Raw genomic sequence first — 115,343 nt, forward strand, 5'->3', positions numbered from 1 at the left:
ATCTAATTATTAATACTCGAATTTAAGCATAATCAAAAAATAGATTATTATTTCTAATTCTTATTGATATAGATGATCAGTAACAACAAACTATATACAGAATTTTTTATTATTTTCTTTCACGTTCTTTAGAAAGTAACAAAAAGAAAAGATTATTCATATTATTATATATATAATATTGTTGTACATGGAGAGGAAGAAAATGAGCAACGGTAACTGTTATGATACTGATTTCAATACTCTTGGAGCAAATAATGAACCTATTAGTGATTTGACGTTATCTACAATGGTCGTAGGAAATCAAGAGGCAGTATTAAACCGATTAGTAACTGTGCTATTATTCTTATATGCATTCACTAATCAAAATTTTATTTGTTATCTGATAAATATGAATGAAAAACTATTATGCAACCAATTGTGTCTTACAGATAAGTTAGTAGATAATCTAATGGATAGTCTTGCTAATTGTCAAAGTGACCTTGATAATTGTAGAAGAAAGCATCACTAAAAGAGAGCTATTAAATAGGCTCTCTTTTAGTGATTATAAACTCAAATTATTAAAGGAGTAGAATTAATGTATGAAAGAGAGTATGTTTTGATTGAAGATTAAAAAATGCTTTTTAGGGCAAAATATCTACATTGTATAAATAATATATAATGATTGTGTATTTAAAATGATTTTATCTGATGTCTAGCCACTGTAACACTCCCATCCTCTATAAAGGTGGGGGATAACAGTGGCACGACATTAGATAAGTTCAAATAAGATTCAGATGGAGATCAAACTCCACCTGAATCAAGTTTCACTTGATAGAAAGGTGGCAAAGCATATGAATATAATAAAAAAGGATGGCAGATTAGAAGAGTTCAGTATTTCAAAGATAAAGAGATCTATCTTAAATGCGTCACAAGAAGCTTTAGAGCCATTAACAGATTCAGATCTTAAAGTGATTGAAAGTGAAATAATGAACATATTAAAGATTATTAATAGAGAAAAAACTTCATCATATGAAATCTTTGCAATTATTTTAAATGTACTTAAAACATTGGAGTTTAATAACGTAGGAAAAGCATATTTAAATGCATCTATAAGTTTTTATAGATAACCAACCGAAAGAGAAGTTACTTTGACTCGACTGCTAGAAAAAAATAACTTCTCTTTTTGCTGTAGTATATATTTTAAATCATAAATCAAATTTATGATTGTGTACCTATAAAAAAGGCACACCTATAAGTACAATTACAAATAAGCATACCTTTTATATAATTTATTCTATTCTAAATCCCAAATGTTGTGCTAATCATATCCATAAAAAACAATTTTATATGAATATATGATAAAAAAACTACATTTTTTTAAATTTACCTTTAATGCCATGACTTTTTTTGTTAAAATCAAATATAAGGAGGTGGCGGACTGTTTTGAATATTAAAAAGAAACTTATTACTTTTGTCTTAGCTTTTGCAATGGTACTAAGTTTTATTCCGACGTTAAGTGTACAAGCGGCAACTACTGATTTTAAAATAATATCAGACAGTAAGGTTACTGCGAAACAAGCTAAAAAATGGGCCAAATCAAAGGGAGCAACGGACACTTTTGCAGATTTAGCGGATCTTTATTTTGAGTATTCATCAGATCATGGTGATGTGAATCCAGCTATTGCGTATGTCCAAGCAGCAAAAGAAACTGGGTTTGGAAAATTTGGTGGAGTCTTAGATGAAAGTTATCACAATCCATGTGGACTTAAAAACCCATCGGGTGGTGGTGACACTGACCCAAATGCTCATCAAAAATTTGATAGTTGGGATGATGGTGTACAAGCGCATTTAGATCATTTAGCTTTATATGCAGGAGCTAGTGGATATCCAAGAGAGGATACTTATGATCCTAGACATTTTGTAACTATTAAAGGTAAGGCAACTACGGTAAACTCTTTAGGTGGAAAATGGGCTCCAAGTGCTACATACGGTGAAGAAGTAAATAAATTATACAAAAATTTATTAGATTATGCTGGAGTAGATTATCCAAAAGATAGTGTTGACAATTCTACAAGTAATGGAAACACTAATAACAACAATACTGGTAGCGGTGGATCATCTAATGCAGCTCCAAATCCAGGAAAGCCTGAAAGCAAACCGGGTCCAGTAAATGCATCTGATGTTATTGCAGAAAACAAGCCTCAAAATGAAAATAAGCCACAAGAGGATAAGCCTAATATAACATCTAATATTGGTTGGAAGAATGAAAATGGAGCTTGGTATTATTACAAATCAGATAATACAAAAGCAATTGGATGGATTAATCCTGATGGCAATTGGTATTACTTAAGAGATGATGGAAAAATGGCAACTGGATGGGTAAATTACAATAGTAAATGGTACTATTTTGATAAATCAGGGATCATGGTTAAAGGGTGGAAGCAATTAAATAATGATTGGTACTTTTTAACGTCTTCAGGTGCTATGGCAACTGGAATCCAATATGACGGTTCAAATTGGTATTACTTAAAAGATTCAGGAGTCATGGCTACTAATAGTGGATGGACTAAAATAAATAATAAATGGTACTACTTTGACAAAGGTGGAATATTAAAGACTGGTTGGATTAAGGATAACAAAAACTGGTATTACCTTCAAGGCGATGGTATTATGGTAACAGGTCTTTCTAAAATAAATAATAAAATCTATATGCTAAACAGCAGTGGTGCCATGGAAATAGGTTGGATTAAGATAAATAACAATTGGTATTATTTCAATACTGATGGTAGTATGGCAACAGGCTGGATTGTAGAGAATGGAGTTTATTATTATTTATATGACACTGGAGCTATGGCTAAAGGATGGATTAATATTGATGGAGTATGGTACTATATAAAGGATAGTGGTGCTATGGCAACAGGCTGGGTTACATCAAATGGAGATTCATACTATCTAGATACAACAACAGGAAGAATGCTTACTAATACTACAGTAGGTGGTTATAAGATTGGTTCAGATGGAAAGAAACAAAATTCATCTAACCAAGATACAGGAAATTCGGGAATTCAGCCACCACCAGTAGGTAGTGGAACTAATACGCCTTCAACTGGTAAGAAAACAATAGTAATTGATCCAGGACATGATTATGGTAATGATTATGGAGCTGAAAGTACTATTGATGGAGTAACTTATAGTGAAACAGTATTAAATATGCAGGTTGCAGATAAATTAAAGACAGAGCTTCAAAATAGAGGGTATAATGTAATAATGACAAGAAATCTTGGAGAACGGCCTTCTTATGGTTCTTTAATTGACAGTCTCTCACATAGAGTTAATGTTGCTAATAATGCAAATGCAGATTTCTTTATAAGTATTCACCATAATTCAGCAGGTGAATCAGCTTATGGAGTGCTTAGTCTTTTCAGTACACAAGCTCAAGATGATACTTTTGGCGGCAGATTAGATAATGCTAGAATAGAAAAGAGTAAGAAAATGGCGACCCTTATAAATAATAACATAGCAAGCAAGCTTAATTTATATAATAGAGGTGGTCAGTCACAAAATCTATATGTATGTAGAAATACAAACATTCCGGCAGTATTAGTTGAAGTTGGATTTATAACTAACAAAGAAGAAGCAATAAGATGCGCAGATCCAGCAAGTCAGCAAAAAGTGGCAGAAGCAATAGCAGAAACTATTGCTGCAAATATATAATGAACTTAGATATACAGAATTGAAGATATGTACTTATAAAGTGCAAAATAAACTATAGAAAGAGAAGGTGCTCTATTACGCGGTTGCTGGAAATAACTACAGTTATTTCTTGAATGAAATACTGCGTAAAAGGGTACCTTCTCTTATTTTATTGAACTATTTCTTTCATATGATCTATTCCAATAATTATATCATTATCAGAAGTTGGCATAAAATTATCAGTATCCTGATGATTATAATCAAGGCCTACTACAAAATTACCCTGATTAGATGAGTATACGATATAAGTTTTAGTTGTAGAGTTGTCATATTTTTAAATGTAAGGCGTCCAAGAATTATAGTTATAGACATTAAAAATATTTATGGTAGAAATTGCATAAGAGAAAAAGCGATTTGTCTGTTTTATTAGCCCCCAAAACAATATGTTAAGTTGTATTATATATTGGACAATCATCGTTAAATTCCAAGGATTTGGATTATGAAATTTTGTCCTTAAACCAAAGATGAACGGAGGAACGCTGTTTTGAAAGCTATTAAGAAATTGACGACATTTTTCTTTGCATTTGTAATAGTTTTAGTACTAATTCCAATTACTAATGTAAAAGCAGCTGTTGCAGACAATAACATAATATCGAGTACAAAGGTAACAGTAAAACAAGCAGAAGAATGGGCTAAAGCTAATGGTGCAACTGATACATTTGTAGGATTAGCACAGTTATACTGGAAATATGCACCGACTCACGGCAATGTTAATCCAGCGATTGCATATGTTCAAGCGGCTAAAGAAACAGGGTATGGAAGATTTGGAGGAGTTCTGGATGAGAGCTATAAAAACCCATGTGGAATGAAGACGAGTGTAGGGGGATCTGATACTGATCCTATTGCTCACCAAAGATTTAATACTTGGGATGAAGGTGTACAAGCTCATGTAGATCACTTAGCACTTTATGCAGGAGCTTCTGGTTATCCAAGAAGCAATACATATGATCCAAGACATTTTGCAACTATTAAGGGTAAAGCTGTAACAGTAAATGCCTTGGGTGGAAAATGGGCTCCAAGTCTTACATATGGGGAAGAAGTTAATAAATTATATAATAATTTATTAATATCAGCAGGGCTAGTATCTCAGCCTACTAATGATGCCGATAGCACGAGTACTGGAACAAATTCAAGTACAGGGTCCACTTCGGGATCAAATACTACAACAAGTAAACCTCAAACAGCTTCGCCAGGGCCAACGGGAGCACAAGTGACTGAACCAATTAAAATTTCGACTGATAATAGTATAAATATTGCTTCTCCAATTGGATGGCAGCTAGAAGGTGGGAATTGGTATTTTTACAGATCAAATGGTAGTAAGGCGACTGGATGGATTAATCCTGATAATAACTGGTATTACTTATATAGTAACGGAGTTATGGCAAAAGGATGGATCTATTTAGGTGGGAAATGGTATTATCTTAAACCAAGTGGAGCAATGCAGCTTGGATGGGCGAAAGATAATAATAAGTGGTATTATCTCCAAGGTGATGGAAGTATGACTACCGGCTTAAAACTAATCGATGGTAGAAAATATTTCTTAGATTCCAATGGTGCTATGAGAACAAGCTGGGTTTCGATTAGCGGTTATTGGTATTATTTTAATTCTGGTGGAGACATGCTAACAGGTTGGATTAAACCAGATGGAAATTGGTATTACCTATATTCTACTGGAATAATGGCAACAGGATGGATACAGCAAAATGGAAATTGGTACTATTTAGGAAACGGTGGTGCAAGAGCATCAGGCTGGGCTGTAGATGGAGGTAGTTACTATTATCTAGATCCAGCTACAGGTATTATGCTTAAAGGTGTAATTATAAATGGCTGGCAAATAGGGCCGGATGGAAAAAGAGGAAACAGGGTGCCTGGAAGCACTTCGGGAAAAGTAATAGTATTGGATCCAGGACATAACTTTGGCGGAGATGATGGTGCATATGCTACTCATAATGGAGTAACATATGTTGAACGGGATCTAAATATGCAGGTTGCAGAAAAGTTGAAAGTAAAACTTGAGGCATTAGGTTATACAGTAATAATGACAAGAAATTCATCAGATAGAGAAACTATTGCAGTTACTCAAAGTCTTACCAACAGAGTTAATATTGCTAATAATTCTGGTGCAGATTTATTCATAAGTCTACATCATAACGCTGCAGCTACAGCATCAGTAAATGGTGTGGAAGTTTATTATAGTTCTAGGGCTCAAGATTCAAGTTTTGGTGGGGCTTATAGTGATTATAAGCTATCAACAAGTATGAATTTAGCATCATCAGTAGCATCAGCTATTTCAAGCAGTACTGGTGCAACAAACAGAGGTCCTAGAGATAGTGGCTTATTTGTATGTAGAAATACAGCTATGCCTTCAATATTAATTGAATTTGGATATTTAACAAATGCGAGTGAGGCTCAAAAAGTTTCAACTTGGTCTTATCAAGATAAAGAAGCAACGGCAGTTGCAAATGCAATTGCTGCAGCAATTTAGAGTCTATAATAAGGGTATTGTGAAGCAATGAACAACCGAAATAGAATACATATATGTTCCGCAGGGCTGTGAAAAATTTCACTGGGAATATCTAAATGGAAATTTGCACCACATCTGCGTGTTCCTGTGACAAGCAAAAGTGGAACAACTTCCCATTAAGATATTCTAGCAGCTTATTTTTCAATGCCTGACTCCACATATATGTATTCTATTTCTTTGTTTTGCTACCACATTAATTATTTCACATATACAGACCAAAGAATATATGAGTATTGTATTATAAATATAAAAACTGTATGAAAAGACTTGAATATTCATTAAAGGTATTGTAATCAGAAAAATATAAAAATACTTGCATAAATATATCGCTATTTATGCTTACTATTAAACAAAGAAAGTGGATGTATGTTTTTACGCAGTGTTCATCAGAAGATTTTACTGGCTATGATTCTTAGAATATAAGTTGTCCCAAATGTGCTTGTTCAAGGCGTAGTCCTTGAAGCAAGCACTTTGGGTACAACTTGTATTCTTAGAATCATCCAGCAAAATCTTCAAGGAACCGGAGTAAACACATATATCCACTTTCGGTTGTTCAGCAGTAAACTTAAATTAATCTCTTACTGCAAGTATTTTTATATTTCGGTGATACACAATACCTTTATAGGATACATGAACTTAATAAAAAATTAATAGATTATTTAGAGTATATGTATTGATAGTTTTCGCTTATTACACTATATTTGAAAGTAATAATATTTAGATAAATTAGATTTATCCTACAAGTTATAATAACTAAAATTTAAAGAGGTGAAAAAATGGAGTGGTTAAGAAGATTTATGTACGGGAGATACGGGGGTGATAATTTATCAAAAGCATTGCTTGTCTTATCTTTTATATTATTAATGATAACAAATCTATTACCAAGAGCTTTAATTGGGCTTGAACTGATAGCATACATTCCAACATTAGTGTGTGTTTATAGAATTTTTTCAAGGAATATATATAAGCGTCAGCAAGAGAATTATAAATATTTGAGAATAAGAAATTCTGCAATAGTTTGGTTTAGACGTAAGATGAATATAACAAAGGATTTAAAGACTCATAAATATTTTACATGTCCAAATTGTAGGCAAAAATTGCGTGTCCCAAGAAAGCAGGGGAAAATTTCTGTAACATGTCCTAAATGTAAAAATTCATTTAAAGGTAAATCATAATATGAGAATATTACTTTTTGGAGAGATAATACTGACTGGGGACTATAGGTAGAAAAAAGAAAAATATGATAGAAATATAATAAAAGGACCTTCCATGATATATGCGTATTGTATTATATTATGGAAGGTTATTGGTTTATGGTTCCGCGTAAAGGAAAAAGAGGTATTTTATCTAATAAGTGAGATAAACAAAGATTTTTATTGAGATATAATTAGTCCATTTATGTATTTATATGTCTAATGAGAAAAGTATATGGCTCTATAATTAAAATATGGTATAATTAAGTTAATTATTAATTTAGAGTAATTTATTACAGCATATTAATTTAAATGGTATGAATGCTCAATTTAAAAATATTAATTTATATAAATTAATATCTAACTAATAAAGAAAGATATATTGCCTTGGATAATTTGCCAGTTTGGTAAATCCGTAAATTAATATGATAATATAAATAACAATATGATGACCGGTTTTTATTTAATTCTCAATTTTTACAATTTAGGAGGGCGACATTAATGGAAAAAATGAAAAAAAGGTTTATAGCATTGTTAGTGATATTTACAAGTATAATATCATTTTTGCCAGAAGGATTTATTGAACAAGCTGTTAGTGCGGCAACAATAGGTACGGATGCAACTGCTATAACAGTAACGGCTGATGGTGCAAAACTTACACCTAGAACAGATACAACAACTTCTGAAAAGATATACTCTACTACAAGTGTGACAGGGGCATTTACAATTTCACTTAGTGCTGATGATATAACGGACAGATCCACTCTTGAGAGTCAGGCAAAATCAGGCAAAAAATCAACAAGTGGTATTGTTGCTAAACGAATTGATATAATGACTATAAATGGGACTAGTTGGCAGACCGTTGATGGAAATGCCATATTAGTTGATCAAGGAATAAGCATTGGAGATGCTGGAAATTCAAGTGGCTCAACATCTAAAATAGTTGGAAAGGTGATAAATGGGTTACCGTTAGGTGTTAATAGAATTGAATATAAAATAACTATAACTACACAAGACGTAATATATACGCCTGCAGATTCAGCTAACAACACAATCGAAAAGATAGAGACACAGAATCCTGTTCCAACAACCTATGCTAATGATAAAATAACAGTAGAGCATGGAACTCAATATGTTGTAGGTAAGATAAATCCTATGATGTTTAACGCTTATGTAGGTGAATCAACATATTTTGATACAAATACAGGGGAAGTTTTAGATACTAAGTTAAGCCAAAATAACACAGTACCATTTTTATATTCAACTGTAGCGACCCCAGACAAAAGTATGCCTCTTAGATATACTTTTGATGTACCCGATTCAACTTCAACATTAAAATATAACATGACTTTTGATTCTACTATGTCATTAACAGGTGCAAAGGTATATAAGAACGGAAAACCTGCAACAGAAGGCACTGAGTATAAGATTGATGGTCACATGCTAATTGGTAATTTAGAAAGATTAGGACAATCAGATTTGATTGTTGTTAGATTGAGTTCATCAAACAATTCAAATAATATTCAAAAGGTATATTCTATAGAAATTAAATACAACAATTTAAATGCAGATTCAGACTATAGCTTAAAAGAATCAGGAATAACAAAAGCAGATTATAATGATGATTCTAGCGTGTTAGCATATGTAGGAAAGAAATTTGACGTTACTACGAATACTAATGGTTTTAAAGAATATTCAGGTAAGATATATGTGGATCCAAGAGCTAGACTAATAAGTATTGATCCTACTTTAATAAAAAGTAAGGATACGGTGGCCTACGTTGTAACGAATAGGTATACAGATTCAACGGGAACGACCAGAGTCGCAAAATCTGAACTTAAGAATGGTGAACAGTATATTGATTTTATGGCTAGTTCAACATCTAATATAATTCAGATAGATGTGTATGCTGGAAAAGATGGAAGTGTAACTAATTCATCAAAAATATTAGCTAGATATCTTTTAACAGTATACAAATTAGCAGGAAGTTCGTTTAGTATGAATTTAGCTTTTGATAATAATGATAGTAATGATAATACTTATTTAACTCAACCGGGTGTTAAAGACAATATAATAGATAATTTTATTACGTCTAGACGTACTTATGATTTATATACAAAAAATTCAGACATGGTAAATGTATCTTTTACGGGAGCAAGAAGTAACAAAAATGAATACATTAGAGTTTGGCTTTCAGATAGTGTAGATGGAAATAATTTAGTGGAAGCAACTGCTTCTGTTAACAATGGATTAGATAGCAGTAATAAAAGAAGTGCTAGTCTTGACGTATCGCTAAATAAGGCGAAGAAGATTGTGATTCAGGCGTATTATGATAACTTCTATACCACACAATCAACAGCAGGAACGCCTAATTATGAGAGTAAGCCACTAGGAGATAAGTATGTATTTTATCTGCCTAATAACTATGATAATGGCAATCCAGGCTCAGGAGAAGATTCAAATGAAGCTTCGCTTAATTCTTTAAAGATTAATGGATATACTTTAACTAATAGTGATGGAAATCAAGGTTTTTCAAGTGATAAGTACAGCTATACCACAACAGTAGCTAAAGAAGATACTACTGAAAAGATAACGGTAGTACCTCAAGATACTAGTGTTAAATCTATTGTTGGAACTATTGATGGAAGTAATGAATCATATAATTTTGTTTCAGGTGAAGCTGAACAAATTGCTTTGAACAGCAGTGGAAAAACTACTCTTAGAATAGTAGTAACAGCACAGGATGGAACAACTAGTAAAACATATACAGTTGTAATTAAAAACAATACGAAAGGCAGTGATGCTACACTAAAGAATGTTATACTTAGCACTGGCGATTATAACTTTGATCCTACAGAGAATGTCACTAAAGTGCGTGTTGATCAAAATATAACAAGTGTTAAAGTAACGCCTGTTCCGCAAGACTCTAAATCAACAACTACTGTTAACGGAGAAGATTATACAGCTACTCCGATATCCGTAAGTATTAGAGGAGCACAAAAAACTGAAATTCAAATAGTAGTAACATCAGAGGATGGTGCTGAAAGTAACACTTATACACTTGAAGTTTATAGAGTTGATAGCTCTAATTGGAATGACGATAGTGATGGTGGAGATCAATATGATGATGATCAATTCTATGATGAATATAATGATTGTTGGGTAGACTTAACAAAGTATGAAGAATGGGGTACTGTAAATGGCAAGCCAGCTTACTTTGATAAGAAAAATAGGCAAGTTAAAGATGCGTGGATATCTACAGGTGGAAAATATTATTACTTGAATAATTTGGGATATAGAGCATCAGGTTGGAAAGTTGATAATAAAACTGGACAAACTTATTACTTAGATCCAGCTACTGGGGAAATGAGAAAAGGATGGATGAATTTAAATAATAGCTGGTATTACTTGGGTCAAAATGGTTTGATGCAAAAAGGCTGGGTGTACTTAAATGGTAAATGGTACTACTTTACACCAAATGGACAAATGGCTGTGAATCAAACTATGTATGTAGATGGTAAAGTATATAATTTCGGACAAGATGGAGCTGTTAGAGCTTAAAATATGTAGAACCGAAAGAAATGGTGTTCTATTGCTCGGTTGCTAGAGAAAATGGCTGAGGATGTGTGAAACTCGACTCACTTGCGTTCGCTGAGTAAGTTCGATAACCAAATCAAAGATTTGGATTCTCACTTAACAGTAAAAGTTGCACCCATTTATGCTTGTTCCTGAGGTAAGACTCAGGACAAGCATAAATGGAACAACTTTTAATGAAGAAATATTTTCAGCCATTTTCTGAATGCAACGCTGCGCAAAAGAATACCATTTCTTTTTGGTTATACAGATATTTTAAGGTACTTTTGTTTAATTTCATGTGATTGTATCCATAAGTTAATAACTGTCTATAATTGAATATATTTAATTTCATGTGTCTTATTGTTATTGACATCCATAATTTTCAGGAATATAATTAATTATAGTTCAAAATTCGAACAATGAATAAATTATATAACTTAAAAGGGGAGTTAAGTGTAGTATGTTAGAGGATAGAATAGAAATTTTGAAAACTTTAAATGATAACTTTAATATTAACCAAAGGGAATTAGCTAAAAGAACAAATATATCTCTTGGAAAGGTTAATGCTGTTTTAAAAGAGTTTACTATAGATGGATTTATAGATAGAATAACAAATAATAGAGGGACTTTATATAAAGTGACTGAAAAAGGCATGAAGTTTTTAGAAGAAAATATAGCTTCAGCTAAAAATACGAGATTAAAGCTTCATGAAGGGGAAAGAAAGATAGTAAAACAAGCAGTAATACTTGCTGCTGGTAGAGCAGAAGAGTTTGGAAAACCTGTGGGTATGCTTGAAATTGAGGACTTAAAATTAATTGATAGAACTTTAAGTATATTAAAGGAAAATGGGATAACTAAAACTGTTATAGTAACAGGATATGAAAGTAAGTACTATGAAGAGTGTTTTGGAAATAGCAAAAATATTATTTTAATAAAAAGTGATACATACAAATGGACAGGTACTATGCACTCATTATCTTTAGCTAAAGATTATATTGATGATGATTTCTTACTTATAGAAAATGATTTGATTTTTGAAAAGAGAGCTATAAAAGAATTAGTGGAAAGTCAAAATAGAGACTGTATACTATTTACAAATGAAAGTGGGTCAGGTGATGAGGCCTTTGTTGAAATAAGAGATAATCACTTATTTAAAATGTCTAAGGATATTCATCAATTTAACAGAATTGATGGAGAAATGATTGGACTTACTAAGATTTCTTATAAGTTATATACAATGATGCTTGAAGAATTCAAGGGGAATGTTAATCCTTATTTAAATTATGAATATGTATTATTAGATGTCGCTAGAAATTACAACATAGGTTTCGTTAAGATAGACGACCTTGCTTGGGGAGATGCAGATAGCGCGAAGGAATATGAAAAGATAAAAAATTATCTTTATCCAACAATAAGAAGAAGAGAACTTAGCTATGAAATTAATAGTATTAAGGCTATTGTCAAAGATTCATTAAAAGTAAATGATGAAGATATTACTGAAGTTGTTCCAGCAGGTGGTATGACGAATAAAAACTATAAAATATCTGTTAAAGAGAATAAATATATTTTAAGAGTTGCAGGGGTTGGAACAGAACAAATGATTAATAGAAGCACAGAAATGTTCAATTCTGCAATTGCTTCTGAGAAAGGTTATAATGTAGAAGTACCTTATTTTAATCTTGAAACTGGAGTTAAAATATCTAAGTTTATAGAAAATGCAGAAACTTTAACTCATAGAAGTATCAAGAAAGAAGAAAACTTAAAGCAAGTTACATCTATTTTGAGAGATCTACATGAATGTATAGATTTTCATATGGATAATGAATTTAACATGTTCAGAGAACTTGAAAAGTATGAAAATATATTAAGAAAAGATGATGGAAATTTCTTTGATGATTACGATGAAGTAAGAGAAAAGGTAATGGCTCTTGAAGAAGAATTAAAAGTTTGTAATAGGGTATTTGTACCATCGCATAATGACTTAGTTTCTGAGAATCTAGTTAAAGATACTGAAGGTAGAATTTATTTAATTGACTGGGAGTATAGTGGGATTAATGATGATATGTGGGATTTGGCAGCCCTTTCTCTAGAGAATGAATTTTCAGAAGATGACATTGAGTTAATGTTTAGATTATACTTTAAAGGAAAAGAAGCTGATAATGATTCGAGAAGAAGACTTCTAATTCATCAAATATGCCAAGACTTTTTGTGGGCAGTGTGGACTTTAATAAAGGAAGCTGAAGGCGATGATTTTGGTACTTACGGAATAGATAGATACAATAGAGCTAAGGAATATTTAAAGAAACTTTAAGTATAGATAGTCAAAGCATAACTTTGATTTATGCGTGTAACTTACCGAAAGAAAGGGTATTCTGTTGCTCGGTTGCGAGAGAAACCAGCTATGGATTTCTAACAGCAGAAGTTGTACCCATTCTTGCATGCTCCTGAGCTAAAGCTCATGACAAGCAAGAATGGAACAACTTTTACTTAAGAAATCCTATAGCTGGTTTCTCAATGCAACACTGCGCAAAAGAATACCCTTTCTTTCTGGTGAGAGATATATTTTAAAGTATAAATCAAGTTTATGTATGTTTATCTATATAGCATTCAGTAATGATAAGGGCAACTATACTTGGGATTTGTTGCAATATTCCATAAATTTAAATAATATGCTATATTATCATTATGTAACCATATATAATAAGATTGAGATTGTTTATGTTTAATAAATAGTTTAAATTAGCTGTGAGGAGAAGGTAAATATGAGAGCGATTTTAATGGCGGCAGGAATGGGAACTAGGCTTAGACCGTTGACTGAAACTACGCCAAAGTCTTTAATAGAAGTTAATGGTATGTCCCTGCTTGAGAGACAAATTATAAACTTAAAAGAAGTTGGAATTAATGAAATTATAGTGTTAACAGGTTACTTACATGAGAAGTTTGATGAGATAGTTAATAAATATAATTTAATAAAAGTGATTAATGATAAATATGATGTTTATAATAACATTTACACTATGTACTTAGTTAGGCAATACCTTGAAGATGCATTTGTTATAGATGCAGATAATTATATTACAAGAAACTTTTTACCAAAAGATAAACCAGTCACATCAGTGTACTATTCAGCCTGCAAAGAAAATATAATAGGGGAATGGATATTAAAATATGATGATAGTGGAAGAATATTTGGTGTCGATATCGGAAAAGAAGGCGATGAACCAAGTTACATAATGTCAGGAGCATCTTTCTGGACATCAAAAGATGGTGCGTTTATATCGCAAAAAGTAGAAGAAGCAATAGACAAAGGGGATTTCAGGGATCTATACTGGGATAGTATCGCTGTAGATAATTTGGATAAAATGGATGTATATATTGAAAAAATAAATTCAAATGATATATTCGAAATAGATTCACTAGAGGATTTAGAATACTTAAAAAAGACACTTAAACTGTAGATTACAATATCACCAGCCGAAAGAGAAGGTACACTGTTACTCGGTTGCTAGAAAATAAAACTGTGGATTTCTATCAGTAAGAGTTGCACCAATCCTGCTTGTTCCCTAGGCAAGCTAGTGACAAGCAGGATTGGAACAACTTTTACAGAAGAAATACCTACAGCTTTATTTTCAATGCAACACTACGTAAAAGTGTACCTTCTCTTTCTGGTATAGATCATATTTTAAGAGCAGAATAATTAAACGAGTAACTCTCCGTTTAGTACTTTTAGCAGTCTATTTCTAGGTGTCTATTCTGTAAATATGCATGTAATTTCTTGGCTTGAATTATGTTTTGTTGAGTGTTTCATTAGGAATTTTAATGGTTATGATTCTTGATTAGAAGTTGTCCAATAGTGCTAGTTCGAAGCTTGTCTTTGAAGCCAGCGCAGTGGGACAAATTCTAATATTAGAATCACCTATTAAAATTCCTTAGAAACCGGAACAAAACATACTCCTTATTTCAGTAAGTTATATATTGTTTTTAAATATGCTTGCTGTGATAATAGGTTTCTTTCTTTCGGTAGTTGAGGTCTATCACTTTGTAGTCGTTATTTTTGCTTAGCATATTTACTTTTGGTGAAGTGAGTTTATTGAAAAAAGATGCTTTGGGATTATGGGATTTATTGTATAGGGTTAAAATTTTATAAGAGAGTTTAAGAAATTTTTTATGTAGTTGTTTCTTAGTTCTAAGGCTTATGTTTTTCCAATTGACTTCATATAGCGTTTTAGAAAATGTAAATGTTTTATTTATACCTAAATAATTTAAGTTTTTCTTTAAGATTTTTGTGGTATAAGATAGACCAGCGCCAGGAGTGGTTGAAATAGCTAATCCGATTTTATTATGCATTGAAGAATCATGAGCATTTATCAAGTGATGAGAAGAGAGGCTTCTTAAGAGCAGTTTCATTTCGTCGCTAATATCACATGTAAATGAGGGAGAAGCAAAAATAATTAAATCTGAAGCATTAAGTGATTTTGCAATAGAATTAACAATAGTTGTATTAGAGTAGACATTAAGATAATTTTCAGGGTAAAGATAATAATCATGATCATAATAGTTTTGTGATAAAAAAAATTCGTTAACTTTTATATTGATATTGAGTTTAAGGTTATTTAGCAGCAATTGAACGCAGTTATATGTACTAGTTTTCCCCATGCTTCCATAAATTACAGTTACATTCACAAATAATCACCCTTTCATTATATAAATATCTTTGAATTCAGATATATGGTTTTCTAAAGAGGCACGTTCTTTATCAGTTATATTTTCAAATTTATAAAACAATAGAAAAACTGGGGAATAAAATTGAAGAGCCAAGGTGTAGGGATCTTTTTTTATAAAAATATTATCATTCATAAGGAGTTTGAAAGTTCTTACTTGAAAATCTAAAATATCATCAATAAATATCTTATTATATAAATGCGCAATTTTTGAATTATTGTATTGCTCAATAGTAAGTAGTCTCCTAAATTTAATCATATGCTCATCTTCTAAATAAAATTTAAATATAGATGTGCTTTTTCTAAAAAAGTTTTCTATAGATATTTGTTTTATTTTATCTGTTAAAATCTCATCATTTTCAGCAAACTGAACATTATTAAAAAAGTTTGATACACGTTCAGAATATTTCTTTATTATAGTATCCAAAATATCCTGTTTGTTTTTGAAATGATTATAAATAGAACTAGCCTTTATTCCAACAGCTTTTGCAATATCTCTAACAGAAATGGCATCAAACCCTTTGATAGAAAAAAGGTTAAGTGATTCATAAACTATTCTTTCCTTCGTATTCATAAAACTCCTTATAAAAAATGGTATTATCATGCATAATTTTAAGATTTTAAAATTATGCATGATAATATATTTCAAACACAATCAACTGAAAATACTTCATAGAGTTTGAAAACACCAATTTTATTGTCCATATTATTTTTTTACTTTCAAACTAACAATCGTTAGTTTAATTATATTCTATTTTAAGGAAAAAGTCCATTAAATTTCAATATTTTACATGAATTTTATATGTAAATTGACAATAAATTCTGTAGAATGTACAATTGAAAAAGTGCGAAGGACAATAAGGAATTAATTAAGTACAGTTGAGATTATTCCAATTACATGTTTACAAGCAACGAATTTAATAAGAAATAGGTTCTAATTGGAACTGTAGATTTTAATAAAAGAATTTTTAATTGCAAACATATTGCCTTAGGGGTTATGAAATATGCAGTGTTAATTAGAATATATTTATGGAGGCTAAATAATGGCTAAATCAATTTCAAAAAATGCAATTTTTAAAGCAATGCTCAATTTATTTAATATAATTTTACCTATACTAGTTATACCGTTGGTAACTAGATCTGTTGGAAAAGAATTATATGGATATATGGGATATGGAGATTCCTTAACAGCGTATTTTTTAATATTTGCGAGTTTTGGAATCTATCAATATGGTTTAAGAGAAGTGAGCAAAGTTCGTGATAACAAAGTTAAACTAAGGCAGACATTCACCAGTTTATTTATTTTTACAAGTATTACCAATATTGTAGCTTCAGCTGCTTACATGGCGTTTGTAGCAATTTATTATAAGAATGAACCTTATTTATACACATGTATAATTATGGGGTTTAATTTAGTGTTTAACCTTTTTTATGTTGAGTGGGTTAATGAAGCTCTTGAGAACTATGATTTTATTGCCATTAAAACTATGGTGGTTAGAATTGTATATTCAGCACTTATTTTGCTATTCGTAAGAGATCAGGAAGACTATTTATTCTATTTGTATTTAGTTATAGGATTTAATTTCATAAATAACATAATAAGCTTTGTGTATGTAAAGAAGAAATTGAGTTTTGATTTTTCTAATTTAGAATTTCTTAGACACATAAGACCTATGCTTTATGTTGTAATCCTTTCTAACACAGGTGTTTTATATACTCAGCTTGATAAGATAATGTTGAAGGATAGCATAGGAGGAACTACAGCAGTTGGATATTATTATATGGCTCAGAGAATAATGACCATAATAAATACACTTCTCCTTACGGTTATTCAAGTAACTATGCCGAGATTATCTAACTACCTAGGAAATGAATCAAAAGGAGAATACCTAATACTACTAAAGAGAGTAATAAAGATATATTTCCTATTTTTATTCCCAGCTTCAGTAGGGCTTCTATGTCTTTCTAAAGAAGCAATATACATATTTGGAGGAGCAGAATTCTTAGCGGCGGTTCCAGTAATGATAGTATTTTCTATATATATGTTAAGTATTGGTGTTGAAGGAGTAATAGCCAACCAGATGATATACTTACATGGAAAAGAAAAAGATGATGCAATATTGGTACTTATTGGTGGAGTAATTAACTTAATATTTAATATGATTTTATTCTATACGGGTACCTTCGACATGGTAACGGCAATAACAACAACACTTATAGCAAATTTAATAGTAATAGGATTAGAGTATAGATTGGTTAAGAAAGTAATTAAATTAGATATTCATTTATTTGCGTTCGAGAACATGAAGTATTTTTACTACTCACTTGTATTCATTCCAATAACTCTAGGAATAAAATATGTTATATCAAATATAATGATTGCATGCTTACTAGAAGTGACAGCATGTGGAATTGTATATTTAGGTATACTTATACTTACAAAAGATCAAGTATTTTTTGAATTAGCTGATAAGATATTTATAAAATTAAAGTTGAAAAGATAACTTAAGAATATTAATGAAAAATAAAAATGATGAACCTATATAATTGAGAAAGATATTAACACCACTAATATTTCTGGAAGATAAAAATATTAGTAGTGTTAATTTGTTATAAGGAAAAAGTAGTTTATTTATACAAAATATTATTTTTTTATATGAACGCATTGTAATGAACGCTGAACAATGATAATATAAATGTGTTCACAAAATGAACTTAGAAATTTGAACACAATTATGTTTAATCTACTGCATAGTAATTTTACTTATGAGTAATATAAAAACAATAGCTTATTTAATCAAAATAGTGATTCAGTTAAAGTGAATTAATATAAGTTACTGAAATTATTGAAATTATAAAAATAAGGAATTATATTTAAGGGGGAATTTTTCAATGGTAAATACTATAGCTAATGAAGCCGCGGTTGTTGCGAAAAAGAAATTATCAGCACAATTTTATAAAAAAGGTATCACAATTGCTTTATTTTCAGGTCTTATGTATGGATTTTATTCAGCGTTCTTAACTTTGGGTATGACTAAAGGAGTTTGGAGTGATTGGTATGGAGTTAATTCAGCTGGCTTATCAGCTTTTGCTATTACATATTTACTAGGTGCACTAGGCAGCGCAGTAAATGATACTTGCAGTGCCGTTTGGGCAATTATTTATGCTAGCGTTAAAGGTAAGTTTGGAGATTTCTTAAGATGTATTAATACTACTCCAGGTCGTATGATGATTTTAGCAGCTCTTATAGGAGGTCCTATTTCTAGTACAGCTTATGTTGTTGGTCTTCAGATGGCAGGTTCAATAGTTATTCCAATAACTGCTCTTTGTCCAGCTATTGGCGCTATTTTAGGTAGAATTCTATTCAAACAAGAATTAAATAAACGTATGATGCTAGGTATTGCCATCTGTGTTGGTGCTAGTTTTATGATAGGAAGTACAAGCGTTGCCGGTGATGCACCAAAAGGTATGTTATTAGGTATTATTATTGCTTTTATAGCCGCTCTTGGGTGGGGATTTGAAGGATGTGTAGCCGGTTATGGTACGTCTATGATTGACTCAGAGATTGGTATTACTATTCGTCAGGCGATAGCAGGTCTTTCAAACTTAATTATTTTACTTCCTGTTTTAGGAATGATGGCAGGTAACGTTAATCTTTCAACAAATCTTACTATTCAAGCATTTACAAGCGGTCCTGCCATGATTTGGTTAGCTATAAGTGGTCTTTGTGCATTCGTTTCATATATGATGTGGTATAAAGGAAATAGCATGTGTGGTGCCGCACTTGGTATGGCTTGTAACGGTACATACTCATTTTGGGGACCGTTCTGTTGCTGGATAGTACTTGGTGTGTTCTCCGGTATAGAAGGTTGGTCATTACCTCCAATAGCTTGGGGCGCTGCTGTATTAATGATAGTAGGTATATTAGTAATTGCAATGAATCCATTGGATTTATTCAGAAAAAAGGAGGAAAAATAGTATGAAACCACTTAATTATGCTATTTTGAAACATTTTACAAAAGTTGGAGAGGCTTGCGCAGAAGACGTTATTGAAGCTTTAAAAGGAGACTATAGTAAGTACAAAGCGCTTAAGAGGGATGCTGTAATTTCGGCGTTAATGACTGCCGAAGCCAATGGTCTTCTTGAAGAAACAAGGTTTGAAATGGATGATATGGGTAATCTAAGAGTTTACTATCATGCAAATGAAGAAGGTGCAGCTACAATCAACAAATACATTAAAGACTAATTATTATATGTTCCTAATTCAAAGGTATTGCGAAACATCTGAAATATAAAAATACTTGCATTAAGAGGTTATTTAAAGTTTACTTCTAAGCAACCGAAATGGAATATATGTGTTTGCTTCGGTTCCTTGAAGATTTTACTGGGTGATTCTAAGAACATAAGTTGCATCCAAAGAGCTTGCTTCAAAGACTACGCTTTTGAACAACTTATATTCCATTTCTTTGTTTAGTGTAACTTAAAGTATAGCATATTTTAGCAAGTATTTTTATATTTCTATGTTGACAATACTTTTAAAGTGCATTATTTCTAACTTTTCACAAAACATATTACCTTTTTTATAGATTAGGAATTGCTGAAATAATTAAAGTGACAATAAAACAAAGAAATAGAATACATATATGTGGAGTCAGGCATTGAAAAATAAGCTGTTGGAATATCTTAGTGGGAAGTTGTTCCGCTTTTGCTTGTCCTGTGCTTGTCACAGGAACACGCAGAAGTGGTGCAACTTTCCAGTTAGATATTCCTAGTGAAATTTTTCACAGTCCTGCGCAACATATATGTATTCTATTTCGGTTGTTCATTGCTTCACTTTAAGTGCCACACAATACTTTAGAAGGAGTATTATTAGAATGTGTTTAACATGCTCCGGTCCCATACATGCCTTCTATGGCATGCACTAAATGCACAATAAATTCGTTATATGGTGTTTGGATATTATATTCTTTAGCTGCTCTCACTACAGCACCGTTAATATGATCTATTTCGGTAAGTCTTTTATTTTTTACATCTTGATTCATTGAAGTTATTACTTCATGAAAATCTTCTTTAATATGTTTTTCTACTTTTTCTATTACTTCATCTTTATTGAAATAAGTCCCATCTGCAATGGCAACATCTACTGCTTCTGATAGAATATTTCTTACAATTTTGCTTGCATCGTTATTCTCGTGTAGATATCCAACTTTACACTGCAAGATTGCAGTAACAGAATTAAGAGACATATTAATAAATAGTTTATTCCAAATTATTTCTTGAATATTTTCATAAATTCGTGTATCTATATTACAGTTTATAAAAAGATTGCATATTTTTTGTAAGATTTCGATATTATAAGTTAACATACCGATATTGGTTACTCCGCTCGAGTTGTGGGAAATGCGTCCAGGCTCTAAATTTGCACAATTATGTTCTGTAGTGCCTATTAGAATATTATTTTTGTTAACAAATTGCTGCAAATCTCTATCATTACCAGCACCATTTTGTAAGGTTAGAACAAGTGTATTTTCGCCTATAATATTTTGGTTATTTTCCATAGCAGAGATAGTGTATATATTTTTTACAAAAACAATAACGAGATCCATTATTCCTAAACCTTCTGAATCAGTTACAGAAGAAACAGGAAATATAATATCTTTATTGGCTTCTTTCTCATAGATAACTATACCTTTTTGATTAATTGAATCTACAATTTTGTTATTTACATCAATCATATATACCTCATTGCAACGAGATAAATATGCACCATAAAGATTACCCATTGCCCCAGCACCTAGAATTGCAATCTTCATAAAATCCCCTCCATATATATGATTTATTGACTGTTTTAACCTATTATATTATCATTACTTACATAAGTAAAATTCATTATTTTCATGCTTAGGTTGAAAATAATTCATCTAGATTTCTTTAAATTTCATACCATGTTTATAAGATAACTACTTAAATTGTGAATTTATTAAAGTCGAAAGGATATGGTTAACTATGTCGATGTCATCATATCAAATATTTATGACTGTTGTAGAACAAAGTAATTTTCAGCGCGCAGCAGAAATTTTACATTTAACCCCATCTGCTATAAGTCACTCTGTTTCGAGTTTAGAAAAAGAATTAGGATTTCCTTTGTTTATAAGAAATAAAACAGGAGTTCAATTAACTGGATATGGTGAAAGTATTCTACCTCATATTCAAAAAGTTCTTAATAGTGAGGAACATTTAAAGCAAGAAATTTCACTTTTAAATGGATTAGAAAAAGGAACTATAAAACTTGGTACATTCAATAGCGTATGTACAAATTGGATACCCAATATTGTAAAGTCATTCTATAAATTATACCCTAACATTTCAATAGAGCTATATCAGGGAAATTACAATGACGTGGCAGAGTGGATAAAAAACGGACTAGTAGATATAGGATTTTTATCTACATCAAGTGCTGGAAATTTAGAGATTACACCAATATATAAAGATCCTCTTGTATGTGTAGTTCCTAAAAAATTTACTCCTAACAATAGAGATTATATTACTATAGATGATATAAGAGGACAAAATTTTGTATATCAAAGGGAAGGTTGTGATGCTGATATCAATAATTTTTTTCATAAGTATGAATTAAATGCTATATCAACATGCCATGTAGTCGATGATCAATCAACCATTGCAATGGTTGAAAGTGGGTTTGGAATTTGTATTATGCCAGAACTTGTAATGTTGAATCAAAATAATCATGTCGATATATATAGAATAGAGCCCCTTGAATATAGAATTATTGGAATAACTGTTTTAAACCCAAGATTCATGGCTCCAGCTGTTAAGAAAATGTTCACTCATATTGTAAATACCTATAAAAATATTGATATTTAACATGTGTTCTTAATTTATTTATGCTCTTTGTATAAGTACATAAGTTTATATTTATAAAATATTCTAGTAGCTTATTCTTAAATGCCTGCTCCACATATATTTCCATTGGGTTGTTTGGATTAAATTTAAATTATCCACATATTGCAATGATGTTTCTATTTTGGTTGATTATCACTCAATTCAGAGTTGAAATTCAAGTATCTATATAGTTTAAAGTATTTATTGAAATTTCGCCATATACTGATATACTTATTTATGTAAATAAATATAAAATAACTATAATTACTTATAAAATCATAAATAATTTGTCTATTAACGAGGTGAGGAAATGAATATAAGAAAAAAATTCATTATTTTCTCTATTTTATGGGGAATAATCCCTGTTATTATTTCGACAAGCATATGTATTTCAAACTTTAATGATAAAAGTATAGAAATGATTAAGCAAAATGTAGCGATACTTGCAAGTGATCAATCAACACATTTAAAATCCTTTTTTAATGAAAACATCAGTAATCTTAAAACGGATGCAAACATTCCGATGGTTATGGATTTGCTAGTTGATTCAAATAGTGGAGCGAGCAAAGAAAATCATAATGATAATGAAAAAGCATTAGGTGATATTTTTAGTCGTAGAAAAAAAGAAAGATTTTATATAAGTGCAGAGTTACTTATTAATAAAAATGAGACAATAATTACATCATCAGATGGTGGCCATATTAATGAAAAGCTGATTTTTTCAGATGAAGAAATAAAAAAGTTGCGAAATGATGAAGCGGTTGTTACTGATATCATAGAAAGAAAAGAATTCAATAGTGGGGTTAAAAGTGCAATAATTGCAAGTCCTATATTTTTTAAAAATGAATATCAAGGAGCAATAGCTAGTGTAATAAACATGAATTATTTTGAGAAGCTTGTAAACGAAATACATTTTTTTAAGACTGGAAAAATGCTTGTTATGGATACAAAAGGCGTAATTGCAGCAAGTAATAGTGTATATATAGGAGGGAGTATAGATAAAATTGATGTATCTGGTAATTTATATGAGAAGTTTTCAAGTATAGATTTAGATAAAAACCCAGATGGAATTATCGAGTATAACATAGATAGAATTGAAAAAATAGGCTATTACTCTAGTATTAAGAGTAGTGGATGGGTAGTACTTAGTGGAGTTGAATGGAATGAATTTAAGACTCCTATAAACAAAAGCATAGAGAACATAACTGTAGCATTATTTTTTATCGTATTACTTATAATAACATCTTGTGCATTCATAGTTAATTATTTTTCTAAACCTATATATAAATTATTAGGGGTAATAAGAAAGATAAAACAGGGTGATTTTACAGATAGGTTTGTATACAATGAAGATAATGAATTTGGAGAAATAGCTACTGCTTTTAATGATTTGATAGACACAATAGAGAAAAACAAAAAGAATATAGAAGAGAAAAATAGAGATTTACAGTCCTTAACTTCTAATATTCCAGGAGGAGTTTATCGTTTTAGAATAGATAATGGAGAATATTTATTAGATTTTGCAAGCAGTGGTTGTTTGAGTCTTTTAGGATATAAGAAAAATGAATTTAAGGAAATCTCAAGTAGAAAACTCGTTGAATTTATTCATGAAGAAGATATTGAAAGAATTAAAAAAGAGATGCAGAACCAATTAATGAAAAGTAGCAGATATAATATAGAATATAGAATAAAAAGAAGAGATGGAAGAGTTATATGGATACTTGATAATGGACAAATAGTAAGGGATAGAGAAGGAAAATTATTTAGTTACAGTGTTGTAATAAATATAACTGAATCTAAAGTTGTGCAAGAGAAACTTAGGTTAAGTGAAGAGCGTTATAGGATAATTATGTCTCAAACAGAGGATATAATTTTTGAATGGAACATTACTGAAGACACAGTATATTTTTCGGAAAACTGGAATGAAAAATTTGGATATAAGTCGGTTATCATTAACATAAGTAAAAATATATATAAAACTAATTTTATTCATAAAAATGATATAAGGAAATTAGGAAAAATGTTAAATGATATTATATATGGCGATTCTTATACAGAAACTGAGATTAGAGTTAGAAAAAATGAAAATGAATATATTTGGTGCAAAATGAGGATAACTGCAATGTTTGATGAAGACGGAAATATCTTTAAAGCCATAGGGATAATAATCGATATTGATAAAGAAAAAAAGGAAGCAGAAGAATTATTATATAAAGCTCAAAGAGATAGTTTGACAGGTTTATACAATAAAGGAACGTCACAAAGCATAGTAGAAGATTATTTAATGAATGAAGGTAAAGATATTAATGGGGCACTATTTGTTATGGACCTTGATAACTTTAAAGCTGTTAATGATAACTTGGGTCATTTAGCTGGAGATATTGTATTGACTGAAATTTCAACAATTATTTCAAACGTATTCCAAGAAAATTCTATTATAGGAAGAGTAGGTGGAGATGAATTTATTATATTCTTAAAAAATGTAAATTCAGAAGAAGATATTCGAAAAAAAGCAGAGGAATTAATTAGTGGTTTTAGAAATACTTCAAATACAGAGATATTAGATCATAATGTGTCGGGAAGCATAGGAATAGCCAAGTATCCAGAGCACGGTAAGTCATACAAAGAGCTTTTCATAAGTGCAGATAAAGCATCATATTCTGCTAAAAATAATGGAAAAGGAAGATACTGTATCTTCAATGAGAATTGAACAAATTTAGAGATTATAGAACAATAAGGGAGTATTTATATAATATTTTGGCTGTTTATTCACTCAATATCATATGTAAGACACATTAGACATCATAAGTTTTAGTTATTCAAGATTAAGAGAGACCATGCTAGATAGAATTATTTTATCTAACATGGTCTTTTATATATTATAAAAAGAATTAGCGTATTGCTAGTTTTTTCTCTTACTCGAAAGGTTGAATTTTGTCTATAATCTCATAAGTAATTTCTTGTTAATTAAACACAGTATTGGATATTATTAAGTTCATGAGCATTATAATTAAGGTTTGCTTAGCAAATCCTAATTTAATGTAAAATATAGAGAAAGATATAGTTTTTAACGGAAAGCTTCATAGCTATTTGCCATAATTATTTGTATAAATACTATAATTATGTATGTTTCAATTTTTTTTGTAAAGCTTTAATATTGTAGTGAAAACGTTATGTATCAACATAGCCGATACTACAGACAAATTAAATTATTGAGGAATGGGTGATTTTATGAGGAAATTAAAAAGTACAATTATACTAATGAATGTACTAATTGTAGGAGTTGTTACATTATTAGTTGGTTTAATATCCATCAATCAGCTAAGGAAAAGTAATTTAGAAGCAGTTTATCAGTATGAAATTACTCTCAGAGACGGATATGACAAGAATATTAAGAATCAGGTTGATAATGTGATTGGGCTATTAAATGGTATAAATAAAATGCAATTGGATGGTAAGCTAACAGATGATGAAGCAAAGAAACAAGCAAGAAATCTAGTGAAATCTTTGAGATACGATGAAACAGGCTACTTTTGGATAGACAATATAAGCACTTCAGCAACTGATAATTCAGCAGCAGATACAGCTTCAAAAAGCAGTAGTGATGGAGATGGGACTCAAACCAATTTTAAAGAGAAGATAATGAGTCTTGTGCTTAAAGATGGAAGTGGTTTTACAGATTTTGATTATACCAAGCCAAATGGAGATGTAGCGCCTAAAAGAGCATATTCAGCATTATTTAAGCCCTATAACTGGGTAATAAGCACTGGAAATTATGTAGATAATATAGATTCAGAAATTAAAGCAAAAACGTCTGAACTTAATGGAATGTTAATAAAGACAATTATCGTATTAGTGGCATCTCTTGCAATTCTCATAGCTTTATCAATATTTGCAGCAATTAAGATTTCATCTAATTTAACAAAACCACTAATTCAGATAAAAGAACTGGCAGAGAGACTAGCCAGATATGACTTTACTGAAAATGTAAATATACATAGTAAAAATGAATTTGGACAAACCGCTGTTGCTTTAAATAAAGCTCAAGATAATGTTAAGAAATTAATAAAGAGTATAAATGGACAAACTCTTGAGCTAACTGCTTCTGCGGAAGAATTATCGGCTGTAGCTCAAGAGGTAACTAACAAGGTATTAGATATAAGTAAGTCTACAGAAAATATTACTACTAATATGAGCGAATCTATGAAGTCTGCTAATCTAGTAAATCAGTCAATGAAAGAAATAAGTGAAAGTATTTCAGAGTTATCTAAAAAGTCATCAGATGGAAGCGAAATTTCTACTGGCTTTAAAGAGAAGTCTTCGAAGCTTAAAAGTCAGACAGATGAGGCGTTAACCAATACCAGAAATATATATGAGGACAGAGAGAAAATGATAATAAGTGCTATAAATGATGGGGCAGTGGTAAAAGAAGTTTCAAAGATGGTAGAAGCCATATCGTCTATAGCTGAAGAAACAAATCTGTTAGCATTAAATGCTGCGATAGAAGCAGCTAGAGCAGGTGAACATGGTAAAGGCTTTGCTGTAGTATCAGAGGAAGTTAGAAAGCTTGCTGAGCAGTCAGCGAGTTCAGCATCGTCTATTCAAAGCACTGTTACAAAAGTTCAAAGAGCTTTTAAGAAACTTTCTGATAACAGTAATGAGGTGCTAAATTTTATTAACAAAGATGTTACAAAACAATTTAATGAATTTATGGTATCTAGTGAGTTTTATTATGACAATGCTAAGGAAATTAGTAGAATATCAGAAGATATTGCAACAATGTCAGAGCAATTAAATGCATTATCCCAAGAGATAAATGCAATGGTTAATGTTATGGCATCTAATTCAGAAAAAGCAACAGAGGATTCTGCTACAATATTTGAGGGCATAACAGAGGCAACTGAAAGTATGTCAGAAATTGCTGTTACGGTTGATAAACAAGTACAACTTGCACAAAATCTTAATGAATTGCTTGAAGAATTTAAAATATAAATTTTAATGTTAGTAGCTAGTGATTTTAAGTGAAAAACTTGATGGTGTTATTGCTGATTCAATTTTCAGTTTAAATATAAGTCACAAAATAAATATATAAAAGGAGACTATTTAACATGGTAAATAAAAAAAGTGAAATGTATTCGTGTTGGCTTAGCCACAGAGAAATTAAAAACAGCAATTACAAAGAGTATATTGAAAATATTGTAATTTCTTATAAAAGTCAGATTATAGACTCTGCACTATGGGAATTAAAGAAAGCATTTGAACAAATTGATAATACAAAAGTAGAACAGAAGATATACGAGAAAGAAGAAGGAATTGAGCATGAAAAATATATCAAATTGGAAAAATCAAATGATAAAAGCTTAGTTAGTGAAGGCTATAAAATAAAACATAAAATTCTTTTAGGAAAGAAACAAGTAATTATTATTTCAGCTAAAGATGATAATGGGATTCTTTATGGAGTATTTGCTCTATTGCGTTTGCTTGAGCAAAATAAACAGATTGATGGTATAGAAATTATTGATAATCCAAAGAAAAATATAAGGCTGGTAAATCATTGGGATAACATTGATGGAACTGTAGAGCGTGGTTTTGCGGGAAGTTCTATCTTATTCGAAAGCTGCCGAAATAAAGATATCATGAAAGAGGTTATGGACGCAATAGGTGGTATAGCAGCAACTAATAATGCACTAAGAAAAGCCTTTAATGATGATTACAATGTAGCATCTGATTTAGATAGGATTAATGATTATGCAAGAATGCTCTCGTCTGTCGGAATTAATGGAGTAATTATAAATAACACTAATGTTCATGCAGCAGAAACATATTTAATAGATAACAAAATTAATATTCTAAAAACTATTAGTAAAATATTTGATAAATGGGGAATTAAAACTTATTTAAGTATCAATTTTGCAGCACCAATTACACTTGGAGATTTACAAACTTCTGATCCATTAGATGAAAATGTAATACAATGGTGGAAGAGAAAAACAGAGCATGTATATAGTGTAATTCCGAACCTAGGTGGTTTTATGGTAAAAGCAGATTCAGAAGGAAGACCAGGTCCTTTCACTTATGGACGTAATCATGCAGAGGGTGCCAATATGCTTGCAAGTGCTTTATCACCGTATGGAGGAATATTAATATGGAGATGTTTTGTATATAACTGCAGACAGGATTGGAGAGATCATACAATTGATAGAGCCAAGGCAGCGTATGATTGCTTTACGCCATTAGATGGACAATTTTTAGATAATGTATATTTGCAAATTAAAAACGGCCCAATGGATTTCCAAGTCAAAGAACCGATATCACCACTATTTGGAGCATTGGATAACACTAATAAATTAATGGAGTTTCAGATTACTCAGGAATATACAGGTCAGCAAAAGCACGTTTGTTTTTTAATACCATGGTGGAAGGAAATCTTAAGTGCTCAAACATATGCTAATGACACAGATAGTTTAGTTGCGGAAAGAATTACAGGAATCGCAGCAATAGTTAATGTAGGAAATGATGAAAATTGGACAGGGCATTTTTTAGCACAAGCTAATCTTTATGGTTATGGACGCCTTGCTTGGAATTCAGATATTACTAGTGAACAAATAGTAGAAGAGTGGATCAACCTTACCTTTGGGGAAAATTCATTGGTTATTAAGAATGTACAAGAAATTTTAATGAATTCATGGAAAACTTATGAGAAGTATACCTCACCACTTGGAATAGGCTGGATGGTAGCACCTGGACATCATTATGGACCAGATGTAGATGGTTATGAATTTTCTCCTTGGGGAACATATCATAGGGCAGATTGTAAAGGTATTGGCATAGATAGAACTTTGGAAACTGGAACAGGTTATTCAGGACAATATAATGAGCCGTTAAAAAGTTTATATAATAATTTAGAAACTTGTCCGGATGAATTGTTGTTATTTTTCCACCATGCTTCCTATAAGCATGTGCTGAAATCCGGAAAAAGTGTAATTCAACATATTTATGATACTCATTTTGAAGGATATGAAGAGGTAAAAGAATTTATTTCAAAATGGGAAGAATTAGAGGGGAAAATAGATATATATATATATGAACAAACTCTTGAACGATTAAAAATACAGCTTGATAGTGCTGAAAATTGGAAGGATCAGATAAATACTTATTTTCATAGAATGTCAGGAATTGAAGATGAAAAGAAAAGACGGATATACTAAATTATCAATAATCTTACTTTCAATGCAAAGATTTTAAAAAATTCTTATATTTTTTATTTGGCAGACAGAGGATAAGGATTTGAATAAGGAGATAGCAGAGCTAACTATAGATATTATTATAAAGTAAACAGAATTCAATATTCAAGGAGGGTTTATTATGTCAAAAGAAATTAAAGAGATTAAGATACCTGTTTCAGGCAAGCCTTTTAAAAATAATGTTTCGTATTGTGTTGGTACAGGAAGAATGGGACTAGCGCTTCAAAAGGAATATATTGATCATTTGAAAATAGCTCAGCAATCAATACATTTCCAATATATCCGCGGTCATGGATTGTTTTGCGATGATGTAGGAATATATAGAGAATGTGAAATGGATGGAGAAACATATCCTTTTTATAATTTTACTTATTTAGATAGAATTATGGATACCTATCTTGAAAATGGAATTAAACCATTTCTTGAATTGGGATTTATGCCGGAAAAGCTTAAAACTGGCGATAATACAGTATTTTATTGGAAAGGGAATGTAACCCCGCCTATATCCTACGAGAAATGGGCAGAGCTCATTACAGTTACTTTAAATCATTTAATAGATAGATATGGTAGAGAAGAAGTGATCACATGGCCAATTGAAGTGTGGAATGAACCTAATATAGCATTTTGGGCAGGTACTATGGAAGAATATTTCATGCTTTATGATTGTTCTGCAGAAGCTGTTAAGAAAGTTGATCCACGAATCCAAGTTGGTGGACCAGCAATTTGTGGTGTAGAAACAGAAAAGTGGCTGAGGTCGTTCTTTGAGCACTGCATTGAGAATGATTCACCTTTGGATTTTATAACTCGTCATTGTTATACTGCTGACCAGCAAACTAATCGAGGACATTATATATACCATACTTTGAACGATCCAAGTTATATGATTAAGGAACTTAAAGAGACTAGAATGATTATGGCGGATTATCCACGTGTAGCTAATATGCCGCTTCATATAACAGAATTTAATAGTTCTTATGTCCCAATCTGCCCAGTTCATGATATGGATTTCCATGCAGGATATATAGCTCGTATTCTTAGTGAGGCTGGAGAATATGCCGATTCTTATTCCTATTGGACATTTAGTGATGTATTTGAAGAAATGGATGTTCCTAAATCAGTATTCCATGGAGGATTTGGTCTAATTTCTTTAAACTCAATAAAAAAACCGACATTTTATGCTTTTGAGTTTTTCTCAAAGGCCGGTAAAGAGCTGCTTTACCGTGATGAACATTTGGTTGTTACTAAAAATGAGGATAGGTATGTGATTATCGGATGGAACTATCATGATATGAAGGATTGTAAACAATCTTCTGATGAAACATATGTATTATTAATACCAGCCATAGAGAAACAAGCCATTGCACTGAAAAAAGAAGTGGGAGGACAGCATGCAAATCCAATGCAGACTTGGAGCAATCTTGGAAAACCGCGCAGTCTAAATAAAGAGCAACTAGACATATTGAAGGCTTCAGCAGAGCCACTTCAAACTGATGCTAAATTGCTTGAACAAGATGGCATCTACAGAATAGAATTACAAATTCCATGCAATCACTTATGCATGTTGGAAATTTTGCCAGTAAGTGATAAGACAGATACTTATCTTGGATATAAGCAAGAAGAATTTTATGGAATGTAGTGGTATTTATTAATATTAAATTAATTGAGGGGATAAAGTATGAAGAATATTGATGTGACAGCTGTGCCTAACGAATATAAAAAAGCAGCCCATAAGGAAGTTCAGGGGACTATTACTGAAGTTTCATACAGTGTAAAAAATTATATCAATAAGTCACGGCAACTCGTAACAGATCAAAATATCAGTTTTCAGGAAGTAGGAAGAGAAACAGTTGATGGGCCAGATATTATAAAGAAATTTAACGTATATTTGCCAGCAGGGTACAACAAAGATGATAAGGATACTAAGTATAATGTATTGTATTTACTTCATGGGGTTGGCGGAAGTCGTTACGAATGGTTAGAGGGAAGCGGTAATTCTGAAGGGAATTTTGTTATATGCAATATACTTGATAATCTTATTGTAAATAATGATATTGATCCTTTGATTGTCGTATTTCCAGATGGCAGAAGTTCATATGACTGGACAGACGATTCATTTAATGTAGAAGGAACTAACATGCTCGGATTTTATTATTTCGATTATGAACTAAGATATGATCTGATTCCCTTCATCGAATCCAATTATAATGTATATGCAAATATGAAGGATACGTCATCTGAAGGAATTGAATATAATCGAATGCATAGAGCCATAGCTGGTTTATCCATGGGTGGAATGCAAACTTTAAACTTGATTGTTGGAGGTTATAGATGTGATTCAAAGATGTATACAGGGACGAATGGAGGCTGGAGCAACGGATTTGATAAGACTATTCTAGCACAAGGAATGGAAGATCTGTTCGCTTATGTAGGTGCTTTTTCCAATGCACCTACATCCAGCGATGGCAAGGTACTGGGTTCAAGTATAACATCATGTGGCTATAGGTTGGACTTACTTTATATTACCTGTGGTGATGCAGACGAAATAGCAAGTCAGGACGGCTATGCAAAAGCGATTAACGGAATAATAGAGGCTGTGGGAGATAATCTGGATAATTATTATGAAATAGTTATAGAAGGTGGTGTGCATGATTTTAATGTATGGAACAATGGTGCATATAATTTTATCCGTTTATCTTTTGGAAGAAATGAAGAACATTTAAAGTCAGGTGTTATTAGAATGGCACTTAATTCATATTGATAATTTATGTTTTCATAATATTAAATTTATATTAATTAAAGAGGTAATCAAGTATGTTAAGGACAGTAAAAGTTGAAAATGGTATTATACAGGGATTGCCAGCAGCTGATCCACGTATAACAAGTTTTAAAGGTATACCATTTGCCGCACCGCCACTAGGTGAAAACCGCTGGCGTGCTCCTAAGCCTGCAAAAAGTTGGAATGGTACTTTAAAAGCATTTGAATTTGCGCCAATATCAATGCAAGCAAAGACAGTTATAGATGAGAAGAATATATATACAAGAGAATGGAATGTGGATCCAGACATACCTATGGATGAGGATTGCCTATACCTAAATGTATGGACGCCAGCATGTAGTACTAATGAGAAATTACCTGTATTTGTATGGTACTTTGGTGGAGTACTTCAGTTTGGAAATACAGCTGAGATGGAATTCGACGGTGAGCGTATTGCTCGTAGAGGCATTATTGTTGTAACGGTTAACTACCGTTTAAATGTTTTTGGTTTCTTATGTCATCCTGAGATAACAGCAGAAGCGCCAGAAGCTCCTGCAAATTTCGGAAACCTCGACCAGCAAGCGGGTACACAATGGGTTAAACGTAATATTGAGGCTTTCGGTGGTGATCCTAATAATATTACAATTGGAGGACAGTCTGCCGGAGGGGGAAGTGTCTTGAGTCAACTAACTTCACCTCAAAATGAAGGTCTTTGTCAGAAGGCAATTATCCAGAGCGGTATCATTACAATGCTTTATAAAGGAAATCCGCTGCCTTTAGAAAAGTCTAATTTATCTCAAGCTGAACAGGAAGGAATAAAATTTTTTGAATTTTTAGGAGTTTCATCACTTGGTGAGGCACGTAAGCTTGATGCTGAATATATTCGTGATAAATCACTTGAATATAAGAAATTCTGGGGAACTGTTGAGGACAATGTATTCTGTGTAGGGGATCCATTTAATCTTTTTCTTCAAAATAAACGTTTAATGGTGCCAATGCTTTTGGGGCATACCTCTTCTGAATTTTTTAATATCCCAAATGTTAAAAATATTGATGAATTTAGAGAGTTGGCAATTGAAATGTTCGGAGATGATGCTGATGAGTATCTGAAACTTTGTGAGGTTCAGTTGGGAGACGTTGATGAGGTACGAAAAAAAGCTTCAGTTAGTAGTATTGAGTATGCTATTCGTATTATTGGGCAGGTAAATGCTGATACGAACGCGAACATACCTTTGTATTATTATAATTTTGATGCAGAAATACCAGGATGGGATAACCCTGGGACATTCCATTCTGTAGATCTTTGGTTCTTTTTTGAAACACTCGCTAAGTGTTGGAGGCCGTTTATTGGTAAACATTATGATCTTGCTCGTCAGATGTGCAATTATTGGGCTAATTTTATACGATCTGGAAATCCAAATGGCAAAGATTCCACTGGAGAGGATATGCCATATTGGGAAAGCTACACTCCTAAGGCACCGTATGGAATGGTATTCAGAGATAAAGTAGAGTTCGTGAAGGAACAGCCAAGTAATTTAATGAAGTTTTTAGTCAAGGAATATTTCAAAAAAGATAAAAATCCATATTAAATTCTAGAATCTATAATTTTTGGTATTTTTCATATAGTTTGTTAGGTTGTTGATATTACCCTAGGATGATAAACTGTATTTGTAAATGAAAAACGTTTACAAATAATAATATAACACAAAATATATAATGTAAAAGAAAGTAGGGGGAAATGTAAATGAGAAAAAGAAAAATAATAGTAAGTATCCTTTTATCAGGAACATTAGTATTAGGTCTTCTTGCAGGCTGTGGAAGTAAAACTGCTGAAACAGCAAGTACATCAAGTGATGGTAAAGTTAAAGAATTCACAGCATTTTTTGCAACAGCAGGAAAGGAACTTCCAGATAATAATAGACTTAAAGAGGTTATCGCTCAAAAATTTGGAGTAAAGATAAATGAGTCATGGCTTACAGGACAAACTCCTAAAGAAAGAATCGGAGTAATGATTGCAGGTGGCGAATATCCAGATATGATAGATGGAACAGAAGGAACACAAGCATTAGTAGATGCAGGAGCATTTGTTCCATTAGAAGATAAAATTGATAAATACCCTAATATTAAAAATTTCTGGACGCCTGCTCAATGGGAAGCATTAAGAAAAGCAGATGGACATATTTACTATATACCACAGTTTGGAAATGTAAAGAATGAAGATACATCAACATTCTTTAATGATGAGGCTTTCTGGATTCAAAAAGAAGTTTTAGCATGGGCTAATTTCCCAAAGATCACAACAGTTGATGAATATTTTGATTTAATTGAAAAATATAAAGCTGCAAATCCACAAATAGATGGACAACCAACTATAGGGTTTGAAATCTTAAGTGATGACTGGAGATATTTCTGTTTAGAAAATCCTCCTCAATTCGTAGCTGGATATCCTAACGATGGAAGAGCAATTATTAATAAAGATACATTAACAGCTACAAACTATAACACAATTCCAGAAGCACAAAAATACTTCAAGAAAATAAATGAAGAATACAATAAAGGAATTGTAGATCCTGAAACATTTACAGCAAAATATGATCAATATATTGCAAAAATTTCTTCAGGTGCAGTACTTGGAATGGTTGATCAATATTGGGAGTTCAGAGATGCTGAATTAGCATTAAAGACAAGAAACTTAGACAACAGAACTTATATTCCACTACCTTTAACTCTTGACAAGAGCATAAAGCCAAATTATAGAATGAAACCAGCATTTAATTCAGCTGGCGGTCTAGGAATTTCAGTTAGTTGTAAAGATGTAGATGGTGCATTAAAAGCTATTAATGATTTATTATCTGACGATGCATTAAAATTAAGATACTGGGGAGAAAAAGATAAAGACTATTCAGTAGATGATAAAGGTTTAATGGTCAGAAATGAAGAGCAAAGAAATAATTCTAGAAACAAAGATTGGCAAAATGCTAATTTATGCATGTACACATATTTGCCTCAATATACTTCAGGCTACCTTGAAGATAAAATTAATACTATATTACCAGAGCAACAATTAAGTGAGTTTGAAGGAACATTAAAAGATATAGATAAAAAAATTCTTAATGCATATGGCCATAAGAAATGGTCAGATTTCTTAGATGAAATGCCTGAAGAAAATGACCCTTGGTACCCAATTTATTCAGCAACAAATTCGTGGTCAGTAGATGAACCTGCGATGATGGCAATGACAAAAATGGATGATATTAAAAGACAATGGTTACCTAAAGTTATAATGAGTACTCCAGATAAATTTGATTCAACTTGGGCTGAATATCAAAATACACTTACAACTGGAGCTGACATAAAGGTATATGAAGATACACTTACTAAAGAAGTTAAGAAGAGAGTAGAAGTAGCTAATAAGGCAAAAAAATAGATATATAAGTAGGAATTAGGGATCTTTTCAGATCCCTATTCTTTAAAATTTGTATGATAAAAGGGAGGAAAAAAATGGAATTAGGAGTAAAGAATGCTGAAGGAAATGTAGAAATAAAAGCAAAAAAGAATATGCTCGAAAGAATGAAAAAACAAAAAGCCTTAATTATAATGTCTATTCCGTTTGTTATATATACATTAATATTTAGCTATGCACCTCTTTTAGGATGGGTCATGGCATTTCAAAAATATAAGCCAGGAAAAGCTCTATTTGATCAAACCTGGGTTGGTCTTACGCAATTTAAGACACTATTTGCTGATCCGGTCTTTTTAGGTGTTATAAGAAACACTCTATGTATGAGTATAATTAATTTAACATTGGGTACTATTTGTTCTATTGGTTTCGCTTTACTATTAAATGAAGTAAGGCGGTTGTTAGCTAAAAAATTTATACAAACAATCTCTTATTTACCTCATTTCCTTTCATGGATAATTGTAACAGGAATTGTTGTAGATGTGCTTGCAACAGATACAGGTGTTATTAATCAAGTGTTAGTTGCACTACATATAATAAGTGAACCTATAAATTTTTTTGCTGAAACTAAATATTTTTGGGGAATTGTTGGGCTTACAAATGTTTGGAAAGAAGTTGGTTGGGGTAGTATTATTTACCTTGCTGCCATTACTGGTATTAATCCAGATTTATATGAAGCGGCAGAAATTGATGGAGCAGGAAGAATAAAGAAAATTTTATATGTTACTTTACCTGGAATTAAATCAACAATATTTATATTGTTAATAATGAACATTGGAAATATTGTTAACGCAGGTTTTGAATTACAATACTTACTTGGAAATGGCCTTATTCAAAGTGTATCTCAAACAATAGATATTTTTGTATTAAGATATGGAATCAGTTTAAGTAATTATTCATTAGCTACAGCGGCAGGTATATTTAAGAGCGTAGTTAGTATAGCTTTGATATTTATTGCAAATGAATTTGCAAAAAGAGCTGGTGAAGAAAGGTTATTCTAAAGGAGGAGTATTAATGGCAGGATTAAAAAAGAGAAGTAAAAGTGATATTATTTTTGACAGTATTATAGGGATATTTATGGTGATATTTGTAATTGTTACATTATACCCTATTTTAAATACATTAGCTGTTTCGTTTAATGATGGTATTGATACAGTACGTGGTGGAATTTATCTATGGCCAAGAGTATTTTCCATGAAAAATTATCAAACAGTATTTAACAATCAGAACTTAATGCAGGGTGCATTTATATCAGTTTCAAGAACTGTAATTGCTACTGTGCTTAATGTATTCTTATCAGCAATGCTTGCATATATACTAAGCAGAAAAGAGTTTATATTCAGGAAACAAATGTCAATATTTTATGTAATAACAATGTATGTTAGTGGTGGAATGATTCCAATTTATGTTTTAATGAAAACCTTACATCTAACTAATAACTACCTAGTGTATATATTACCTGGCTTAGTTTATGTATTTAACATGATTGTAATCAGAACTTTTATAAATGGATTACCTGATAGTTTAGTTGAATCAGCGAAAATTGATGGCGCAGGAGAATTTAGAATTTTTATTCAAATTATATTACCTTTGTGTAAACCTGTACTTGCAACTGTTGCATTATTTGTAGCAGTAGATCAATGGAATTCATGGTTTGATGCAATGATTTATAACTCACAAAGTATAAAGTTGACAACATTGCAGTATGAACTTATGAAGTTATTATCATCTGCAATGCAGCAGGGAAGTGGTGCAGGTGCAATAGATGCAGCTAAAAATGCAGGAACTATGGTTACACCAAAATCAATTCGAGCAGCTGCTACAATAGTAACTGCGTTACCAATAGTTTGTTTATATCCATTCTTACAAAGATATTTTGTAACAGGGCTTACTATTGGGGGAGTAAAAGAATAAGAATATTATAAAAGACTAAGGAAAAAATAAACTTTTTCAATTATCTCATATAAGGAGTAGGAGTAGAATGAGTGCTTATGAAACAAATTCTTATCATAATATCTTTAAAGAATATGGATATTCTGACGAAGAAATCGAAAAAAGATTAAATGGTATTTGTAATACTATTTTTTATGGAAATGAATCAGAAAGGTTATATCATCCCGTTGGGGATGATATGGCTTACTTTGTCGATACAGGTAATAATGATGCTAGGACAGAAGGTATGTCTTATGCAATGATGATGTGTGTTCAAAGAAATATGAAAGAAGAATTCGATCGATTATGGAAATGGGCAAAAACATATATGTATATGGACGAAGGTCTAAATAAAGGATATTTTGCATGGTCCGTTAAGCTAAATGGAGAGAAAAATGCCTATGGGCCTGCACCTGATGGAGAAGAATATTTTGCAATGGCATTATTTTTCGCGGCAAATAGATGGGGTAATGGAGAAGGGATTTTTAATTATTCAAAAGAAGCAAAAGAACTTCTTCATGAATGTGTTCATAAAGGAGAAAAGGAACCAGGGGCTCCAATGTGGGAACCAAGTAATAAATTAATAAAGTTTGTTCCAAATCTTGATTTTACTGATCCTTCATATCATTTACCACATTTTTATGAATTATTTTCTCTTTGGTGCAATGAAGAAGATCGCGAGTTTTGGAAAGAGGCAGCGCAATGTAGCAGAGAATATCTAAAAAAAGCTTGCCATCCTATTACAGGACTCGCACCAGAGTATTCGAAGTATGATGGAGTACCATGTAATTCACCTTGGGATAAAGGCCATCATGAAAGATACTATAGTGATGCATATAGAGTAGCAGCTAATCTAGGTTTATCTTATGAATGGTTTGAAAATTCAGAGTGGGAGTGTGAGTGTGCAGATAAGATTCAAACTTTCTTCTGCGAAACAGTTAAAGGTAAAGCGGATTTAGTTTATGAAATAGATGGAACAATTATTGAAGAAAAAGCCCTTCATCCAGTAGCTATAATAGCAACTAATGCTATGGCATCTTTAGCTAGTAAAGGAAAGTACAGAAAAGAATGTGTTGATTTATTTTGGGATACGCCACTTAGAATAGGTGAAAGAAGATATTATGATAACTGTTTATATTTATTCGCTTTCTTGGCGTTAAGTGGAAATTATAGAATTTGGAAGTAGAGGGAAGTAAAAATGAATAAAATAAAAAATCCAATTTTATCAGGATTCTATCCAGATCCATCAATATGTGCAGTAGGAGAAGACTTTTATTTAGTCACATCTACATTTGCTTATTTTCCAGGAGTCCCAATCTTTCATAGTAAGGATTTAGTTAACTGGGAGCAGATTGGAAATGTACTTACTAGAGAGTCACAACTAAATTTGGAGGGGGCAGGTCATTCGCAGGGAATATTTGCACCTACCTTGCGCTATAATAATGGAACATTTTATTTAATTACTACAAATGTTACTCATGGTGGGAACTTTATTGTAACAGCCGAAAAGCCAGAGGGACCATGGTCTGACCCGTATTGGTTGGAAGGAGCAATAGGTATTGATCCAAGCCTATTTTTTGATGATGATGGAAAAGCATATTATGTGGGTACAAGACCAAATCCAGAGGGAGTACGTTATAACGGAGATTGGGAAGATTGGGTTCAAGAATTAGATTTAAATACTATGAGCCTTGTAGGTGAGAGTCATAAAATCTGGAAAGGTGCACTCCGAGATGCAATATGGCCTGAAGGTCCTCATCTTTATAAGATAGATGGCTATTATTATTTGATGATTGCAGAAGGCGGAACAGGACCTGAACATGCTGTTACTATTGCAAGAAGTAAATCTATATTTGGCAAGTATGAAGGATGTCCACGTAACCCTATTATTACTCATAGACATTTAGGAAAAAGTTATCCAATAAAGCATGTTGGACATGGAGACTTAGTTAAAACTCATGATGATAAGTGGTTTATGGTAATGTTAGCTAGCAGAACCTGTGAAGGATATTGTAATACTGGAAGAGAAACCTTTTTAGCAAAAGTAATATGGGAAGAAGGATGGCCAGTAGTAAATTCAGGCATTGGAATTTTAGAATTAGAGCAAGATCATGAACTCCCAAAATATGAAGTAGAACCAAAGGAATCTTGTTATCATTTCCATGGAAAAGAGTTAGATAATACTTGGATGTTTTTAAGAAATCCAAGTGAAAATTTATATTCACTAACAGAAAAAGAAGGTTGTCTTCGCCTACACTTGAAAGAGCAGTCTATAAAAGATTTAGATAACCCGGCTTATGTAGGAATTAGGCAAAAAGAGTATCATTATATTGTATCTACTATGATGGAGTTTAAGCCGAATAATGAAAATGAAAGTGCAGGAATAGCTATAGTTCAGAGCAATGAATATCATATTAGATATGAATGCACGCAGAGAAATGGAAGAGAAGTATTACAAATTATAGAGTGTAATAATGGTAAAGATATTTTAATTAATGAAGTTGAAATAAATTCAAATAAACTTTGTTTGAAAATGGTAAGCAAGGGCCAGAAGTTAGATTTATATTATGGAATAGATGGTACTAGCTATAAATTATTACAAAAGGAGGTTAATACTAAAAATTTAAGCACAGAGATAGCTGGTGGATTCGTAGGATGCACAATTGGTATGTTCGGAACCAGTAACGGTCAACCTACCAATAATTATGCAGATTTCTACTGGTTTGAGTATAAAAGTACTACACAACATAACTAGAAATTACGGTATATTAGCAATTAAACATATCACTTATTTAGTAATATTATTTAGAAATATTCAGCAGAAATAGAAAGGATATATTATTTTAGTTTTATTTTTGACTGAGTATTTCTATTTTAGATGCTTTTGTAAATGATATCAGTTGAAATAAAGGACATATTCGTAGCTACTTCTTAAAATATAAAGCCTAATACTATGTTAGTGAAAATAATAAAGATAATATCCAGGAGCATGCAGCCGTTATCTCCCACTTAAGCGGAGAACCTAAATCTATGATTTAGTATGAATCGCTTAATTACCAGACTTTAGGAGGAGTTTCATATAAATTGGGAGTGTTACGGATGCTAGCTATCGGATAAATGTTATTTTTATTTATATATATATTATAATTAAGGGGGAGATATTAAATTGTTTACTAAGAAAAAAAAGTTGAAATTAATGAGTTTAGTTATTACAGGTTCTTTGCTTGGTGGAATGTATACGTCTACCAATAGTATACCGGTGCAAGCTACGACTGAAGATACATCATCGGTTGTAGTAGTTAACAGTACATTTGAAGCTGATGATACCACTATTTGGGATGGTTCAGGAGCAATTCTTGAAAGAGTAACTACTGGTGCTGGAGTTTGTTTGAAAGCAACTGGAAGAACTCAAGGTTATATGGGGCCTAAAATAGATTTAACGGGCAAAATACAAGGTGGAAAAACATATGAAACTTCTGTTTGGGTAAAATTTGATGGAGCAGGAACAAAAAAGTTTAAGGTTACTTTAGACAATATGATAGGTGGCACACAAGGTTATAATCAAATGACAAATCAAGTAGATGTACAAGCAAACACATGGACACAAATTACTGGTACATTTAATTGTCCAGCGGGAGAAGTAACTAAAGCCAAACCTTATGTTGAGTGTGATGATGCTACTACTGATTTTTATATTGATGATTTCAAAATTACAACAGAAGCAGGCAACGATGCACCTGAAGTTACAGATACAGTTTATACTCAAAGTTTTGAAGAAGGATTAGGTGGCTGGGCTGCTAGAGGTGGTGAAATTTCACAAGATCCATCACAAAAACAAGAAGGAAGTAATTCTTTAAAAATATCAGGAAGAACAAAAACTTGGGAAGGTCCTATAAAGGATTTAACAAGTGTACTTGAAAAAGGAGAATCTTATCATTTTTCTGCATATGTTATGTATAATGATGAAAATGGACTAGATAGCCAAGAATTCCATTTACAAACTCAAATCAAGAATGGTGATAGTTCAGATTATCAAACTATAGGAAAAGGTACAGCAAAAAAAGGTGAGTGGACAAAAATAGAAGGTGACTACACAGTTCCTTCAGGTGCAACTGGATTCTCAATATATATAGAATTACCTTATAAAGATGATGCGACCACTACAATACCTGCATCTGATAAAATTAACTTTTATTTAGATAATGTGGTTGTAACAAAAACTGTAGTAGTTAAAAAAGAGTACCAAAAGGATATTCCACAATTAAAAGATGTACTTAGTCAATATTTCCCATTTGGAACATCGGTTAATCCAAGTGAAATTGATGAGAATAATGTGCATTCAGATTTCATCAAATATCAATATGGAGCTATAGTGCCAGACAATTGCATGAAACCTGAATCAGTGCAACCAACTGAGGGGAATTTTACATTTGATGATGCAGATAAAATTGTAAATTTTGCTAATGATAATAACATGATATTAAGAGGACATACTTTAGTTTGGCATAGTCAAGTACCTGCGTGGTTTTTCCAAGATAAAGATGATTCAAGTAAGCCAGCTTCAAGGGAATTATTATTACAAAGAATGAAAACACATATACAAACTGTAATGGGAAGATATAAAGGAAGAGTAAATTACTGGGATGTTGTAAATGAAGTTATATCTGATAAGAGTGGCTTAAGAGGACAAGATGAAAATTCAAAATGGAAATCTATAATAGGAGACGTTGATGGTGATGGTTATGATGATGACTATATTAGATTAGCTTTTGAATATGCTCATGAAGCTGATCCAGATGCAAAGTTAATTATAAATGATTATGGAACAGAAGGTAGTTCTAGAAAAAGAGATGATTTGTATAATCTAGTTGATAGATTGCTTGCTAAAGGAACTCCAATAGACGGTATAGGTATTCAATCGCATATTTCCATGTATAGTCCTTCAGCAGAACAAATTAAAGAGACAATTGAAAAGTTTGCAAGCTTAAAGAAATATAATCCAGACTTTACTGTTCAAGTTACAGAATTAGATATGTCTATTTATAGTGGAGATAATGAAGGTACGAAAACACCAACAGAAGATATTTTAGCACAACAAGCAGCTCAGTATAAGAAAATATTTGATGTTTATAAAGAGCAAGCTGAAAAAGGAAACTTAAGTTTGGTTATGATGTGGGGTAATTCAGATGATAATACATGGTTAGATGATTTTCCTGTAAAAGGCAGAAAAGATGCTCCATTACTTTTTGATAGAAACTTAAAAGCTAAACCTGGTTATTGGGGAATTGTTGACCCTTCAAAGATTGCCGTGTTTAAACAAAAAGTAAATATAGCAAATGGAACGCCTGTAATTGGAAGTTCTGTGGATAAAAAGTGGATGACAGTTAAACCATTTGACGTTAATTCATTTGTAAAAGGATCAAGCGGAGCTACAGCTAAAGTAAAAACTATGTGGGATGAAAATAATTTATATGTTCTTGCAGATGTAAGCGATACAACAGTTGGAGATAAGGATACTGTAGATGTATTTGTAAATAATGGCGCAGGAGAATATGTAAAGTATTCAATTAATCGTAGCACTAATACTGATGCAATTAAAGTTACTTCCACATCTACTGGGTATCAAATACAAGCTAAAATACCATTAGGCGATATTAAAGCAGCAGTAGGAACTAAAATTGTATTTGATATGAAAATTAATGATAATGCTTCTAATGGTGAAATAACTTCATCAGTAGTTTGGAATGATTATGCAAGTGTAGATACATTAAGTCCAGAAAATGGCGGAATATTAGCATTTGCTAAAGAATCAAAATTATCAGAAACTAAAAAGGGAACTCCAAATATTGACGGTAAAATAGATGAGATATGGAATACTGCTAATGTTATAAACACAGATGTAAGTGTACAAGGAACAGATGCAGCTAAAGCTAAAGTTAGAACTTTATGGGACAAAGATTATATTTATGCATTATATGAAGTTGCAGATAGTAATTTAGATAAAAGTAGTGTTAATGCATATGAGCAAGACTCAGTTGAGACATTTATAGATGAAAATAACGCAAGAGCTTCATCTTATGATAATGATGATGCTCAATATAGAGTAAATTATGATAATGAACAAAGTGGCGGCGGAAACAGAATTACTGATAAATTCAAATCAGCAACTACAAAAACTGATAATGGATATATAGTAGAAATAGCTATTCCTTTAAAAAATGAAGCTGTGGCTAACCAAATTATAGGATTTGATGCTCAAGTAAATGATGCTGCCGACGGTGTAAGAAATGGAGTAAATATTTGGTGTGATGCAAGTGGACAAACTTGGTCTACTACGAGTAATATAGGCAATATAATGCTTGTTGATTCAACAGATGGCGGAAATACAGGTAATTCTGGTTCAAATTCAGGAAATACAGGCACTGGTAATTCAAGTACAGGATCTTCTAATCATCATTCAAGTAATTCAAGCTCAAGCAGTTCATCAAATGAAAGTGAAAGTCAAAACACAAGCACATCTAATAATAACGGAGTGGCGAAAGAAGGATGGAGTCTTGATGTAAATAATAATTGGACACTTATTGAAAATGGAAAACCAGTTACTGGATGGAAGCTTGTTGATAATAAGTGGTATTTAATGAATCAAGATGGAAAGATGCAAACAGGATGGGCACAGGATACAAATGGAAAATGGTATTTCTTAAAAAATAGCGGAGAAATGCAAATAGGATGGATTCAGGATACGAATGGAAAATGGTATTTACTGAAAAATAGCGGGGAAATGGCAATAGGATGGACACAGGATGCAGATGGAAAGTGGTATTTCTTAAATAGCAGTGGAGAAATGTTATACAATACAACTGTTGATGGATATACTTTAGGTTCTGATGGAGCATGGATTCAATAATTAAATTTATATTACAACTTACTGAAATTATAAATATTTTTATACCAATAAAGGGTACAATGTAACCGTAAGGCTGCAATGTTCCAAAAGTTTTTAAAAATTGGCAGGAGGTTCTAAGTACTAGGTTGCATCAACTTTAGAGTGTTTTCACTTTCAGTGCGACAAGCTAAAGTTGAACAACTAACGACTAAGAACCTTTAACTGCTTATTTTCTCAAGAATTAAATTTTATAATAACTATTATATATAATACGGCTGTGATTGAAAAATTATTAAATAAGGAAGGAGACTGTATTATGAGAAATAATCCTATTATTTGGGCTGACTATCCAGATCCAGATATAATACGAGTAGATGATACTTATTATATGATTACTACAACAATGCATTTTATGCCAGGAGGCGTAATATTGCGTTCCTATGACCTTATAAATTGGGAAGTGGCAACCTATGTATATGAAGTTTTAGATGATACACCAGATCAAAAACTAGAAGGTGAAAAACACATCTATGGAAAGGGAATGTGGGCAGCCTCCCTTCGTTATCATAAGGGCAGATTTTATGTATGTTTTGTAGCAAATGATACGCAAAAAACATATCTGTTTACAGCTACGGATATAGATGGACCTTGGGAAAGACAAATAATAGAAGGATTCTATCATGATTGTTCATTGCTATTTGATGATGATAGAATTTATATTATTTACGGTAACACTGAAATTCACCTCACAGAATTGAATGATGATCTTTCAGGTCCTAAACCAGGTGGAATAAATAGAATAATTGTGAGAGAGACTCGAGAGTTTTACCTTGGGTATGAAGGAGCTCATTTCTATAAAATTAATGGTAAGTATTACGCATTTTTTATTCATATATTAAAATCTGGAAATCATCGAAGAACTCAAGCGTGCTTCGTAGCAGATTCTCTAGAGGGAGAATTTGTTGGAGGAGAGGTTTTTGATGATGATATGGGATGTTTTAATTCAGGTATAGCACAAGGAGGAATCGTAGATACTCCAGATGGCAAATGGTATGGAATGTTATTTCAAGATCATGGAGCTGTTGGCCGTATACCTGTTCTTGTACCACTTCACTTTGAAAATGACTTTCCGGTATTCGATAAAAAGGCTCCTGAATATATTGAGATTCCGAGTACGCGACCAAATTATGAATATAAGCCTCTTGTTGGAGATGATGATTTTATTTATAAACCGAATGAAAACCATAAGGTTCATCTAAAAGATATCTGGCAGTGGAATCATATATCATCAAATGATTTATGGTCAGTAACAGAAAATCCAGGAACGTATCGCATCCATTCAGGAAAAATAAGTTCAAATTTAAATTATGCCGTAAACACACTTACACAACGTGCCATGGGACCTGCGTGTGAGGTAACTGTAAATTTAGATGGTAGCGAGCTTAAAAATGGTGATTATGCTGGTTTATGCTTCTTGATCAGTTCATACGGATTGATTGCACTTACCAAAGAAGAGGATAAATATTACTTGGTAATGTTAGCAAGAGAGAGCGACGACAAATCTATCTTCGGAAATTTGATAGACAATGAGTCTGGAGTTGAATATGCGAGGATTCCTATAAAGGGAAATAAAGTTATCTTGAAGGCATATGGCTGTTTCGTAGATAATAAAGACGAGTGTGAGTTTTATTATCAAGATGGAGAAGAATGGATTAAATTAGGTATCACACACAATATGGTATGGAAAATGGATCAGTTTGTAGGGTGTAGAGTTGGCCTATTCCTATTTTCCACAAAGGAGATTGGTGGAATTGCTGAGTTTTCTAAGTTTAAGTATAGAATTCTAAAGTAAAATATAATAAATAGACAATGCTATTTGTGAATTATAAATTAAGAAGATGAATTAAATAAGAATTCTATCACAAATATTACAAATTTAGAGGATGCTTCAATGTTAGAAAAAGCAGAAACTTTTGTGATAGATACTAGAAGGTATAGTACCACGTATAGGACTTTTAACTGCTGAAAAAGATGCAATATATGTTCTGGAAAGAAACCAAGTATTTGCTTATAACAGTTTAATGTTATATCATAGAATGTAAGAGTGTGATAAATTTTTGAAGAAGAGGTAATAGAATGAAGAACTTTAAGATATTGAATAATTATAGTATTAGATCAAAATTATTACTAATATATCTTGTTTGTGTTTTAGTTCCTATGACTGTTACTAACTCTATATTCTATATTACTATAAGAAATAGTGAAGAAAAAGAACAGAGAATAAATATGGAGCATTCTATTGATAGAGTTAAGTATAATTTAGATGCAGTATTTGATGATTGTGTGTTAGTATCAGATCATTTGTATAAAGACATAACTTTAAATGATTTCATTAATAAAAGATATGATAATCTTCTTTCTTACTATGACAGATATATTTTTTTACTACAAAACAATGTAATAAAGTATTACTATGGACCGCAACATGTATATCAGGTTACAATTTTTACAGACAATAACACAATAAGTGATAGTGATAATTTTGTAAAGTTAACGCCCAAAATACGTGAAAGTGAGTGGTACAAGCGATTTGGAAATAATAAAGAGGCTATGACCATATCTGTCTTTTATGATGAGGATAAAAAGTTATCTATAAATAATATGGCTAGGACAATTAGCATTATTCGAAAATTGGATAACTTTGATAAAACCCATGAGAATATTTTAAGAATAGATGTTGATTACAACGTAATATTAAATAATATCCTAAATGAAAAAATGGAAGATAATATATATATATGTAACAACGAGTTTGTATTATTTTCCAATCGAAAATCCGGTGTAGGACCAGATAAATTTGATTCTGTGGACTCCATACAAGGTGAGAATGTCAAATTAAACGATTTCTATAAGTTTAAGATGTCAAAGGAAAAGTGGAATATAATTATTACTGAAAAAGGAATGAGCCCATTTTTAAAAATAATTGAAAAAAAAGAATTATTTATTGAATTAATAATATTAAACCTAATACTGCCTACAATAATTATAGCTTTAATTTCCCATTCAATTGGTAATAGGATTGCTTTACTTAATATATATTTAAGAAAAGTGGAGAATGAAGAATTTTCTATAATAGAAGAATATAGTTATGAAAAAGATGAAATAGGTAAATTAATTCGAAGTTATAACATGATGGTTTTAAGAATTAAAGAATTAATAGAAGTAGTATTTAAGAGAGATGTAGAAAAACAGCGTCTTGAACTAGCAAAAAAACAGGCAGAATTAAAAGCACTCCAAAGCCAGGTGAATCCTCATTTTATGTTTAATACCCTTGAAAGTATTCGTATGAGAAGTTTAATTAAAGGGGAAGTTGAGACTGCTGAAATAATTGAAAATTTATCAGCATTGCTTAGAAAAACAATAAATTGGGGAGAAGATAATATCACCATTGAAGACGAAATGCGTTTTGTAGAAAATTATCTCCAAATTCAAAAATACCGTTTTGGTGATAAATTATCATATAGTTTTTATGTTATGGAAAAGTGTAAGAATATAAAGATTCCAAAGCTGTCTATTTTAAGTTTTGTTGAAAATGCTTGCGTTCATGGAATTGAAGAGGTTTCGCATGATGCAAGTATTAATGTAGCTATATTTAAATATGATAATAATTTAATTATTGAAATTTCAGATACAGGAATTGGAATAGATGAAGTGAAGCTAAATTCAATTAGGGAGAAACTTAATAATGCAAAAATAGAAACTCTAAACAATAGTAAAAGTACAGGAGTTCTTAACACTTATATGCGTTTACAAATGTACTGTAATAACGGTATGCAGTTTGAAATTGAAAGCAAAATAGGAGAAGGTACAGAAGTAACCATACAAATTTGTCTTGATGAAATAAAGTTAATCAATCATGCAGTTAAAGAAAATGAAAATATTAACTACTAATATTAGGGGGATATTTATGATTAAAGTTTTAATAGTAGATGATGAGCCATTTATTAGACAAGGCTTAAAGATTTTAATTGATTGGGAACAATATGGATACGAAGTTGTTGGAGAGGCCGCGAATGGTATTGAAGCAATTAAAGAGTTAGAAGTGAAAGATATTGATTTAATAATTGTAGATATAAAAATGCCTGAAATGAATGGGCTTGAATTAATTGAATATGTACGTGGTAATATGTTAAACGAAGTGAAATTTATTGTATTAAGCGGTTATTACGAATTTGAATATGCTAAAAAGGCAATAAAATGTAATGTAACTGATTATATCTTAAAACCAATTAATAAAGAAGAACTAATTAAGGTTTTAAGTGCATTTAAGGAAGAATATATTAAACAGGAACAACAGCATATAATGCAAAAAATAAACGATAAAGTCATATATGATAGATACTTAAATGAAATTATGCATGGTAAATGCAATGATTCTAACTTAGCATATATTAAAAGATACCAGAATTTTTCTTCTGAATTGCGATATATGATTATTGAAATTAATTATTCCAATGATAACGAAATAAATGTATCAGATGGTGAAAAAAGGGAGCAGCAGTTAATTTTTTATCAGAACGTGATCGAATGGTTAGGGGAAGATTTTTACAATGTAATTATTGATATGGGACAATCTAAGGGTTGTTATGATATTGGTTTTATTTATGATAAAAGGTTAGCTAAGGAAAATGGAATGAGTGAAAATGAATATATATTGAGCTTTAAAACTCATATGAAGCAAATTCAGAAGTACGATTTCTTCATTTATATAGGCCAGAAGGTCAATAGTTTAGAAGAATTAGCATTATCATATAAATCCGCAACCGTAGCTAGATTATTTTCAGATTTTTCAATTGAAAATAATATCACATATTATGATGAAATGGCTAAGAAAAAAGAACTTAGCTGCAATGCTGGAAAGCGGTATATGGATTATTTAATTCATGAAATCGAGGATAACAATCAGGAAGAAATTATAAATTGTGTTGATAAAATTTATGCAAGTTTTAGAGAACATAAGATAAATTTAGATATCATAAAGATTAATATAAATTATTTGTTATGTAATTTAATTAATATTGCAAAGGAATTAGATTCAGAAGTTGATCAAGAGGAAGTAATGCAATATATTAGTTCTATTTCTTTTGAACAAATGATAAGCAGGGGAAGTGCAAATCATTTAAAGGATTTTTCTTTAGCGTTTGCAGAATATTTAAATCAATTAAGACAAAATTCATTTCAGGGTATTCTAAATCAAATTGATAAAGAAATTTCAGAACATTATATGGAGAAGTTAAGTTTAAAATATTTGAGTGAAAAGTACTATATTAATAGTGCATACTTGGGTCAAATTTTTAAAAAGCAATATAATGTATCATTTAAAGACTATTTAAATGCATATAGAATTGAAAAAGCAGCAGAATTACTTAAGCGAAGTGATGATAAAATTTATAAAATTGCAGAAAAGGTTGGATATAATAATACCGATTACTTTATAAATAAATTTGTTCAAGTAAAAGAAAAGACACCACTGCAATACAGAAAGCAATTTTGCTGCAGATGATTAGGAGTGATATTATGGCAAGTATTTTTTTGAGATTTCCTGAGGGAAGGGCTAAGGCTCTTACTTTGAGTTATGATGATGGTGTGGAACAGGATGTTCGTTTAATTGAAATTATGAATAAATATGGATTAAAAGGGACTTTTAATTTGAATAGTGGAGTGTATGCAGAAGATGGGACAGTTTATCCTGAAGGGCAGATTCACCGCAGAATGACGGAGAAACAGGTTACGGAAATTTACAAAAGTTCTGGTCAGGAAGTGGCGGTTCACTCATTAACTCATCCATTTCTTGAACAATTACCATCTAACCTTGTTGTCAAAGAAATAATGGAGGATAGAGAGAATCTTGAAAAACAATTTATTACAATTGTGCGTGGAATGGCATACCCTTATGGTACTTTTGATGATAAAGTTATTGCAGCACTTGAAGCATGCGGAATAGTATATGCAAGAACTGTGATTTCAACTAATGATTTTAGAATTCCCAGGGATTGGATGAGATTAACAGCAACTTGCCACCATAGGTCGCCAGAATTTGAAAGCCTAACAAAAAAGTTTGTTGAAGATGAGGTAATTCATGCACCTTATTTATTTTATCTGTGGGGACACAGCTATGAATTTGAAGCAGACGATAATTGGAGCATTATTGAGGACTTTGGTAAATATGTAGGTGGAAGAGAAGATATTTGGTATGCAACAAACATAGAAATTTATGAGTATATTGATGCTTATAACAGATTAATATTCAGCGCTGATGGCAAAAAAGTAAAGAATCCATCAAGCATGAAAATATGGTTTGAATATAATGAAAAGATTATTGAAATAGATGCCGGAAAAATAATGGAAATCTAGTATAAAACATAATTATAATAAATTAAAAAAATGTTAATGGAATATATAAAAAAACTTTTCTATTTTATTTATAGAAGTCACAATCCCCTTTAGGGGATTTTTTAATGTGGGGGAAAATATAAAATATTTGAACTTTGAAGTCAAGTGATATGAGTAATTTAAAAAGCACTAAATGGTAAATATATTACAATGAAGGAACATGGAGGCGCAAATTTTAAAATAAGTGTAGAATTTGAATTCATGGGAGGAATCTAATAATGTGGCTAAAAAGATTAAATAAAAAATTATCTAATAGCAAAATTGGGTTGATAATAGCTTTGTTTTATTTTGTTCTTATTGTAGCTTCGACTGTTGTAAGTAGTTTGTTCTATGAAAAAATATATTTGAATATTACACAGAGAAAGGTTAGTGAAGTGTCTGTTCAAACCTTAAATTCCATACAGACAAATATTAACTTGATGATTAATAATGCAGATAGTCTGTCTAAAATGGTTTTATCAAATAGTGATTTACAGAAGCTTTTAAGGCAAGGGAGCATGTATGAGGATTTAAATACACAGGCTAAAGTAAGTTCATATTTATACAAGTTTATTCAATCAGTACCTTATGCCAGTTCAGTTTATATTTTAGATAATTCAAATAATGTCTATTCAGTAGGGGCGGATATATTGCCAACCCTTCCATCTGATAAGATTGTTAATGCGAAATGGTACAAGCATGTAACAGAAAAAAAGGGAGCTTTTATACTAGAGTTAAATGGGGGGGGAGTGACCTTTGAAAAGGGTCAAGAGAATTATGTTTCTTTGATACGCTTAGTGAGAGATATGGATAACATGAATAAGTTAGGTATTCTAGTAATAAATATTCCACAAAAATCTTTTAAACAAGTTTTTGACAATATATCTAATGATGCAGAGACCAACATAGTAATTCTAGATAAAGAAAATCAAAAGATTACATCACTAAAAAGTTTAAAAGATGAAAAGGAAAATGTAGAAGTAAATATAAACATAGATAATGAAATAGTACGAATTGGAGATGAATTTTCAGGCAATGATACAGGATATAAAATGAAGAAACTTGGTACAACAGAATATCTTATTTCTTATAGTTCTAAAAATAATTACAATTGGAAGTTTGTCAGCATCATACCTTTTGCTCAGTTGTCTAAAGAAAGCATGACTATGATTTTCATTGGCTTTATAATTATTTTATTCAATGGCATTATTTTGTTCATTTGTTCAATCAGTATATCTCGAATTATTACCCTACCTATTAAATCTCTCTTGACTTCAATGAAAGACATAGAAAAAGGTGTATTTAATGAGGTGAGAATTAAAACCTATGGCTATGAATTCAAAAAGCTTTGCAGCGGTTACAATATAATGATAACAGAAATAAAAAAATTAATCGCTCGTGTTATAGAGGAGCAAAAGACAATTAGAAAAGCAGAATTGTATACCTTTCAAGCACAAATTAAACCTCATTTTTTATACAATACATTAGATTCAATTAATTCGCTGGCGCTTTCGGGATGTAATAAGGAAGTAAGTTATTTAGTAGAAGCTTTGGGTAATTATTATAGGACAAGTGTTAGCAAAGGTAAAGAAATTATAACAATTAGAGAAGAAGTAGAAATGGTTAAAAACTATCTTAAAATTCAAAAGGTAAGATATCCAGATTTATTTGAAATGGAATATACTATCGAATCAAACTGCTTTGAGTATAAAATTCCTAAGCTTATTTTGCAGCCCCTTGCTGAAAATGCGTTGTATCATGGAATTAGAGCAAAAGGGAAAAATGGAACTATAAAAATTAGTGCTCATAAGGGGGAGGGAATTGTTATACTATCAGTAGAAGATGACGGTGCTGGAATGAGTGAAGAACAAATAGAGGATATATTGATCAGTAAGGATAGGGGTATCGAGGAAAGTTTTGGATTAAGAGGAACCTTCGAAAGAATCAGGATTTTTTATGGAAATGATAACGCTTATAAAATTGAGAGCAAACTGGGAGAGGGAACAAAAATTGTATTATTCATAGAAGCGGAGGAAAAGGAGGAATAAAAAGTGGATGAAATATTAAAGGTTATTATTGTAGATGATGAATATTTGATTAGAAATCTTATCAAAATGAAGATTGATTGGAAAGAAGCAAGTATGGAAGCTGTAGGAGAAGCAGGAAATGCTGAACAAGCATTAGAACTGGTTGACAAACTGAATCCAGATATTATATTTACTGATATATGTATGCCTTCTATGGATGGGATTGAATTTAGTAAGCGTGTATTAGCAAAATATCCACACATTAAAATCATTATTGTTACAGGTTATGATGACTTTGAATATGCAAGAAGCAGTGTTAGGCTTGGAATATCTGATTTTATTCTAAAACCAATAAATTCAGCTGAGATCATGCAGACCTTAAGTAAGTTAAGAAGTATAATAAGTTCAGAAAGAAACCATGAAAAAGAATACAATCAATTGAAAAAGCAGGTTGAGGAAAATCTACCTAAAATCAAGGAATATGCAGAAAATATCAATGTTTTAATGGAAAAATCAAATGACGTAAAAGTTAATACATTCATTGAAGATGTAAAGAAATATTTAAATAATAATATTGCGAATCAAAATCTATCACTCTCTAGTGTTGCAAAAGAATTTTTTATAAGTCCAGGGCATTTAGGGCGTTTATTTAAGCAGCAGACTTCAAAAACTTTTGTTGAATATCTTACTTATATAAGAATTAGAAAGGTTCAAAAATTCTTATTAGAAACAGATTTAAATGGAACTCAGATTAGTGAAAGAGTAGGAATAAGTGATTCTCATTACTTGAGTATTTTGTTTAAAAAGCAGACGGGACTTTGCATTAATGAGTTTAAAAAATACAATAAGACTAAGATATAGTATGTTGTTTTTTTGAATGTTTATGTGCAGATATTGAATTGTAAACAATATCATATCCTTTTAAAATATAAGAGATATCAAAAAAATATATTAAGGGGGATATTTATGATAAAACGTGTTAAAAAAATAATGACTGCTGTACTTGTTACTGCGATGACATTTTCGTTAGCTGCATGTTCATCTAATAAAAGTGCAGACAATTCTTCAGGAGAGAGTGGACCAATTAAATTGACTATGTGGCATCAATCTGTTGGAGATACTGATCCAACAGCAAAATTGCTAGTAGAGGCTGTAGATCAGTGGAACAAAGATCATCCTAATATCATTGTAGAGCAAGATGGAGTTACGGGTGAGCAGTATAAAACAAAGATCAAGACAGCGCTAGCTGCAGACGAAGCTCCAGATATAGAATATATGTGGGGAGGAAGTTTTGTTGGGCCTTATATAGAAGCAGGAAATATGCTGCCAATTGATCAATATATTACTCCAGAAATTAAAGATAAATTAATTAAAGGTACAATAGATGGTTGTGTAGTTAAGGGGAAGACTTATAGTTTACCTATGTATACGTTCATAGCAAGCTTATATTGTAATAAGGAGCTATTTGATAAGGCCGGAGCTAAAATACCAACAACATATGATGAATTGCTTGATGCTGTAAAAAAATTACGCGCAGCAAATATCACGCCAATAGCTTTAGGAGAAAAGGATAGATGGCCAGGAATGTATTGGTTTGACATCATGGCTATGCGTCAAGCAGGAAATTCTGCAGTTATGACGGCAATGAAAGATCCTTCAAAATTCAAATCCCCTGAGTTTGTAGCAGCTGCGAAAAAAATGCAAGAGCTCGCTGATGCTGGAGCTTTTAATGATAGTATGTTTAGCATGAGTTATGATGAAATGCTAGGAGCCTTTACTGGAGGTAATTCTGCAATGATGTTTCAAGCAAATTGGGTAACATCACCAATAGATGATCCTTCAGCAGCTACCAGTGGAAAAGTTGTTGCAGTACCTTTCCCTTTATTTAAAGATGGTGCTGGTAAAATAACAGAATTCTATGGAGGTGGTGTAGATGGCTTTTATGTTAATGCAAATACAAAACATCCTAAGGAAGCTGTTGAATTCTTAAGTTATTTAAGCGAAAAAATAGGTAAAGAAGGTTATTTAGCAAATGCAGGACTAGCATGTTGGGATACCAAAGATTTAGATACTTCTAAGCTTTCACCTCTAACAAAACAAGCAGCAGATTTAATGGCAACAGGTACATCATATGTTACTTGGTGGGATAATATCCTTCCTGCTACTTCTGCAGAGACTCATAAAAATGCTATTGCAGAACTTTTAGGAAAGAAGATTACTCCAGAGCAATTCTGTGATGAAATGTCTAAGGTAGAAGCAGCAAAATAGCAAAAGTTTAGTATACTACAGAGCATGTGGTAAAACAAAAAGGTTTTATTGCATGCTTTATTGAAAGGGTGATAATCATAAATTCTATTTTATCAAATAAGAAAATAATATGTATATTTGTACTACCAACACTAATCATAATGTCTGCAATTATATTTGTTCCTATCATCTTATCAGTAAGATACAGTACATTTGACTGGAGTGGTATAGGAAAAGGTACATTTATTGGATTAGATAATTATAAACAAATGTTTTCAGATACAAGATTCTTGCATTCAGCCAAGAACTCACTATTATTTGCAGTGGTTTCCATTGTAATTCAATTGCCAATATCGTTACTCTTAGCACTAATTTTAGCCTCAGGGGTTAAATTTGAAAAATTCTATCGTACGGTATATTTTATACCTGTAATTATTTCTACTGTTGTAATTGGGCAATTGTGGATTAAAATATACAATGCTGATTATGGCTTACTTAATACATTGCTTAAAGCTATTGGACAAGGAAAATTAGTCCATGACTGGCTGGGAAAAGAGAATACAGCTCTTATAAGTACTTTCATCCCTATATTATGGCAATATGTAGGTTATCATATGTTGATTATGTATGCAGGAGCGAAGTCAATTTCTTCAGATATTTACGAAGCAGCTAAAATAGATGGTGCTTCTCCAGTAAAAACTGCGTTTCATATTACTATTCCTCTTTTAAAACCTATTTTAAAGGTTTGTATAACTTTCTCACTTATTGGTGCATTAAAAGTATTTGATTTAATTTATGTGTTAACTAATGGAGGCCCTTTTTTCTCAACAGAAGTACCAAGTACATTAATGTACACTACTATTTTTGATAATTATAAATACGGTTATGGCAGCGCAATATCAGTATTTATTATATTAGAATGTTTAGTACTAACAGTGCTTCTTGATAGGCTTATTAAAACAGAATAGAAGATAATGGAAGGAAGTGATTTAAGATGAACATAATCAAGAGTTCTTTAATAAGTAAGAAGGGTGTAAGAAAATTACCTATACAAATATTTCTTATTATTGTTGCTGTAATACAGTTATATCCACTTATATGGCTAATATTATTCTCTTTTAAGGACAATAATGAGATATTTGGTGGCAATGTGGCTGGTATTCCACAAGTGTGGCGTATTGAAAACTATGAAAGCGCAATTTCTCAAGCTCAAGTTATGAAATATTTCTTTAATAGTGTTATTGTTACAGTGGCCACTATAGCGTTAGTGCTTATCCTGTCCTCTATGACAGGATATGCAATTAGCCGTATGAAGTGGAAATTGAGCAAGGTTACTATGATAATAATATTGACAGGAATGATGGTTCCAATACACGCAGCATTATTGCCATTATTCATGGTACTTAAAGATTTAAAATTGCTGAATTCATATTGGGCTTTAATTATACCTTATACTGCTTTTGGAATTCCTATGGGAGTATTAATACTAACAGGATTTTTAAAAGGTATTCCAAGGGAGCTTGAAGAAGCAGCAGTTATAGATGGATGCGGAATTTTTAGAATATTTTTTTCTATAATTCTTCCTATTATAAGACCAGCTATGGCTACTGTAGCCATATTCACATATCTTTCTTCCTGGAATGAGTTAATGTTTGCAGTAACATTTATAAATAAAGCTCAATATAAAACACTTACAGTAGGCATTATGTCTATGGTAGGTAATTACGTAACAAAATGGGGAGATATAGGTGCAGGACTTGTTATTGCAACAATACCAACAATATTAATATATATACTTTTAAGTGATCAGGTGCAGAAGAGCCTTACAGCAGGTGCGGTAAAGGAATAATGTAAAGTTCTTAATAAAAAAATAAATAGATTGGCTGGTAAGATAAATGAGAATATTTATGGTAATGCTTCCTATTATGTCGTTAGTTACATTGGAAGTAGAATAAGTAAATGCATATATAGATAATTGCAAGTGTGTCAACAAGTGTTAGGGTTGCGTCAGATGACATAAAAATAATGATCATACACGTAACTTCTTTGATTTATTATTTTTTACTGTATTAAACATATAAAATTTGAGGTGAAAGTTATGAATGTTAATTTTGATTTATTTCCAGAAGGAAAAACAAAAGCACTAACCATGAGTTATGATGATGGACAAATTTTTGATAGAAGATTAATAAGCATATTTAATAAGTATGGAATAAAAGGTACATTTCATTTAAACTCAGGAATTCTAGACAAGGAGAATTTTATTACTAAAGCTGAAGTTGCAGAACTTTATAAAGGTCATGAGGTTTCTGTGCATGCAAAAACTCATCCATTTTTAGACTGCATACCTGTTGAAGCTATTATAGAAGAAATAGTTGAAGACAGAAAATGCTTAGAGTCTTTGGTTGGTTACCCTATAAAAGGAATGTCCTACCCATACGGAGCTTTTAATGGAGATTTAATAAAAACTCTTGAGAGCCTTGGAATTCAGTATTCAAGAACTGTAATTTCACATCATGATTTCTATATTCCAGAAAATTTTTTGGCATGGAATGCAACTTGTCATCATGATGATAATCTTATGAAGATTGGACAAAAATTCTCCGATTATGAGTTTAAAGGAAAGCTAAAGCTGATGTATGTTTGGGGACATAGCTTTGAGTTTGAAAGAAATAATAACTGGAACTTAATTGAGAATTTTTGTGAGCTAGTTTCTAAGAATAAAGAAATATGGTTTGCAACTAATATTGAAGTAATGAGATATATTAAGGCGTTAAAGAGACTTGAATTCTCGGCAAAAGGAGATATTGTATATAATCCGACTGCAATAACAGTATGGATTAGTGTAGATAACAAAGCCGTAAAAGTTATTGGTGGAGAAACAATAAGATTATAAGATATCTATAAATAAGCACTTTTAACAGCTCATTTTCATAGTTCTATGAAATAAATATGTATTTATTTTTGGTGAGTATACACATAAGCTCGATTCTCATTGTGGACCCATTTTATAGATTTAAATATTTTCCTTGTTGCAATGTATTATTTTAAAGTATTTAGCTTAAATTAGTATAAATTTTATAAAGTCGTTTTTATTTCCATTAGATTGTGTTATAGTATTCGTATAAATAAACCCTCCTAATTTTTGATGTTTTTGTATTTGTTGTTATTTACATTATATCATTTTGGGAGGATTTTATTATAATAGGGGCACTTTAAATATGAACTTTTAACATGCATTACTATGTTAGGTATTCAAGATATAATATATATAATTAGATTTTAATTTTAAGGGGGACTAATTATGAGAAGGGGAAATGTAAAGTTTTGTGAAGGTATTATAATTTTAATTGTGGTTTCCGTATTTTTCACCGCATGTAATTTATCTGATAAAAAAATAGATAATAAAATAAATAATAAGTATAGTAAAGAAGATTGGAAGGCGGATATAACACCAATAACATTTGATTGGTATATTGATTTTTCATGGTTTCAAACTAAGTGGGGTACTAATCCTGTCTCAAAATATGTTACAGATAAAACTGGTGTTAGTTTAAACTTAATAACTCCAAGCGGTGATGAAACAGAAAAATTAAATGCTATGATTGAAGCGGGTAAATTACCAGACTTTATTACGTTAAGTTCTCAGAGCGATGGATATAAGAGGGTTATACAAAATGGTTTAGCTCTGCCTCTTGATAAACTATCAGAACAATATGATACATATTTTATGAAAGTTGCAGATAAACAAAAATTGGAGTGGTATAGGGAAATTGATGGACATGTTTATTGCTATCCCAATTTTTCAAGCCCGGTAAGAGACTTTAACGATTACAAGGAAGAAAAACCATCTAATCAAGCATTTCTAGTGAGGAAAGATATTTATGAAGCTTTAGGAAAACCTGATATGAGAACGCCTGAGGGCTTTTTAATTGCACTTGAAAGGGCTAAAAAAGAATTCCCTATGGTTGATGGTCAAGAGCTGATACCTCTAGGATTCCATGAGTTTAATGACTCTGGAAATCTTTCTCTAGACAGCATTTTACCAAATTTTTTAGCAGTTCCTAGGGAAGAAAATGGTAGAGTATATGATAAAAATATAGATAACGAATACATTAGATGGTTAAAGACATTAAGAATGGCTAACGAGAAAGGATTGTTATCAAAGGATACTTTTATAGATAAAAGAGCTCAGATAGAAGAAAAGATAACTGAAGGAAGATATTTTGCAATGCTTTACCAAAGTTCTGATATGTCTACCCAACAGCTGGAATTATATTCTAGAGATAAAAATAAGGCATATATGGCTATTGCTGGGCCTTCAAATTCTAAGCTCGATCCACCTAAATTAGCAGGAGACAGTATCTCGGGGTGGACAGTTACACTAATTTCAAAATCATGCAAGGATCCAAAGAGAGCTATGAGGTTTTTAAGTTATTTAATTAGCGAAGAGGGAAATCGGGATCTGTATTTGGGGATAAAAGGTTCAACTTGGGATGTAATTGACGGAAAGGAACAGTTTAAACCAGAAGTTATTGATTTGTTAAATAAGGACAGAATAGCTTTTGACAATAAATATGGTGCAGCAAGCACTTATTGGATGCTAGAGGATGGAGATTTAATACAGAAATGGACACCTGATAGTGAGGAAGCAATAAGAATGATAAGTGATTGGGCAAAGGGAAAAACCTATAATTATTCTTTGTTTGATAACGTTTATACATATGATGATAGCGAAGAAGGAGTAGCTTTTTCTAGAATAAGCACAAAATGGGGGAGTACTTTGAAAAAATTACTTATAGCTAAGAATGAAGAGGAGTTTAATAGTATATTAAATGAATTTATTATATATAGAAAAGATCAAGGGTGGGATAAATTGCAAAAATATGCTCAGCAAAAATATGAAGAAAATAAGAAAAAACTTAATGTATTAAGATGAGTTAAAATAGGAGTTGCTTAAATGAAAAATAATATTGTAATTTTTTGGGGAAAAGTTAAGCAAATATTTATTAGTGGAAGTTTAATGAAAAAATTAATTACTATGTACATATTTATTATTGGTATACCAATAGTAATATTTTCTCTATATATATTTAGTTCTCTTTCAGCTAAAGCTAAACATGATGCAATTAGCAGGGGGGAATACGATCTTAGTACGGAATATGATAGTATTGAAAAGAATGTGTATATAATGCGGAATATAGTTAATTCTATAAAATCTGATAGTGGGGTAATAGGATATTTACAAGGTGATAATAATCAGGAAGCAAAAACATTAATTGATTTTAGAGAAACAACATATAAACAATTAATTAATCTGCAAAATAATAATCCAACAATTAAGCAAATAAATATATTTACTAGTAATTCACAAGTGAGTGAAATCTGGCCTACATTTTACAAAGAGAATAGAGTTGCTAAAGATGGATGGTATGAAAAAACTATTGAAAAAAATGGCGCCGAATATTGGAATGTTAATCATTATGATAATGATATATTAGTTAATTCCACTCTTAATGAGGAATCGAAAGATTTGGTTGTTTCTATTAATAAGAAAATTAATTATCCCAATGATAAATATTTAGGAATCAGCAGAGTTACAATGCGATCTAAAGACTTTTTTCCCAAAATGTTTGAAAAAGATGAGTTAAAAAGTGGACAAATACTGTTAATTGATAATGAAAATATGAATATAAGAACAGATGAGAATAGCTTGCTACTTAGAAATTTTGACTTTGATAAAAGTAAGTTTCGAGAGTTTATTGATGGTAAATTAGAACATGAAAAAGGAGAACTGACTTATAATCAAGGAAATGAAGATTATATTATAATATACGAAGAGTCACCAATTCCAAATAATTATTTATTAAATATTATACCATTAAATAACATTTCGCAGGAAATAAAAAATTCCAAGTATGTAGTTATTTGGGGGTCTACTTTTTTATTACTCTTCCTATCTATATTGATATATTATGCAACTAAAACCATTCTCAAAAGATTGTATAAAATAATTTCTGCAGTCAAGCAGGTGAGGACTGGAGATCTAATGCCGAGCATAGATGTATACGGTAATGATGAAGTGGGAGTACTTGCTCATAACTTCAGACAAATGATGAAAACGATAGACGTACTGATTAAGGATAGCGTAAATAAAGAAATAATAACCAAGGAAGCAGAGTTAAAAGCATTGAAAACTCAAATAGATTCCCACTTTTTATATAACACTCTGGAGAATATTAGGATGATGGCACTAGTTGAAGAGAATTATATAGTATCTGATTGCTTGGCTTCTTTAGGTGATATGATGAGGTATAATATGAAGTGGAATAACGAGTTTGTACCATTAAGTGAAGAAGTAAGTCATATTAGAAATTATATAACATTAATGACTCTTAGATATGATTTTGAAATAATTTTAAAGGTTGATATTGATGAAGAATTTTTAAATAGGAAAATATTAAAATTATCAATTCAGCCGTTAGTAGAAAATGCGGTGAAACATGGTCTTTCAAAAAAATTAATGGATGAAAATGGATATATATATATATCCGTTAATATAGATAAAAAATATTTGTACCTAAATGTAAAGGACGATGGAAACGGAATGAACATAGGCAAAGTTCAGGAAATTCAGAATCATATAAACGGAAATGCAGACAAAAGATATGGTCTTGGACTTAAAAACGTAAGCGATAGAATAAAACTTTTTTACGGAAAAGAATATGGTGTTATGATTGATTCTAAAGAGGATCATTACACTCAAATAACGCTTAAGCTTCCTAATATAGATGGGGATGTACAATTTAAAAACGTTGACAAAACAGAGTGGAATAAATAAAAGAAAGGTTTTATGGGGGGAATAAATTTGTATTCAGTAATGATTGTAGATGATGAACCAATTATTAGAAAGGGATTAAAAAAGATAATCAATTGGGAGGAATATGGCTTTAAGATAGTTTGTGAAGCCCGTGATGGGGAAGAAGCGCTTGAACTGATTAAGGAGCATAGTATAGATTTCATTGTATCAGATATTAAGATGCACAAAATAACAGGAATTGAACTATTAAGGGAAATCAGAGAAAAGGGATTGGATACTTTAGTATTGTTGTTAAGTGGATATGATGAATTTTCATACGCACAGGAAGGTATAAGACTAGGTGCATTTGACTATATATTGAAGCCAATAGACTCTCAAAAACTAAAGAATATTTTAATTAATGCTAATAACAAATTAACAACTAAGGAAAAAAAGGATCGTGAATATAATGTAAATAAAGTTATATCTGGAGAAAAAATATTATATGACCTTTTAAGAGGAAAAAATTTGATGATGATGGATGAGCATATTTCTCAGTATAACCTTCCGCTTATAAAAGGCAAGGTTCAAGTTGCAATTGTTGAAATTAATGAAATTATCATTAGTAGTGAGGATTTAACTGAAAATGATGAATGGAACCATTTAAATAATATGGTTAATGATTTAATAGAAAAAGGATTTAAAAAAAGCGATATAAAACATTTTTCTTTATTAGATTCGGATTTTGGTAAAAAAATTATTATTGTACAAGCTGATAAAGAAGTTGAAATATCAGAATTAAATCAAAGCTTTATCAAGGTATTAAATAGTATACTTCAATTTGGAAGTGAAGAATTGCAAACAAAATTAAATATAGGAGTTGGAAATGCATATAATCAAATATATAGCATTTACAAAAGTTATTTAAATGCTAAGGAAGCGCTTAAATATAAATATGTATTAGGTACAAATAGGTTAATTCACGCAAGCGAATTAGCTGAATGTAGGCAGAAGAGTTTTGTCTATCCAATTGAGAAAGAAAAGGCGCTTATAAGTGCAATAATTGTTGGGAAAGATGATTCATTAAATATGCTTCGGGAGCTATTAAAAGAAATAGCAAACCTTTTGAATTTTGATATTTTCAAGATCAATATTACATTTACACAAATTGTATATAATATTTACAATAATGTGCTTAAAAAATATAGTTTTTTAGAAGATGTATATGACTTGAGTAAAATAGTTAAAATCGGCTTTTTAGGTGTTGAAACTCTAGAGGATATCGAAAATCAACTGATGGATAATATAGCTAAACTTATAGATATTATAAAGGAATATAGTCTAAATCAGAGTGATAATATAGTTCAAAGAGCTTGTGAATATGTGCTTAATCATATAGATGAGGATATAACGCTGACATCTATAGCTAGTAATTTAAATATAAGTAAGAACTATTTATGTTCAATATTTAAGCAGCAAACTGGAGAAAACTTCTTAGAATATGCAACAAAAGCAAAGATGGAAAGAGCAAAAATATTATTAAAGAGGCACGACTATAAGGTTTATGAGGTCAGTGATATGTTAGGTTATAAGGAGACAGCGTATTTTAGTAAACTCTTCAAAAAGCATACCGGTTATACTCCGGCCGAATATAAAAAATCCAATATATTAAAATAAAAGAGATTCTTTGATGAATCCCTTTTTATTTTTTTATGTAAATGTTTAAATTGAGTAATTTTTTAATACTTTATCGTAATTTTATACCATTTCAGCAACCTTTATTCTAATATATCATAAAGTTAAAAAAGTAAATGAATATGGGAAACAAATGTGAAAAAGAATACTATCCAAGCCTTCAAAATGAGCTTTATCACATATAAGTACAAGTGGAAATATTAGGTATATAAAATCAATTATGATTTTTATAAATTATTTGATTATTAGGAGGAAATAGGTATGAAAAAAAAATATTTAAAAATTGCAACATTAGGATTGTTAGTAGGTACTTTTTTAGTGGGAACTTTAATACCGACACCAGCTTCCGCATCATTAATTACAACGCACATGGGTGAGAGTTTTGATTCTGCTAATACATCATCTTGGTCAAAATCAGATGGATGGACAAATGACGGTATGTTTAATTGTACTTGGAGATCTAGTAACGTTAATTTTAGCAATGGAGCTATGGCTCTTACTATCAATAAAGATACTAAAGGAGGCACTAAGCCATATGCAGGTGGAGAATATCGTTCAAATAATACTTATAGTTATGGACTATATCAAGTAAATATGAAACCAGCAAAAAATACTGGAATAGTTTCTTCATTTTTCACTTATACAGGGCCATCAGATGGTACTCCTTGGGATGAAATCGATATCGAATTTTTAGGTAAAGATACTACAAAAGTACAATTCAATTATTATACAAATGGTGTAGGTAATCATGAGCACATTTATAATCTAGGATTTGATGCTTCGACAAGTTACCATACTTATGCTTTTAATTGGCAACCAACTTATATTGCATGGTTGGTAGATGGAAAGGAAGTTTATAGGGCAACTAATAATATTCCATCACATCCAGGCAAAATTATGATGAATTTATGGCCTGGAACAGGTGTAGACTCATGGTTAGGTTCTTATAATGGTGTAACTCCACTTAATGCATATTATGACTGGGTATCTTACGATCCGAAGTAAATAAATATAGGCATTGGATTATGTAAATAAGGATAAGGTATAAGTGATCAGACTAGAGCTAGAATACAAAAAATGTAGTATAAAAATAAAAGAGATTCTGTAAAGAGTCTCTTTTTCTTTTGCGTGTAAATGTTTAAAGTGAGTAATTTTTTAATACTTTATCGTAATTTTATACCATTTTAGCAACCTCTATTTTAATATATCATAAAGGTGTAAAAGGAAATTAAGAGGGGGAACAAAGGTGAAGAAGAGAATATTATCAGCAGTAATTGCAAGTATGTTAGCACTAGGTTTAATTGGATGTGGATCTAGTTCGAGCGATGCTTCGAAAACGAGTACAAAAAGTAATGAAATCAATTTAAAGGTTTGGATAATGCCTAATAGCGGAACTCCAGAAGATGATTTTATGGAGGTTATCAAGCCGTTCTTAGATCAAAATCCTAACATAAAGGTTACACCTACAGTACTTGACTGGGGATCAGCTTGGACTAAAATCACTGCAGCAGGAACAAGTGGAGAAGCACCTGATATTACACAGTTGGGTAATACATGGGTTCCAGCTGTAGGTGCAATGGGAGCGTTGGAGGATCTTTCTCAATATTATAAAGATTTTGGAGGAGATGACTCTTTCGTTAAAGCTACGTTATCAACAACTGGAATAGAAGGAAAGAGTGAAAGATATGGAGTTCCTTGGTTTATTGATACAAGAGCTTTATTTTACAGAAAGGATGCTTGCGAAAAAGCTGGTGTAGATCCAGCTAAGGATTTCAATACTTGGGATAGTTATAAAGCTGCCTTAAAGAAATTAAATGGTGTTGAAGTTGATGGTAAGAAATTAGCTGGTCTTGGAATGCCTGGAAAGAATGACTGGAATGTAGTTCATAATTTCTCATGGTGGATATGGGGAGCAGGTGGAGATTATATTAAAGATGGTAAGGCTGTAATAAATTCTCCTGAAGCGTTAGATGGAATTAATTATTATGCTAGTTTAGCAGATGAAGGTTTAATGCCAAAGGCTGCTCTAGAAAAGAATTCATCAGAAGTTGAAGCTTTATTTAATAATGGTGAATATGCAACAATTTTCTCAGGTGCATATTTTGCACAAACTATAAAAACTGAATATGCAAAAGATAGTTCAAAAGCTTTAGATCCTAAAAAAGTTGGAGTTGCTATAATTCCAGAAGGTCCAAAAGGCAGATATGCATTTTTTGGTGGAAGTGATTTAGCAATTTTTAAATCTTCAAAGAACAAACCTGAAGCGGTTAAACTACTATCGTACCTTTCATCTTCAGATGCACAAATTGCATATGCTAAGAAACATGGTAACCTACCAGCTAATGCTAAGTCATTCGATGACAAGTTTGTAACTGATGATTCTATGTTATCAGTATTCAAACAACAGCTTCAATATGGTAGATCATACCCTTCAATCCCTGGCTGGGCTCCTTCAGAATCATTATTCCAAAAAGGATTATCAAATGTATGGGATAATGTAATGGGTGTTAATGGAAAATATGATCCTAATAAAAATAAGACTGAATTAGATGGAGCAGTTAATGATGTTAATGCTGTTTTAAATCAGTAATAATAGCTCAATTTAGATTATACAGGGGAATATCCCCTGTATAATTCGTATAGGATACTTATAGAAGGTTATAGGAGGAGCATAAATGGAAACAGAGAAAAATATTATAACACAAGCAGAGCACAAATATAGTATTATTGACAATATTCGTAAAAATAAATTTGCATATGCGCTTATACTACCTGCAGTAATTGCTATGATAATTGTTCAACTTATACCAATGGCAGAAGGGTTATTTTTTTCAGTACTTAAACTTAACCAATTTACATTAAAACAATTTTTAGATGCACCATTTGCTGGATTTGAAAATTTTAATAAGGTTTTATTTGATCCAACAAGTAATATGCGTTCGGGATTTTTGGAGGCACTTAGAAACACAGGTATATATGGAATGATTTGTAGTGTACTAGTTATAGCTATAGGTCTAGCATCAGCAATGGTAGTTAACCGAGAATTTAAGTTTAGAGGAATTGCAAGAACTTTATTATTAACACCTTGGGTTGTACCATCATATGTAGTTGGAATGCTATGGGGATTTATGTTGCAACAAGATACGGGGATAATTAATAGGATTTTAGTAGATTGGCTACATATTTTGCCAAGTAAACCGTTTTGGCTCACAGGGAGCAATGTACTTGCGGCAATAATAATACCTACTATATGGAGAAATGTGCCACTTGTAATGATAATGCTTTTAGCTGGACTTCAGAATATATCTGATGATTATTATGAAGCAGCAGAAATAGATGGAGCTAGTGGAATTCAAAAGTTTTTCAATATAACATTACCATTGCTTAAACCAGTAATTGGTATCCAAATGCTTTTTGGAATGATTAATTATATATATTCTTATAATATCGTTTCAATGATGTTTGGACATGGATCAGGATATCCAGGTAAATGGGGAGATTTATTAATGACAAATATCCAAAGAAATTCTTTTCAAACTTGGAACTTTGGGACAGGTGCAGCAGCTACAATTATTGTAATGATATGTATGCTAATACTTGTTGGAATATGGTATAGAGTATTTAGAGATAGTTTGGTGGTGGATGAATAATGGCAAAGAGTTACACGGAAAGTATTAAAATAAAAAAGAGAAGAAAACGTATAGCGGCTAATATAATTTTAACAATAATGGTTATAAGTAGTATATTTCCAATAGCTTGGATGTTCTTAAGTTCATTAATGACTCAAGGAGATCTAGCAACTGGTACTTTAGGTAAGCCAATTAATTGGCAGAATTATATTGAAATGTGGAAGAATATAAATTTCTTTGCATATCTTAAAAATAGTTTAATTATTTGTGGAGTAACGACATTAGTTACATTAAGTCTAGCTGTTTTTGCTGGGTATGCAGTAGCAAAATATAAGTTTCCTGGGTCAGGTATATTTGGAAGCACAGTTCTAGCTACGCAAATGATTCCAGGAATGATGTTTTTGTTACCATTGTATATGATGTTTATAAATGTTCAAGAAAAATTTGGGATAAAGATAGTGAATACATATCCTGGATTAATAATCACTTACTCTGCATTCTTTATTCCATTCAGTATATGGATATTAAGAGGATTTTTTGCAACCATTCCTAAAGAATTAGAAGAAGCGGCTCGTATAGACGGGTGTTCAAAATTTGGAGCACTTATAAGAGTTATATTACCAATTTCAACAACTGGAATAATTGCTACTGGTATATATATATTCTTAATGGCTTGGGATGAACTGCTTTTTGCTTGGGTATTAACTACAGATATTTCTACTCAAACAATTCCGGTTGGAATAAGACTTTATGTTGGTAATTTTCAAAATAGATATGATTTAATGATGGCAGCAAGTGTTGTAACTACGATTCCGGTTCTAATAATGTTCTTTGCACTTCAAAAGAAGTTTATTAGCGGTATGACGGCAGGGGCTGTTAAAGGATAAGAATTACTTAGATACAAGAGATAGAGATTTACGTAGAATCTCTATTTTTTACCAATGAAGAGCTCTTTAATTATTTTGGACTATAGGATGTGATTAGAATGCTAAAGAAAAAAGTCTTAGTTAAGAAGTTACCAAAAAGGGTTAATTCATATTATCAATTATTATCTATAAAAAATTTGAGAATACGGGTAAAACTGAATTTAGGATTCTTAATTTTAATTTCTTTGTCTCTTTTTATAGTTTCGCTTATTTCGTATAAACAGTTTTCTAACACAATCATTAGTCAAAATAAAGATAACCTGATTGAGCTTATGAAGCAAAAAGGAGAGAACATAGACAGATCCTTGCAAGATATTGATAAAACGTTTCAAGTCATAACCAATAATGACAGCCTAGGAGAGAAAGTTTTAAAATATAAGGATATGGATTCTCAGAAAAAGGCACAGGTATCAAATGAAATACGTAGTTACTTGGGCGATGCATTAAAGACAAGAATGGATGTTGCTGATGTCTTTGTTGTCTCAAATAATAAAGATATTTTTTATTATGGTGGAAGTGGATATGATTCAACTTATGATATTTTTACTGAGCCAAACTATTCAGAATTTGTTAGCAGCAATGAAAGTTCGAATAAGACTATACCATATATAAGTGGTCATAGCTTTACAAAACAGATATCAAATAAAGTTATAACTGCTTTTTATAAGATGAGAGTATCTACCAATTTAGCTAGCATTGGAAATTTAGTTGTTAATTTAAAGGAAGATTATATTTATAGTTTAATCAAAGATATGAAAGTTAACTATGATACGAAAATAATTATTATTGATAAAAATAATAATGTAGTAATGGATCCATTAGATAGAAATAGCGACGGAAAAAAATATGCCATAGATATTGCAGAGAATACCGAAGATAATGACAATAATTGGTTTGATAAAGAAATAAATAATGAAAATAATCTAGTGACTTTTTATAAATTCACTAATACAGATTGGATATTGGTAGGGATCACTCCAATTAACAATATGACAAGAGCCGCTTCAGCAATAAGATTGCAAATACTTGTAGTCGGAATAATTAGTATGGCATTGATTTTTTTCTTTTCAACATTTATCACCAGAGATATAACTAATGGAATAAATGAGCTAATAAGAGGTATGGATAAAGTAAAGGGTGGAATTTTAATTGGAGTATCAGTGCCAGGTAGAAAGGATGAAGTAGGTTTATTAGGCAATAGATTTCTGGAAATGCTTGAAAGCTTTAGGGATTCAATAAATGATATAAAAAGCATGTCTGGTATAACTTCTAAGGCGGCGGATGAAATTTCCTCAAATGCAATGAAAAATTATGAGGAATTTGAAAGTATGAGAGTAAAAATATCAGATATTTATACAAAAAGTAAAAATCAAAATAATGATATTTGCAGCATAAATGAATTAACAACTGAGCTATCAAATAAAATAGAAGCTATAATTAACTATTTTAGAAATATTGATAGTAGTATAAGTGATACAAAACAATTAACTTACCATGGGAAAAAAAATCTAGATTTATTAAAAGTAAAATCAGATAAAGTAGCCGATATTACTGTAAATGTTTTGTCTACTTCTGAAGCTTTAAAAAGTGAATTCAAAGAGATAAGAAAGATAACAGATGCAGTAAACGCTATAGCAAAGCAAACTGATTTACTAGCTCTAAATGCTGAAATAGAGGCGGCTCGATTAGGAGAACAGGGAAAAGGCTTTAGTGTAATTGCAAAGTCAGTAAAAGAATTATCAGGATCAACTAGTAGCTCAACTAAATACATAGATTCAATAATTAATAAATTAGATGATAAAATAAATGAACTCAACAATGAAGTGCATAAATCAGAAGAATATATGATGGAACAGATTGAGTCAGTGGTTGATAGTACGAATAGCTTTGATTCAATTTCAAGTGAAATGGAGTTTCTTGTAAGCCAAATCCTAAGTGTTAAGGATGAGGTAACAGCTATAGATATTACTAGAGAAAAGATAAATGAAACAATGAGTATGTTAAATATTAGCTCTAACGAGAACTTATTAATAAGTGACGAGATAGCAGCATCTGCAGAAGAAAAAATACACCTAAATGAGGAACTTGTTGAATTATCTAGTTCCCTTAAAGAATTGGCTATAAAAGTGGAAGGAAAGGTACAAAAATTTGAACTTTAAAATTCTGCTGTTGAAGATATTGAATAATATAAATTAATGTATACAAGCAAGAATGAAAGAAATATTTTTACTGCATTTTTTGCATAAGGAAAGGAATGGTTATAATAATGAAAGAAGTTGTAGCTAGAAAAGTTAAACAGTCTGCAGAGCAGAGCTTAAGAGAAATATTTAATGAAAGGATTGAAAAGCAAGCTGTTATAGATGGTATATTCTATGATAGTACATATAAGAAGGCAGTGGGCGTTGCTAATTTACCAATTAAAATTCCTGTTACCTTAGAAATGTTTAAGAGTCGAGAAATAGCTGTACTGTTAGATAGAATTTTAGAAGAAAATGAATTTGTAATCATTAGACTTACTAAAAATATAGATGATACTACTTTATTAGCATGTAACAAGGGATTAATTACTGAAATGACCTTAGACCTTGAGGTTAGCAATAAGATAAACAGTATATTACAAAAGATAACCTATGGTGTGGGAACTATAAATGAAGATGGAGAGCACGAAATAGATTTATTAGCTCCAGCTCCAGGACCACATTTTTACACAAATTTATTGTTAGGAAATAGAATTAAGTTTTCTCATCCATTACAAACTACTCCAAAGAGCGTAGTAGATAAGCTAGGAAGAGGAAGCTTTAGATCTCATGCCGCTACTCAAGTATTAGCTACAAGATGGGATATGCTTCAAGAGGAAAATGGTTTTCCTGCAAGCCGTCAGTTTTATTTGGTGGAAGATGGAAAGCAAATATTTTATTCAGCAAATGTCACTGATGAAAATATAGAATCTGGTAAATGTATTCATTCTCAAAATCACACTAAGATTATTTATAAGACTAAGTGCGGATTAGAGGTTGAAAGATTAATATTCTTACTTCCTCAAGAAGAGAACATGCCTATAGCTGTTGAGGCGCAACAAATTAAAATAAAGAATAATACAAATAGAATAAGGAATATTAAAATCGTTTATACAGGTATGTTTGGAAGTGCTGCTCCGGGTGCATTGATGGAAGATGTTTTATACAGTAATGTAATTATGCAGGCAAAGGTATTGGTTGATGATGAAGGATCTGTAATGGCTATATCTTCAGATTATTATCCAATGTATACAAGTGGCGACTACAGATTTCATACTATGATTACCCATACTGAAAAAGGATCTATACTTCCTAAGGAGTTTTGTACAAGTTATAGTGAATTCGTGGGAAGTGGTTCGTTGGAAAGACCGGAAGGGTTATACAAACTTAGCAGCAATTTAAATAGAAAAGGACCAGGTTTCTTTGCTGTTAGCAGTCAGATTACAATACAACCGTTAGCTGAAATTTCTATTGATAATTTAACTGGATTAGTTTCAACTAAGACAAATGATAATTTTGATGGAAATACCTTTAAAACTGAGGTACAAAATCTAATTATTAAGTATAGCAATGAAAAAGAGATTCAAAATGCGTTTAATAAAAGTATTAACCTTATTAATGAATACAGCAGTTATCTGCAAGTTATTTCAGGGGACAAGCAATTTGATACTTATGTTAACAAGAATCTACCTTTTCAAGTGCTGTATCAAACCTTTGTATCACGTTCTTTTGACCAAACACAAAAGGGTTACAGAGAAATTGGATTTAGAGAAATTCAAGACATTTATGCATCTATGTACTATTTTATAGGAATGGGTGAAAAAGAGCTTGCAAAAAATTTGATAAAGGAATGGGCTGAAAAGGTATTTGAATTTGGTTATGCTTACCATAACTTTTTCTGGGTTGGTAAAGAACCAGGAAAATGGTCTGATGATGGATTGTGGTTAATTCAGGCTGTATATAGATATATAAATATTACTGGTGATACTGCATTCCTAGATGAAGAGTTAAGTATAGGAGGAAGCAATCCAATAAAGAAAAGAAGCTTATATGATACCATTAAAGCTATTTTAAGATATTCAGGAGAGATTTCAATAGGAAAACATGGAATACCTCTACTTGATTTTGCAGATTGGAATGACTGTCTAAAGCTTGACACTGATTTTATTAATGGTGTTGAAAAAGAGAGAAGATACAAGGAACAGATAGCTAGAACCGGAAGAGATGGAGAGCCATTTGAAAGTGATTATTCTGAAAGTGTTATGAATGGATTCCTATTAAAGGTTGCTATGGACGAAATGATTGAAATTGGAAAGCAGAAAGAAGATACATTATATTTAAGTAACCTTGAGAAGGCTTCTAATAAACTTTATGATAATCTGCAACAATATGCTTGGAAGGATGATTTCTTTGCAAGGGTTTTATTTAATAGATACAAAAATGGAGAGTTCACTTATCTTGGTGCTAAAGGAGATAAACTTTCAGCAGATCCAAATAAAGATGGCACATATTTCTTAAATTCGTTTAGTTGGGCAATTTTATCTAATTCTGCGACAGAAGAACAAATTAAAATAATGCTTGAATCTATAGAGACTCATTTAAAAACTCCTTATGGATTAAAGCTTATTAGTCCAACAGATTTAGAGAAGGTTGCAACTGGAACTGCAACAGGAGAATATTTCCCAGGGGATAGAGAAAATGGGGGAATATTTAAGCATGCTACAATGATGGCTACTAGTGCTATGCTAAAAGCTGCTAAGATGGTTGAAAGTGATGAATTAGCAAGAAAGCTAACTAGTACAGCATATTGGATGATAAATCTAGTTTTACCTTACAACACAATGAAACATCCATATGAAACATGTGGAAATCCAAGATTCTGTACTCAATATAACAATAGTGATACAGGTGAAAATATAGGACCTACACTTAGTGGTACTTCTACTTGGCTTACACTATCATTATTTGATGCATTTGGTGTTGAATACACAGCAAGAGGTATTGAGATAAATCCAATACTTGCGGAAGAACAAGAATCACTAAACTTGATTCTTAAAACTGGTAAGGCTAGCTATAATATTATGATTTCAAAACCTGAAGGTTTTTATAGAATGAAAGATTCTTTATATTCTATAAAAGTTGATGGTGAAAAAATTGAAGGTAATATTCTAAAGAATTTTGAAGATGGTAAAGAGCATAATGTAGAGATAATCTTCTAAATATAAGCAGTGCTAAGGTGTGAAAAGTAAAAGTTTTTCGTGGACTTAAATACTACTAATTACCACCTTAGCAGTAACTATTGGAACTAAATTGATTATCAAAGAAAGATGGAAGTATGACCTGTAGATAAGAGGTGTTTTTATGAAGGAAAAAAATGAAATTAAGAAGGATTATATAGATGAACTAGGATTTTATGTTATAGAAGATTATGATAAAAAAGCTCCTTTTGCTAGTTTTTTATCAGGTATTGCGGGTGTAGAAGGAATACCTATGTGGTCATTTTACGTTAATAGAGGACAAGCGATAAGCAGCATTGGAATAAGGGATAAAAGTAATTGTATAATGGAGTTTTTTCCAGCTAATGAAGCTTATAAAATGGTGTACAGTAACGGATTTAGAACTTTTATAAAGCTTAGAAATAATGAAGAGGAATTTATTTTTGAACCATTTTCTATGACTATAAATGAGAATATAAAAAGAATAATAAAAATAAAGAATAATGAATTAAGATTAGTTGAAATAAATAGCGAATTAAATTTAAATATTGAAATAACCTACTTTACAATTCCGAACGAAGATTTTTCAGCACTCGGAAGAAAAGTAGAAGTTGTAAATACATCTAATGTGAAAATAGAAATAGAAATATTAGATGGATTATCTGCTATATTACCATATGGATCTGATAATGCAACATACAAAGGAATCGGAAATACGTTAAGAAGTTACATGCAGGGAGAAATTAAAGAAGATGGGACTGCTATGTATAAGTTAAGATCTTCTACTGAAGACACAGCTCAAATGGGCACAGTAGAAAATAGTTATTTTTATGTAGCCTTTGATGAAAATGAAGATATATTAAATCCAATAGTTGATTCGGAGAATATATTTGGATATGATACATCTTTAAAAGAACCATTAGAATTTAAAAATAATACTATTGGAGAATTACTGAAGGCTAATAATATTTCTTATAATAAAGTTCCTTGTGCATTTACAGGAAAAGCAATGCGCTTAGAAGGAAATAATACAACCTGCATATATAGTTATATAGGATATATGAATAATAGTGATGATGTTAAGAAATCATTGAAGAAAATATGCAATAAAAGTTATTTCGATATGAAAATAATTGAAAGTAATGGACTAATAGATAATATTAGCAACCATGTGGATACTAAAACTGCATATCCACTATTTGATGATTATATCAAACAATGTTATATAGATAATGTTTTAAGAGGCGGATATCCATTAGAGTTTGGGAATAGAGATAAAAAGATATATTATGTATATTCTAGAAAACATGGAGATTTAGAAAGAGACTATAACTTCTTTAGTATAGAACCTAATTTCTATTCTCAAGGAAATGGAAACTTTAGAGATGTAAATCAAAATAGAAGAATGGATGTATATATTCACTCATTTACAGGAGCAGAAAATATTAAATTATTTAGTGATTTGATACAGCTCGATGGTTATAATCCTTTAGTCATTAAAGGAAAGAAATTCTATGTAGAGGAAAACAAAAAAGAAAATATATCTAATTTAGTTAGTGTATATGAAAATGAAGAATTGGTAAAAACTTTAGTTAATAAATTCACTATAGGGGAATTGTATTCTTCATTAAGAAATATAAACGGAATCGAAAGTAAAAAAATCAATGAAATCATGAACGATATTATAGAAATGTGTAGTGAAACTGTAGAGATAGACTTTGGTGAAGGCTTCTGGAGTGACCACTGGACTTATAATCTTGATTTAATAGAAGAGTATTTAGACGTTTATCCGGACAAGATAAAAGAATTACTAATTAAGGATGAAAGTTATAAATTTTATAATTCTCCAGAGTACGTTTTACCTAGAAAAGATAAATATACTATTGAAAATGGAAAAGTTAGACAATATTTAGCTTTAGCAAAAAAGGAGAATATATGTCATAACTGGATCGTTGATAGCAATGGTAATTTATATAAAACAAATTTATTTGCAAAGTTATTAGTTCTTGCAGGAATAAAATTTATGACTTTAGATCCTATGGGATTTGGAATAGAGATGGAAGCTGGAAAACCAGGTTGGAATGACGCTATGAATGGACTTCCAGGATTGCTAGGATCAAATTTTTCAGAAACAGCAGAGTTAAAAAGATTATTGCTATTTATAAAGGAAAATTTAGATGTTGTAGAAGATTCAATAAAATTGCCAGAAGAATTTTATAAAGTCATATGTGAAGTAGAAGAAATTCTTTCGTTAAATTTAAATGAGGAATTAAGTCAATTAGAATATTGGGACAAAGTTTCAACAATAAGAGAAGAGTACAGGGAAAAAATACAATATTCAATAAGTGGAAATAATTTGGATTTAGAAGTAACAGTTATTGAAAGTATAATTAATAAAATGCTTTCTAAGATTGATTTAGGAATTGAGAAAGCAAAGAAAATGAATGAAGGTAAGATTCCTACATTTATGTATTATGACGTAAGTAAATATGAAATAGACAATGACAAAGTAATAAAACCATTAGAGTTTAAAATTAATTTCTTACCATTATTTTTAGAAGGACCTACCAGATATTTTAAGACAAAATTAGATTATGTTGAAAAGCATGAATTATATAAATCTATTAAGGAAAGTAATGTTTATGATAAAAAATTAAACATGTACAAAACTTCAGAATCCTTGGAAGATATATCGTTTGAAATAGGAAGAGCAAGAAGTTTTACAGCTGGTTGGCTTGAAAGAGAATCAATATTTATGCACATGGAATTTAAATATATTTTAGAATTAATAAAAAATGGATTATACGAAGAATTCTTTGATGATATAAGAACAGCAATGCCACCGTTTATGAATCCAGAAGTATATGGAAGAAGTATACTAGAAAATTCATCGTTTATTGCAAGTAGCAGCAATCCGGATGAAAGAACTCATGGAAGAGGTTTTGTAGCAAGATTAAGTGGGACGACTGTAGAAATGTTAAATATTTGGAAAATGATGATGGTTGGAGAAAAGCTATTTGCATATGAAGATGGAATTCTAAAATTTAAATTAAATCCTATTTTAACAAAAGATTTCTTTAAAGATAGTAAGTTGATTACTACAATTTTAGGTAATATAAAACTTGTCTATATAAATACAAATAACAAAAATACTTTTGGGCATGAAAAAGGAATAATAGGAGAAATTACTTTAGTTGATGCAAACAATAATATAAGTAAATTTGAAGGAAATGAAATATGTGGAGAATTTGCTGAGAAAATTAGAAATGGTAAAATAGCAGAAATTCAAGTTACTATTTTATAATCAAGTAGCAAAATAATTAATATAATATAAAGGCGGTTTTACAATATGGCAAATTGTGAATTTTTAAATAATAAGGGAACTTTTAAACTAAAAAATCCGGAGAATAATAGCTATATGTATTTTCCAATTGCAAATGAGGCAGGAGTTATGTCTAGTATAACGCCAACTTTAAATGGCGATTGTAAAATGAATCAAAACACATTTTTACTTGCTCCAGTAAGCAGTGAAGAACTTCATAATAATAAATCTTCAAGAAATTTTTGGGTATATATAGATGGATTAGGAGCATGGTCAGCAACAGGAGTTTCAGCAGCTCAACAAGCAGAAGCTTTTAGTGAGGATAAAGAAGAAACTGAATTAGAAGCTGGAATCATGTGGCATAAAATAGCTAGAGAATCAAAGAAATACAACATAAAAAGTGAGATAGTATCATTTGTACCTTCTACTGATGACAAAATAGAATTGATGAAAGTAACGATTACTAACACAAGTAATGAAGCTAAAAAAGTAACTGCAACTGCAGCGATACCATTATATTGTCGTTCAGCAGATAATCTTAGAGATCATAGACATGTAACTTCTCTTTTAAATAGGATAGAAACTATAGATGATGGAATTATAGTGAATCCTACATTGACATTTGATGAAAGAGGACATAAGAAAAATACTGTTGTTTATGGAGTAGTTGCAGCAACAGGTGATGGAGAAAAGCCAGTAAGTTTCTGTCCAATAGTAGAAGAATATATTGGAGAAGGTGGATCTTTTGAAATTCCAAAGAGCATTTTATTAAATGAAGAATTCAAGGTTAAGGCTAATGCTAAGCTAGAAGGCTATGAAGCAATTGGCGCTATACGTTTTGAAGATGCAATAATTGAAGCAAATGAATCTAAAACATTTATTGTAGCAATAGGATTTGGAGATTCTAAATCTGATTTTAATAGTATTGCTGAAAGCCATTTGAAAGAAATCGCTTTTGATAAGCTTCTTGAGGAAACTAAAGCATATTGGGATAAAAAAATTAATATTTCATATGAAACAGAGGATAAACAATTTGATAATTGGATGTATTGGGTTAATTTCCAACCAATGCTTAGAAGGATTTATGGCTGTTCATTCTTGCCACATCATGATTACGGTAAGGGCGGAAGAGGCTGGAGAGATTTATGGCAAGATTGCTTAGCCTTATTAGCAATGGATCCAAGTGGAGTTCGTGGCATGCTTTTAGATAATTTTGGTGGAGTTCGTTTTGATGGAACTAATGCTACAATTATTGGAACAAAACAGGGTGAGTTTATTGCAGATAGAAATAATATAACACGTGTTTGGATGGATCATGGAGCATGGCCATTCTTAACTACTAAACTTTATATAGAACAAACTGGAGATATAGAATTTCTTTTAGAGAAACAAAGTTATTTTAAAGATCTACAAGTTGAAAGAGGAACAGAAAAAGATACTTTATGGGACTTAAGCCAAGGAAATAAAATTCTTGCAGAAAATTTAGAAGAATACAAAGGAACAATTTTAGAACATCTTTTAGTGCAACATTTAACAGCATTTTATGATGTTGGTGAGCACAATAATTTAAAGTTACATGGTGCTGACTGGAATGATGCTCTTGATATGGCAGACGAAAAAGGTGAAAGTGTTGCATTTAGTTCACTTTACGGAGGAAATCTTGCAGATATTGCAGAGTTATTAAAGTATTTAAGGGATGTAAAAAATGTAAAAAATATAGATTTAGCTGAAGAATTACAAGTACTTTTAACTGGTAATAATGAAGTTTATGATAACGTAGAAGAAAAACAAAATATATTAAAAGATTATTGCAATAAGTGTAGACATAATATCAAAGGAAAAGTTGTTAATGTAGATTGTGATAAGCTAATCGCAAATGTTGAAGGAAAAGCAAATTGGCTTAAAGAACACATTCAAAAGAATGAGTGGATTACGAACAAAGAAGGATACAGTTGGTATAATGGCTATTATGATAATAATGCAAGACGCGTTGAAGGAGATGGAGAGTCAGGAACTCGTATGATGCTTACCGGACAAGTATTTACTATTATGAGCAAAACTGCAACAGTAGAGCAAGTTGAAAGTATTATTAAAGCATCAGATAATTATCTTTATGATAACGCTGTTGGTGGTTATAGACTAAATACTAATTTTAATGAAATAAAAACCGATTTAGGAAGAATGTTTGGTTTTGCTTATGGACACAAAGAAAATGGAGCTGTATTTAGTCATATGGCTATTATGTATGCTAATGCACTTTATCAAAGAGGTTTTGCATTCGAAGGATTTAAAGTTATTGATACTCTTTATAATCACTGTAATAACTTTGATATTAGTAGAATATACCCAGGTGTGCCTGAGTATATAAATGAAAAAGGAAGAGGAATGTATAACTATTTAACTGGTTCAGCAAGCTGGTTAATACTTACTGTATTAACTGAGATGTTTGGTGTAAAAGGTGAAATGGGTAACTTAGCATTTGAACCTAAAATTTTATTAAAGCAATTTGATGTTGAAAATAAAGCTGCTATTGAAATGAACTTTGCAGAAAGAAAGCTTAAGATTGAATATATAAATGAAGGTAAAAAAGAATATGGTGATTATAGAGTAAAGGAAATTTATATAAATGGTGAAGAATATAAATTTAGCGAACAACCTGTTATTGATAGAAATGTAATAACTTCACTTGATGAAAATATTAAACATACAATAAAAGTTGTTCTTAAATAAGATAAAGATGGTGAAAAGTGAATAATTAATGATGAATGATTAAGGAAGAAAAGCCTGTGGCTTTTCAAAATAATAATCGATTTAAAGATATTCCGAAGGAATATCCTCCTTAATCATTCATTATTCATCATTAATTAAACGTGTCGCAGACATTTGTGTTCATTTAAAACTAGCACAACGCGTATGAATAATAGCTAAAAGTAAAAATTTGTAAACGGTTGATTAACAAGGAGGATGTTTATTAATGAAAAGTGTAAAATTAAAGAAAATTATAGCTGGAGCAATTGCAGCTAGTATGATACCAGTAATGCTTCAAAGTGGAGTAAATGCGGAATGGAAACAATCGTCAGATAATGGCAGTTGGAGTTATGTAGATGATAGTGGAGTAGCTACAAATTGGAAGTTAATAGATGGAATTTGGTATAATTTTGATTCGTCAGGAGCAATGAGAACTGGTTGGATAAATGATAATGGAACATGGTACTTTGCAGATACATCAGGAGCAATGAAAACAGGCTGGGTAAATGACAAAGGTACTTGGTATTTTACAGATGCATCAGGAGCAATGAAAACGGGTTGGGTAAATGATAAAGGTACTTGGTATTTTACAGATACATCAGGAGCAATGCAAACGGGAGTAGTTGAAGTTAATGGAAAAGTATATTCACTTGCATCGTCAGGAGCAATGCAAACTGGTAAAGTCATAATAGACAATAAGGAATATAACTTTAGTAATAGTGGAGAGGCTTTGGGAGAAATACCACAGGCTGTTAAAGCTTTTGATAACAAAGGTGTTGGTGTTACGAAACAAGCCGATAAGCCGGCAACGACTGAGACTTTGCCAAGTAGTACACCATCTAAAAATTCATCATCAAGTAACTCATCATCAGGAAATTCGTCGTCTGGAAATTCGGGGTCAAATTCCGGGAATTCTGGAAATAATGGAAATGAAAATCCAGAACAAAACAAATGGAAGCTTGCATGGCAAGAAGATTTTAATGGAAATGAATTAAATCAAAATAATTGGAGTTCCGAAAAACATGATCCAGGTTGGGTTAATAATGAATTACAAGAATATACTGACTCTAAGGAAAATATTTTTGTTAAGGATGGAAATTTAGTTCTTAAGGCTATAAAAACTCAAAAGGACGGTAAGGATTACTATACTTCTGGAAAGATAAATACCAAAGATAAAAAAACATTTAAATATGGAAAATTTGAAGTAAGAGCAAAAGCTCCAAAGGGACAAGGGTTATGGCCTGCATTATGGATGATGCCTAATGATGAAAGTTTATATGGGCAATGGCCAAAATGTGGTGAAATTGACATGATGGAAGTATTGGGAAATGAACCTAATAAAGTATATGGAACAATACATTATGGAGATCCACATGAACAAAAACAAGGTACGTATGTACTAGATAAGGGTACATTTGCAGATGATTATCACACATATGGAATTGAATGGGTCCCAGGAGAAATTAGATGGTATATTGATGGAAAATTATATTATACAGCTAATGACTGGTTTACAGCGGTTGAAGGTGGAGATGAAGTAACTTTTCCAGCACCATTTGATCAAGAATTTTATATGCAATTTAACTTAGCTGTAGGCGGAAGCTGGCCAGGAAATCCTGATGAAACTACAGATTTTGATAATGCAGAGTTTAAAGTTGATTATATAAAGGCATATCAATTAGATAGTTATGATGAAAATGTTAAAAAGCCTGAAGCAGAAAAAGTTATCCTAAGAGATCCTGATAAAAATGGGAACTATATAATAAATGGAGATTTTTCGAAAGATGATGGAAGCTGGAAATTTCTTACGGCTCTTAATGGTACAGGAAATAGTAATATTGCCAATAATAAAATGACAATTAGCACTGAAAATGCAGGAACAGCAGAATATTCAATACAATTAGTACAACCAGGAGTACCATTAAAAGAAGGCGGTAAATATAGAGTTACATTTGATGCTAAAGCAAATGAAGATAGAACTATGATTGCGGATGTTTCAGGACCAGATAGATCATATGTAAGATATTTTAACGATACTAAGGTGGATTTAACAACTAATGTTAAGACTTACTCATATGAATTTACTATGGAGAAAAAAGATGATGCCAATGGTAGATTAGAGTTTAACTTAGGTAATCAAGGATCTTTAGCAGATGTTGAATTAAGTAATGTTAAGATTGAAAAAATTGGACAAATTGAAAAAGATGAAAATGAATCAAAGAAAATTATGCCTGATGGAAACTATGTAAATAATGGTACTTTTGATGTTGGTGAAGATCGTATGAAGTACTGGGAAGTTAAATCAAAATCTACGAATACACAAATTAATGTAGCAAACATTAATAATTCAAGAGAATTAAAAGTAGATGTAAAAGATAATAATTCATTATTAGAAGATGTAGTAGTTAAACAAACTAATCTTGCATTAACAAAAAATGATAATTATGCACTTTATTTTGATGCATATGCAGATAAAGATAAGACTATAAAAGCTTATATTAATGGTGAAGAGTTTAGTGCTGATCTTACTAATAATAAGAAAACTTTCAAATTTGAATTTGCAACAGGAGAAGAATTAAGTAGCAAGGATTTAGAATTATTATTAGGTGGACAAGGCATAACATACATTGATAATGTAAGAATTGAAGAAAATTCACTTATAAGAAATGGTGCTTTTGATACTGGTTTAATGGGATGGGATGTATTTGTAGATGGAAATATGAAGAGTGCAGTTTCATATGGAGTTGATAGTTTAAAGGAAAAAAATGCAGTTCAATTAGAAATCGCTGATACTGGAGATGCTGATTGGAAGATTCAATTAAAACAAAATAATGTTAAATTAGAAGAAGGTCAAAAGTATAGATTAAGCTTTGATGCTAAGAGTACAATTGATAGAGATATTATGTATGCAATCCAAAGAGATGGAAGTAAAGATAATAATTGGGATCCTTATTCAGGATCAAAAGTTATAGAAGTAGGTAACGATCTTGAAACATATACTAATGAATTTGAAATGAAGAAGCCTACTGATGAAAATGCAATATTTACAATATCAATGGGAGCTGTAAATGGAACACAAATTAAAGATAAGCATACTGTTACAGTAGATAATGTTAAATTAGAAAAAATCAATGAATTCACTATTTCGCCAGAAAATAATGATAATCTTATTATCAATGGAGATTTTAGTTCAGAATTTAGCAATTGGGGATTTAATATTCCAGTTACAACTCCAGCTGCAGCAACATTTAGTATAACGAATGATGCAGATAAAGCAGCAGCTATCGATGTTAGAGACGTAGGATCAAACCCTTGGGATGTAATGTTGTTTGGTAATGATCTTGTAGATTTGTCGAAAGACGTTAATTATGTTTTAGAATTTGATGCTTGGGCAGAAGAAGCTAGAGATATAGAGGCTAAAATTGAAGAAAATGTAGCTTATCATGCATATGCATCAGAAACAGTAGCACTTGATGGTACTAAGAAACATGTAACTATAAGATTCACAATGCCTAAAGATGATGCTGCTCAACTAAAATTCTGTCTTGGTAACACAAGCAATCCTAAACCAACAAAAGTATATATTGATAATGTTTCACTTAAAGCAGAATAAGTTTTAATGTAAAGTAATATGAAAAGCATGCAGCTATTAATTTAGCTGCATCTTTTATTTTTGATGATAATTTAATAAATAAAACTAGACAAAGATAAAGTTACAAATTCTATTAGAAACGAATAAAATTTTATATATAGATTAGAACAATAATTCTAAAGGAAAATATTCATTATACTGTGAGTTTGTTATTATACTTGGTATTTATTAGAAAACATATATAAAAATTCGTATAAAATCTATAATTCATACGTTTTATATAATTACAGTTTTTAGTAGAATTATCTTGTGGCTTCCTTTACATTTTATTATAGGTTATAAAAAATATTAACCGAATATGAGGGGAAATGGATAAAGCTTTAGAAGTTTATAATTAATTTTAATTTATAGAAGTTAGGGGGTAACAATTTGAAAAGAGAGATAGATACATTAAGAATGTCTTCAATTAAAAACAATATTTTTGCAATGAAAATGGGATGGAAGTTAAGTAAAAGCACTATAATACATGCGTGTATATCATCTGCGCTTGATTATTTTGAATGGATATTCTTCAGCGCAGTTTTTATGAGGTACATAATTAATGGAATTGAAGAGAAGAAAAGTTTTCAATACATACTTAATTTCATAATAATTACGTGTATCTTATTTGTTAGTATAGCCTTATATAGGAGTTATATAAATAATGTCACAATGCAGCTAAATTCTACAACGATATATAAAGGGTTATATGAAAAGCTTTATAAAAAAGCAAGAAATGTTGAGCTTAGCTGCTTTGAAAACCCTGAATTCTATAATAAATATACTATGGCTATTGATGGGGCAGGAGATAAAATTACAAGTGTTATTAAGAATGTCTGGGGAGTGGTTACGGGTGCTATTGCGACCCTCATAGTTTTTTATACAATGTTTTCTATCGATAATATGGCTGTATTATTTGTTATCTTTCCTATCATAGGTAACTTTGTTTTTGGGGGAATAATGAATAAGCTTGAGTTAAAAAGGTACGAAGATAATATACCAAACGAGAGAGTATCACAATATGTAAACAGGGTTATGTACCTTGCTGAGTATGCAAAGGAAATAAGATTATCAAAGATTTATAAACTGATAATAAGAAAATATAATAAAGCTGTGGAAGGAACTGTATCTATCGCAGGGAATTATGCACCAAAGATTGTACCAGTAAATATTTTAAAGAATATCTTTACATTTACTATAATTTTTGAAGGCGTTTTATTATATGGAGCATACAAAGCAATGATAGTTAAAAGTATATCTCTTTCGCAAATGGCCGTTCTTTCAAGTATTATGGTTTCTTCTACTTGGATTTTAATTGGACTTTTCAATTCAATTTTGGAAACTATGAAAAATGGATTATTTGTTAAAAACCTTAGAGTTTTTATGGAGTATAAGGAAGCAATTCCAGAAGATTGGGAAGGAATTATACCTAAACCCTTTATTTCATCAATAGAATTTCGTAATGTGAGTTTTGCTTATAAAGATAACGAATACATTGTGAAAAATCTAAATTTCAAAATAAAAGGTAACAGTATAGCTGCTTTAGTTGGGCATAACGGTGCCGGAAAATCTACTATTATTAAACTGTTATTTAGACTATATGATCCTACTAATGGAGAAATTTTTGTAAATGGAAAAAATATTAAAGAGTATAATTTGAGAGCTTATCGAAAGTTATTTACAGCGGCATTTCAGGATTATAAGGTTCTTGCGCTTTCTATTAAAGAAAATGTTTTAATGGAGCATGAATGTGAAAATGAAGACGAAGCAGTTATGGAAGCATTAAAAAAGGCTGGTATTTATGAAAAAGTAGGTACTCTTCCAAAAGGAATTGATACCATTTTAACAAAGGAATTCGATGAAAGTGGTGCTGTACTCTCTGGCGGACAATACCAGAAGATTGCTGTCGCAAGGACCTTTGTCCAAGATGCACCAATTAAAGTTTATGATGAACCTTCTTCAGCATTAGATCCTATTGCAGAGTATGAACTATATAAGAGTATTATGAAAGAGAGTAAGAATAAAACAATGATATTTATATCCCATCGTCTTTCTTCTGTACGTAATGCAGATAAAGTATTCATGCTTGAAAATGGAGAAATTATAGAACAGGGTACTCATGAGGAATTAATGGAAATGAAGGGTTCTTATGCAGATATGTATACAAAACAAGCCATGAACTATCTGGCATTAAACAGCATAGAGGGGGTAGAGTTATGAAGCAGAAACAAACTTTTAAGCAGGTAATTGATAACAATTTATTCGTATTAAAAATATGCTTTTCTGCTGCACCTTTATATATTATCGCCTATATTCTTGAGATGGTCAGAAATGAAGTTTTTATATTTATCGAACACATTTATGGAATAGGATTTGTACTAGAATCTATTGAATTTGGAAGGCCATTTCGAGATGTAGCTATATTTCTGATTGTTTTATTTATACTAATATGTTTAGGCATGGTTTTCAATGCCTGGATGTATCAGTCTATTGCCCAAAAAGGACTACCAAAGATGAAACAAAAATTCAAGAGTATGCTTTATGAAAAGGCACAGGAACTCGACTTGGAATGTTATGATAATCCGGAATATTATAATGAATTTGTTTTAGCGGTTTCGGAAGCAGATAAGCAGGTTGATAGAATGATGGATTTCTTAAGCAAGCTGTTTGGTGGAATTACTGTATTTGTTACTACGGGGGCTTTTTTCTTAATAAAAGATTCCGTTTCGGTAATTTTTGTAGTATTTTCTTTTATATGTTCTTTTGTATTCATTCAAATAAGTAATAAAATCAACTATGGTATTCGATTAGAAAAAAATCCTTATGAAAGAAAAAGATCATATATTAATAGAGTCTTTTATCTAAATGATTATGCAAAGGAATTACGATTAAATCCTGATGTTTCTAATAAGCTTTTTGAACAGTTCAACGAGGCAAATGATGAAATTTATAAAATTGATAAGGCAAATGCAAAAAGAAAATTTATCATTACTTTTGTTAAAGATTACTTATGCAATGATTTTATAAGTGATGTACTTTATATTATATATTTAGTATATAAAGCAGTAGTAATACGTGCTGTTTCATACAGTAGCGTTGTAATTTTATTTAATTCCTTTGGAAATCTAAAAAGAAGCCTTCGCATCGTTACAGAAGTTTATCCATATGCGAGTGAGACGAGTCTATATGTTGATAAAATCCGCAATTTCTTAAATTACAAGCCAGAAATATTCAGTAAAAAGAAGCTTCAAGTACCGAAGGAACCAAAGAAAATAGAATTTAGTAATGTATGTTTTGCCTATAAAGAAGAAGAAGGAAATATTATTAATAACTTAAGTATTACAATTAATCCTTGTGAAAAAATTGCATTAGTAGGTTACAATGGTGCAGGGAAAACAACATTAATAAAGCTTCTTATGCGTTTATATGATACAAAAAGTGGGACAATCTTATTAGATGGCATAGATGTTAAGGAGTATGATGTAGAGCAGTATCGTAATTATATAGGAACTGTTTTTCAAGATTATAATATGTATGCTGCTACAGTAAAAGAGAATGTATTAATGGATAATGCAGATGAAGCAGCAGAAGATGAAATAATGGAATCCTTAGTGAAAAGCGGATTCGGAGAGAGGTTATTAAGCTTGAAGAATGGAATTAATACCCCTGTTACAGCAGAGTTCGAAGATAATGGTGTAAATTTATCTGGAGGAGAAGCTCAGAAAGTTGCCATTTCAAGAGCATTTTATAAAGATTCAGGTCTAATTATATTAGACGAACCATCTTCAGCTCTTGATCCAATCGCTGAGTATCAATTAAATCATTCAATGCTAGAGGCCACTGAAAATAAAACAGTAATTTTTATTTCTCACAGACTTTCTACTACACGTTTAGCTGACAAAATATTTATGTTGGAAAATGGAAATATTATCGAAGTAGGAAGTCATGATGAGCTTTTAAAGCTAAATGGAAAATATGCTGAAATGTGGCGTGTGCAGGCAGGACAATATTTGGCAGTATAATAGAAGATAATAATTAATGAAATTTTAAGTATAATTCACTTATGAATTTTAACAATATAATGTAACGGTGCTAAGGTTTCAAATATAGACATTAGGCACAATAAAAAATTAATAGATCATTAAGTTGCATATTTTCCATCACCCTGTGTCAGTAAAGTACCATGATGGGCCTGCTATGATGGTACTTTACTTTCCAGTCTGATGAAGAATTTATTTTATATGACTAAAGTTAGAATAATTGTAGTTTGGGGCGACAGTTGTTTTATTATAATTTATATAGTGATGCACCATGTGAGGGAATGTTAGCAATAAGTACATCTTCAACTGGAGGTAAATTTTCATGTTTCCATAAATCACGAGGAGAAACTTTAGAATTAATTCCAATATCTTTTAAAGAGATCTCTAGAATTTGACTTTCTTCTGATAAATTGAATAGAGCTAAATAACAACTATTATCATTAATATCTCTACTAAACCATATTGCATGTTTATTATCACTTTCTACTTGAATTGCTCCATGTGAATTTGATATTAAGTGAAGGACTTCATCATTTGTCAAAAGTTCTAAAGTTTGTGAGTCTAATTTGGTCAATTCAGCTCCAATCATTAGAGGAGAACGGAATATGCACCAAAGGGTCATTAATGTAATCTGTTCATCGATTGTAAAATTAGTATAGCGTTCCTGACCAAAACCTTTACCTAACCACCCAACTGGAATCATATCACAGTCGGGATAACAGCCAGTTGATACATGGTTTTGCCAAATCTCACAACGTTTAAACATATCTTTTAGTGAGTCCCAATTATCCCAAAAGTCATCAGTAATACGCCACATATTTGCATACTTTTCTAAATGCCAAGCTTTTTCTATGACAGCTGGTCCAGGTGAAAGACTTAAAACCATATCTCTTTCAGAATTTAAAATAGCCTTATGAATCATTTCGATTTCCTTTTCGGCTGAATATGGGTTATCTATATAGAAATTAGTGTTGCATATATCATCGACCTTTACGAAATCAACACCCCACTGTGCATATAGTTCAAAAATGGAATTATAGTATTCCTGAGCACCAGGCTTCTGATAATCAACCCCATACATATCAGGATTCCATTTAGACACAGAATAAGGATTTGCAATTTTATCAGCAGTTATATCAGTACCTTTAATTTTCATATGTGTATGAGCAGCATATCTAGGAATACCTCTCATAATATGAATACCGAATTTTAAACCTAAGCTATGAATATAATCTGCAAGAGGACGGAAACCAGCACCATTTTTAGAAGATGGAAACCTGTTTTCAGCAGGAAGCTGCCTAGAATACTCATCCATATTAAAATGGCTAAAATTAATATATTGGTAGTTTGTTCTATCAGTGCCTGCATCAGGATCAGACCATTGAATATCAACAACAACATAATTATAACCATGAGATTTTAAATGTTTTGCCATATATTCAGCATTAGCTTTTACTTCAGCTTCATTTACTGTAGTATCATAATAATCATAACTATTCCAACCCAGAGGTGGAGTTTTAGCAAACGTGTTTTTTAATATCATAATAAAAATCCTTTCTATAATAAATTTTTAATGAATTAACCTAAGTATCACATTAAACTGTGATTTGAAATAAAGTATTTTTTTGATGTGATAATACTATACAATTTTATATTGATATGATACTTTATATTAAGTATATTACAGCACTTTTTAGAGAATCAAGAGCGATAAAATGATAAAAGAGGTGAATTTTTGATGTCATATAAATTTGGATCTTATGGTTTTGTATTTTTTGACGAAATTCCAAATCCACCATTTGAATTGAAGGATATGGGAGTTGAAAAGAGGAATGCTTCTGATTATTATTTTGATAATAATCTTAGAGATATAAAGGGATATCTGTTTCAATACACTTTAAAAGGTTATGGAGTTTTTGAATCAGGAAATCAAAAATATCGCATTGAGGCAGGGAAGGCATTTTTTGTTGAAATTCCAGATGATGAAAAATATTATTGCCCAAATGATTTAGATGAGGATGGATGGCAGATATTATATATTCATTTTGAAGGGACTGCTGTGAAGCCATATTATGATAAGATAGTGAACAAAACAGGAAAGATTATAACCCTTTCTGAAAATAGCAGTGTTATACAGTATTTATTAAAGTTTCATGAAAATTTAAGCAATGGAATGCATATTCAGCCTTATGTAGGAAGTGAAACAGTTTTTCATTTTCTGTGTCTGTTATGTAGTAAAATTGCTTATAATCAAGATGATTATTCCATGAGAACAAGAATAGCAATAGAAAGAATGGAAAATGAGTTTTCAAAACTTGAAGGAATTAACGCATTAGCTGAGGTGTTTGGAATTTCTCTTAGTCATTTTACTAGAGAATTTACTAAGGAAACAGGAGTAAATCCATTGAAATATCTTACAAACATCAGGATGCAGCATGCAATGGAGCTGCTTCATAACACAGAGCTTTCTGTAAATGAAATAGCTTTAAAATGTGGTTTTTCTTGTGGTAATTATTTTAGTAAGTGTTTTAAGAAAAATACGAAGCTTACACCATATCAATTCCGTAATGAAAGAAATTAATTTAGAAGTGATAAAAGGGTGAGGGTTAATATGAAAAATCAATTATATATAAAAACTGGGATAAAATCTATAGTTTTATAGGTTTTAAATTAATAACAATTTTAGTAAGATAATTTTAGAATTAATTCAGCGAATATACCTATCAGTATGACCACATGATTTTAGCTTATTTTTAGTATTGTTGATGCGTTGTGTACTTTCTATTGTAAACGTAAACTTAATCATAGTGACACACTACTGGGAAAATTGTCAGCCTATTTTCCATTATCTCAAGAGGAGGGATAGAGAGATATGATTAATAATTCACAATTAGGGCCTAAAGCACCTAAGGATCCGCAAAAAAAACGCAGCGGTTTCTATATAATGATAGATAAGATTATAGAGGCTACTGCACGATTAGGGGAAAAACCTGCACAGGAAATTTATTTAGATGAAGGGCGTTTGGCGACTAATGCTCAATTTGTAGGAGGTGTTAATGATGAAAAAATCATTGAACTTCTGAAGGACTGTGAAGGTGTTCATAAACTTGTTCATAGTATCGGAGTATCAGTAACGACATCAGATGATGTAGGAACTATTGATTTTGTATTTCAAAACTATGGGAAGGTAGACAGATATGGAGGAGGGACATGTATTAAGGTTCCATGTACCAGAAATGGAGATGAGGTAATCCTTAAGCTGGAGGATTATGAGTGGCTAGCAGATGATGATGTTGTGGGCAAGATGGCATTTGAGTTTGAGAAGCCAGGTTTGACAGCAAAGGTAACGGTGAAGATTTATTTGAAGAATGGATATGAGGTGCCTGAAATTACTGTGGATCCGCCCGTGGAATTTGGAAGTGGCAAGTATAATTCCATGATTTCAAAATCTCTTTTAAATATGGGTAATAACAGAAGGCTAAAAGCTGCAATAGATAAGGCAAGAGAAGGAGAAGATGTAACCATTGCTTATATTGGTGGTTCTATTACTCAGGGAGCTGGGGCAAAACCTATTCATACAGAATGTTATGCCTATAGATCTTTTGTTAAATTTAAAGAGATGTATGGAAAAAATAGTGGAGATAATGTCCGTTTTGTAAAGGCAGGAGTAGGTGGAACACCTTCTGAATTAGGTATGATACGATACGACAGAGATGTTCTCAGAGATGGAAAGGTAAAACCAGATATTGTAGTTGTTGAGTTTGCTGTGAATGATGAAGGGGACGAGACAAAAGGCATATGTTATGAAAGTTTAATCCTGAATATACTTTCGTGCGAAAATAAACCAGCAGTAGTTTTATTGTTCAGTGTATTCGCTAATGATTGGAACTTGCAGGAAAGACTTTCACAGGTAGGAAGGCTTTATGACTTGCCTATGGTAAGTATATCTGATGCTGTGGTTGAACAATTTAAGTTTACCAAAGAGGAAGGAAACATTATAACTAAGAGACAGTTTTTTTATGATATTTACCACCCTACCAATGACGGACATGCTATAATGACAGACTGTCTTGCATACTTATTGGAACAAACTGCAAATAGTTCTTTGGATGAGAAGGATGTTTCATTAGATAAAGAACCAGTTATAGGTAATTCATTTGTAGGCATACATCTTATCGATAAGAAGGACAATGAATGTGGTGCAGTAATAGAACAGGGAAGTTTTAAAGAAACAGATGAAGAACTTCAATTTGTAGAAATGGATGACAATCCTCTTGGTATACCACAATTTCCATATAATTGGATGCATACGCCGGATTCTGGAGATGACAGTTTTCATTTGAAAGTTAATAGCAGAAGCTTGCTGTTGGTCTTTAAGGATTCAGGAAGAATGGATTTTGGTAAGGCAGATGTTTATGTGGATGGTACTTTTGTGCTAACAGCAGATCCAAAAGCAGTAGGCTGGACACACTGTAATGCAGTTATTTTATACCAGGAGGAAAGTATCAGGGAACATAATGTAGAAATAAAGATATCAGAAGACAGTAAGGGTAAGTATTTTACTATACTGGGGTTTGGATATAATTAGGAAGTTTTTAATTTAAGATTAAATAATATTGATAGAAAAGAAGCTGTTGCACTAAAAAATATTGGTGTCCAGCTCTTTTTGTATATAAATTTATGAATTGGGAGTAAACTAAAAATTTAAAAGATATAATTTTTAATGTTTTTAATATAATTTGTTAGGTTTTTTAATTTTTAATTAGTGGTAAATTTTAAGGGGACATGTTTTTAATAAAAATCATAATTTAATACGAATTGATAACATTTACTGATATTATATTAATTTTAGTAGTGCAGATAGTTGCAAAGCCTGATGTTAGATTTTAGGAAGGAAGGTTACTTATTGTTAAGAGGTGAAAATAAAATGAATATAAAAAATTTGCATACAATTAGACTAATATTAATACCTATGACATTGGAGATAACACAATCATTAATAAAGGGAAGTAGTGTGGAAGTTGAGAAGCTTGGAATTAAATGTGATAAAAAATGGCCTACAGAAGATACAATGGATATTTTGCCTATTATAAATAGTTCACTAGAAAAGACTAAAATACCAACTGGATTTGAAACTTGGATGATAGTAGACAAAAATAATAAAAAAATAATTGGAGATATAGGTTTCCATGGAGAGCCAAATAAAAATGGCGAAGTTGAAGTTGGATTTGGACTAGTAGAAGATGAGAGAGGAAAAGGTTTTGGTTCGGAATCATTAGATGCTATTATGGCTTGGCTAAAATTACAAGAAAGCGTTAATATTATTAAGGCTGAATGTTTGATTGGCAATAAACCTTCTGCTCGAATATTAGAAAAAGCGGGATTAAAAGAAGTTAACAGAGATGAGGATTTAATTTACTGGGAACTTATCAATTAAATTTGAGATAAAGGTGAATTTAATTGGGAGATTTCTCTCAATTAAACATTACGGTAAGGCATGGACATATTCATAAAGAAAGGAGTGATTTTATGGAAGTGCTACAGTTTGGTTTTAAATATTGGAAAAGGAACTTACCAGGGGCCATTATTATACAGCTTGTTAGTTATACAGCCATAATTGCAGATCTAATGATTCCTATATTTTCAGAAATGTTTATTGATTATGTTATATGTGATAATAAACCTGCAAATAATGGGATATTTTCATTTGTGCTTAGTGGCAAATATGGTGAGGTTCATTCAGTGAAACTTTTTCTAAGTTTAGCAGTTATGTTTATAACTTTCCTTATTGCAAGGATAATTCTTATTTATATTAAAAATACTACGAATCAACGCCTTGGCCTTAATTTGGAGAGAGACTTAAGGGTAATTACTTTTCGCAAACTCATGGAGTTGGACAGTGAGGCTATTTCACAATATAATACTGGGGAATTATTAACGACTATGAATTTCGATACAATTATGTATAAGGAACTTTTTTGCAGAATGATTCCCAATATATTAGATAGTATATTTGTACTAATTACATGCACATTTTTATTATCAAGTATTAATATCAGCCTTATTGCAATTCCACTAGTTATGATGCCGATTTTCATTATTGCATTGCAGAATTTTAAAAAGGCAGCAAAGGCTAATTACAGCAATATAAGAAAGAGTAATAGCGAGATGAGTTTGAATGTTCAGGAGAATATTGAGGCAGTACGTCTGGTTCGTTCTTTTACTAATGAAGAGCTTGAAAAGAGGAAGTTTGATAAGTCCAACGAGAAAATGAAAAATTCCTATATCAGCCAAATTAATCTATCGGCTAAATTTGAAGTTATATTTAGTTCAATTAAGCAGATATCATATATCGGAACTATTACAATCAGCACAATTCTTGTTATAAAAGGATATATGATGGTAGGATACCTTGTTGCATGCTCTAACTATGTACTTAAGATAATGGATCATATATCACAGATTAACAATACATTGTTCCAAATGCAGCAACAGTTTGTTTCAGGACAAAAAATGATGAATTTCATTAACTGCGAATCTAAAATAACTGATGGCAAAGCAAATTTAAAAATAAGTGGCGTACCTAACATCCGTGTCAAGAATGCATATCTTACCATGGAGGAGAATGATGTACTTAAAGGTGTCAGCCTTGATATTCCATATGGGAAAAAGGTTGGTATTGTAGGAGGAACAGGAAGTGGTAAAAGTGTGCTTTTAGAGTCTTTAGTGCGTATCCACGACCTAACAAGTGGAAGCATCGAGATAAATGGAAACGATATAAGAGATTATTCCCTTAAAGCTATTAGAAGTAATTTTTCGTATGTATTTCAAGAAGTATTTCTTTTCTCTAATACTATTGATTCTAATATAGCATATGCTGAGCCTGAAATTGAAAAAGAACAGGTAATAAAAGCGGCAAAACATGCTCAAGCACACAGTTTTGTTAAAAAGCTTCCAGTAGGCTATGAAACAATTGTTGGAGAGAAGGGAATGGGTATATCAGGAGGACAAAAGCAGAGAGTTTCTATAGCTAGAGCACTTCTCAAAGATTCTCCTGTACTTATACTTGATGATTCAACAAGTGCATTGGATGTCGATACAGAGAAGAGACTTCTTGCAGATATTAAAAAGCATTATCCCAATAAAACTATTCTTATTTCAGCCCACAGGATGTCATCAGTGATTGATTGTGACGAAATAATTTATATGCAGGATGGTATGATTTCAGAGAGAGGAACCTTTGATGAGCTTATGAAGCTTGGAGGTCATTTCGCAAAGGTATATAAAATTCAAGAAGCCCAGAGAAAATCAGTTATCGACTTTGATGCTCTAGCAACAGGTGAGGTGGGAAGATAAGATGGCACAGAGAAATACGTATTTTCAGGATGAAATCATAGAAAAGAAATTGGATATTAAGCAGTTTGGGAGAATTGTACGTTATATCTTCCCGTATAAAAATATTTTTATACTAGTAGGTTTTTTGATGCTTATTTCAGCGGCAGTATCAATGATGGCGCCATTATTACTCAGATATATTATTAATCATACAGTTATAGCTAAGGAGTATGGGGAACTGGTACTCATAGTTTCTGGGTTTTTGGTACTTGCAGCTATTGAAATAGGAATTACGTTTGCTCATCAAAGACTTATGGGTAAAACGGGGCATAACATAATTGCGAAAATAAGGAAAGACATATTTTATAAACTTCAACAGCTGTCATTTGATTACTTTGATTCAAGGCCTGATGGTAAGATAGTTGTACGTGTCACTGATTATATTAATGATCTGGCTAATTTTTTTACCAACAATTTGCTGTTATTTCTTATCTATATAGTAAAAATAGTAGTTGTTACTATATTTATGCTTGCAATAAGTCCTCAGCTTACAGCTATAGTTTTTGGAGCAGTTATCCCTATGATGATATGTGTCTTCGGACTCAGGTATTCAATAAGGAAGCTGTTTGCATATCACAGAGCAAGGCTTTCAAACAGAACAGCGTTTCTTGTGGAATCAATTATGGGTGAAAAAATAGTTAAGAACTATAATAGAATTGATATGAATGAAAAAATATATATGGAAGTTCACGATATTAGCGCTAGAACATGGATGCAGATAGTTATGAGAAATGAACTTAATACACCAACTGTTGAAATATTTTGGAACCTTGGTACTCTCTGTTTGTATGGAACAGCATTATATTTGATACTTCAAGGAAATAGCAATATTGATGCGGGTACAATAGTCGCTTTCATCAGTTATATGAGCCTTTTCAGCGGTCCTCTTACACAGGTTGCTATCATTATACAACAATTGGCTCAGGTAAGTACTAACTTAGAGCAGGTATTTGATACAATTGATTATTCTGTTGAGATTGAAAGTAAGTATAGCGGAATCGAACTCAAAAATGTAAAAGGTCAGGTTGATTTTGATAATGTAACTTTTGCATATGAAGACGGAGTAGATGTCCTGAAGGACTTTAATCTCCATGTGAAGCCAGGAGAAACTATTGCGTTAGTAGGACCTACAGGTGCTGGTAAGACAACAGTAATTAATACTATTACAAGATTTTATGATGTAAATAAAGGCAGTGTTAAGATAGATGGCATTGATGTAAGAGAGGTTACTCTTGATTCACTTCGTAGAGAAATTGGAGTATTGATGCAAGATCCTTTTATATTCAAAGGCACTGTAATAGATAATATACGATATGGAAGACCAGATGCAACAGATGAAGAATGTATTAAGGCGGCTAAGACTATCTTTGCAGACAGATGTATAGATAAAATGAAGGATGGCTTTTATCAGGAGCTTGAGGAACGTGGTGCAGGACTTTCAGCAGGGGAAAAACAACTCATAAGCTTTGCTCGTATTATTCTTAAAAATCCTTCAGTTATTATACTAGATGAAGCTACAAGCTCTATAGATACAGAGACAGAGAATTTAATTAAAGAGGCAATGGACGTAATTCTTAATGACAAAACAGCGTTTATAGTAGCACATAGGTTATCCACCATAAGAAATGCTGATAGGATTCTATATATTGACAATAATACAATTGCTGAAGAAGGAACTCATGAGGAACTTATGAAGCTCAAAGGACTATACTATAGTTTAAATTAGGTCATATTAATAAAGGTTTATGGAAATTGCATAGTAAGAATGATATTAAGTCATATTGTTATTCATTTAGCGTGTAGGTCATAGAAGATAATTATATAGGAATCATGAAGGGGTAAGATAAGAAGTATGAAAAACGTAACAATTGTAGCAGCAGGAAAATCAGCTGCCATATATATAGATACAAAAGGAAAAGATTATAAAGGTTTAAAGCTTGTTGCTAATTCCTTTGCAGAAGATGTTAATTTAGTTACAGGGATAACTCCAGCAGTAGTACCAGACATGGAAGAATTAAAGGAAACAGTAGTTATTGCGGGCTCAATAGGAAATAACGAAATTATAGATTCATTAATTGCGAAAGGAAAAATAGATGTATACTCAATAAAGGACAAGCGTGAATGCTATAAGACACAGGTTGTTGAAAAGCCTATTGAAGGTGTTGATACAGCTATTGTTGTTGTAGGAAGTGATAAAAGAGGAACAATTTATGGTATTTATCGTATTTCAGAACTAATTGGAGTAAGTCCATGGGTTTATTTTGCAGATGTTATGCCAGCAAAGAAATCAGAATTGATTTTTTCAGATAAAGAGTTAAACATCACTTCAAAAGAACCATCTGTAAAATATAGAGGCTTTTTCTTAAATGATGAATGGCCATCTTTAGGATCATGGGTAACTAATGCATTTGGAGATTTTAATGAAGAATTTTATGATAAGGTATTTCAGTTGATTTTGAGATTAAAAGGAAACTTTATGTGGCCAGCTATGTGGAGTGCTGTATTTAGTGAAAATGGTAAAAGCTATCCTTTAGCTAATGCGGAGCTTGCTGATGCATATGGTATTGTAATGGGGACATCTCATCATGAGCCAATGTTTAGAGCAGGTGAAGAATGGAAGAATATTAATGGTCAATATAGTACAAACCCAATATGGGATTTTTCAAGCAATGCAAATTCTATAACAAAGTTTTGGGAAGATGGACTTAAGCGTAACAAGGGTCTTGAAAGTCTAATCACTATAGGTATGAGAGGAGAGCAAGACTCTGCATTAAAAGGTTCTGAAGAAGAAAACATCGAACTTTTAAAGGATATCATCAGAACACAAAAGCGTTTATTAAAAGAACAAGGTCTTGAGGACGTACCTCAGGTTCTTACTATATATAAGGAAGTAGAAAAATATTGGTATGGAACAGATAATGCAGAGGGACTAAGAACTTGGGATGTATTGGATGATGTGACAATTATGCTCGCAGATGATAACTTTGCTAATGTACGTACCCTCCCAGAGGAAGCAGAACGAAATCGCAAGGCTGGCTGGGGAATGTACTACCATTTTGATTATCATGGAGGTCCACGTTCTTATGAATGGGTAAATACAACTCCCCTTGAAAAAGTATGGGAACAGATGACTATGGCTTATGATTACGGTGTACGTGATATATGGATTGTTAACACTGGAGATTTAAAACCAAATGAATTTCCTGTTTCCTACTTCTTAGATTTGGCCTATGACTTTGAAACTTGGGGTGTTAATGGAAGAAATAAGACCAAGGAATATACAAAGAAGTGGACGATGCAGCAATTTGGAAATGCTGTAGACGAAGATGTATTAGATGGGATCGAGAGTATACTAATAGGCTACACTAAAATGAGCGGATGTAGAAAACCTGAGGTCACTTTTGCTGATACATATAGTTATATAAATTATAATGAAGCACAAAGAGTGATGGAAAAGGCAATTGATTTAGAGAATAAATCCAAGAAATATTATGATGAGATGCCAGAAGTATATAAGGACGCATATTACCAGTTGGTTTATTATCCTGCAGCAGCATCTGCAAATATTGTTAAAATGCAGATATATGCAGGATTAAATAATCTGTATTATAAACGAAATAGTGCACTTACAAATTTATATGCTGAATTGGTAGAAGAATGTAAAGTAAAAGATATTGAAATGCAGGCTTATTATAATGACAATATGTCTAATGGTAAGTGGAAGGGAATGATGAGTTCTCCTCATATAGGATATATGGAATGGAGTCCTGATAGCTGGACGTATCCGGAAGTTTTTAAAATTTCGCTAAAAGATGGAAGTGCCATGATTGTAGATGTACAAGGAACTGAAGAAGCATACTGCTATGGTACAGCGGTTCTGCCGGCCTTTACAAACTTGGGTAAAGAGAGTTATTCTATTATTATCAGCAATGGAGGAAACACAGAATTTGATTATAAAATTGAAACAAGTGCAGATTGGATAAAGCTAAATAGTAAACAAGGAACTATATCTGATGGAATAAAAATTAATGTTTTAATAGATTGGAATAAAGTATCAGAGACATCAAGTGGTTTCATAATTATTTCGGGTACAGGTAAAACAGTAAAGGTAAACGTTACTGCTGAAGTTATTGATATCACTGGTTTACCAGATATGACCTTTGTTGAGGCACATGATGTGGTTTCTATTGAAGCAGAGCATATAGTAGATAAAGCCCAAAAATCAAATGTGGAATGGAAAGTACTTAAAAATTACGGGCGTACTTTATCTTCAATGAAGATGTTCCCTACAACTGTGTCCTTTGAAAAAGCAGAAGATGCACCATATTTAGAATATAGATTAAGGGTGAATGAGGACGCAGAATTTACTCTAACAACCTACGTTGCACCAACCAATAATTTAACTAAAAAGAGCAGATTAAAATATGCAGTAGCCTTTGATGATGAGAAACCAACTATAGCAGATGCTCTGCCAAAGGATTTTATTGCTGGAGATTACAATAATGACATTTGGTGCAATGCAGTTTTGGAAAATATTCATATAACTACGACTATTCATAAATTAGATAAAGGAATGCACACACTTAGATTCTATGGATTGGATGCAGGATTAGTATTGCAAAAGCTGGTATTATCAAAAGGAAAACTTCCAAATTCGTTTTTTGGACCAGAAGAGAGTTTTAGTATAGAAAAAACATATTGAAATCTATTTTGCTATCAAATCTTCATAGAATCAGAACGACTAATAGTATAGGAGGAAATACAATGAAAGAATTTTATGATAAACCAATTTATGCGATTACAAATTATATGATTGGGTTTTGTTTAAGTAGTATCTACGTAGCAATTTGCAATATACTTCTCATACTACTTTTAATTTTAACTGTAATATCTCCTGATAATTTTAATTTCTTTCTTTTATTTATATGCCTAATCCCTTTAGGACCATCTTTAGGTGCGTTATATAGCACTATAGGGAAGATAATCCGTGAGAAAGATATTTATTTTTCTTCAGTCTTTTGGAATTCCTATAAGAAGAATTTTTTTTCTAATCTTAAGCTTTGGCTTATTGAGCTTATCCTAATAACAATATTTTTCATTGATTTTAGATATTTCTATGTGAATATGCCTCAAACGGGTATACATATAATTATTGCTTTACTTATGATAATATTGCTGGTTGCAGGGTTATATGCTTTCTCTATAAATTCTAGGTTTGAGCTTAAATTAAAGGATTTATTAATGTTATCCTTATATTTTATGATTAAAAAGTTCCCTACTACTATTTTAAAGATTATTGTCTTAGTTTTGGCATATTATTTACTAAAATCTGTTTCTATTGTATTTCTAATTTTTGTACCTAGCATAGTATGTACTATCTTCACCTACTATGATAGAAATATCTTTTTAGAAATAGAAGATAAGTTTACATCATCTGCTCAAAATCCTTTAAGCTAAGGAAATATAATTTTTAATCTATTCCAGATATTCTCTTGTGAACTGAGCATGGGAGAGTATCTGGAATATTTTTCATGAACTTTTATAAAACAACTTGTTTTATAAAAAAACAAATAACTAAAAAGTAGCATGTGTCACTAAAATCTCCAAATTCAGATATTTTACCTTGATTTATGATATCTTTAAGTAAAGGATTACTTAAACCATATACATGTGTGGATAACTCCAAATTCCCGTCACTTAGAATTAATTCTGAGGTGTTTTCACTTTATTAGAATGTGATTGGAAAATAAAGTTTATATATAAATCAAGGGAGGAAATGTACTGTGAGAAAAGAAAAAATTAAAATAGTAACTATTGGTGGAGGATCAAGTTATACTCCTGAGTTAATTGAAGGATTTATTAAAAGAAAAGCTGAACTTCCAATAAAAGAAATATGGCTTGTCGATATTGAAGATGGAAAAGAAAAATTAGAAATCGTTGGAGCTATGGCTCAAAGAATGGTTAAAGCAGCAGGTTTGGACTGGGAAGTGAATTTAACTTTAGATAGGAGAAAAGCACTTAAAGATGCAGACTTCGTATCAACTCAATTTAGAGTAGGTCTTTTAGATGCAAGAATAAAAGATGAAAGAATTCCTTTAAGTCATGGAATGATTGGACAAGAAACTAATGGTGCTGGTGGGATGTTTAAAGCCTTTAGAACAATTCCAGTAATCTTAGACATAATAGATGATATGAGAGAATTATGCCCAGATGCATGGCTTGTCAATTTCACTAATCCATCTGGTATGGTAACAGAAGCGGCTATTAAATATGGTGGATGGGATAGAACGGTTGGATTGTGCAATGTTCCAATTAATTGTATAGAAGACGATGCCAAAAAGCTTGATGTTCCTTCAAGTGAGTTATTCTTTAAGTTTGCAGGGCTAAACCATTTCCACTGGCATAGGGTATGGGATAAAGAAGGAAATGAAAGAACAGCAGAAGTAATTGAAAAATTGTATAACCCAGAACTAGCAGAAGAAAAGAAGGATGCAGGAGTTGCAAATATAAAAGATATTAAATTTAACTATGAACAAATTAAAGATCTAGGAATTTTACCTTGTCCATATCATAGATATTACTATGTTACAGATGATATGCTACAAGAGGAACTTGAAAGTTTCTCAAAAGGAGAAACTAGAGCAGAAGTTGTAAAAAGAACAGAAGCAGAATTATTTGAATTATATAAAGATCCAAAACTTGATTATAAACCAGAACAATTAACTAAGAGAGGCGGAACTCACTACAGTGATGCGGCATGCGAATTAATTGCTTCAATCTATAATGATAAGAGAACAACAATGGTAGTTTGTACAAAGAATAATGGGGCATTAGAAGATCTTCCATATGACTCTATAGTAGAAGTTTCAAGTATAATTACATCCCATGGACCAGAACCAATTAACTTTGGAAAATTTGATCCGGCTCCAAGAGGTATGGTTCAAATAATGAAGGGAATGGAAGAAACAACAATTTCAGCAGCGGTTACAGGTAATTATGATAAGGCACTTCACGCATTTACAATAAATCCACTAGTTCCAAGTGGAAAAGTTTCTAAAATTGTATTAGATGAAATGTTAGTAGCGCATAAAAAGCATTTACCTCAATTTAAAGATGTAATAGAAAAATTAGAAGATAAATAGGAGAGATTAATAATATAGGATATTTGGGGTATCTTATGAAGGAAATATTAATTATTCCTTTCAAGATATTCTGTGATCAGATTTGATTTAAGTGGGAGCAATCCCCACTTAAATTTTAATAAAGTTTATGATAAAGATGTTTATAATTTTTAGGAATAGAAATAATATCATATATTTTGATGTGTGTTTCACTATTAGCAGTTGCGAACCAGATAAAAATAAAGACTAACAGTATGGAAGTAGTACAAGTTATAGGAGGAATAGAATGTTAAATAAATTTACAGGTTTACCAAATGATTTTTTATGGGGAGGAGCAACGGCGGCAAACCAATTTGAAGGTGGATATAGAGAAGGTGGAAAGGGTCTTAGTACTGCAGATGTTATGACTGGTGGTACACATACTACTCCAAGAAGAATAACACCAGAATTAGAAGAAGGAACGTATTACCCAAGTCATGAAGCAATAGATTTTTATCATCATTATAAAGAAGACATTAAATTATTTGGGGAAATGGGCTTTAAGACTTTTAGATTATCAATAAATTGGAGCAGAATTTTTCCAAATGGTGATGATCTGACTCCGAACGAAGAAGGTTTAAAATTCTATGATGATGTTTTTGCAGAACTAAAAAAATACAATATTGAACCATTAGTTACAATCTCTCATTATGAAACTCCGTTTGGATTAACTAAAAAATACAACGGATGGGCTGGGAGAGAAGTTATTGAGTGCTATGTTAGATATTGCGAAACTATATTTAAAAGATATAAGGACGTTGTAAAATACTGGCTTACATTTAATGAAATTAACTGTTTAACAATGCCATTTGGTGCAGTCATGGGTGGTGGAATATTATTAAATGATGGTGGTGAGCTTGCCTTTGATAAAGAAACTGATGATAGCAAACAAATAAGATTCCAAGCACTTCATCATCAATTTATTGCTAGTGCAAAGTCTGTTAAATTAGGACATGAAATAAATAAGGATTTTAAAATAGGATGTATGATTGCATATATGACAACATATCCATATACATGTAACCCAGAAGATGTATTTTTAGCTCAAGAAAGAGATAACTTAAATAATTTCTTATGTTCCGATGTTCAAGTAAGAGGAGCATATCCAGGTTTTGCAAAGAGATTCTTTAGAGAGAATAATATTGAAATAAAGATGGAAGGAAATGATGAGCAGATTCTAAAAGAAGGCTGTGTAGATTTCTATACATTTAGTTACTACATGTCAAACTGTTCAAGTACAGATTCGAATTTAGAAAAGACTTCTGGAAATATACTTGGAGGTGTAAAGAATCCATATCTTAAAGCAAGTGATTGGGGATGGCAGATTGACCCTAAGGGATTAAGATGGACACTAAATAATATCTACAATAGATATCGAATTCCACTAATGGTTGTGGAAAATGGATTAGGTGCTGTGGACGAAGCTCTCGCAGACGGATCAATTAACGACGACTATAGAATCGATTATTTAAGAGAACATATAGAAGAAATGAAAGAAGCAGTTAATGATGGAGTTGATTTAATAGGTTACACTCCTTGGGGATGTATAGATTTAGTGAGTGCATCAACAGGTGAAATGAAAAAGAGATATGGCTTCATTTATGTAAATAAAGATAATGATGGAAATGGAGACTTAAGCAGATCAAGAAAGAAGAGCTTCTATTGGTATAAAAAAGTAATAGAAACTAATGGAGAAGAACTTTAATAAAATATTAAAAGAGTATAAGGTTGATTACAGGCTAGAAATAATAAAATTCTAGCCTGATTTTATTTGTCTAACATGTTTTCTATGCTAAGAGGCTGAAAGATAATATCATAATTGAGATAAATGGAATGCAATTATAAATAAAAGTGTTTATTTAATTTTGGCTTTAGAATTTATAAACAACTACTACACTGGTTATAATATAAAAGCTAAGAGTAAAATACTTATGTGAAAAAATAATTGATTTTAGTATATAATAAAATTACAAACATTTTCATGAAAATATATGTTGGAGAATAAGTTAGTGTAAATATGGAGGAATTAATATATGATAAAGCTTATTGCATCAGATATGGATGGGACATTACTTAATAATAATCATAAGATACCTAAGGAGAATTTGGAAGCTATAAAAAAGGCACAAGAAATGGGAGTTAAATTTGCAATTTCAACTGGTAGAATGTATGAAGATGTGAAGCCGCTGCTTGATGAGTGCAATTTAAGATGTCAATGCATAGTGCTAAATGGTGGAGAATATATAGATGAAGATGGAAATGTCTTAGAAGGTATTTACATAGGGAAAGAGGAAGCTAGAGAAATTATAAATATGATAATTAAAGAAAAAATTGTAGCTGAAATTTATACTAACAAAGGATTATACACAGTTAATGACAGAGAAGAAGCATTAACAGAAGTTGCATATAGAATAATAGCATTTGATCCAGATACGAGTTATGATGAGGCGGTGAAAATTGCTAGAAATCATCCCCACTTTATTAACTTAAATTATATTGAGAATATAGAGGGATTTTTAAACAGTGATGTGAAAATTGGAAAGTTTGTAGCCTTTTATAATGACGAAGAAACAACAGTCAAAGTAAAAGAAAAGTTGGAATCAATTGAGGGACTTGCTATTTCTTCAACTTTTACTAAAAACATAGAAATAAATAATAAAGAAGCTCAAAAAGGGCTCATACTAGCAAAAGTTGCGGAAAAAATGGGGATAAAAAGAGATGAAGTTATAGTACTTGGGGATAGTTTTAATGATTATTCTATGTTTACGGAGTTTACGGAATCATTTGCGATGAAAAATGCAATTCCACAAATAAGAGAAGCAGCTAAATATATAACTGATACGAATGATAATGCTGGAGTGGCTAAAGCCATTTATAGAGCTTTAAATATAGATAAATAACTTACTCTTAAAAACTATGTGTAAATAAGGTATACTTAAAATAAGCAGATGTGATGAAAGAAGAGGTTTATTATTTATGTTTAGTTATGAAATTATCCAAAGTTTTAATGATATAGAATTATCACTATATAGATACATAATGAAAAATATTGGAAAGGTATCTTACATGAGGATTAGAGAGTTGGCAGACGAGGCACACGTATCAACTACAACTATTTTAAGATTTTGCAAAAAAGTTAATTGTGAAGGATACTCAGAATTTAAGATAAAGCTAAAAATGCATGTTGAGAGAAATGAATTTGAAAAAGTAAATAATGATACTTCTGTGATAGTAGATTTTTTTAAAAAATTAGATAACAGTGAATTAGATAGGAAATTAAACATACTTTGTGACAATATAAAGCAAGCTAGTAACATCATATTTATAGGAGCAGGAACATCTGGAATCTTATGCAAATATGCGGCAAGATACTTTTCATCAATAGGTAAATTTGCCATGTATATTGATGACCCTTATTTCCCAAGAAACTCTAAGTTTTATGAAGATTCAATTATTATAGCAATATCAGTTTCGGGAGAAACTCATTCAGTTATTGATCATATAAGCAACCTAAAAAGAGAGAATAGCACAGTTGTTAGTATAACTAATACTGAGAATTGTACTATAGCAAAAATATCTGATTTAAATATTTCATATTATATACAGCAAGAAAAACTAGGAATCAGCGATATAACTACTCAAATACCTGTGTTATATATAATAGAAAGTATTGGAAAAAGGCTACATAATAAATTTATATGATAAATAAGGTAAAGGTATTGCACAATTTTCATGTGGTTCCTACATTAAAACGATATAAATTGTTTTGAAGACCATAAATGTTCGTCATTAAGGGTATTGATAAACAGAGAAATATACAAATACTTGCCTAAATATGATTCACTTTAAATTTACACTAAACAAAGAAATGGAATAGATGTTTTTGTGCAGTCTTCAAAGAACCGAAGCAAAAACATCTATTCCATTTCGTTTTTTTGTGAGTAAACTTAAAGTATCATAACACAGAAAGTATTTTTATATTTCGATTGTTATTCACCTTCATTCAATGAAGGTTCAGTATTAAGTAATAGATTCATTAAATAGCAAACTTCATCATCGGATATATCTATTTTATATTTAGCACTTATAAAAGATAAATTCTCTCTAATTATATTATATAAATTGATGTTTTCAGCTATATAACTATCTTTTTCAGGATAATTCGCTTGATTATCTTCATTTCTTAATTTACCTACAACAAATGATAAGTGAAGTACAAAACCAACAGTGTTTTCATCTGGTAGCTTAATTGAAAGTGTATCTTGTAGTGTATTTAAGAAATAGGTTACATCACGATACAGTTCAACACTATCTATATTATATATATTCTCCTTTATGATTCTTGGAATATTAATCATAGTTGTTTTAGAATCTATTGCAGCTTGTAATTCTTTTAGTACATCCATATTAAACACTTCATACATTGTATATTGTTTTAATGGCGAGTCTACAGGGAAAGATGATACAATAAATAATATCTCATTTTGCTTCTGAAGATTAATTATCTTTTGCTTAAAATATTTTTTATCTAAACAATTTAAACACACAATTTCAAAGTAATCCTTATTAATCCTAAGGTTACTAAGTAAGAAGTTCTTAATTGCAATTGCAGCACCTTCACCAGTCAGGCAAGCTGTTACTATTAAAACCTTATCTGAGTCTTCAGAAGTAGTGTTTATATTTTTATGCATTTCCACATAAGAATTTACCATTAATACATCATTATAAATTTCATCTAAAGACGACCCAATAAGTGCTTTTCTAGCAGCCTCTAATACATGAAGGGTTGAAACAAGAGAAATTACTTTAATATCAACTTGGAATTCTTTTTTTATGACATCTGCAAATGTTGTTAAAGATCCCATATCAACTAGCAATAAATAACCAGATGAAGTTGGATTTTCTTGAATACCAATTTTTAGTTTTTCTAATACTTTTGATGGAGCAACATCTATTGGAGCATTTATTGGGATTATATAATTCTCTCCAAGCAGTTTGTTAGAAACATCAGCCATGGAAGTTGCAGTAGATTCTCCATGAGCAATTAGAATAACTTTCACCTTATCTTGAGATGTATCATTAAAGGTATTGTCTGGTATTAGAAATAGTGTTAAATATCCAGCTTCATCTATTGGAATTGATTTATTAATAGTATTTTCTATAATTTCTTTAACTTCAAGTGCAACATTAAACTCTGCAGGATAAAGATCTTTTATTTTATTCAAATTAGTGTTTATTATTATTTTGTCATTGTTTATTCTGTTAATTAGTGTGTTAATATGCAAGGCAAAAGCGGTGTATAAATTACTGTCAAACTCTACAGGGAGTTTTCGAGTTAAATGACTTACTATGCTGTCAATGCACTTTAATATATCTTCGTCAATAATAGTTAACAAGTTTTGTTTGCTTGTTTCCTCGGATACTTCTGAATTATTTTTGTTAAAATGCTTTGCTATATCCTTTTCAAGAATATTTTCAATATCAATATCTGAGATTTCTAAAGATTTTAGCTTTTCAAGTTTACTTTCTATAAAGTTATAGATTGTATTATCTCCATTATTAAATATAGTGTTTGTGTCTTCAGTGGAGCCATTGAATCTAAAATATTCAATTTCTTCGCTCATAAGTTTATTCCATAAAACTCTATGTTCTTTCTCTTTATAAAGACCTTCTTTAATATAATGAGGTAGAGCCTTACTATGGATTCTTACATCACGTCTTATATTTGTTAGAAATTCCGAATATGCTTTTGCACAAAGCAACTGAACATCACTCTTCAATTGACCTATATTATTAGGACAATCATAAGAAAGTAGTGCTCTAAGAGAGTTCAATGATACATATATTTCTTTATTTAAACGAATACTCTCATATTTAAAGAAGCTTTTAATTAAGAATAACCTTTCATCCAAAGTTCTTTCTTTTAGAGAGGGAATATTAATAACAAGAGGAATTCTTCTGGTAAAAGTGTTCAACAAAGCAGAGTTTGGATCTTCAGTTGTAGCTGAGATTATTAATACATCGGATTTTCTGGTTTCGGAATCACCGATACGTCTGAAAGTACCTGTATCTAAAAATATAAAGAGAGCTTCCTGACCTTCAGGAGGCAATCTATGAATTTCGTCTAAAAATAAAATCCCACCATTAGCTTCTTCTATTAATCCAACCTTATCTGACTCGGCTCCAGTATAAGCACCTTTTTTTACTCCAAAAAGCTGAGAAGTCAAAAGTTGAGGATTATTAGTATAATCTGCACAGTTAAACACTATAAAAGGAGAATTTTCTGTTTTTACTTTCATTTCTAAAGCATAATTGTGCATAAGAGAAGCAAACATAGACTTACCTACACCTGTCCCACCTAATATCAAACAGTTCATGCCTTTAGGTGGATATAGTATAGCAGCTTTAGCTTGTTCAACAGAATCCTTAAGTGAAACATTATTTTTAGCTAATAAATCTAATTGAGACTCATTATTTTGTATTTTGTTTTCTGAAAGAAAAAACAATACGGGCCTGCCAATTGATTTATATAATTTACCTTCTTTGCAGAGCTCGTTTAACTCATGACTTAAATTTGCTCTAGTCATATTAACTAGCGGCGCTAGTGTTTTAGTATCTATACCTTCTGAAGAATTTAATTGTAGAAGTTTTTGATAAACTAAATCTTTTTTAGTCATTATATATCCTCCTATATAAAATTTAATTTGTAGATAACGTGATAGATTAAACATTTTCATACACTATAATGAAAATTATGGAATGGGTTCATAATTATAGTAAAAAAATATAATTATAAACAAACATTATTTCTATAGTGTTTTCATACAGTTTGAAAAATATTCAAACACTATATATAATTATAAAACACTAACTGGATTAAGTAAACACATATCTTGAAATAAACAAAATATATATTTTGAGATAAATAAAAGTTATGTCTTTTTAAAAGGATTATGGTAGCTATTTTGCTTGCAAGTGTTGAAATACCTAGATTTATAGAAAATAGATAAGTTTTAAACAGTAAAAAAATAAAAAAAAATAAAATAATTAGTAGTGTTTGGCACGGGTATTGCTATATATAATAGCATAAGGCAATAAAGCATGAATTGGAGGAGTAGAAATGGATCAATTAGAAATGGCAATAATGAATATCATAATTAATGCGGGAGATTGCAAAAATCACGCTTACATGGCACTTGGCATGGTAAACGAAGGAAAATATGAAGAGGCTGAAGAGGAAATGCAATTAGCTAATGATGCATTAGCAAAAGCACATGATTCACAAACAGAAATGCTTCAAAAAGAAGCTGCGGGAGAAAAAGTAGAATTATCAATATTGTTTGTTCATGCACAAGATCATTTAATGACATCAATAACAGAAAAGAATTTAATCGAACAAATTATTGAGTTAAGAAAAGTTGTAAACACTTTAGTTAAATAATACTTAAAAAACTATAAGAATTATTCAAGACAAACTACACCTGTAAATGTTATGAAAACACTAATACGATAAATATATTTTTAAAATAAACACAAAATTATAAATATATATTCAAATTATGTAATTAAAATTAATAAGGAGGACAAAGATATGGTTACAATCAAATTATTCTGCGCATCAGGAATGTCAACAAGCGTTTTAGTTAATAAGATGAAGGAAGCAGCTAAAGCTAAGGGGGTAGATGCAGAAATTATAGCATTTCCAGAAGCTCAAATGGATAAACATTTAGAAAGTATGGATGTTGCCTTACTTGGACCACAAGTTGGATATACTTTAGGAAAGGCAAAGAAACTTTGTGATCCAAAAGGAATTCCAGTAGAAGTAATTCCAATGGTTGATTATGGAATGATGAATGGAGCTAAGGTTTTAGATTTGGCATTAAACTTAATTAAAAAGTAGAAACACTTGTTGTTTTATATACTATAGAATTAACATGATAATCCTAAAGCTTTTATAATAACAGATGTTTAATAAAATTTTTTGATGATAAGAAAAACATTAAATTATAGTAATAGAACATGTGTTATATAAAAGTAGATCAGAAGAAAAGGATTACTTTATTAAAATTATAATTAATAACTAAACTTAAAGCGGTAATAATAGCAAATTTTTATTTGTAATTATTCATATTATAATCAGATTTTAATTTTTAAGGGGGAATTTTATTATGTCAATGAGTCAAACGTTGAACGAAAAAGTAATACCAGTAGTTATGAAATTCGTTAATCTTAAAGGGATTCAAGCATTAAAAGATGGTGTTTTATACACAATGCCATTACAAATAATAGGATCTTTGTTCCTATTAATAGCTTGCTTTCCAGTAAAAGCATTTACTGATTTTATGACTGCTACATTTGGAGCGGGATGGACTGATCCATTATTTAAAATTCAAGGTAATACAATGAATATTATGGCACTTGTTTCTGTTATTTCGATTGCTTATGTTTATGCAAAGAATGAGGGCTTTGAGCCTTTATCAGCTGGAGTAATGTCATTATCTGTATTCTTAATTACAACTTCTGATAGCGTTGCATTTACTCCAGAAGGAACAAAAGACGTATTCCAAGTTGGTGGCGTTATTCCAAAAGGTTGGACTGGCGGTCAAGGTATGGTTACTGCAATTATAATTGGTTTAGTTGTTGGTGCTACTTATTCATGGTTCATGAGTAAAGACATCAGAATTAAGATGCCTGAAGGTGTTCCAGCTGGTGTAGTTTCAGCATTCTCAGCCTTGATTCCAGCAGCAGTGATGTTTACAGCAGCAGGAATTATTTATGCGGCACTAAAATGGGGATTAAATACAACATTTGTTGAATTAATTTACAAAGTTATTCAAACACCACTACAAGGTGTATCAGATTCACTAGGCGGAGTTATAGTTATAGCATTCTGTATTCCATTCTTATGGTGGTTTGGTGTTCACGGTGCAACTATTATGTCTGGTATAGTTGGAAGCTTATTAGGAGCAAATATGTTAGCTAATGCAGAACTTCAAAAAGCAGGAACTTTAGATCTTGCACATGGAGCTCATATAGTAACTTCTCAATTCTATGATAACTTTATCAATATGGCAGGTTCTGGACATACTCTTGGTTTTGTTCTTTGTATGTTATTGTTTGCAAAATCAGCACAATTTAGACAATTAGGTAAATTAGCAGTAACACCAAACTTATTCAATATAAATGAACCAGTTTTATTTGGTACTCCAGTAGTAATGAATCCAATCATGGCTGTACCATTCATAGCTTGTCCAATAATAACAGCAGTATTAATGTATCTTGCAATTGCAAGTGGATTACTTGCACCAATGGGAGGAGTAACTCCACCTTGGACAGTTCCACCAATTATCTCAGGTCTATTAATAGGTGGTATTCCATATGCATTAGCACAATTGGTTATATTAGCAATAGATACAGCTATATATCTTCCATTCTTTAAGAAAGCAGATGCTATGGCTTATGCTGATGAATTAGCTGCTCAACAATCACATGGTGTTGAAGCTTAATAAAATTAATTAGCCCTTTTATTAACAATTTAAAAATATATAAACTGAATATTTCGATGAATTAGAAAAAGACTTGGCATTTATATAGATGCTAAGTCTTTTTCCTTTTTTGGGATTTTTATCATTATTTTTAATGAACATATTGAGTTGAACATAGAACAGTGCTAAACTAAAATTGTTCATAAAATGAACTGAATGAAATTCCAATGAAAGGAAAAGTAAAAATAAGTACATAAAGAATATTTTTAATTAAGTGTATAACTAATTTGATAAAGAGTTTGATTTTGCTACTTATAGTATATTTCAAATTGAATAATAAATTATGGGGGTAATTTAATGAATAATATTATTAAAAAGATTTTTTCCGTTGGTTTAGTTTTAATGATATCAGGAAGCCTAATATCTTGTGGAGGAGTGAGTAAAAGAGAAGTAAAGAAAACTGCTAATGGAAAGGTTGAAGTTGAATATTGGTATGGTCTTGGGGGGAAACTTGATGAAAATATGCAAAAAATAATTGCTGATTTTAATAAATCTCAAGATAAGTATGAAGTTAAGGGAGTAGCACAAGAAGATTACAAGACTACATTTAAGAATTTACAAGCTGGAATAGCAGCTAAGAAAAGTCCAGCACTTGCTTTATTAGAAGGCGATAAAGTTTATATGCTTGCTAATAAAGGGTTATTAACAAATATAAATGATTATACAAGTAAAGATACAGATTTTAAAGAAGAAAACTATTTAGAATCATTTTTAGAAACTGGGAAAAAAGACGGTAAGCTATATGCATTCCCTATATATGGTACAACACAACTTTTATACTATAATAAGCAGGCCTTTAAAGATGCAGGAATTACTGAAGAATCATTGAAAACATGGACAGGAGTCGCAGAAGCAGCTAAGAAACTTACTAAAAAAGATGGAACAGAAGTTTCATACTATGGATGGGAACCTATGTGGGGTGAAGATAATTTAATTGATGCTGCCTTAAGCAATGGTGGAAAAATATTAAGTGATGACGGAAAACAAGTACTAATTAATTCAGAGGAATGGGTTGAGTCTTGGGATAGCTTTAGAAAGTGGATTCATGAAGATAAAATTATGAGAATTCATTCAGGTGGACAAGGTTGGGAATATTGGTATGCAACAGTTGATGATGCTATGAAGGATAAGGCAGCTGGATATACTGGGTCATCAGGAGATCAAGGGGATCTTGATTTTAATAAATTAGGTGCATATGAGCAGCCAGCGTTTAAAGAAGGTAAGCAAGCAAAACCAATTGCAGAAGCAAGACTTTTAGCTATTCCAAGTGGAGTTAGTGATGAAGAAAAACAAGGTGCATATGAATTTATTAAATATTTTACATCAGTAAAGGTTAGTGCTGAATGGGCAATAGATTCTGGATATATTTCAGTAAATAAAGGTAGTGCATCTACACCAGAATTTATAGATTATGTAAAGAAAAATCCTCAAGCAGCAGTTCCAGCCACTCAAGCAACTCATGCTACAAAAGTATTTATAGATCCTACAGATGGAAAGATTATTGATGCACTTAAAAATGCAGCTGATAAAGTGGAAATAGAAAATGTACCTGCTAAAGAAGCTTTAGATGAAGCTCAAAAAATTGCACAAGAAGCACTTAACTCAGTTAACAAGTAACGCTTAGAAGTTAACAGTTAAGGAACAAAACCCAAAGGGATTTTGAAGAGAATTTTAGAATTCTTATTATGAAAAGCCTTTAAGGCTTTTCATACACAATTGTTAACTGTTAATTGAATAAGGGGGTGTGACATCGGTGGAGATTAAGAGTAGTATTAAGAGAAAAATTAATAAAAACTTATGTGTATTAATGTTTATTTTACCAGCTGTAATTCCACTTGGAGTATTTTGGATATGGCCAATGATAAAAGCTATTTTTATGAGTTTTACTGACTGGGATTATATGAGTTCAACTTATAATATGGTTGGTTCTAATAATTATATAGCTTTGTTTGCAGATAAAGCATTTTATAGTGCATTAAAAAATACATTTGTATTTACTATGGGAACCTTAGTGCCAACAATAGTTGGAGGGCTGGTTATTGCCATGGTATTGAAAAATAATATTAAAGGGTCTGCTTTATATAAAGCCATAATATTTTCTCCATGGATTACGCCAACAGTAGCTATATCTATAGTGTGGAGTTGGATTTTTGAACCTAAATATGGTTTTGCTAATTATATATTACAATTCTTAAATTTGCCGAAATTACAATGGTTGCAGAGTTCAGATACAGCAATGATATCTGTTATAATTGTTACGGTTTGGAAAGGCTTTGGCTGGGCTATGGTATTTTATTTAACAGCTTTAGAAAAGGTACCAAGCCATTTATATGAAGCGGCAGCGATTGATGGAGCTAATAATTGGAATAAGTTTGTAAGTATAACTCTACCACTTATATCACCAACTACATTTTTCTTAAGTATAATAACAACAATTAATTCACTTCAAGCCTATGATCAAATTCAGGTTTTGACGCAAGGGGGGCCAGCAGGAAGTACAAGAACTATACTATATATGTACTATCAAACTGCTTTTGAAAATTTTAATATGGGTCAGGCAACTGCTATGGCAACTGTGATATTAATTATAATAGCTATGCTTGCAGGAATTCAATTTATTGCTTCAAAGAAATGGGTTCATTATTAAATTTAATAGAATAATAAGTAGAAAATATTTATTTAGATTTAAAGAGAGGGAATATAAAGTAGTGGATATAAATGTTAAAAAGAATCTTGAAGAAATAGAAGATTTAGAGATGAATTTAGAAATTATAAATAAACCAAGTGCATCAGAGATTATAGCAAATGGTATAAGACATTGTATATTAATTGGTATAAGTATTATTACATTTTTCCCTTTTCTATGGATGATAAGCAGTGCACTAAAAACAAAGGATGAAGTATTTAATTTTCCTCCAGTATTAATTCCAGCAGTACCGCAATGGAATAATTTTATACAGGTATTTAAAGAAGCACCTTTTGCAGTATATCTTGGAAATAGCTTTTTTGTTGCATCTATAGAGGTTATATTTCAGATTATAAGTGCAGCTATGATTGCATATGCTTTAACTCAATTCAAATTTAAAGGCAAGAAAATTTTATTTGCAGTAGTAATGGGGACATATATGCTGCCTTCAGCAGTAACATATGTTCCATGTTACATGATACTTGCAGATATAAATTTAATTGATACATTAATTGGACTTATAATAAGCAATTTAGCAAATGTATTTGGAATATTCTTAATAAGACAGGCATTTATGCAAATAGATAGAAGTTTAGTAGAAGCAGCAAGAATGGATGGTGCCTCTCACTTGAAAATATTATTAAAGATTATGTTCCCATTAACGAAACCAACTTTTATAACATTTGGATTGATTAGTTTTGTAACATATTATAATGAATATATGTATCCATCTCTAATAACTAAAAGTCCAGAAAAGTTTTTAGTTTCAGCGGGGCTTAGGCAGTTTTTTATACAAGGAGGAGCCTATGGAATAAAGTGGCCAGAGATAATGGCTGCAAGCACACTTACTGTATTGCCTCTATTAATTTTATTTTTAATTGCCCAGAAGTGGTTTATGCAAG

70 protein-coding genes (1 of these 70 running past the window's edge) are annotated in these 115,343 nt (G+C 31.2%); 65 read left to right on the top strand and 5 right to left on the bottom strand.

Translation table 11 applies throughout. The annotated features are described in order from the left end of the window. Positions 1 to 202 precede the first annotated feature (202 nt). The 8 genes from CLCHR_RS00695 to CLCHR_RS00730 all read left to right on the top strand — a co-directional run bounded on the left by CLCHR_RS00695 (position 203) and on the right by CLCHR_RS00730 (position 14,483). On the top strand, positions 203 to 508 hold the full coding sequence (locus tag CLCHR_RS00695) for a hypothetical protein (RefSeq protein WP_079437735.1): 306 nt from the start codon (positions 203 to 205) through the stop codon (positions 506 to 508). A gap of 322 nt (positions 509 to 830) precedes the next feature. After that, positions 831 to 1,106 (top strand): ATP cone domain-containing protein, encoded by a 276-nt coding sequence (locus tag CLCHR_RS00700; protein WP_079437736.1) that lies wholly within the window; start codon positions 831 to 833, stop codon positions 1,104 to 1,106. A 316-nt stretch (positions 1,107 to 1,422) separates the two neighbouring features. Then, a complete protein-coding gene (locus tag CLCHR_RS00705) occupies positions 1,423 to 3,693 on the top strand; it encodes an N-acetylmuramoyl-L-alanine amidase (protein WP_079437737.1) in 2,271 nt (756 codons plus the stop codon). Positions 3,694 to 4,216: 523 nt separating this feature from the next. Further along, positions 4,217 to 6,217, top strand: a complete 2,001-nt coding sequence (locus CLCHR_RS00710) for an N-acetylmuramoyl-L-alanine amidase (RefSeq protein WP_079437738.1) — start codon at positions 4,217 to 4,219, stop codon at positions 6,215 to 6,217. A gap of 815 nt (positions 6,218 to 7,032) precedes the next feature. After that, positions 7,033 to 7,431 (top strand): zinc ribbon domain-containing protein, encoded by a 399-nt coding sequence (locus CLCHR_RS00715; RefSeq protein WP_079437739.1) that lies wholly within the window; start codon positions 7,033 to 7,035, stop codon positions 7,429 to 7,431. 519 nt (positions 7,432 to 7,950) lie between these two features. Then, positions 7,951 to 11,010, top strand: coding sequence for an N-acetylmuramoyl-L-alanine amidase family protein (locus CLCHR_RS00720; protein ID WP_079437740.1), 3,060 nt, complete (start codon positions 7,951 to 7,953; stop codon positions 11,008 to 11,010). 475 nt (positions 11,011 to 11,485) lie between these two features. Beyond that, on the top strand, positions 11,486 to 13,336 hold the full coding sequence (locus tag CLCHR_RS00725) for an NTP transferase domain-containing protein (protein ID WP_079437741.1): 1,851 nt from the start codon (positions 11,486 to 11,488) through the stop codon (positions 13,334 to 13,336). 451 nt (positions 13,337 to 13,787) lie between these two features. Beyond that, the gene (locus CLCHR_RS00730; protein ID WP_079437742.1) at positions 13,788 to 14,483 is read left to right on the top strand and encodes a sugar phosphate nucleotidyltransferase; all 696 of its coding nucleotides are present in this window, start codon (positions 13,788 to 13,790) and stop codon (positions 14,481 to 14,483) included. Between the two features lie 523 nt (positions 14,484 to 15,006). Here the strand turns inward: CLCHR_RS00730 and CLCHR_RS00735 are convergent. Both CLCHR_RS00735 and CLCHR_RS00740 read right to left on the bottom strand, forming a co-directional pair. Next, positions 15,007 to 15,708, bottom strand: coding sequence for an NAD(P)H-dependent oxidoreductase (locus tag CLCHR_RS00735; protein WP_079437743.1), 702 nt, complete (start codon positions 15,706 to 15,708; stop codon positions 15,007 to 15,009). Positions 15,709 to 15,714: 6 nt separating this feature from the next. Then, on the bottom strand, positions 15,715 to 16,320 hold the full coding sequence (locus CLCHR_RS00740) for a TetR/AcrR family transcriptional regulator (RefSeq protein WP_079437744.1): 606 nt from the start codon (positions 16,318 to 16,320) through the stop codon (positions 15,715 to 15,717). Between the two features lie 469 nt (positions 16,321 to 16,789). Between CLCHR_RS00740 and CLCHR_RS00745 the strand changes: the two genes are divergently transcribed. The 3 genes from CLCHR_RS00745 (at position 16,790) to CLCHR_RS00755 (ending at position 19,992) form a co-directional block, all read left to right on the top strand. Continuing rightward, positions 16,790 to 18,250, top strand: coding sequence for an oligosaccharide flippase family protein (locus CLCHR_RS00745; protein WP_079437745.1), 1,461 nt, complete (start codon positions 16,790 to 16,792; stop codon positions 18,248 to 18,250). A gap of 388 nt (positions 18,251 to 18,638) precedes the next feature. Next, complete coding sequence (locus tag CLCHR_RS00750) at positions 18,639 to 19,724, top strand: hypothetical protein (RefSeq protein WP_079437746.1); 1,086 nt, start codon at positions 18,639 to 18,641, stop codon at positions 19,722 to 19,724. A gap of 1 nt (position 19,725) precedes the next feature. After that, positions 19,726 to 19,992 (top strand): hypothetical protein, encoded by a 267-nt coding sequence (locus CLCHR_RS00755; protein WP_079437747.1) that lies wholly within the window; start codon positions 19,726 to 19,728, stop codon positions 19,990 to 19,992. 634 nt (positions 19,993 to 20,626) lie between these two features. On the opposite strand, the gene CLCHR_RS00760 is transcribed toward CLCHR_RS00755, so the two are convergent. Further along, positions 20,627 to 21,559, bottom strand: coding sequence for a 2-dehydropantoate 2-reductase (locus CLCHR_RS00760; protein ID WP_079437748.1), 933 nt, complete (start codon positions 21,557 to 21,559; stop codon positions 20,627 to 20,629). 193 nt (positions 21,560 to 21,752) lie between these two features. On the opposite strand from CLCHR_RS00760, the gene CLCHR_RS00765 reads away from it, so the two are divergent. The 37 genes from CLCHR_RS00765 to CLCHR_RS00945 all read left to right on the top strand — a co-directional run bounded on the left by CLCHR_RS00765 (position 21,753) and on the right by CLCHR_RS00945 (position 87,637). Then, on the top strand, positions 21,753 to 22,631 hold the full coding sequence (locus CLCHR_RS00765; RefSeq protein ID WP_079437749.1) for a LysR family transcriptional regulator: 879 nt from the start codon (positions 21,753 to 21,755) through the stop codon (positions 22,629 to 22,631). A gap of 328 nt (positions 22,632 to 22,959) precedes the next feature. Further along, on the top strand, positions 22,960 to 25,359 hold the full coding sequence (locus CLCHR_RS00770) for a sensor domain-containing diguanylate cyclase (protein ID WP_079437750.1): 2,400 nt from the start codon (positions 22,960 to 22,962) through the stop codon (positions 25,357 to 25,359). A 521-nt stretch (positions 25,360 to 25,880) separates the two neighbouring features. After that, a complete protein-coding gene (locus CLCHR_RS00775) occupies positions 25,881 to 27,641 on the top strand; it encodes a methyl-accepting chemotaxis protein (protein ID WP_169896717.1) in 1,761 nt (586 codons plus the stop codon). A 116-nt stretch (positions 27,642 to 27,757) separates the two neighbouring features. Then, complete coding sequence (locus CLCHR_RS00780; RefSeq protein WP_079437752.1) at positions 27,758 to 29,857, top strand: alpha-glucuronidase family glycosyl hydrolase; 2,100 nt, start codon at positions 27,758 to 27,760, stop codon at positions 29,855 to 29,857. A gap of 157 nt (positions 29,858 to 30,014) precedes the next feature. Continuing rightward, positions 30,015 to 31,529 (top strand): GH39 family glycosyl hydrolase, encoded by a 1,515-nt coding sequence (locus tag CLCHR_RS00785; protein WP_079437753.1) that lies wholly within the window; start codon positions 30,015 to 30,017, stop codon positions 31,527 to 31,529. 39 nt (positions 31,530 to 31,568) lie between these two features. Continuing rightward, a complete protein-coding gene (locus CLCHR_RS00790) occupies positions 31,569 to 32,651 on the top strand; it encodes an alpha/beta hydrolase (protein WP_079437754.1) in 1,083 nt (360 codons plus the stop codon). A gap of 53 nt (positions 32,652 to 32,704) precedes the next feature. Beyond that, a complete protein-coding gene (locus CLCHR_RS00795; protein WP_079437755.1) occupies positions 32,705 to 34,237 on the top strand; it encodes a carboxylesterase/lipase family protein in 1,533 nt (510 codons plus the stop codon). A gap of 155 nt (positions 34,238 to 34,392) precedes the next feature. Then, a complete protein-coding gene (locus tag CLCHR_RS00800) occupies positions 34,393 to 36,075 on the top strand; it encodes a type 2 periplasmic-binding domain-containing protein (RefSeq protein WP_079437756.1) in 1,683 nt (560 codons plus the stop codon). Positions 36,076 to 36,149: 74 nt separating this feature from the next. Continuing rightward, positions 36,150 to 37,109 (top strand): ABC transporter permease, encoded by a 960-nt coding sequence (locus CLCHR_RS00805; RefSeq protein ID WP_079437757.1) that lies wholly within the window; start codon positions 36,150 to 36,152, stop codon positions 37,107 to 37,109. A 13-nt stretch (positions 37,110 to 37,122) separates the two neighbouring features. Further along, positions 37,123 to 38,022: a carbohydrate ABC transporter permease gene (locus CLCHR_RS00810; protein ID WP_079437758.1), complete on the top strand. Its 900-nt coding sequence runs from the start codon at positions 37,123 to 37,125 to the stop codon at positions 38,020 to 38,022. Positions 38,023 to 38,089: 67 nt separating this feature from the next. Further along, positions 38,090 to 39,226 (top strand): family 8 glycosyl hydrolase, encoded by a 1,137-nt coding sequence (locus tag CLCHR_RS00815; protein WP_079437759.1) that lies wholly within the window; start codon positions 38,090 to 38,092, stop codon positions 39,224 to 39,226. Positions 39,227 to 39,238: 12 nt separating this feature from the next. Next, positions 39,239 to 40,795 (top strand): glycoside hydrolase family 43 protein, encoded by a 1,557-nt coding sequence (locus CLCHR_RS00820; protein ID WP_079437760.1) that lies wholly within the window; start codon positions 39,239 to 39,241, stop codon positions 40,793 to 40,795. 411 nt (positions 40,796 to 41,206) lie between these two features. Further along, a complete protein-coding gene (locus CLCHR_RS00825; protein WP_079437761.1) occupies positions 41,207 to 44,947 on the top strand; it encodes an endo-1,4-beta-xylanase in 3,741 nt (1,246 codons plus the stop codon). A 295-nt stretch (positions 44,948 to 45,242) separates the two neighbouring features. Then, positions 45,243 to 46,778: a glycoside hydrolase family 43 protein gene (locus CLCHR_RS00830; protein WP_079437762.1), complete on the top strand. Its 1,536-nt coding sequence runs from the start codon at positions 45,243 to 45,245 to the stop codon at positions 46,776 to 46,778. 284 nt (positions 46,779 to 47,062) lie between these two features. Next, the gene (locus CLCHR_RS00835) at positions 47,063 to 48,877 is read left to right on the top strand and encodes a sensor histidine kinase (RefSeq protein WP_079437763.1); all 1,815 of its coding nucleotides are present in this window, start codon (positions 47,063 to 47,065) and stop codon (positions 48,875 to 48,877) included. A 16-nt stretch (positions 48,878 to 48,893) separates the two neighbouring features. After that, positions 48,894 to 50,489 carry a response regulator transcription factor gene (locus CLCHR_RS00840; protein ID WP_079437764.1) on the top strand — a complete coding sequence of 532 codons (1,596 nt, stop codon included), beginning with the start codon at positions 48,894 to 48,896 and terminating at the stop codon, positions 50,487 to 50,489. A 14-nt stretch (positions 50,490 to 50,503) separates the two neighbouring features. Next, positions 50,504 to 51,340, top strand: coding sequence for a polysaccharide deacetylase family protein (locus CLCHR_RS00845; protein ID WP_079437765.1), 837 nt, complete (start codon positions 50,504 to 50,506; stop codon positions 51,338 to 51,340). A gap of 257 nt (positions 51,341 to 51,597) precedes the next feature. Beyond that, complete coding sequence (locus tag CLCHR_RS00850) at positions 51,598 to 53,406, top strand: cache domain-containing sensor histidine kinase (RefSeq protein WP_079437766.1); 1,809 nt, start codon at positions 51,598 to 51,600, stop codon at positions 53,404 to 53,406. A 3-nt stretch (positions 53,407 to 53,409) separates the two neighbouring features. Further along, on the top strand, positions 53,410 to 54,246 hold the full coding sequence (locus CLCHR_RS00855) for a response regulator transcription factor (protein ID WP_079437767.1): 837 nt from the start codon (positions 53,410 to 53,412) through the stop codon (positions 54,244 to 54,246). A 105-nt stretch (positions 54,247 to 54,351) separates the two neighbouring features. Beyond that, positions 54,352 to 55,653 (top strand): extracellular solute-binding protein, encoded by a 1,302-nt coding sequence (locus tag CLCHR_RS00860; protein WP_079437768.1) that lies wholly within the window; start codon positions 54,352 to 54,354, stop codon positions 55,651 to 55,653. Between the two features lie 77 nt (positions 55,654 to 55,730). Further along, positions 55,731 to 56,600: a carbohydrate ABC transporter permease gene (locus CLCHR_RS00865; protein WP_079437817.1), complete on the top strand. Its 870-nt coding sequence runs from the start codon at positions 55,731 to 55,733 to the stop codon at positions 56,598 to 56,600. Positions 56,601 to 56,626: 26 nt separating this feature from the next. Next, positions 56,627 to 57,481 carry a carbohydrate ABC transporter permease gene (locus CLCHR_RS00870; RefSeq protein WP_079437769.1) on the top strand — a complete coding sequence of 285 codons (855 nt, stop codon included), beginning with the start codon at positions 56,627 to 56,629 and terminating at the stop codon, positions 57,479 to 57,481. 249 nt (positions 57,482 to 57,730) lie between these two features. Further along, positions 57,731 to 58,528 (top strand): polysaccharide deacetylase family protein, encoded by a 798-nt coding sequence (locus CLCHR_RS00875; protein ID WP_079437770.1) that lies wholly within the window; start codon positions 57,731 to 57,733, stop codon positions 58,526 to 58,528. Positions 58,529 to 58,936: 408 nt separating this feature from the next. Further along, positions 58,937 to 60,571 (top strand): extracellular solute-binding protein, encoded by a 1,635-nt coding sequence (locus tag CLCHR_RS00880; protein ID WP_079437771.1) that lies wholly within the window; start codon positions 58,937 to 58,939, stop codon positions 60,569 to 60,571. Positions 60,572 to 60,592: 21 nt separating this feature from the next. Further along, on the top strand, positions 60,593 to 62,473 hold the full coding sequence (locus CLCHR_RS00885; protein ID WP_079437772.1) for a sensor histidine kinase: 1,881 nt from the start codon (positions 60,593 to 60,595) through the stop codon (positions 62,471 to 62,473). Between the two features lie 27 nt (positions 62,474 to 62,500). Then, positions 62,501 to 64,108, top strand: a complete 1,608-nt coding sequence (locus CLCHR_RS00890; RefSeq protein ID WP_079437773.1) for a response regulator — start codon at positions 62,501 to 62,503, stop codon at positions 64,106 to 64,108. Between the two features lie 279 nt (positions 64,109 to 64,387). Beyond that, positions 64,388 to 65,131 (top strand): beta-glucanase, encoded by a 744-nt coding sequence (gene bglS, locus CLCHR_RS00895; protein ID WP_079437774.1) that lies wholly within the window; start codon positions 64,388 to 64,390, stop codon positions 65,129 to 65,131. A 241-nt stretch (positions 65,132 to 65,372) separates the two neighbouring features. Beyond that, entirely contained in the window at positions 65,373 to 66,716 is a 1,344-nt protein-coding gene (locus CLCHR_RS00900) for a sugar ABC transporter substrate-binding protein (protein ID WP_079437775.1), read from the top strand. An 85-nt stretch (positions 66,717 to 66,801) separates the two neighbouring features. Next, on the top strand, positions 66,802 to 67,776 hold the full coding sequence (locus CLCHR_RS00905) for a carbohydrate ABC transporter permease (RefSeq protein ID WP_079437776.1): 975 nt from the start codon (positions 66,802 to 66,804) through the stop codon (positions 67,774 to 67,776). Next, a complete protein-coding gene (locus CLCHR_RS00910; protein WP_079437777.1) occupies positions 67,776 to 68,642 on the top strand; it encodes a carbohydrate ABC transporter permease in 867 nt (288 codons plus the stop codon). The genes CLCHR_RS00905 and CLCHR_RS00910 overlap by 1 nt, the downstream gene beginning before the upstream one ends. A gap of 98 nt (positions 68,643 to 68,740) precedes the next feature. After that, positions 68,741 to 70,840, top strand: coding sequence for a methyl-accepting chemotaxis protein (locus CLCHR_RS00915; protein ID WP_079437778.1), 2,100 nt, complete (start codon positions 68,741 to 68,743; stop codon positions 70,838 to 70,840). Positions 70,841 to 70,947: 107 nt separating this feature from the next. Then, positions 70,948 to 73,917 carry a GH36-type glycosyl hydrolase domain-containing protein gene (locus tag CLCHR_RS00920; protein WP_079437779.1) on the top strand — a complete coding sequence of 990 codons (2,970 nt, stop codon included), beginning with the start codon at positions 70,948 to 70,950 and terminating at the stop codon, positions 73,915 to 73,917. 142 nt (positions 73,918 to 74,059) lie between these two features. Continuing rightward, positions 74,060 to 77,218, top strand: coding sequence for a hypothetical protein (locus CLCHR_RS00925; RefSeq protein ID WP_079437780.1), 3,159 nt, complete (start codon positions 74,060 to 74,062; stop codon positions 77,216 to 77,218). Between the two features lie 45 nt (positions 77,219 to 77,263). Further along, positions 77,264 to 79,966, top strand: coding sequence for a GH36-type glycosyl hydrolase domain-containing protein (locus tag CLCHR_RS00930; protein WP_079437781.1), 2,703 nt, complete (start codon positions 77,264 to 77,266; stop codon positions 79,964 to 79,966). Positions 79,967 to 80,210: 244 nt separating this feature from the next. Then, complete coding sequence (locus tag CLCHR_RS00935) at positions 80,211 to 83,597, top strand: carbohydrate binding domain-containing protein (RefSeq protein WP_079437782.1); 3,387 nt, start codon at positions 80,211 to 80,213, stop codon at positions 83,595 to 83,597. 408 nt (positions 83,598 to 84,005) lie between these two features. Continuing rightward, positions 84,006 to 85,835 carry an ABC transporter ATP-binding protein gene (locus CLCHR_RS00940; RefSeq protein WP_242965971.1) on the top strand — a complete coding sequence of 610 codons (1,830 nt, stop codon included), beginning with the start codon at positions 84,006 to 84,008 and terminating at the stop codon, positions 85,833 to 85,835. Further along, positions 85,832 to 87,637, top strand: a complete 1,806-nt coding sequence (locus CLCHR_RS00945; protein ID WP_079437783.1) for an ABC transporter ATP-binding protein — start codon at positions 85,832 to 85,834, stop codon at positions 87,635 to 87,637. Before CLCHR_RS00940 ends, CLCHR_RS00945 begins: the two co-directional genes overlap by 4 nt. Before the next feature lie 265 nt (positions 87,638 to 87,902). Here CLCHR_RS00945 and CLCHR_RS00950 read toward each other — a convergent pair whose 3' ends face one another. After that, positions 87,903 to 89,198 carry a glycoside hydrolase family 27 protein gene (locus CLCHR_RS00950; protein ID WP_079437784.1) on the bottom strand — a complete coding sequence of 432 codons (1,296 nt, stop codon included), beginning with the start codon at positions 89,196 to 89,198 and terminating at the stop codon, positions 87,903 to 87,905. Positions 89,199 to 89,393: 195 nt separating this feature from the next. Between CLCHR_RS00950 and CLCHR_RS00955 the strand changes: the two genes are divergently transcribed. The 11 genes from CLCHR_RS00955 (at position 89,394) to CLCHR_RS01005 (ending at position 105,912) form a co-directional block, all read left to right on the top strand. Further along, a complete protein-coding gene (locus CLCHR_RS00955; protein WP_079437785.1) occupies positions 89,394 to 90,236 on the top strand; it encodes an AraC family transcriptional regulator in 843 nt (280 codons plus the stop codon). A gap of 291 nt (positions 90,237 to 90,527) precedes the next feature. Continuing rightward, positions 90,528 to 92,243, top strand: a complete 1,716-nt coding sequence (locus tag CLCHR_RS00960) for an SGNH/GDSL hydrolase family protein (protein ID WP_079437786.1) — start codon at positions 90,528 to 90,530, stop codon at positions 92,241 to 92,243. A gap of 339 nt (positions 92,244 to 92,582) precedes the next feature. Then, on the top strand, positions 92,583 to 93,092 hold the full coding sequence (locus CLCHR_RS00965; protein ID WP_079437819.1) for a GNAT family N-acetyltransferase: 510 nt from the start codon (positions 92,583 to 92,585) through the stop codon (positions 93,090 to 93,092). A gap of 92 nt (positions 93,093 to 93,184) precedes the next feature. Then, the gene (locus CLCHR_RS00970; protein WP_079437787.1) at positions 93,185 to 95,011 is read left to right on the top strand and encodes an ABC transporter ATP-binding protein; all 1,827 of its coding nucleotides are present in this window, start codon (positions 93,185 to 93,187) and stop codon (positions 95,009 to 95,011) included. Position 95,012: 1 nt separating this feature from the next. Further along, on the top strand, positions 95,013 to 96,776 hold the full coding sequence (locus CLCHR_RS00975) for an ABC transporter ATP-binding protein (protein WP_079437788.1): 1,764 nt from the start codon (positions 95,013 to 95,015) through the stop codon (positions 96,774 to 96,776). Positions 96,777 to 96,902: 126 nt separating this feature from the next. After that, positions 96,903 to 99,752: a glycosyl hydrolase 115 family protein gene (locus CLCHR_RS00980; protein ID WP_079437789.1), complete on the top strand. Its 2,850-nt coding sequence runs from the start codon at positions 96,903 to 96,905 to the stop codon at positions 99,750 to 99,752. A 62-nt stretch (positions 99,753 to 99,814) separates the two neighbouring features. Next, positions 99,815 to 100,507 carry a DUF624 domain-containing protein gene (locus CLCHR_RS00985; RefSeq protein ID WP_079437790.1) on the top strand — a complete coding sequence of 231 codons (693 nt, stop codon included), beginning with the start codon at positions 99,815 to 99,817 and terminating at the stop codon, positions 100,505 to 100,507. 326 nt (positions 100,508 to 100,833) lie between these two features. Then, complete coding sequence (locus tag CLCHR_RS00990; protein ID WP_079437791.1) at positions 100,834 to 102,192, top strand: 6-phospho-beta-glucosidase; 1,359 nt, start codon at positions 100,834 to 100,836, stop codon at positions 102,190 to 102,192. Between the two features lie 265 nt (positions 102,193 to 102,457). Further along, complete coding sequence (locus CLCHR_RS00995) at positions 102,458 to 103,915, top strand: glycoside hydrolase family 1 protein (RefSeq protein WP_079437792.1); 1,458 nt, start codon at positions 102,458 to 102,460, stop codon at positions 103,913 to 103,915. Between the two features lie 328 nt (positions 103,916 to 104,243). Then, positions 104,244 to 105,110, top strand: a complete 867-nt coding sequence (locus tag CLCHR_RS01000) for a Cof-type HAD-IIB family hydrolase (RefSeq protein WP_079437793.1) — start codon at positions 104,244 to 104,246, stop codon at positions 105,108 to 105,110. A 76-nt stretch (positions 105,111 to 105,186) separates the two neighbouring features. Beyond that, positions 105,187 to 105,912 carry a MurR/RpiR family transcriptional regulator gene (locus CLCHR_RS01005; protein WP_079437794.1) on the top strand — a complete coding sequence of 242 codons (726 nt, stop codon included), beginning with the start codon at positions 105,187 to 105,189 and terminating at the stop codon, positions 105,910 to 105,912. 287 nt (positions 105,913 to 106,199) lie between these two features. On the opposite strand, the gene CLCHR_RS01010 is transcribed toward CLCHR_RS01005, so the two are convergent. Further along, positions 106,200 to 108,887 carry a sigma-54-dependent transcriptional regulator gene (locus tag CLCHR_RS01010; protein WP_079437795.1) on the bottom strand — a complete coding sequence of 896 codons (2,688 nt, stop codon included), beginning with the start codon at positions 108,885 to 108,887 and terminating at the stop codon, positions 106,200 to 106,202. A gap of 443 nt (positions 108,888 to 109,330) precedes the next feature. Between CLCHR_RS01010 and CLCHR_RS01015 the strand changes: the two genes are divergently transcribed. The 6 genes from CLCHR_RS01015 to CLCHR_RS01040 form a co-directional block, all read left to right on the top strand. Next, positions 109,331 to 109,651 (top strand): PTS lactose/cellobiose transporter subunit IIA, encoded by a 321-nt coding sequence (locus CLCHR_RS01015; RefSeq protein ID WP_079437796.1) that lies wholly within the window; start codon positions 109,331 to 109,333, stop codon positions 109,649 to 109,651. A gap of 150 nt (positions 109,652 to 109,801) precedes the next feature. Then, complete coding sequence (locus CLCHR_RS01020) at positions 109,802 to 110,110, top strand: PTS sugar transporter subunit IIB (RefSeq protein ID WP_079437797.1); 309 nt, start codon at positions 109,802 to 109,804, stop codon at positions 110,108 to 110,110. 268 nt (positions 110,111 to 110,378) lie between these two features. Beyond that, positions 110,379 to 111,716: a PTS sugar transporter subunit IIC gene (locus CLCHR_RS01025; protein ID WP_079437798.1), complete on the top strand. Its 1,338-nt coding sequence runs from the start codon at positions 110,379 to 110,381 to the stop codon at positions 111,714 to 111,716. A 336-nt stretch (positions 111,717 to 112,052) separates the two neighbouring features. Next, a complete protein-coding gene (locus CLCHR_RS01030; RefSeq protein WP_079437799.1) occupies positions 112,053 to 113,372 on the top strand; it encodes an ABC transporter substrate-binding protein in 1,320 nt (439 codons plus the stop codon). A gap of 190 nt (positions 113,373 to 113,562) precedes the next feature. Beyond that, the gene (locus CLCHR_RS01035) at positions 113,563 to 114,402 is read left to right on the top strand and encodes a carbohydrate ABC transporter permease (RefSeq protein ID WP_079437820.1); all 840 of its coding nucleotides are present in this window, start codon (positions 113,563 to 113,565) and stop codon (positions 114,400 to 114,402) included. A gap of 109 nt (positions 114,403 to 114,511) precedes the next feature. After that, a protein-coding gene (locus CLCHR_RS01040; protein WP_169896720.1) for an ABC transporter permease subunit crosses the window boundary here: on the top strand, positions 114,512 to 115,343 show its 5' portion. Its footprint extends 29 nt past the window's final position; only the first 832 of its 861 coding nucleotides appear in the window; the start codon lies at positions 114,512 to 114,514; its stop codon lies beyond the right edge, outside the window.

Source organism: Clostridium chromiireducens, from assembly GCF_002029255.1.
In the GTDB taxonomy this organism is placed as follows: Bacteria; Bacillota; Clostridia; order Clostridiales; family Clostridiaceae; genus Clostridium; species Clostridium chromiireducens.

Coding starts and splice junctions, on each gene's coding strand:
- CLCHR_RS00995 (WP_079437792.1), top strand. CDS start 102,458: ATGTTAAATAAATTTACAGGTTTACCAAATGATTTTTTATGGGGAGGA.
- CLCHR_RS00780 (WP_079437752.1), top strand. CDS start 27,758: ATGGTAAATAAAAAAAGTGAAATGTATTCGTGTTGGCTTAGCCACAGA.
- CLCHR_RS00805 (WP_079437757.1), top strand. CDS start 36,150: ATGGAATTAGGAGTAAAGAATGCTGAAGGAAATGTAGAAATAAAAGCA.
- CLCHR_RS00960 (WP_079437786.1), top strand. CDS start 90,528: ATGATTAATAATTCACAATTAGGGCCTAAAGCACCTAAGGATCCGCAA.
- CLCHR_RS00920 (WP_079437779.1), top strand. CDS start 70,948: ATGAAAGAAGTTGTAGCTAGAAAAGTTAAACAGTCTGCAGAGCAGAGC.
- CLCHR_RS00695 (WP_079437735.1), top strand. CDS start 203: ATGAGCAACGGTAACTGTTATGATACTGATTTCAATACTCTTGGAGCA.
- CLCHR_RS00980 (WP_079437789.1), top strand. CDS start 96,903: ATGAAAAACGTAACAATTGTAGCAGCAGGAAAATCAGCTGCCATATAT.
- CLCHR_RS00965 (WP_079437819.1), top strand. CDS start 92,583: ATGAATATAAAAAATTTGCATACAATTAGACTAATATTAATACCTATG.
- CLCHR_RS00845 (WP_079437765.1), top strand. CDS start 50,504: ATGGCAAGTATTTTTTTGAGATTTCCTGAGGGAAGGGCTAAGGCTCTT.
- CLCHR_RS01030 (WP_079437799.1), top strand. CDS start 112,053: ATGAATAATATTATTAAAAAGATTTTTTCCGTTGGTTTAGTTTTAATG.
- CLCHR_RS00750 (WP_079437746.1), top strand. CDS start 18,639: ATGGTAAATACTATAGCTAATGAAGCCGCGGTTGTTGCGAAAAAGAAA.
- CLCHR_RS00840 (WP_079437764.1), top strand. CDS start 48,894: ATGATTAAAGTTTTAATAGTAGATGATGAGCCATTTATTAGACAAGGC.
- CLCHR_RS00925 (WP_079437780.1), top strand. CDS start 74,060: ATGAAGGAAAAAAATGAAATTAAGAAGGATTATATAGATGAACTAGGA.
- CLCHR_RS00985 (WP_079437790.1), top strand. CDS start 99,815: ATGAAAGAATTTTATGATAAACCAATTTATGCGATTACAAATTATATG.
- CLCHR_RS00935 (WP_079437782.1), top strand. CDS start 80,211: ATGAAAAGTGTAAAATTAAAGAAAATTATAGCTGGAGCAATTGCAGCT.
- CLCHR_RS00725 (WP_079437741.1), top strand. CDS start 11,486: ATGTTAGAGGATAGAATAGAAATTTTGAAAACTTTAAATGATAACTTT.
- CLCHR_RS00820 (WP_079437760.1), top strand. CDS start 39,239: ATGAATAAAATAAAAAATCCAATTTTATCAGGATTCTATCCAGATCCA.
- CLCHR_RS00975 (WP_079437788.1), top strand. CDS start 95,013: ATGGCACAGAGAAATACGTATTTTCAGGATGAAATCATAGAAAAGAAA.
- CLCHR_RS00760 (WP_079437748.1), bottom strand. CDS start 21,559: ATGAAGATTGCAATTCTAGGTGCTGGGGCAATGGGTAATCTTTATGGT.
- CLCHR_RS00790 (WP_079437754.1), top strand. CDS start 31,569: ATGAAGAATATTGATGTGACAGCTGTGCCTAACGAATATAAAAAAGCA.
- CLCHR_RS01015 (WP_079437796.1), top strand. CDS start 109,331: ATGGATCAATTAGAAATGGCAATAATGAATATCATAATTAATGCGGGA.
- CLCHR_RS00905 (WP_079437776.1), top strand. CDS start 66,802: ATGGAAACAGAGAAAAATATTATAACACAAGCAGAGCACAAATATAGT.
- CLCHR_RS00755 (WP_079437747.1), top strand. CDS start 19,726: ATGAAACCACTTAATTATGCTATTTTGAAACATTTTACAAAAGTTGGA.
- CLCHR_RS00830 (WP_079437762.1), top strand. CDS start 45,243: ATGAGAAATAATCCTATTATTTGGGCTGACTATCCAGATCCAGATATA.
- CLCHR_RS01025 (WP_079437798.1), top strand. CDS start 110,379: ATGTCAATGAGTCAAACGTTGAACGAAAAAGTAATACCAGTAGTTATG.
- CLCHR_RS00945 (WP_079437783.1), top strand. CDS start 85,832: ATGAAGCAGAAACAAACTTTTAAGCAGGTAATTGATAACAATTTATTC.
- CLCHR_RS00880 (WP_079437771.1), top strand. CDS start 58,937: ATGAGAAGGGGAAATGTAAAGTTTTGTGAAGGTATTATAATTTTAATT.
- CLCHR_RS00795 (WP_079437755.1), top strand. CDS start 32,705: ATGTTAAGGACAGTAAAAGTTGAAAATGGTATTATACAGGGATTGCCA.
- CLCHR_RS00800 (WP_079437756.1), top strand. CDS start 34,393: ATGAGAAAAAGAAAAATAATAGTAAGTATCCTTTTATCAGGAACATTA.
- CLCHR_RS00700 (WP_079437736.1), top strand. CDS start 831: ATGAATATAATAAAAAAGGATGGCAGATTAGAAGAGTTCAGTATTTCA.
- CLCHR_RS00815 (WP_079437759.1), top strand. CDS start 38,090: ATGAGTGCTTATGAAACAAATTCTTATCATAATATCTTTAAAGAATAT.
- CLCHR_RS00860 (WP_079437768.1), top strand. CDS start 54,352: ATGATAAAACGTGTTAAAAAAATAATGACTGCTGTACTTGTTACTGCG.
- CLCHR_RS00835 (WP_079437763.1), top strand. CDS start 47,063: ATGAAGAACTTTAAGATATTGAATAATTATAGTATTAGATCAAAATTA.
- CLCHR_RS00785 (WP_079437753.1), top strand. CDS start 30,015: ATGTCAAAAGAAATTAAAGAGATTAAGATACCTGTTTCAGGCAAGCCT.
- CLCHR_RS01000 (WP_079437793.1), top strand. CDS start 104,244: ATGATAAAGCTTATTGCATCAGATATGGATGGGACATTACTTAATAAT.
- CLCHR_RS00885 (WP_079437772.1), top strand. CDS start 60,593: ATGAAAAATAATATTGTAATTTTTTGGGGAAAAGTTAAGCAAATATTT.
- CLCHR_RS01005 (WP_079437794.1), top strand. CDS start 105,187: ATGTTTAGTTATGAAATTATCCAAAGTTTTAATGATATAGAATTATCA.
- CLCHR_RS00765 (WP_079437749.1), top strand. CDS start 21,753: ATGTCGATGTCATCATATCAAATATTTATGACTGTTGTAGAACAAAGT.
- CLCHR_RS00730 (WP_079437742.1), top strand. CDS start 13,788: ATGAGAGCGATTTTAATGGCGGCAGGAATGGGAACTAGGCTTAGACCG.
- CLCHR_RS00970 (WP_079437787.1), top strand. CDS start 93,185: ATGGAAGTGCTACAGTTTGGTTTTAAATATTGGAAAAGGAACTTACCA.
- CLCHR_RS00775 (WP_169896717.1), top strand. CDS start 25,881: ATGAGGAAATTAAAAAGTACAATTATACTAATGAATGTACTAATTGTA.
- CLCHR_RS00740 (WP_079437744.1), bottom strand. CDS start 16,320: ATGAATACGAAGGAAAGAATAGTTTATGAATCACTTAACCTTTTTTCT.
- CLCHR_RS00950 (WP_079437784.1), bottom strand. CDS start 89,198: ATGATATTAAAAAACACGTTTGCTAAAACTCCACCTCTGGGTTGGAAT.
- CLCHR_RS00720 (WP_079437740.1), top strand. CDS start 7,951: ATGGAAAAAATGAAAAAAAGGTTTATAGCATTGTTAGTGATATTTACA.
- CLCHR_RS00770 (WP_079437750.1), top strand. CDS start 22,960: ATGAATATAAGAAAAAAATTCATTATTTTCTCTATTTTATGGGGAATA.
- CLCHR_RS01020 (WP_079437797.1), top strand. CDS start 109,802: ATGGTTACAATCAAATTATTCTGCGCATCAGGAATGTCAACAAGCGTT.
- CLCHR_RS00915 (WP_079437778.1), top strand. CDS start 68,741: ATGCTAAAGAAAAAAGTCTTAGTTAAGAAGTTACCAAAAAGGGTTAAT.
- CLCHR_RS00850 (WP_079437766.1), top strand. CDS start 51,598: ATGTGGCTAAAAAGATTAAATAAAAAATTATCTAATAGCAAAATTGGG.
- CLCHR_RS00910 (WP_079437777.1), top strand. CDS start 67,776: ATGGCAAAGAGTTACACGGAAAGTATTAAAATAAAAAAGAGAAGAAAA.
- CLCHR_RS00955 (WP_079437785.1), top strand. CDS start 89,394: ATGTCATATAAATTTGGATCTTATGGTTTTGTATTTTTTGACGAAATT.
- CLCHR_RS00715 (WP_079437739.1), top strand. CDS start 7,033: ATGGAGTGGTTAAGAAGATTTATGTACGGGAGATACGGGGGTGATAAT.
- CLCHR_RS00875 (WP_079437770.1), top strand. CDS start 57,731: ATGAATGTTAATTTTGATTTATTTCCAGAAGGAAAAACAAAAGCACTA.
- CLCHR_RS01035 (WP_079437820.1), top strand. CDS start 113,563: ATGTTTATTTTACCAGCTGTAATTCCACTTGGAGTATTTTGGATATGG.
- CLCHR_RS00870 (WP_079437769.1), top strand. CDS start 56,627: ATGAACATAATCAAGAGTTCTTTAATAAGTAAGAAGGGTGTAAGAAAA.
- CLCHR_RS00810 (WP_079437758.1), top strand. CDS start 37,123: ATGGCAGGATTAAAAAAGAGAAGTAAAAGTGATATTATTTTTGACAGT.
- CLCHR_RS00930 (WP_079437781.1), top strand. CDS start 77,264: ATGGCAAATTGTGAATTTTTAAATAATAAGGGAACTTTTAAACTAAAA.
- bglS (WP_079437774.1), top strand. CDS start 64,388: ATGAAAAAAAAATATTTAAAAATTGCAACATTAGGATTGTTAGTAGGT.
- CLCHR_RS01010 (WP_079437795.1), bottom strand. CDS start 108,887: ATGACTAAAAAAGATTTAGTTTATCAAAAACTTCTACAATTAAATTCT.
- CLCHR_RS00745 (WP_079437745.1), top strand. CDS start 16,790: ATGGCTAAATCAATTTCAAAAAATGCAATTTTTAAAGCAATGCTCAAT.